The 98,556-nt window shown below is 34.0% G+C and carries 88 protein-coding genes, 2 tRNA genes, 1 other RNA gene, 1 pseudogene and 1 other annotated feature (1 of these 93 cut by a window edge); of the genes and pseudogenes, 73 read left to right on the top strand and 19 right to left on the bottom strand.

Annotated elements, in window-relative coordinates:
- Window positions 1-156: pseudogene (locus tag K357_RS09470) on the top strand (IS200/IS605 family transposase); the annotation flags it as partial.
- A gap of 884 nt (window positions 157-1,040) precedes the next feature.
- Here the strand turns inward: K357_RS09470 and lexA are convergent.
- Entirely contained in the window at window positions 1,041-1,718 is a 678-nt protein-coding gene (lexA, locus tag K357_RS0102350) for a transcriptional repressor LexA (RefSeq protein WP_028257288.1), read from the bottom strand.
- A gap of 288 nt (window positions 1,719-2,006) precedes the next feature.
- Here lexA and K357_RS0102345 point away from each other — a divergent pair, with 288 nt between their 5' ends.
- The 18 genes from K357_RS0102345 to K357_RS0102260 all read left to right on the top strand — a co-directional run bounded on the left by K357_RS0102345 (window position 2,007) and on the right by K357_RS0102260 (window position 20,780).
- A complete protein-coding gene (locus tag K357_RS0102345) occupies window positions 2,007-3,029 on the top strand; it encodes a GspE/PulE family protein (RefSeq protein ID WP_028257287.1) in 1,023 nt (340 codons plus the stop codon).
- A complete protein-coding gene (locus K357_RS0102340) occupies window positions 3,013-4,044 on the top strand; it encodes a type IV pilus twitching motility protein PilT (protein WP_028257286.1) in 1,032 nt (343 codons plus the stop codon). Before K357_RS0102345 ends, K357_RS0102340 begins: the two co-directional genes overlap by 17 nt.
- Window positions 4,031-5,209, top strand: a complete 1,179-nt coding sequence (locus tag K357_RS0102335; protein ID WP_028257285.1) for a type II secretion system F family protein — start codon at window positions 4,031-4,033, stop codon at window positions 5,207-5,209. The genes K357_RS0102340 and K357_RS0102335 overlap by 14 nt, the downstream gene beginning before the upstream one ends.
- A 15-nt stretch (window positions 5,210-5,224) precedes the next feature.
- Complete coding sequence (locus K357_RS0102330; protein ID WP_038113396.1) at window positions 5,225-5,626, top strand: prepilin-type N-terminal cleavage/methylation domain-containing protein; 402 nt, start codon at window positions 5,225-5,227, stop codon at window positions 5,624-5,626.
- A gap of 20 nt (window positions 5,627-5,646) precedes the next feature.
- On the top strand, window positions 5,647-6,264 hold the full coding sequence (locus tag K357_RS09295) for a prepilin peptidase (RefSeq protein WP_162138907.1): 618 nt from the start codon (window positions 5,647-5,649) through the stop codon (window positions 6,262-6,264).
- A 41-nt stretch (window positions 6,265-6,305) separates the two neighbouring features.
- Window positions 6,306-6,788, top strand: a complete 483-nt coding sequence (locus tag K357_RS0102320; protein ID WP_028257283.1) for a hypothetical protein — start codon at window positions 6,306-6,308, stop codon at window positions 6,786-6,788.
- A 216-nt stretch (window positions 6,789-7,004) separates the two neighbouring features.
- Window positions 7,005-7,334, top strand: a complete 330-nt coding sequence (locus K357_RS0102315) for a hypothetical protein (RefSeq protein ID WP_028257282.1) — start codon at window positions 7,005-7,007, stop codon at window positions 7,332-7,334.
- On the top strand, window positions 7,288-7,869 hold the full coding sequence (locus K357_RS0102310; protein ID WP_162138906.1) for a hypothetical protein: 582 nt from the start codon (window positions 7,288-7,290) through the stop codon (window positions 7,867-7,869). Before K357_RS0102315 ends, K357_RS0102310 begins: the two co-directional genes overlap by 47 nt.
- Window positions 7,870-8,016: 147 nt before the next feature.
- A complete protein-coding gene (locus K357_RS0102305; protein WP_028257280.1) occupies window positions 8,017-8,424 on the top strand; it encodes a hypothetical protein in 408 nt (135 codons plus the stop codon).
- 11 nt (window positions 8,425-8,435) lie between these two features.
- Window positions 8,436-9,287: a hypothetical protein gene (locus tag K357_RS0102300; protein WP_028257279.1), complete on the top strand. Its 852-nt coding sequence runs from the start codon at window positions 8,436-8,438 to the stop codon at window positions 9,285-9,287.
- A gap of 182 nt (window positions 9,288-9,469) precedes the next feature.
- Complete coding sequence (locus tag K357_RS0102295) at window positions 9,470-9,838, top strand: hypothetical protein (protein WP_211218933.1); 369 nt, start codon at window positions 9,470-9,472, stop codon at window positions 9,836-9,838.
- Window positions 9,839-9,914: 76 nt separating this feature from the next.
- The gene (locus K357_RS0102290) at window positions 9,915-10,256 is read left to right on the top strand and encodes a hypothetical protein (RefSeq protein ID WP_028257277.1); all 342 of its coding nucleotides are present in this window, start codon (window positions 9,915-9,917) and stop codon (window positions 10,254-10,256) included.
- 265 nt (window positions 10,257-10,521) lie between these two features.
- Window positions 10,522-11,220: a shikimate kinase gene (locus tag K357_RS08570; protein ID WP_081658380.1), complete on the top strand. Its 699-nt coding sequence runs from the start codon at window positions 10,522-10,524 to the stop codon at window positions 11,218-11,220.
- Window positions 11,221-11,513: 293 nt separating this feature from the next.
- Window positions 11,514-11,978 carry a PaaI family thioesterase gene (locus K357_RS0102280; protein ID WP_028257276.1) on the top strand — a complete coding sequence of 155 codons (465 nt, stop codon included), beginning with the start codon at window positions 11,514-11,516 and terminating at the stop codon, window positions 11,976-11,978.
- A 422-nt stretch (window positions 11,979-12,400) separates the two neighbouring features.
- Window positions 12,401-13,423, top strand: coding sequence for a phenylalanine--tRNA ligase subunit alpha (gene pheS, locus K357_RS0102275; protein WP_028257275.1), 1,023 nt, complete (start codon window positions 12,401-12,403; stop codon window positions 13,421-13,423).
- Between the two features lie 12 nt (window positions 13,424-13,435).
- Entirely contained in the window at window positions 13,436-15,880 is a 2,445-nt protein-coding gene (gene pheT, locus K357_RS0102270; RefSeq protein WP_028257274.1) for a phenylalanine--tRNA ligase subunit beta, read from the top strand.
- A gap of 52 nt (window positions 15,881-15,932) precedes the next feature.
- Window positions 15,933-18,383 carry a U32 family peptidase gene (locus tag K357_RS0102265; protein ID WP_028257273.1) on the top strand — a complete coding sequence of 817 codons (2,451 nt, stop codon included), beginning with the start codon at window positions 15,933-15,935 and terminating at the stop codon, window positions 18,381-18,383.
- A gap of 18 nt (window positions 18,384-18,401) precedes the next feature.
- Window positions 18,402-20,780 carry an endonuclease MutS2 gene (locus K357_RS0102260; protein WP_028257272.1) on the top strand — a complete coding sequence of 793 codons (2,379 nt, stop codon included), beginning with the start codon at window positions 18,402-18,404 and terminating at the stop codon, window positions 20,778-20,780.
- Between the two features lie 284 nt (window positions 20,781-21,064).
- Here K357_RS0102260 and K357_RS0102255 read toward each other — a convergent pair whose 3' ends face one another.
- A complete protein-coding gene (locus K357_RS0102255) occupies window positions 21,065-23,143 on the bottom strand; it encodes a transglycosylase domain-containing protein (protein ID WP_028257271.1) in 2,079 nt (692 codons plus the stop codon).
- Window positions 23,144-23,497: 354 nt separating this feature from the next.
- On the opposite strand from K357_RS0102255, the gene tyrS reads away from it, so the two are divergent.
- From tyrS to K357_RS0102235, 4 genes are all read left to right on the top strand, one after another.
- Complete coding sequence (tyrS, locus tag K357_RS0102250) at window positions 23,498-24,709, top strand: tyrosine--tRNA ligase (RefSeq protein ID WP_028257270.1); 1,212 nt, start codon at window positions 23,498-23,500, stop codon at window positions 24,707-24,709.
- Window positions 24,710-25,193: 484 nt separating this feature from the next.
- Window positions 25,194-27,575, top strand: coding sequence for a phosphoenolpyruvate synthase (gene ppsA / locus K357_RS0102245; RefSeq protein ID WP_028257269.1), 2,382 nt, complete (start codon window positions 25,194-25,196; stop codon window positions 27,573-27,575).
- A 96-nt stretch (window positions 27,576-27,671) separates the two neighbouring features.
- Window positions 27,672-28,304, top strand: a complete 633-nt coding sequence (ccpN, locus tag K357_RS0102240; protein ID WP_028257268.1) for a transcriptional regulator CcpN — start codon at window positions 27,672-27,674, stop codon at window positions 28,302-28,304.
- 53 nt (window positions 28,305-28,357) lie between these two features.
- Complete coding sequence (locus tag K357_RS0102235; RefSeq protein WP_028257267.1) at window positions 28,358-29,182, top strand: pyruvate, water dikinase regulatory protein; 825 nt, start codon at window positions 28,358-28,360, stop codon at window positions 29,180-29,182.
- A gap of 373 nt (window positions 29,183-29,555) precedes the next feature.
- On the opposite strand, the gene rpmB is transcribed toward K357_RS0102235, so the two are convergent.
- A complete protein-coding gene (gene rpmB / locus K357_RS0102230) occupies window positions 29,556-29,744 on the bottom strand; it encodes a 50S ribosomal protein L28 (RefSeq protein WP_028257266.1) in 189 nt (62 codons plus the stop codon).
- A gap of 158 nt (window positions 29,745-29,902) precedes the next feature.
- Between rpmB and recG the strand changes: the two genes are divergently transcribed.
- From recG to K357_RS0102145, 18 genes are all read left to right on the top strand, one after another.
- Window positions 29,903-31,945: an ATP-dependent DNA helicase RecG gene (gene recG, locus K357_RS0102225; RefSeq protein ID WP_028257265.1), complete on the top strand. Its 2,043-nt coding sequence runs from the start codon at window positions 29,903-29,905 to the stop codon at window positions 31,943-31,945.
- 411 nt (window positions 31,946-32,356) lie between these two features.
- Window positions 32,357-32,542, top strand: coding sequence for a 4-oxalocrotonate tautomerase (locus K357_RS0102220; protein ID WP_028257264.1), 186 nt, complete (start codon window positions 32,357-32,359; stop codon window positions 32,540-32,542).
- Window positions 32,543-32,644: 102 nt separating this feature from the next.
- A complete protein-coding gene (gene guaB, locus K357_RS0102215; protein WP_028257263.1) occupies window positions 32,645-34,099 on the top strand; it encodes an IMP dehydrogenase in 1,455 nt (484 codons plus the stop codon).
- Between the two features lie 66 nt (window positions 34,100-34,165).
- Window positions 34,166-34,843 (top strand): WecB/TagA/CpsF family glycosyltransferase, encoded by a 678-nt coding sequence (locus K357_RS0102210; RefSeq protein WP_081658379.1) that lies wholly within the window; start codon window positions 34,166-34,168, stop codon window positions 34,841-34,843.
- Between the two features lie 14 nt (window positions 34,844-34,857).
- On the top strand, window positions 34,858-35,514 hold the full coding sequence (locus K357_RS0102205) for a phosphatidylserine decarboxylase family protein (protein WP_028257261.1): 657 nt from the start codon (window positions 34,858-34,860) through the stop codon (window positions 35,512-35,514).
- Window positions 35,507-36,175 (top strand): CDP-diacylglycerol--serine O-phosphatidyltransferase, encoded by a 669-nt coding sequence (gene pssA, locus K357_RS0102200; protein ID WP_028257260.1) that lies wholly within the window; start codon window positions 35,507-35,509, stop codon window positions 36,173-36,175. Before K357_RS0102205 ends, pssA begins: the two co-directional genes overlap by 8 nt.
- 15 nt (window positions 36,176-36,190) lie before the next feature.
- Window positions 36,191-37,450: a glycosyltransferase family 2 protein gene (locus K357_RS0102195; protein WP_028257259.1), complete on the top strand. Its 1,260-nt coding sequence runs from the start codon at window positions 36,191-36,193 to the stop codon at window positions 37,448-37,450.
- 60 nt (window positions 37,451-37,510) lie between these two features.
- Window positions 37,511-38,272 carry a 5'/3'-nucleotidase SurE gene (gene surE / locus K357_RS0102190; protein WP_028257258.1) on the top strand — a complete coding sequence of 254 codons (762 nt, stop codon included), beginning with the start codon at window positions 37,511-37,513 and terminating at the stop codon, window positions 38,270-38,272.
- A gap of 47 nt (window positions 38,273-38,319) precedes the next feature.
- A tRNA-Ile gene (locus K357_RS0102185) sits at window positions 38,320-38,394 on the top strand.
- Between the two features lie 231 nt (window positions 38,395-38,625).
- Complete coding sequence (locus K357_RS0102180) at window positions 38,626-39,330, top strand: tRNA (adenine(22)-N(1))-methyltransferase (protein ID WP_051211991.1); 705 nt, start codon at window positions 38,626-38,628, stop codon at window positions 39,328-39,330.
- The gene (locus K357_RS0102175) at window positions 39,327-40,448 is read left to right on the top strand and encodes a Nif3-like dinuclear metal center hexameric protein (protein WP_028257256.1); all 1,122 of its coding nucleotides are present in this window, start codon (window positions 39,327-39,329) and stop codon (window positions 40,446-40,448) included. The genes K357_RS0102180 and K357_RS0102175 overlap by 4 nt, the downstream gene beginning before the upstream one ends.
- 74 nt (window positions 40,449-40,522) lie before the next feature.
- Window positions 40,523-40,872, top strand: an RNA gene (gene rnpB, locus K357_RS09300) — RNase P RNA component class A.
- 61 nt (window positions 40,873-40,933) lie between these two features.
- Entirely contained in the window at window positions 40,934-41,263 is a 330-nt protein-coding gene (locus K357_RS0102170; RefSeq protein WP_244869365.1) for a thioredoxin family protein, read from the top strand.
- Between the two features lie 430 nt (window positions 41,264-41,693).
- On the top strand, window positions 41,694-42,845 hold the full coding sequence (locus tag K357_RS0102165; protein WP_028257254.1) for a hydrogenase small subunit: 1,152 nt from the start codon (window positions 41,694-41,696) through the stop codon (window positions 42,843-42,845).
- On the top strand, window positions 42,845-44,746 hold the full coding sequence (locus tag K357_RS0102160; RefSeq protein ID WP_028257253.1) for a nickel-dependent hydrogenase large subunit: 1,902 nt from the start codon (window positions 42,845-42,847) through the stop codon (window positions 44,744-44,746). Before K357_RS0102165 ends, K357_RS0102160 begins: the two co-directional genes overlap by 1 nt.
- A 14-nt stretch (window positions 44,747-44,760) precedes the next feature.
- Window positions 44,761-45,486 carry a Ni/Fe-hydrogenase, b-type cytochrome subunit gene (gene cybH / locus K357_RS0102155; RefSeq protein ID WP_028257252.1) on the top strand — a complete coding sequence of 242 codons (726 nt, stop codon included), beginning with the start codon at window positions 44,761-44,763 and terminating at the stop codon, window positions 45,484-45,486.
- Window positions 45,470-45,967: a HyaD/HybD family hydrogenase maturation endopeptidase gene (locus tag K357_RS0102150; RefSeq protein ID WP_081658376.1), complete on the top strand. Its 498-nt coding sequence runs from the start codon at window positions 45,470-45,472 to the stop codon at window positions 45,965-45,967. The genes cybH and K357_RS0102150 overlap by 17 nt, the downstream gene beginning before the upstream one ends.
- Window positions 45,960-46,337, top strand: a complete 378-nt coding sequence (locus K357_RS0102145) for a hydrogenase expression/formation C-terminal domain-containing protein (RefSeq protein WP_028257250.1) — start codon at window positions 45,960-45,962, stop codon at window positions 46,335-46,337. Before K357_RS0102150 ends, K357_RS0102145 begins: the two co-directional genes overlap by 8 nt.
- A 420-nt stretch (window positions 46,338-46,757) precedes the next feature.
- Here K357_RS0102145 and K357_RS08565 read toward each other — a convergent pair whose 3' ends face one another.
- Window positions 46,758-48,164, bottom strand: coding sequence for an ArnT family glycosyltransferase (locus tag K357_RS08565; RefSeq protein WP_051211989.1), 1,407 nt, complete (start codon window positions 48,162-48,164; stop codon window positions 46,758-46,760).
- Between the two features lie 420 nt (window positions 48,165-48,584).
- Here K357_RS08565 and K357_RS0102135 point away from each other — a divergent pair, with 420 nt between their 5' ends.
- The 11 genes from K357_RS0102135 to thrS all read left to right on the top strand — a co-directional run bounded on the left by K357_RS0102135 (window position 48,585) and on the right by thrS (window position 61,044).
- Window positions 48,585-49,538 (top strand): glycosyltransferase family 2 protein, encoded by a 954-nt coding sequence (locus K357_RS0102135; RefSeq protein ID WP_028257249.1) that lies wholly within the window; start codon window positions 48,585-48,587, stop codon window positions 49,536-49,538.
- Window positions 49,539-49,552: 14 nt separating this feature from the next.
- Window positions 49,553-50,290 carry a C40 family peptidase gene (locus K357_RS0102130; RefSeq protein WP_028257248.1) on the top strand — a complete coding sequence of 246 codons (738 nt, stop codon included), beginning with the start codon at window positions 49,553-49,555 and terminating at the stop codon, window positions 50,288-50,290.
- Window positions 50,291-50,698: 408 nt separating this feature from the next.
- Window positions 50,699-53,305, top strand: coding sequence for an alanine--tRNA ligase (gene alaS, locus K357_RS0102125; protein WP_028257247.1), 2,607 nt, complete (start codon window positions 50,699-50,701; stop codon window positions 53,303-53,305).
- A 190-nt stretch (window positions 53,306-53,495) separates the two neighbouring features.
- Window positions 53,496-53,756, top strand: coding sequence for an IreB family regulatory phosphoprotein (locus K357_RS0102120; protein ID WP_028257246.1), 261 nt, complete (start codon window positions 53,496-53,498; stop codon window positions 53,754-53,756).
- 1 nt (window position 53,757) lies between these two features.
- A complete protein-coding gene (gene ruvX / locus K357_RS0102115) occupies window positions 53,758-54,183 on the top strand; it encodes a Holliday junction resolvase RuvX (RefSeq protein ID WP_028257245.1) in 426 nt (141 codons plus the stop codon).
- Between the two features lie 9 nt (window positions 54,184-54,192).
- Entirely contained in the window at window positions 54,193-54,465 is a 273-nt protein-coding gene (locus tag K357_RS0102110) for a DUF1292 domain-containing protein (protein ID WP_028257244.1), read from the top strand.
- 267 nt (window positions 54,466-54,732) lie between these two features.
- On the top strand, window positions 54,733-55,755 hold the full coding sequence (gene mltG / locus K357_RS0102105) for an endolytic transglycosylase MltG (protein WP_028257243.1): 1,023 nt from the start codon (window positions 54,733-54,735) through the stop codon (window positions 55,753-55,755).
- On the top strand, window positions 55,730-56,344 hold the full coding sequence (locus tag K357_RS0102100) for an O-methyltransferase (protein WP_028257242.1): 615 nt from the start codon (window positions 55,730-55,732) through the stop codon (window positions 56,342-56,344). The genes mltG and K357_RS0102100 overlap by 26 nt, the downstream gene beginning before the upstream one ends.
- Entirely contained in the window at window positions 56,331-57,626 is a 1,296-nt protein-coding gene (locus tag K357_RS08560) for a peptidase U32 family protein (RefSeq protein ID WP_051211999.1), read from the top strand. The genes K357_RS0102100 and K357_RS08560 overlap by 14 nt, the downstream gene beginning before the upstream one ends.
- 355 nt (window positions 57,627-57,981) lie before the next feature.
- Window positions 57,982-58,242: a DUF4911 domain-containing protein gene (locus K357_RS0102090; RefSeq protein WP_051211997.1), complete on the top strand. Its 261-nt coding sequence runs from the start codon at window positions 57,982-57,984 to the stop codon at window positions 58,240-58,242.
- Between the two features lie 493 nt (window positions 58,243-58,735).
- Window positions 58,736-58,953, top strand: a binding site (T-box leader).
- 180 nt (window positions 58,954-59,133) lie between these two features.
- Window positions 59,134-61,044, top strand: a complete 1,911-nt coding sequence (gene thrS, locus K357_RS0102085; protein ID WP_028257240.1) for a threonine--tRNA ligase — start codon at window positions 59,134-59,136, stop codon at window positions 61,042-61,044.
- 226 nt (window positions 61,045-61,270) lie between these two features.
- Here the strand turns inward: thrS and K357_RS0102080 are convergent, their stop codons facing one another.
- Together K357_RS0102080 and K357_RS0102075 are read right to left on the bottom strand one after the other, a co-directional pair.
- On the bottom strand, window positions 61,271-61,819 hold the full coding sequence (locus tag K357_RS0102080) for a gamma carbonic anhydrase family protein (protein WP_028257239.1): 549 nt from the start codon (window positions 61,817-61,819) through the stop codon (window positions 61,271-61,273).
- 283 nt (window positions 61,820-62,102) lie between these two features.
- Window positions 62,103-63,047, bottom strand: a complete 945-nt coding sequence (locus K357_RS0102075; RefSeq protein WP_028257238.1) for a nitronate monooxygenase — start codon at window positions 63,045-63,047, stop codon at window positions 62,103-62,105.
- Window positions 63,048-63,399: 352 nt separating this feature from the next.
- On the opposite strand from K357_RS0102075, the gene hemE reads away from it, so the two are divergent.
- From hemE to hemQ, 4 genes are all read left to right on the top strand, one after another.
- Window positions 63,400-64,428, top strand: coding sequence for a uroporphyrinogen decarboxylase (hemE, locus tag K357_RS0102070; protein WP_028257237.1), 1,029 nt, complete (start codon window positions 63,400-63,402; stop codon window positions 64,426-64,428).
- Entirely contained in the window at window positions 64,428-65,372 is a 945-nt protein-coding gene (gene hemH, locus K357_RS0102065; RefSeq protein WP_028257236.1) for a ferrochelatase, read from the top strand. The genes hemE and hemH overlap by 1 nt, the downstream gene beginning before the upstream one ends.
- Before the next feature lie 9 nt (window positions 65,373-65,381).
- A complete protein-coding gene (gene hemG / locus K357_RS0102060; RefSeq protein ID WP_038113392.1) occupies window positions 65,382-66,854 on the top strand; it encodes a protoporphyrinogen oxidase in 1,473 nt (490 codons plus the stop codon).
- 195 nt (window positions 66,855-67,049) lie between these two features.
- Window positions 67,050-67,829, top strand: coding sequence for a hydrogen peroxide-dependent heme synthase (gene hemQ, locus K357_RS08555; RefSeq protein WP_051211987.1), 780 nt, complete (start codon window positions 67,050-67,052; stop codon window positions 67,827-67,829).
- A gap of 177 nt (window positions 67,830-68,006) precedes the next feature.
- Here the strand turns inward: hemQ and K357_RS0102050 are convergent, their stop codons facing one another.
- Window positions 68,007-69,119: a S1C family serine protease gene (locus K357_RS0102050; protein ID WP_028257234.1), complete on the bottom strand. Its 1,113-nt coding sequence runs from the start codon at window positions 69,117-69,119 to the stop codon at window positions 68,007-68,009.
- Between the two features lie 193 nt (window positions 69,120-69,312).
- Here K357_RS0102050 and K357_RS0102045 point away from each other — a divergent pair, with 193 nt between their 5' ends.
- Together K357_RS0102045 and fabM are read left to right on the top strand one after the other, a co-directional pair.
- The gene (locus tag K357_RS0102045) at window positions 69,313-69,885 is read left to right on the top strand and encodes a beta-class carbonic anhydrase (RefSeq protein WP_028257233.1); all 573 of its coding nucleotides are present in this window, start codon (window positions 69,313-69,315) and stop codon (window positions 69,883-69,885) included.
- 573 nt (window positions 69,886-70,458) lie between these two features.
- A complete protein-coding gene (gene fabM, locus K357_RS0102040) occupies window positions 70,459-71,250 on the top strand; it encodes a trans-2-decenoyl-ACP isomerase (protein ID WP_028257232.1) in 792 nt (263 codons plus the stop codon).
- Window positions 71,251-71,738: 488 nt separating this feature from the next.
- Here the strand turns inward: fabM and K357_RS0102035 are convergent, their stop codons facing one another.
- Window positions 71,739-72,365 (bottom strand): site-2 protease family protein, encoded by a 627-nt coding sequence (locus K357_RS0102035; protein WP_028257231.1) that lies wholly within the window; start codon window positions 72,363-72,365, stop codon window positions 71,739-71,741.
- A gap of 462 nt (window positions 72,366-72,827) precedes the next feature.
- Window positions 72,828-73,667: a pyridoxamine kinase gene (locus tag K357_RS0102030; protein WP_028257230.1), complete on the bottom strand. Its 840-nt coding sequence runs from the start codon at window positions 73,665-73,667 to the stop codon at window positions 72,828-72,830.
- A gap of 439 nt (window positions 73,668-74,106) precedes the next feature.
- Here K357_RS0102030 and K357_RS0102025 point away from each other — a divergent pair, with 439 nt between their 5' ends.
- Window positions 74,107-74,310 (top strand): hypothetical protein, encoded by a 204-nt coding sequence (locus K357_RS0102025; protein ID WP_156004863.1) that lies wholly within the window; start codon window positions 74,107-74,109, stop codon window positions 74,308-74,310.
- A gap of 204 nt (window positions 74,311-74,514) precedes the next feature.
- On the opposite strand, the gene guaC is transcribed toward K357_RS0102025, so the two are convergent.
- On the bottom strand, window positions 74,515-75,501 hold the full coding sequence (gene guaC / locus K357_RS0102020; protein ID WP_028257228.1) for a GMP reductase: 987 nt from the start codon (window positions 75,499-75,501) through the stop codon (window positions 74,515-74,517).
- A 327-nt stretch (window positions 75,502-75,828) separates the two neighbouring features.
- Between guaC and K357_RS0102015 the strand changes: the two genes are divergently transcribed.
- The 3 genes from K357_RS0102015 (at window position 75,829) to K357_RS0102005 (ending at window position 79,883) form a co-directional block, all read left to right on the top strand.
- A complete protein-coding gene (locus tag K357_RS0102015; RefSeq protein WP_028257227.1) occupies window positions 75,829-76,548 on the top strand; it encodes an SIMPL domain-containing protein in 720 nt (239 codons plus the stop codon).
- 485 nt (window positions 76,549-77,033) lie between these two features.
- Window positions 77,034-78,629: a class I SAM-dependent methyltransferase gene (locus K357_RS0102010; protein WP_028257226.1), complete on the top strand. Its 1,596-nt coding sequence runs from the start codon at window positions 77,034-77,036 to the stop codon at window positions 78,627-78,629.
- Window positions 78,630-78,854: 225 nt separating this feature from the next.
- Window positions 78,855-79,883 carry a YeiH family protein gene (locus K357_RS0102005; RefSeq protein WP_028257225.1) on the top strand — a complete coding sequence of 343 codons (1,029 nt, stop codon included), beginning with the start codon at window positions 78,855-78,857 and terminating at the stop codon, window positions 79,881-79,883.
- Between the two features lie 232 nt (window positions 79,884-80,115).
- Here the strand turns inward: K357_RS0102005 and K357_RS0102000 are convergent, their stop codons facing one another.
- A complete protein-coding gene (locus K357_RS0102000; protein ID WP_028257224.1) occupies window positions 80,116-80,907 on the bottom strand; it encodes a carbon-nitrogen family hydrolase in 792 nt (263 codons plus the stop codon).
- A gap of 652 nt (window positions 80,908-81,559) precedes the next feature.
- Here K357_RS0102000 and K357_RS0101995 point away from each other — a divergent pair.
- From K357_RS0101995 to K357_RS0101975, 5 genes are all read left to right on the top strand, one after another.
- The gene (locus K357_RS0101995) at window positions 81,560-82,366 is read left to right on the top strand and encodes a polysaccharide deacetylase family protein (RefSeq protein ID WP_028257223.1); all 807 of its coding nucleotides are present in this window, start codon (window positions 81,560-81,562) and stop codon (window positions 82,364-82,366) included.
- Between the two features lie 31 nt (window positions 82,367-82,397).
- On the top strand, window positions 82,398-83,345 hold the full coding sequence (locus K357_RS0101990) for a phosphodiester glycosidase family protein (RefSeq protein WP_028257222.1): 948 nt from the start codon (window positions 82,398-82,400) through the stop codon (window positions 83,343-83,345).
- 8 nt (window positions 83,346-83,353) lie between these two features.
- Window positions 83,354-84,289 (top strand): hypothetical protein, encoded by a 936-nt coding sequence (locus K357_RS0101985; protein ID WP_028257221.1) that lies wholly within the window; start codon window positions 83,354-83,356, stop codon window positions 84,287-84,289.
- Window positions 84,290-84,338: 49 nt separating this feature from the next.
- On the top strand, window positions 84,339-84,656 hold the full coding sequence (locus K357_RS0101980) for a hypothetical protein (RefSeq protein ID WP_028257220.1): 318 nt from the start codon (window positions 84,339-84,341) through the stop codon (window positions 84,654-84,656).
- Between the two features lie 447 nt (window positions 84,657-85,103).
- Window positions 85,104-86,501, top strand: a complete 1,398-nt coding sequence (locus K357_RS0101975; protein ID WP_028257219.1) for a pyruvate carboxylase subunit B — start codon at window positions 85,104-85,106, stop codon at window positions 86,499-86,501.
- Window positions 86,502-86,765: 264 nt separating this feature from the next.
- On the opposite strand, the gene pyrE is transcribed toward K357_RS0101975, so the two are convergent.
- Both pyrE and pyrF read right to left on the bottom strand, forming a co-directional pair.
- Window positions 86,766-87,353 carry an orotate phosphoribosyltransferase gene (gene pyrE, locus K357_RS0101970; protein ID WP_028257218.1) on the bottom strand — a complete coding sequence of 196 codons (588 nt, stop codon included), beginning with the start codon at window positions 87,351-87,353 and terminating at the stop codon, window positions 86,766-86,768.
- Entirely contained in the window at window positions 87,350-88,069 is a 720-nt protein-coding gene (pyrF, locus tag K357_RS0101965; RefSeq protein ID WP_028257217.1) for an orotidine-5'-phosphate decarboxylase, read from the bottom strand. The genes pyrE and pyrF overlap by 4 nt, the downstream gene beginning before the upstream one ends.
- A 311-nt stretch (window positions 88,070-88,380) precedes the next feature.
- Between pyrF and K357_RS0101960 the strand changes: the two genes are divergently transcribed.
- Both K357_RS0101960 and deoC read left to right on the top strand, forming a co-directional pair.
- Complete coding sequence (locus K357_RS0101960; protein ID WP_028257216.1) at window positions 88,381-89,013, top strand: 3'-5' exonuclease; 633 nt, start codon at window positions 88,381-88,383, stop codon at window positions 89,011-89,013.
- Between the two features lie 21 nt (window positions 89,014-89,034).
- Window positions 89,035-89,712, top strand: a complete 678-nt coding sequence (deoC, locus tag K357_RS0101955) for a deoxyribose-phosphate aldolase (RefSeq protein WP_028257215.1) — start codon at window positions 89,035-89,037, stop codon at window positions 89,710-89,712.
- A gap of 197 nt (window positions 89,713-89,909) precedes the next feature.
- Here the strand turns inward: deoC and K357_RS0101950 are convergent, their stop codons facing one another.
- The 4 genes from K357_RS0101950 to K357_RS0101935 form a co-directional block, all read right to left on the bottom strand.
- Window positions 89,910-90,728 (bottom strand): MetQ/NlpA family ABC transporter substrate-binding protein, encoded by an 819-nt coding sequence (locus tag K357_RS0101950; RefSeq protein ID WP_028257214.1) that lies wholly within the window; start codon window positions 90,726-90,728, stop codon window positions 89,910-89,912.
- Window positions 90,729-90,883: 155 nt separating this feature from the next.
- Window positions 90,884-91,789 (bottom strand): prenyltransferase, encoded by a 906-nt coding sequence (locus tag K357_RS0101945; protein WP_028257213.1) that lies wholly within the window; start codon window positions 91,787-91,789, stop codon window positions 90,884-90,886.
- A 75-nt stretch (window positions 91,790-91,864) separates the two neighbouring features.
- Entirely contained in the window at window positions 91,865-92,785 is a 921-nt protein-coding gene (locus K357_RS08550) for a DMT family transporter (protein ID WP_051211985.1), read from the bottom strand.
- A 143-nt stretch (window positions 92,786-92,928) separates the two neighbouring features.
- Complete coding sequence (locus K357_RS0101935; protein ID WP_028257212.1) at window positions 92,929-93,432, bottom strand: methylated-DNA--[protein]-cysteine S-methyltransferase; 504 nt, start codon at window positions 93,430-93,432, stop codon at window positions 92,929-92,931.
- A gap of 486 nt (window positions 93,433-93,918) precedes the next feature.
- Here K357_RS0101935 and K357_RS0101930 point away from each other — a divergent pair, with 486 nt between their 5' ends.
- Window positions 93,919-94,287, top strand: coding sequence for a Rid family detoxifying hydrolase (locus K357_RS0101930; protein WP_028257211.1), 369 nt, complete (start codon window positions 93,919-93,921; stop codon window positions 94,285-94,287).
- Between the two features lie 481 nt (window positions 94,288-94,768).
- On the opposite strand, the gene K357_RS0101925 is transcribed toward K357_RS0101930, so the two are convergent.
- Both K357_RS0101925 and tadA read right to left on the bottom strand, forming a co-directional pair.
- A tRNA-Ser gene (locus tag K357_RS0101925) sits at window positions 94,769-94,859 on the bottom strand.
- Complete coding sequence (gene tadA, locus K357_RS09465; RefSeq protein WP_425314968.1) at window positions 94,813-95,292, bottom strand: tRNA adenosine(34) deaminase TadA; 480 nt, start codon at window positions 95,290-95,292, stop codon at window positions 94,813-94,815. The genes K357_RS0101925 and tadA overlap by 47 nt, the downstream gene beginning before the upstream one ends.
- A 395-nt stretch (window positions 95,293-95,687) precedes the next feature.
- Between tadA and K357_RS0101920 the strand changes: the two genes are divergently transcribed.
- The 3 genes from K357_RS0101920 to K357_RS0101910 form a co-directional block, all read left to right on the top strand.
- Window positions 95,688-96,329, top strand: coding sequence for a trimeric intracellular cation channel family protein (locus tag K357_RS0101920; RefSeq protein ID WP_331279499.1), 642 nt, complete (start codon window positions 95,688-95,690; stop codon window positions 96,327-96,329).
- A gap of 103 nt (window positions 96,330-96,432) precedes the next feature.
- Window positions 96,433-98,121, top strand: a complete 1,689-nt coding sequence (locus K357_RS08545) for a DUF4127 family protein (RefSeq protein ID WP_081658374.1) — start codon at window positions 96,433-96,435, stop codon at window positions 98,119-98,121.
- A 33-nt stretch (window positions 98,122-98,154) separates the two neighbouring features.
- Window positions 98,155-98,556, top strand: partial view of an acyltransferase gene (locus tag K357_RS0101910; protein ID WP_028257209.1) — the 5' portion only. Its footprint extends 705 nt past the window's final position; 402 of the gene's 1,107 nt are visible here — the first part of the coding sequence; its start codon is at window positions 98,155-98,157; its stop codon lies beyond the right edge, outside the window.

The following is a 98,556-nucleotide window of genomic DNA, read 5'->3' as shown; positions in this document are numbered from 1 at the left end:
CATTTCTGGTGTAGAGGATATTATGTGGATACGGTAGGGCGATATGAAGGAGCAATAAAAGAGTATATTCGCAATCAACTACAAGAAGATATAGCACAAGATACATTAAACTTTAAAGAGTATACAGACCCGTTTACGGGTGAGCCAGTAAAATAGGCAAAAGAAAAGCCCCCGAGTAGGGGGCAGCCAGTGGTAATAGAGTGGTTGTCAGATCATTCAATGCCCTCTTTAGAGGGCTACCACTAGAGAAAGACCCTTATAGGGTCAGAGCAAACCACCCGTTCTACGGGTGGTTATGATTTGAGATTATAATTTAATCTTGTAATAATTAATATAACTCTCTAATTTATTGGTGAAGTTTTAGTAAGTAATAAATTTTCTAACTATAGTGACTATGATTTGAATAAGTCAAAAAATTAATCATTTTAATATACAAATAATCTTTTTTTAGGATACACTTTTCACAATGACGTATTTTATATTTTCTACACTCTATGTTGATGGTGTCAGTCTTGATTTTCATGCAATATATAAAATTGGATATATAGTGCGATAAAATATTTATATATATTTTTCTCGTAATTTTAATTTTTGAAAATTCTTTGTAGTTTTTTGAAATTCTATTCAATACTCTTCTTAGTGATTCTGTCATTTTTGTTAGTAGCATTACTAAAATTTATACCAGTGATAAAACCGATACAGCAAAAAGAATAACTGGGAATTGTATATTATCAAAAATTTATATTTTTTAATAAGTACAATTTGCTTATAGTATGACCTATTTATATATCTTAGCAATGCTCGATCATAAGTGAGTTGATTGGCTAACAGAAATTTAGAAATCATATTAAGCTAGGCAATTATTCTATGAATAAAATAATAAACAATCACCTACACGCATGTATTTTCATAAAATATATACGTGTAGGTGATTGTTATTTATGCAGATATTTATTATGTTAGTAGGTACATCTAGGTGTATCTATTAAAATTGTTGCTTGTAATGCGTTGAAAATTATTTACTAATTTTGCGCGAATTATTATATAGAATCCCGAACTAAGCCTATTACGAGTCCTTCAATGACACAGTTTTGAGTAATAATAGGGGAGAAAGCATCGTTTTCTGGTTGTAGACGAATATGGTCACTTTCCTTAAAGAAACGTTTGACTGTTGCTTCATCATCAATTCTAGCAACTACAATATCTCCATTATTAGCAACATTTTGTTGCCGCACAATTAGCAAATCTCCTTCTAAAATACCAGCTTGAATCATCGATTCTCCTTGTACTTTTAATAAGAAACAATCAGAGTTACCTGTTAATCGAATCGGTAAGGTAATCATATCTTCTATGTTTTGTATAGCCGTAATAGGAGCACCAGCTTGTACAGTGCCAACTAATGGTATTTGACGAAGGTGAGATCCCATAAACTCAAATTCCTCAGATGTAGTACATTCGTTGGTTATGTTATTTACGGATGGTTGTGTTTTAGGCATATGCATTACAGAAATTGATCTATTTTTATTTTTATCGCGTTTAATATATCCAAAACGTTCTAAGGCATTTAGATGGGAATGGACTGTAGATGTAGAGCTTAATCCTATATATTCACAAATCTCTCGCACAGTAGGACAACGATATTCGTTTTGTAAGCAATTAGTTATATATTCTAAAATTTTTATTTGTTTTGAATTAATATCGGTAGCAGGGTGTCTCATGGAAATCCTTTCGTAATGGTATGGAGTGTGGAATAAATGCATCATAGAATATGGGGCGCTCATGTACTGTACCCAATATAGCTATATATACTTATTATATAGGTCATATGTTCGTATAGTCAATAAATATACTTAAAATAAATATATAGCATTACCACAGTATGAACGGTTATTTATGTAAATAAAAAAATTTTTATACCTTGGCAGGAGTTTAAAAAATAATCTCGAATTTATTGGTGCAACAGGTAAGACAGGTGTAAAAGAAAAAAGTTGCAGAAAGGAGGGCTTGTGTTTTACGTCGATTTAGAATTAGATAGCATCATAGAAGCAGCATTATTAGAAAAGGCTAGCGATATACACTTTGAATCAGTAGTCAATGGTGTATTAGTACAATTTAGAGTAGATGGGTTGTTAACACTTTATAAAAATATAGCAGCTGAATATGCAGAACAAGTTATTAATCGTATTAAAGTAGAAAGTGGACTTGATATAGGAGAAAAACGTATTCCGCAAGATGGTCGTTGGGATTGGAAGAAATCAGATAGATTTGTTCAAATGCGAATTTCTACCATGCCTACAATTTATGGTGAGTCGGTTGTATGTCGTTTGATGGGAGATGTGTGTAATTACAAATCATTAGAAGAATTAGGTATGGACGCAGAGTTAATCACTTGTATAGATAAAATATTACAACGCCCATATGGTTTATTTCTAATTACAGGGCCCACTGGTTCTGGAAAAACTTCTACATTATATGCTTTATTACGGCGGCTTGAATTGAGTATGTATAAGTTAATTTGTTTAGAAGATCCGGTAGAGGCACATATTGAACATGCTAGACAAATTCAAATTAATGAAAAAGTAGGCGTTACATTTGCTACAGGTTTGCGAGCTGTGTTACGACAAGATCCAGATATTATTATGGTGGGGGAAATTCGTGATACAGAAACTGCGTCATTGGCCATTCAAGCGGCATTAACGGGACATAAAGTGTTTTCTACAATTCATACAAATTCATCAGAAGCAGTAGTGGAACGGTTAATTGATATGGGGGTTGCCCCCTATTTGATTGAGGCTACTTTAATTGGTGCTATGGCTCAGCGATTAGTGAGAAAATACGTACCTACTATAGAAAGTTATCAGGGGCGAGTAGGTGTATATGAATTATTATCCATACCAAGTGATACGACACATTGGATACAGTCAATACCAGAATATTTAATTACATCATTAGCAGAGAGTGCCAAAATTTTAGTTGAGCGAAAAGTGACAACACAAGAGGAGGTAAAAAGGCATGGAATCTTTATCTAGCCAGACCTCCACATTGATAGATGTTTTATCAAAAGCAATGGAAAAAGGTGCAACAGATATTCATATAGGAGAATTAGAATCCATTTATATGCGTATTGACAATGAATTACTTAAACAGGATGACATGCATGGGAGTTATCAAATTTTTTTAGATATTGCTAGTCAGTGTGGTATTAAGTTGATTGAAAAGCAATCCTATGATGCAGCCTTTACCTATAAGAATACTAGAATACGTGTTCATTTATATAGATCCAATGGGCATTGGAGTGCTACCTTGCGCATACTATATAATCGAACCATTGGATTTGAAAGAGATAGGCAAGCAGATTTATTTCGCTCCATATGCACTACAAAAGATGGACTTGTACTAATTACAGGACCGACTAGTTCAGGAAAAACATTTACTTTAGCATCTTGTGTGTCTTATATAAACGAACATATGAATCGTCACATAGTTACGTTGGAAGATCCTATTGAATATATATTTACTAATAAATGTTCATTGATTCATCAACGAGAGCTAGGCAAAGATATACAATCAATGTCGACGGGAGTTAGAGATGCACTACGAGAAGACCCTGATATTATTATGATAGGAGAATTACGTGATTCTTCAACCTTAGCGGCAGCACTGCACGCAGCAGAAACAGGACATTTAGTGTTTGCAACCATGCATACACAACGAGCCACTATGGCGATTAATAGGATGCTATCTATGTTTTCATCAGAGCAACAAGAAGAAATGCGACATCAACTATCACAGGTATTACGAGTTATTATTTGCCAACGATTATTTATTTTTGACGGTAAATTTATTACTGCTCGTGATATTTTGATTAATACACCTGCTGTTGCAAATTTAATACGACAACGTAAAGAGCCACAAATTTGTTCTATTCAAGAAACGACCTATCCAATGCAGACAATGGAAATGGCAGTTAAGGAATTGCAAAAAACATGGGGAGCAAGATCTGAATTTACAGCATTACTAGGATATTGTTATGAAACTATATGAATATACATGTATTGATACTTCAGATGCTTTTATAGAAGGTCATATGTGGGCAGAAAATCAACAAGAGGTAGCTATTAAGTTAAAAGAGCAAGAATATACAATTATATCTATTCATGGTGCTACTGCAAAATCACAAGAGACAAGATGGCGACGTAAGGATGTTATAGAATTTTCCTATCGTTTATCGCTGTTGTTGAAGGCTGGTATTCCGTTGAGAAGAATTATTGTATTGTTATGTGAGCAACATCCAGATAATATAAACTATATTCGATTATCAGAATCTATTCAAAGAGGTAAATCATTGGCTAATGCATTATATGAGCAAGGATTTCCTTCAGTTGGTATAGCGGTATTAAAGGCTGGAGAAGCGTCTGGTTCTTTAGATGATAGTCTTCTGTTGATTCGTAATTATTATGAACAAGAAAAGATTTATAAGGAAAAAATAATAGGTGCTTTAACATATCCATCATTTTTACTATGTTTAATGATTATTTTTATTGGTGTTGCTATTGTATTTATTTTACCTTCCTTTCAGCGTGTATTTCAAACTATGCATATGGATGTTCCTGCTATGACACAAGTTATTTTCACGGCAGGAAATATGATTCGTGAGCATATAGTTAGAATTATACTACTTCATTGTTTAGGATTGATTATATTGGGAATATGGTATTACAAAGGGGGTGGAAAATTATACGTTCATAAATGGCTGTGGAAACAATCAAATCGCTATAATTGGCTAGCTTGCATATATTATATAAATATTTTACAAGTTTGGTCGTTACTCATTCAGAGCGGTATTTCTCTTATTGAAACATTAGAACTATCGACTAAATTATGGAGAAATCAATATGCTAGAATATGTCACCAAGACATGATTAATGCTGTTAAGCATGGAAAACCATTAGGCCTAGCTATGAAGGATTGTTACGTAGGGACGCCCTTTATTCATGAACTCATTCAAATTGGGGAAGAAACTGGTGAAACGGTAGATATGTTATGTCATTGTAGTACTTATTATCAGGCACTATTAGAACAATATACTAAGAAAATGGAACGATTATTAGAACCTATTATGTTAAGTTGTATGGGAATTAGTGTAGGATTTTTAGTAATCACTATTTTATTACCTATGTTTGATGCTATTACATCTATGATGAAATAATATTAGGAGGTATATATGGGAGAATTCGAGAATGAAATCTTAAGATATAATAGACAACTGCGCTATTATCAAGAGGCTATACAGCGACAGATAAAAAATGGATTTACATTAGTTGAATTAATGGTTGTTGTTGCGATTATCGCTATTTTAGCAGCTATTGCTATGCCACAATTTATGACGGCCACAGACAAAGCTAGAACAGCAAAAGAAACAGCAGACATGCAAGTTATCAAAAATGCAACACAGTTGTATTTGCTAGATAAAAATGTAACAACACCTCCTACTGTAGAAACATTATATAAAGAGGGCTATTTAACAGAGCACGTAAAAGATACAAAAGATAAGGAATATACAATTAGTTTAGAAAATAAGAATGGGAATTCATTTAAGAGTATAGTTGTTACTAAACAAGAATAAAAATGATAAGGGCTGATGGTATGATATGGATTTATATTTGGACATATCTATGTATATGGTATGTTATCTATACATTACAAGAATGGAATATTGTAACATGGAATGTATCTGTTATTAAACTACATAGTATTATTTCTTTGAATGCAGGCCTATTATTATGGATTTGTATGCAACACTTTCATCAGACAATAGACATTTTCTTAGTAGTTATTTTCTTAGGCGGGTTACTACTAGGTGCTACCATCGATCAGCAATATTATATATTGCCTGATATATATGCATGCTTATTAGCAATTAGTGGCTTATTATATCATTACATTCATGAAGCAGATATGATGTTATGTTGTGAAATATCATTGTTAGTTATGATAGCTACCTATATGCTTAGAAAAATAAGTCGTAATGGGTTGGGAACAGGTGATGTCAAGTGGTTTGGGGCTTTAGTTTGTTGGCAATCACCTATTGGCAGCCTATGTATGGTTATCAATTCTTTTTTATTAGGAAGCCTCTATCTCATATTTCTATATATTTCTAATAAAAAATGTGATTCATACATACCATTTGGCCCTTTTATCTGTCTTAGTAGTTGTATATCTTTTGTTATACCGCAAGAATGGTATGTGTGGATATGGCGATAGTATAGATACTATACATTATCACTAAAGAAAGAGATAAAAAGATGATACATAAGATACATCGATATAGTAGAGCTTCATATAATGGATTCGTTGGAGCAGAATGGATTATATCAATTACTATTTTATTACTAGTTGTATCTGTAGGGCAGGCAAGCTTACAACGATATACATCAAATCACTATGCACTACAATCATATGCAAGAGAATTAGCACTTTCTTTAAAAGAAGCACAATTAAATAATATGATGGGGCGCATAACTAATGAATCACTAAGAAGTGTATTAATAAAAACACATAGTTATGAACATCGTTCATCTTCAAAGGCAGTTCCTAATACCAGAGTCGAATTACCAAGTCATATAGTTATTATTGGTGGTACAGGAGAGGTATTTTTTAATGGTAATGGATTACCTGACCAATTAACTCGTATTATTTTAGAAGACACGATAACTAAAGAAAAAGTTCAAGTTATTATCGCTGTACAAACTGGACGTATTCGGTGTGATATGACTGGAGTTGGATGACTATAGTATATGCCTTATTGCTGTAAGTTAATTGATTTAATACGGCATACATTCTAGACGAATAGGAACAGTTTATTACTTTATGGTCATATTTTTTTATTTAAAATGTATTTCTCTAGATAATAAACATAATAATGTGAAAGATAATTATTATGATTAGTGGAAGGGGGATTTTATATTAAGTATAACCCAATAGATCATCCCTCAGGATTTATTATGAGTGACAGTATTATAGCAATATCAGTTATATGCATTGTATTGCCAATTATATATTTTTTATCTTATACCGTTATTTATGATATATATGAAGTCAAGTGTAAGGATACTTATTTGCAAGCAGCTATTTCTTATACAGAACGAGGGAAGATGTATTATAAAAATAATAAAAAACCTTTGTTGGATCGCGTTGAATATAGAGATTTTTATATTCAAGGAACTGTATCAACTGATATGGTAAATACAGTACGAGTTGTTAATTATCGAGTTGGTGTATATAAAAATGAACAAGAAGTATATGAATTATCGACTCTCTTGGGAACCATCTAATACAAAAGGATTTATATTGGCATCGACTATTATGGCCGCTATTATTTCTTTTTTACTCATAGGCGTGATCTGCTTTTGTGCTTCTCACAGTATACAATATATCGAACAAGTACAATCCTCTTTAGAGACAATGGCAGACGGCAGATATACACGATTATTTATTGGTAATCGTATACGATTTTCTAATGAACCTTCTGTAGTTGATAGTGACCATTCAATGGTTTCTATTGGTAAAAAAGGATATTGGAGATTTAAAAAAGATGGCTGGATATTAGCTCGAGTTATGAGCAATGGTGTATTACAACCGATAAGTGGAACAGCTGTTGCGAATGAAGTCACTAATACGTATGTTACAAAGAATAATAATGAATTTGTGTTTTCTAAAAATAATGAAGGTATTCAGTTAAGCTGGCAGATTCAAAGAAAAAATCCATATGATGAAGCTGATTTATATATTATGGGGACGTATTCTGTAAAAGAAATTATTTTGCCAGATTATTACTGGTTTAGAAGTGTGTTAAATAGGAATGAATAGTTGTGTTGTATATGAAAATTATGGATAACATTCTATAGTGATATGATATAGCACATAGTAGATAGAACAATGAAAGAGGGACGTTCTATATATTCGATGTAAGATTTTATCCTGTTGTGTACTAATAGCATAAGGATTTGATTATAGGTGAAGCATAAATTAGAAAAAAATGGATTTATTTCTTATATGGTGTTATGTATTGCCATGGGGCTTATTCTAGTTTGGTCATTAACATATAGACAAGTGGTAGTGATGGAACAGACTGTACAAGAAGAATTAGTGTATACTAAAAATTTATACAAGGTAGATGGTGGTGTTACATGGTTTCTATTATACTGCAAAGATAATTGGCGCAAATTAAGGAGTTCTTATGTCTTAGAAAATAGTAGTCAATACAGACTTACGGTTCATCATATAGTAAATAAAAGAGATACTATATCGGCCATTGTTACTTGTGAAGATAAAAAATATCAACTGTCATCTCAAAAACGTATTGAACTAGGTATCGATAGGAATCGTCAATCTATTTTTATAGAGCAAATATATCCCTATTAAGGAGGAAATATATGAAAGGAAAATATGTAGGCATTTATATTGATGATAACATTATAACAGCCGTAATTATGCGCATTATAAAAGGTGTTTGTAGAATGGAAGATGCCATTACTATGTCTCGCTCTAAATCTAGCGGAGAGGACATCTCCTCGCTGATTCATAGATATTCGTTAGAAGAAGAAAAGATTGCTATTGTAGGGAAAACACAAGTGTATATTCATGGAGAATTCAGTAAATTACAAACAAAAGAAGAAGTACGTTCTATGCTTGAGTGGCATATTGATGAATATATACCTTGGGATAGAAACACTTATGAATTCGATTTTTTCTTGCGTACAATAGATGACAAACCATATGTATATATTGTTGCTGTCAATAAAAACGATACTAATGAATTGATTAGCGGTGTCACAAAAGGGGGAGGATACATTCGAATAGTTGATTATTATCCAGCTCCTTTAACGTATCTATATGAAAAAAGAACTGGATTGTTGTTAGGGATTATCAATGGGGAAACTAATACCATTCATTTTTTTGCATGGTGGAAAGGTGCCTGTGTTGCTGAATGTGAAGTGGCTATAGATGAAGAGGTGATCTGGAAACGGTTAGAAGAGATAGAAGATACATTAGCTATGTTTGAAGATACTACTATAGAAGGAGTACAGCTATATGGGAAAGAACAATTAGCTACTGAGAAAGCTATACTATGTGATAGTATTATAGAGCTTTATGGTTCGATAACGCCAGTAGATATCGAAATATCTGATAGAGCGTATGAGTTATATAAAACTGGAAATCTTGCATGGGAATGTGCAGCAGGACTCTGTATGAGAGGACTTTCTTATGTGAATATTACTCAATAATTTATGGAGATATAAGGATGATTAATTTATTGCCCATTGAAATATATTATAGAATACTAAGAAAACGGTACTATCCTTTTGTTCTCGGGAGCATGATTCTATCTATTTTCATTTTAATAATAGTAATAGGTGTAGGAATATATTCTTACTTGCAATATAATAATGCTCAAAAGGCTTATGACTTGTGTATTCATAGTGATACTTATTATGCACAACAAGAAAAAGAAACACGCTATCGAAATAGTTTACAAGCTTTATCTTCTGAGACAAATACAAACAAAGAAACGAGTCGCATTCCCTTATATATAGCAGATTCCATAGCAGAAGGAATTGTATTACAAGAAATTACATTTTCCGATACGGGAATTTTAATTACTGGCATAGCACAGAATAGTCAATATTATGAACGGTTCGTTCATAATATTAAATATAAAATCAAGGGAGTACAAGTGAATGGGAAGCAAAACCATACGAAGTCAACTGAAAGAATTACATTTTCATTACAGTGCGTATATGAGAGCAAATCACCTAAAAACGAAAAAAATTCTTAGTACTATTGTTATATATGTATTGCTAATAATTAGTGGCGTATATAGTATTTTCTATTTTCAGACTTTAAAGAATAAGATGATAGAATCCTATGAAAATATTACACAAGCTATGGCTATAAAAGAACTGGTACTTAATAGCAAAGATGCAAAGTTCATTGTTAATGCATTACGTCAAAAAGAAGATTATGAAGGTATATGTGGACGTGTTAGAGATATTATTGATACTAATCATGTACAAGTTGTGCGGATAGAGGATCATAAGGAATATATGGATGTCGAGATTATCGGTACATTGCGTGAGTATTTAGAACTGGTAGATGTACTTGAAAAAGAATTGATGACTGTCAGAGTGAAACCACAACAATTTACGTATAATCAAGGATATTTACATATTACATTTCATGTGGTCGTCGTATAATATAATCTAGTCAGTACAATTAGGATAATTTTATATGTATAGAGTTAGTCTCACATATGTACATAGTCACTGATAAAGTGTATAGAAGAGGTAGCTAGTGCCACTGTAAGAAAGATGAATTTTAGATAAGCTGGATATAGATACTATAAAAAGGTATGCACTATGAATAGCAATGAATGATGTATACCTTTTTGTAGTATATTTTATTGATAAAGTATAGTACAATAAGAAAATAAGATTATTAGAATATGATAAGGGAATGGATATGAAAGATGTGGTAAAAAGAAATATTGTACTTATCGGTTCTATGGGTAGTGGCAAAAGTCATTTTGGTAGAAATTTATCGGAAAAATTACATTGGCAATTTGTAGATACTGATAGAGTACTAGAAGCACGGTACGGGTTTCCTATTGCCGATATTTATCGAAAGTTGGGGGAAAAAGGTTTTCGTAAAGCAGAATCGGATATTTTAAAGCAAGTGTCTATCTATCATGAGGCCGTCATTTCTGTAGGTGGTAATTTTCCTATTGAAATGAAAACATTACGATTTTTAAAAAAATATTCTTATATTATTGGTATTAGAGCTGCGCAATATCGTATTGTGAGTCGAGTAAATCGCCGTATTGGTAAACGACCTACTATGAATTATGATGATGTATCAGGTTATGTTACGGCAATGCTTCATTGGTGGAAACCGGTATATAAAAAATGTGATTTTGTATTAGATACAACTAATGGGCACACAAAAGAACTTATAAGTGTAATTGAGGGCCAATTTCAAAAAAATAATATTTACTTTAAAAAAAGACATAATAATTCTAAGAAACTAGCAAGTAATATAATACAATCTGTTAATCGAGATAAGAGTCAAACGAGAGAAAAAAGACAAACTTGCCATAGCTATAAAGTAGCTCATTATCAACAAAAGACACGAGAAAAACACTTAAGAGGTAAAGAAAATTAGATAGTATTCATTTATAAGATACCAGAAGTTGTAGTGTAACTAACATGAAAGCACGTATGCTAGGTTAGCATTAGCTTTTCCCTATACTTGCCATCAGTCAAGATAATTAAGTGGGTATTTTTGATAATGTGCCACCAGTAATTTGTATTACAAATGAGTATTTTTATCTTTTGAACTCTAGTATTAATATAAGAATGTAACTTTTTCACTTGTTTTGTATAAGCATTGTAGCTATTATGTGCATCTGATAATGTATTACGGCATACATAAAGAATGGATAAAGGAGATAGTCTATGATTACCAATTTAGTGGATTACTTTGAAGATATTAGAAAGCGTAATACATTTGAGTGGACAAATGATGCATGGATTCATCAAGTATTACCAGGGCATTGTGAAATGTTTTTTCAAACACATATAGAAAGACATGCTAATTTACGAGGCGATTTACACGGTGGTGTATGTATTAGTTTTGCTGATAGTTTTATGGGGACAAGTTGTTTTACTTTAGGTAAAGCAGTTAGCACCTTAGAGATTAGTGGAAATTATTTAAAGTCAGTTAAGAGTGGTTCATTGCTCCGCGGAGTGGCTAATGTAGAACATAATGGAAAAACAACTATGGTTACTACTGGGCGTGTATATAATGAAGAAGGGGAATTAGTATTCATGTCTAAGGGTACATTTTTTGTGCTCGATGTAATTACATTACCTGATTTACCATGGCAAGTTATAGCAGAAGATAATCCAGATGAAGTATAAAGTATAGTATCTGGTTTTGACTTATAACCAGCACTCAATACGTCATTCAAAATAGTATAAATATAATGTCTGATTTTGACTTTTCTTGTGAAATTCAGTATAATTGATGTACTGTGAACTGATTGAATGATACTGTAATCAGTGTTTAATAGCATAATGAATTTGGCTATGATAAAATGAGCCTCTATAGTAAAAAAGATTTCAGAGAGCAAAATAGTGCTGAGAGTTTTGCATCTTTTTATAGAGTGCATTTCCTTTTGGAGCTATCAATTGAAAATATATAGTTATCACTATAGAATGATATATAAGTAGGTTGGTCGTTTTATTCTCGTTACGAATATTGAGTACTAATTAGGGTGGTACCGCGAGTTTAGACTTCGCCCCTTGCATGGGGTGAAGTCTATTTTTATAGGAGGATTCTAATGGAAGAGCAATTAAAAAGTATTAAAGAGTCTGCATTATCTGCGATTCATGGAGCAAGTAATAATCAAGAACTGCAAGATATACGTGTTAAGTTTCTGGGGAAAAAAGGAGAATTAACAGCACTATTAAAAGGACTAGGAAAATTATCTAAAGAAGAACGTCCTGCAGCAGGTGCTAAGGTGAATGAAGCTCGTGTAGTTTTAGAAGAAGCTATTAGTGCGTTGCAAGACAAATTTGATGCAGCGGAATTAAAAGAAAAATTAACGCGGGAACAAATTGATATTACACTACCAGGGCGTGCACCTCAAAAGGGTCATATGCATCCATTGACGATCGTTAATGAAATGATTGAAGAATTCTTTATGAAGATGGGATATACTGTAGAAGAAGGACCAGAAATAGAACAGGATTATTATAATTTTGAGTGTTTAAATTTACCAAAAGATCATCCAGCGAGAGATATGCAAGATTCGTTCTATATTACGGATAACTTTTTATTACGTACACATACATCACCTGTACAAGCACGGACTATGCAAGCTCATACATCGAATGCACCTATTCGTATGATTGCGCCAGGAAAAGTATATAGATGGGATTATGATGCTACTCATTCACCAGTATTTCATCAAGTTGAAGGATTGCTTATTGATAAAGATATTAAATTTTCTGACTTAAAAGGCACATTAGAGCTATTTTTGAAATATATGTTTGGAGAAAAGACTAAAATTCGGTTTCGCACAAGCTTTTTCCCATTCACTGAGCCAAGTGCTGAAGTAGATATATCTTGTGTTATGTGTGGTGGTGAAGGTTGTCGTGTATGCTCTCATACAGGATGGCTAGAAATTTTAGGATGCGGTATGGTGCATCCTAATGTATTGCGATTAAATGGCTATGATCCAGAAAAAGTTCAGGGGTTTGCCTTTGGAATGGGCGTAGAACGTATTGCTATGTTGTTATATGGTATTAATGATTTACGATTGTTTTTCGAGGATGATACACGTTTCTTAAAACAGTTCTAGGAGGTAGACACGATGAATGCAAGTTTAACTTGGATGAAAGAATATGTGCCAGTTAATTTAAAATGCCCTGCACAAGAATTGGCTGATACATTGACACAGGCAGGTATTCCTGTAGAAAATGTTATATCTGTCAATAAAGGAATTGAAAAGGTTTATACAGGACAAATTGTTGAAATTACAAAACATCCTGATGCAGATAAGTTGCAAATCTGTCAAATAAAATGTATAGATGAAAATGGAAATATTGAAATTAAGCAAATTGTTACGGGTGCTAAGAATGTAGAAGTAGGACAAATTGTACCAGTGGCATATCATAAGTCGCATCTTCCTAATGGTGTGGTTATAAAAAAAGGAAAATTACGTGGTATTGAGTCAAATGGTATGTTGTGCTCCACAAATGAATTGGGAATCTCTCCTGATTTAGTGTTACCAGAAGAATCCAATGGTATTTATATTTTGCCGCCAGATACTCCTATTGGGAAAGATATTAAAGATGTGATGATGTTAAATGACATCGTATATGAATTTGAATTAACTGCCAATCGTGCAGACTGTTTTTCTATGGTAGGTTTGAGTAGAGAAATTGCTGTCATGACAGGTGAAAAGGCAATCTTTCCTACGATTTCTGTCGTGGAAAATGGTGATCCTATTGATGGAAAAGTATCAGTTTCTATTGAAAATAAAGAATTATGTACTCGATTTATCAGTCGCTTAGTTACAGATATAAAAGTTGGACCATCTCCATTATGGATGCAAAATCGTTTGCGTAATAGTGGTATTCGCCCTATTAATAATGTAGTAGATGTTACTAACTATGTTATGCTCGAATTAGGACAACCTATGCATGCTTACGATTATGATTTTGTAAAAGGACATCACTTAATTGTTCGTAATGCACAAAAGGGAGAAGTTATTCAAACATTGGATGGAACAGACCGTAAACTTACAGAATCTATGTTAGTTATTTCTGATGAAGAACGTCCTATAGGTGTGGCTGGTGTCATGGGAGGATTTGATTCAGAAGTAACCAGCAATAGTAAGTCTATTATTTTTGAAGCCGCGGTATTTAATGGTCCTTCGATTCGACGTACATCACGTTCCTTAGGTATGCATTCAGAAGCATCTGGACGGTTTGAACGAGGGGTTAATTCTTCTTATACAGAATTAGCTATTGATCGGGCATGCCAATTATTACAAGAAATTTGTTCATCTTGTAAAGTTGCTAGCGGTCGAATTGATGTAAATCTAAGTCCTGTTGAAACTCGCGTAGTAAACTTTACAGCTGAGGCGATTAATAATTATTTAGGTACAGATATTTCTGAATCTACTATGATTGATATTTTACAATCTTTATGCTTTACAGTTACTAAACAGGATAGTACTATTATAGCTACGATTCCATCCTGGCGTGCTGATGTGGCTATTATGCCAGATATCGCCGAAGAAATAGCACGTATTTTTAATTATGACAATATTAAACCGACTACTCCTTGGGCTGCATTGTCGAGTGGGTCTATGAGTCCTAAAAAAGAATTGACTAAGAAAGTAAATCATTATTTATCCTCTGTGGGAATGAGCCAAGTAATGACCTTCAGTTTTATGCATAAAGATAGTTTACATCATTTATTATTGCAAGAAGATGATCCTCGTTATACAGCCATACCTATTTTAAATCCTATTTCTGAAGAATTTCCATATATGCGTACAACACTAGTACCAGCTATGCTTGAATGTGCTACTCGCAATATGGCTCAACAAAATAAAAATCTATGGCTATTTGAAACCGGTAATGTTTATGAGCCTAAAGAATTACCTTTGAAAGAACTACCTCATGAACGACCTATGGCTTGTGGATTGATGATGGGGAAAGTAACGGAGCCACAATGGTGTGTTACACAACGGATGACAGATTTTTATGATATAAAAGGCGTTGTAGATGGATTATTAGCTGATATGGGTATCACTAACTATATCGTAAAACGTAGCTCACAAGCATATTTGCATCCTGGCGTTAGTGCCTCATACTATGTTAATGATGTAGAAATCGCTAGATTTGGTGAATTACACCCACAGGTAGCTAAGAATTTTGATATGGAAAGTAAGGCATATATATTTGAAATTGATTTAGAAGGCATTTTACAGATAGATATACCTACATTACGATATGAACCGTTTAGTAAATTCCCAGGTATTAGTCGTGATTTAGCGATTGTCGCGCCTATTACTAGTAGTAGTGAAGATATTTTGAAAATAATTCGTGAAAATGGTGGGGCTTATTTAGAAAAGGCGTATATTTTCGATGTATACGAAGGCGAGCACATTGAAGAAGGATTTCGTAGCTTAGCATATACACTACAATTTCGCTCTATGGAAGACACATTAAATGATAGTGATGTTGAAAGTACTATTGATACAATTATTGCGAAGTTGGCAGAAATTAACTGCAAATTACGTTAATGATAAAGGGGAGGGTTTGCATTTGTAAACCCTCTTTCTTTGTGGAGGAACTATGGAATTATTAGCCCCAGCGGGTACGATGGAAAATTTTATAGCTGCTCTTGAGGCTGGTGCAGATGCAATTTATTTAGGTGGAAAGCAGTTTAACGCCCGGTCTCATGCAGATAATTTTAATTCAGGAGATTTATCAGAAGCAGTTCGATTAGCACATCTATTGGGTGTACAGGTTCATGTGACAGTCAATATTTTAATTGGCGATAAAGAAATGGAAGGATTGTCTACTTATTTACAAGAACTTGAAAGGATTGGCGTTGATGCGATTATAGTGCAAGACATGGCGGTAGCAAAGTTGGCAAAACAAGTGGCACCGTCACTTCAATTGCATTGCAGCACACAATTGACAGCAACCAACTTGGCAACTGTTAAATTTTATGAAGCTATGGGATTTAGTCGTGTTGTTTTATCTCGTGAGTTAAGTTTAGAAGATATTCGCATTATTTGTGAAGGTGCTAAGGCAGAAATTGAAGTATTTATTCATGGAGCACTGTGCGTGTGTTATTCTGGACAATGTTTGATGAGTAGTTTTATAGGTGGACGTAGTGGTAATCGTGGTTCTTGTGCACAACCATGCCGATTACCCTATGAACTAGTCAATGAATCTGGTCAATGCGTAACGCCAAAACATACACCATACCTACTTAGTCCTAAAGATTTAAATTATAGTGAACATATAGAAGAATTAATTCAAATGGGAGTCGCCTCGTTTAAGATCGAAGGGCGTATGAAACAGGCTGAATATGTTCATAAAGTAGTAGGGGCGTATCGACATATCATAGATGCAACAGGATGTGTGACTAATGAGGATAAATATGCACTACAGTCTGCATTTAATCGTGGCTTTTCAACAGCCTATTTAGATGGATGTGTAGGTAAAGATATGATTACCGCAGTAGCACCGAATCATCGAGGAAAATTAATAGGCCATAGTACGGTACATAAGGGGAGGCTTAACCTTCATTTAGATGAACCTATTGAAAAGGGTACTGTGTTAAAAATTATTAATGAGTCTGGTCATATAGGGCATTACAAATTAACGGATGCGTGGCAAAAAATTGATGAGTTGCGGTATACAATTGTACCTGATGACAAACCTATAGCTGGTAAGATATATACAGTATCCCTACCAAAATCACGAAAAAAAAGAGGACTTAGTGAGTTTTCTAGAAAATATCCTATATATGGGTATTTACAAATCACAGATGATAATCGTACATCCTTAACGTATGTATTAGAAGATGGTGTATCTGTTGAAGTAGTTCACGAATTTTCTCCAGCGATAGCTACACATAGACCGACATCATTAGAACAAGTACAATCGTATTTAGGACGTTTGGGCAATACTGTATTTCAATTAGCCTCTATTTCTATTCCTAAAGGCGATTATATGTGGCCTGCTAGTGTGCTAAATGAGTTAAGAAGACAGGCAGTTGCAAAACTTGAGGAAAGTTTGTTGCTACGGTATGAGGAGAAAAGACTAGGTCATAAGGAAAGAAGAAACGTTTATGATTATGAGAATAATATGTATCCACTATGGAAAACTGTAGAAAAACCAATTTTATGGCATAAAAAAAGGCCTATTATTAGTGTGCGATGTGATGAAATTGAACAGGTTAAAGCTGCTATTGCGGGAGGGGCTAAAAAAATACTATTTGGTGGAGAAAGATTATATCGTAGACCTTATGAAGATAGTATATATCAATATATAGTTGAGTATTGTCATGACCATGATGCCATCATTGTAATGGGCACACCAAGGGTTGTTAAAGAAAATGAAATACCGATGATATGTCATATGTTAGCTAATATTATTGCTAGTCAACCAGATGCGATTAGCTTTCATTCTCCGGGTATATTAATGTTATTACAGAGTTTGAAATATACGGGCTCTATTGAAGCGGATACAGGATTAAATATTTTTAATAGAGAAGCCGCTTCATTTTATGAAGCGATTGGTGTTACAGCCATAACGCCGTCCTTAGAAATGACATTACAACAAATTACAAGTCTAGTAGATTATGTTCAAATACCTATTGAAACGATTGTTCATGGGCGTATAGAAATGATGATTTCTGAATATTGTGTCATTGGTAGTTTTTTAGGGGCAAGTAGTAAGAAAACATGCATGCAACCTTGTTTACATGGGAGGTATTATTTAAAAGATAGAAAAGGTGAATTATTTCCTGTATATACAGATCCATATTGTCGTATGCATATCATGAACGGACATGTATTAGATATGCGTGCGTATATACCAGAATTAATAAAACGAGGCATTTCTATTTTACGAATTGAAGGACGACAAGAAACAGGGGATAATTTATTATCCATTGTGCAATCATATGTGGATATTGTAGAAGGACGAAAACTTCCTCCTAAGAAAGATCTGTTAGATACGAAAAGTACAAGAGGACATTATTTTAGAGGAATTTTTGAAGGTAATTAAAGGCGGTGACAACCTATTGTGTTTAGTGAAGATATATTAGATTTTTCTCACATTAAACAAGCATTACAAGCACATTGTAGTTCTACCTTAGCTAAAGAGTATGCATTACATATAAAGGCAATGCAAAATAAAGATAAAATTCAAGAAGCATTAAATGAAACGGTAGAGGCTATTCAATCATTACAAAGTGAAATCGAGCAACCCTTAGGCGGCACTAGGGACATTCGTGAAGCTTGTAAAAAAAGTAAAAAAGATATTGTATTAAGTAAAGAGATGTTCCGAGATATCTTTGTTAGTATTCTTGCGTATAAACGGGTACATAGATTTTTTAAAGCTAACTATATAAAATATCCGTTGTTAGCACTGTGGATTCAAGATATGCCTAACTTTGATAGATTAGAAGGAAAATTAAGAAGGACTTTTGATGATAAAGGAGAATTACTTGATACAGCCTCTCCTAAATTATCACAAGTGCGTGCTAGTATTAAACATACTAAAGAACGTATAAAGCATGAGCTGCAAAATATATTACAGAATAAAGAGAATCAAAAATACTTTCAAGAGCTATTGGTAACACAGAGAAATAACCGCTATGTTGTTCCTGTTAAATCAGAATATCGTCATATGGTAGAAGGTTTAGTCCATGACCGATCAGCAACGGGATCTACCTTATATATTGAACCAATGCGGCTGGTGGAATTAAATAATGATTTACAAGAAGCTCTACTAAATGAAGAACAAGAAATATTGCGTATTTATACGGAATTATCTGGCTATGTAAAATCTGATAGCCATTCTTTATTGGATACATGTGAAAGAATTGGCCATATCGAATTTGTTTATGGGAAAGCTTCGTTAGCTATATCGATGAAAGCTACGCCTGCTATTTTAAGTGATCAAAATGAAATAAAATTATTGCGAGCAAGACATCCGTTGATTGAACCGCAACAAGTAGTACCCATTGATATTATTTTGGGTAAAACGTATCATATATTATTAATTACTGGCTCGAACACAGGCGGTAAAACGGTAGCCCTAAAAACATTAGGACTCTTAAGCTTAATGAACCAATGTGGATTATGTATTCCTGCAGAGACTGGCTCTATACTTCCTGTTTTTCAAAATATATATGCCGATATTGGAGACGAACAGAGTATCGTGGCGAGTCTGAGTACTTTTTCAGCACATATGCGACATATCAAAAAAATTCTGAGTCACATTACTTGTAGAGATTTAGTATTACTTGATGAAGTTGGATCGGGAACTGACCCAGAAGAGGGGAGTTCTTTAGCACTAGCTATCATTGAGTATCTTCGTATGCGTAATGTACTTACCATGGTGAGTACACATTATAATGAATTGAAACATTATGCTTATGAAACATCAGGTGTAGAGAATGGACATGTAGAATTTGATGAACGTACACTACGCCCTACATATCGGCTGCATATTGGAGTAGCAGGGAGTAGTCATGCTTTGAGTATTGCTGCTCGGCTAGGACTTCCTCAGGAAATTATTGCAAATGCTAAAGAAACTAAAAATAGTTTTGCTACCAGTAATATGGATGCTATATTATCTCAATTAAATGAAGAGTTACGGAAAACAAAAGAAAAAGAGAGAGCTTTAAAAAAAGAACTAGAGGAAACACGGCGACTACGCTCACAGGTGGAACGAGAAAAACAGTCCATACATGAAAAGAAAAAAATAATTTTAACTAAGGCGCAAAAAGAAGCAGAATCTTTGAAACGATCTATTCGTATAGAAAGTGAACGAATTATTAAAGAACTGAAAAGTCAATTTTCTGAAACAGATAAACAAAAACGCCAAGATGTTATCACCGCAGCTCGTAAGAGTGTTTCAAAAGTCCAAGTGCCCCTAGAAAATAGTGATGATGAAAGACAGTTGTTACCTATTGATCAAGTTATAGTAGGTCATATGGTGTATGTAAAATCGTTAAATGCATTGGGAACGATTCTATCTATACAGGGGAAAAGAGCTACAGTAGATGTGAATGGCTTAACAGCAACAGTAAAAGTAATGGATTTATATGCTATGACAGATGAAGAATCTAAGAAACTAGCAAGAAATCAGAATGTAGGCACGATAAAACAGGGAAGAAAGAGAAGTAATGCCGCTATATTACGTCAACAACAAGCTAAAACGGAAATCAATTTATTAGGGTGCACCGTTGATGAAGGCGTAGTAAAAGTGGGGCAATTTATTGATCAAGCTTTATTAGCTGGTATTGGGTCAGTTCGTATCATTCATGGTAAAGGAACTGGTGCTTTGCGAGAAGGCATTCATAATTATTTACGCACATTACCTCAAGTTTCTCACTTTGAAATTGCTGGATATGATGAAGGTGGAGCGGGAGCTACTAATGTGGTCTTAAAATAGTTTTATGCCATAAAATAACAATGATGCATAGTCTGTATAAGTGGTGCAATCATAGAATGATTAGTAAAAGAAGAATAAGAAAAGCTCGTATGACAATTGTCATACGAGCTTTTCTTATATATCTCTAGCGTAGTGATAGCCTATGCAGTGGAGTAACAATCATCACTCACTATAGGGAAGATCATCGAATTTATTCTACAAAATCACTTAACGTATATATGATGACGTTCAAGTCGCATTATACAATCAAGGAAGGTGAATTTTTGTTTAGAAAAATATGATGATTATTCTTTCGAAGGTGTTGATTCTTTAGGCTTTGCTGTATCTGATTGCATAGGCGTATTGGAAGACTTTTCATTAGTATCGTTAGCAGTTTCTGCATCATCTTTTTTATCTTTGTCTGTTTTTGACTTCTTTTTAGCGTCTTTTGCAGGCGGTGTATACAGCCCTTCGTTGACAATAGAACGGGCTCCCGATGGAACTATAAAATCAGAAGCAGGTATATTTTCTAAGGCAACAGTCATGAATTCTTTCCAAATTTGAGCAGGTACAGTACCACCAGTAGTCCCATTCAAGGTTTCTACACCATAGTCGTCACCCATCCACACGGCCGTTACCATATCTGGTGTGTATCCAACAAACCATGCATCTTTAGAGTCATCCGTTGTCCCTGTTTTACCAGCCATAGGACGACCAATATAAGCACCGCCACCAGTACCACCTTTAATAACAGATTCTAGCATATTAGTAATAATGGCTGCATCTTTTTCCTCTACTACGCGTTTTTCATCAACTGTATACTCTTCTAAGACTTGGCCATTTCGATCAATGATTTTAGTAATAGCAATAGGTTTAACTTTTACACCACCATTTGCTAACGTACCATACGCTGTAGCCATATCAATAGGGGATACACCATGTGTTAATCCACCAAGTGCTGATGCTAAGTTATTATCACTTTTTTTATCTAATGTGCTAATTCCCATTTCTTCAGCTAATTTTAACACTTTACTCATGCCTACTTCATCAGCTAGTTTTACAGCGGGCACATTAATAGAGTGTTGTAAGGCGTAGCGCAATGTTACTTTTCCTGAAAAGGTTTTTTCATAGTTTTGAGGTTTCCAACCATTAAAGTCAACAGGTGAATCTTCTATGAATGATCCCGGTGTTTTTCCTTGTTGAATGGCTGCTAAATATACAAATGGTTTAAAGGCAGAACCAGGCTGGCGTTCTGCTTGTGTTGCACGATTAAATGAGTCATTGCCACGACCACCTACCATAGCTACGATATAACCATTATGAGGATTGATAGCAATTAAAGCACCTTGTGGTTGGGATAAGCCATTTTTATCTGTGTAGAAGGTAGGAAGCTCATTCATAGCATCTACCGCTGCATTTTGTGCATCCATATCGATTGTTGTATATACTTTTAAGCCTTCTTTATAAATGGCATCATCACCATATTTTTGTGCTATTTGAGCAATTACGTAATCAATAAAATACGATGCATTTGACTTAGCATGAGCAGGTTCTGTCTTTTCTCGTAATTCTAAATCAGCTTCTTTTGCTTCTTCTGCAGAAGCACTATCAAGATAATCGTATTTTACTAATTGTCCTAATACAGTAGCTTGACGTTTTTTACAAGCTTCTAAATCATTAAATGGAGAATAGGCATTTGGACTTTGTGGCAGTCCTGCAAGGACTGCGCATTGTGCTAATGATAAATCTTGTACGTCTTTCCCAAAATAGACATGAGAGGCAGCTTGTACACCATATGCACCTTGACCAAAATAGATTTGATTCATATACATTTCTAAGATTTCTGATTTTGTATAGTGTTGCTCTAAGCGTAGAGCTAGTAATGCTTCTTGCAATTTGCGTTTTAATGTTCTGTCTTGGGTTAAGAATGCGTTACGTGCCAACTGTTGAGTAATTGTACTACCACCTTCAGCAACACCACTATGGGCAATATTAACCCACACTGCTCGAAGTATGCCAATAGGATCTATGCCATGATGACTATAAAAACGAGCATCTTCGGTAGCAACAAAAGCATTTTGTAGATTTTTTGGTACATTCGCTAATTTAACGGGTAATCGATTTTCTGTAGAATGTATAGTAGTAATTAAATTGCCATGTACATCATAGATTTGTGAAGAAGCGGCTGGTTGTACAGAAGCTACATCAGGCAAGCTTTGCATGGTGGCACTAATAAAACCACAACCAGCACCGGCAATAATTAATATAAATAAGATAGAGAATATCCATATAAATCGCTTAATAGGGGACTTCTTTTTCTTAGAAATTGGTAATTTTTTTGTTACACGTCGTCGAGATTGGGGCGACGAGTTTCTTATAGCCATACGACACCTCTTTGTGTACAAATCAGTAATATATAATAGAAATTAGTTATATTATAGCACATTTTTAAAATTCATTTCTGATGAATGATAAACTGACATACATAGGGTTATTTTATTTAATAGATTCTTTTTCGTATGTAGCATGATGTATTCATTTCAGCCAGTCAATATGCTATTGGATAAGATCAGAATCATAGGTATTAGTCATGATTTTACGTTTCTATCTAGGTATAAGAAATTATATTCTATATAGTGGATAGATAAAAAATCAGAAACGATTTTTTAAATATGATATAATACGATATGTTATAATAATATAAAACATTACTAGGAGTAGCATATAGGAGGATATTGATGATTAGTGCAGAGGAACAATTACGAATTATTAAGCATGGAGTGTCTGAATTAATTCCAGAAGATGGATTTAAGAAAAAATTAGAAACTGCCGTACGAGAAAACAAGCCATTAATTATTAAATTGGGGCTAGATCCAACTGCACCAGATATCCACTTAGGTCATACAGTGGTACTTCGTAAATTAAAAGTCTTTCAAGATTTAGGACATCAAATTGTTATTTTGATTGGTGACTTTACAGCTCGCATTGGTGATCCTACTGGTAAAAGCGTAACTCGTCCACCGTTGAGTGCTGAGGATGTGGAGCGTAATGCGGCTACCTATAAAGAACAAATCTTTCGTATCTTAGATCCCAATAAAACTATTGTACGTTATAATAGTGAGTGGCTTAGCACTCTTAGTTTCGAAGATGTATTGAAATTAGCCGGTAAATATACTGTAGCACGTATGTTGGAACGGGAGGATTTTCATAAACGATATACAGAGGGGCGACCTATTGGCGTTCATGAATTTATGTATCCACTCATGCAAGGCTATGATTCAGTGTCTTTACAGGCGGATGTAGAGTTTGGTGGTACTGATCAAACTTTTAATCTATTAATGGGACGTCATTTACAAGAAGAATATGGACAAGAGCCTCAAACGATTATTACTATGCCTATTTTAGAAGGCCTTGATGGCGTTCAAAAAATGAGTAAATCATTAGGTAACTACATAGGTATTTCTGAAGCACCTAATGACATGTATGGCAAAGCTATGTCAATTCCAGATGAATTGATGGAACGATACATTACATTTGTATCGGCCTATTCGATTGATGAGCAAGATGCATTTATCCAGGATATTAAAACAGGCGCTATCCATCCACGTGATGCAAAAATGAAGTTAGCTCATCATATTGTATCTTTATATCATGGAAGTGAAGCAGCTGATGGGGCACAAGAACAATTTGTTACAGTATTCCAAAAACGGGCATTACCATCGGATATACCAGAGCATAGTATGGCAATAACGACAGAACCTACTTTTATACCACAATTTTTAACAGACGTAGGATTGACTGCAAGTAATGGAGAAGCTCGTCGTTCTATTAAGGCGGGTGCTTTTAAAATTAATGGTGAAAAATGTAATCTTGAAAATGTCCAATTAGAAGACGGTATGATTTTGCAAGTAGGTAAGAGAAAATTTATAAAAATTGTATTTGAAAACTAATCTTAAGTAATAACTTTATAGTATATGGATATGAATAATAGTATATAGATTTTTAATAATATACAGATTTTTGAAAATAATCTCCTCATTTTGGTGTGAGGAGATTATTTTTTATGTACTATAGGTATGATTCATTATTTAATTATATTGAAAGTGGGAGAAGTAAAAAAATATTATAGAGTGCCATGAAGTTGTTTTGCAATTTATTACTGTGATTTGAAACTTTTTAGAGTAGTCAATTTTTTAAGAGGCCTCTATTGTGGTGATAATAGAACGATAGGGTAAGAATCCGTCGTGCTATAATGCAACGAGCAGATTAGTGCATTAGTACCATGTGGTAGAAATAAACATGGCCTGTAGTATATATGGATCGAAATATATAGTGTTGACACGAAAATAAATGTGCTATACTATATAAATATAAAATTAGAATTATGATATTCTATTACGAGTTATATCTAGCATTAATCAGGGAGGTTCTATTATGAATCGTGAGACAGCGTATGTACTTTGGTTTGATGAATTGAAACGTGAAGATGTAGCATTAGTTGGCGGTAAATCATCTTCATTAGGTGAATTGACATCATCTACAGGTGTGCCAGTTCCATATGGGTTTGCTACCACTGCATATGGATATCGTCAGTTTATGAAAGAAACTGGAGTAGAAGCTAAGATTCGTGAAGCTCTTGATGGACTAGATGATGTAGAAAATTCTGCACTTTTACGTGAAGTGTGTGCTCATATTCGCAAGATGATTTGTGAAGCAGAAATGCCAGAAGACTTGGCAAAAGCAATTCGTGATGCCTATCAACAGTTGGCAAAGCAAGTGGGTGAAGATGATCCATTTGTTGCTGTACGATCTAGTGCTACTGCAGAAGATTTGCCAGATGCTAGTTTTGCAGGGCAACAAGATACATATTTAAATGTACATGGGGCAGATGTAGTCATTCAAAAAGTTAAAGAATGTTATGCCTCTACATTTACTGATCGTGCTACGTATTATCGAGTTAAACAAGGATTTGACCATATGACCGTTGCTTTGAGTGCAGCTATACAAATGATGGTATTTTCTAAAGCGGCAGGCGTTATGTTTACCGTTGATTTAGTGACAGGTAATGATAAACAAATTACGATTGAAGGATCTTATGGACTTGGAGAATATGTAGTTGGTGGTACTGTTACACCAGATAACTTTACTGTCGATAAAGATAAAATGGAAATTACCAATCGTATTATTAATGATAAAAATATACGTCTTGTTCGTAAACCAGATGGTGATTGCATTGAGGAAACTGTACCAGAGAAAGAAGCTCGTGTACAGGTTATTTCTGATGAACAGATTTTACAATTAGCAGATTATGCAAAACAAATTGAAAAGCATTATGGTTGCTATATGGATATGGAATGGGGGATTGATGAACGGGATGGAAAGTTATGGATACTACAAGCACGACCAGAAACCGTATGGTCCCGTAAATCTGACAAAAAAACAGAGGAAAAGAAAGTAGAAACGCAAGAAAGTACTACTAATCGTACTATTTTAGTTAAAGGACTACCTGCTAGTCCAGGCCTTGCAGCGGGCAAAGCACATGTTATTATCAATCCAGATGACATTGCGGACTTTAAAGAAGGAGAGGTTTTAGTTACTACGATGACTGCTCCAGATTGGGTACCAGCTATGAAGAAAGCGAAAGCAATTGTTACTGATGCAGGCGGTATGACATGTCATGCATCCATCGTAGGCCGTGAACTGGGGATACCTTGTATCGTAGGTACTAAGAGTCGTAGCCAAGAAGGCACAAAATCTATAAAAAATGGACAAATGATAACTGTTGATTCCACTAATGGGATTGTTTATGAAGGTGTCTTAGAAGATGTTACTAAAAAACAAGAAGTAGCAACCGCTAGCACTGCTGAATATATTCCTGTAACGGGTACTAAAATTTATATGAATTTAGGCGATCCAGATTTAGCTGATACGTATAGCCAATTACCTTGTGACGGTATTGGTTTAATGCGTGAAGAATTTATTTGGACTACATTTATCCATGAACATCCACTACATTTAATTGAGACAGGGCGAAGTGAGTTTGCTGTCAATACATTGGCTGAAGGCATGAGAAAGGTAGCACAAGCATTAGCTCCACGACAAGTTGTTGTTCGTTTAAGTGATTTTAAATCTAGTGAATATAGAGATTTAAAAGGTGGCGATGTATTTGAACCGCATGAATCAAGCGCATTACTAGGATGGAGAGGTGCTTCTCGCTATTATGATCCTAAATATACGCCAGCTTTTAAATTAGAATTACAAGCTATTAAAAAGGTTCGTGAAGAATTTGGATTAAAGAATCTTCAAGTTATGATTCCATTTTGTCGTACGGTTAAAGAAGCAGAAGAGGTTACGACGTTAATGGCGCAAGAGGGACTAGTTCGTAGTGCTGATTTTAAAATTTGGTTAATGGCTGAAATTCCAGCAAATATCATTTTAGCTGACCAATTCAATAAATATGTTGACGGATATTCTATTGGATCTAATGATTTAACTATGCTTGTTCTTGGATGTGATCGGGACAATGAAATCGTTCAGCATGTATATGATGAAAGAAATTTGGCAGTTAAACGCGCTATTCGTCATTTAATTGAAGTGGCACACAAAGATGGAAAAACTGTTTCTATTTGTGGACAGGCACCAAGTGTATATCCAGAATTCTGTGAATTTTTAGTTAAGAGTGGTATTGATTCGATTTCTGTTAATCCTGATGCAGTAAAAAATACTAAAAAAATGGTAGCTCAATTGGAACAGAGATTAATGATGGACTCTTTAACTGGTCGTGGTCGTGTAGAAACTGAAGATTATACATGGTAACTACATATATAGTATAAAATAGTGCGTATTGTAGGTGTTTGCAATACGCATTATTTCTGTATATAGAATATAGATTTTATAGTGAGGAGGTGTCATATGGAGTTATCAAAGCGCCAAGAAAAAATATTAGATATTGTTCGTGATGAAGGGCCTATTACGGGAAATGCTATTGCTAAAAAGTTAGACGTAACTAGATCAGCATTACGTTCTGATTTATCTGTTCTTACTATGATTGGTATGCTAGATGCTAGACCAAAAGTAGGCTATTATTTTGTAGGAAAATCTCAAAATAACTTATTGGTAGATGCATTAAGTAAATATAAGGTGAGAGATGTACTTTCTCAAGCGGTAGTGGTTTCACAAGATATGAGTTTATATGATACTATTGTTACTATTTTTACAGAAGATGTAGGTACATTACTAGTTTGTGAAGATGGGTATTTAATTGGCATTGTATCGAGAAAAGATTTATTACGTGCTTCTATAGGACAGAATAATCAAACAACGGTTCCCGTTTCTATGATTATGACACCAGTTAGTAAAATTATAGTGGTATCGCCAACTGATACAGTAGTGGAAGCAGCACAAAAATTGATAGACTATGAAGTAGATTGCTTACCAGTGGTAGAAAAAGAAATGGAAGGCAATAAAAAGAAGTATAGAGTGATTGGTCGCATATCTAAAACTAATATTACTAAATTGTATTTGGAATGTAGTGTGCCCTATTAATGCTATATAATGTGCATATGATAGATACAAGACGATTCAAGTGGAGGTGCTTTATGGCAGGAAAAATAATTTATGCTATTTCAGATTCAATTGGCGAAACGGCTGAAGCTGTAGCAAGAGCTACGGCAAGTCAATATGATAAAGAACAGTTAGATATTATACGAGTACCGTATATTAGTGGAGAAGAACAAATTGATGCGGTCTTACAAGAGGCACAAGGTAATGAATGTGTAATTTGCCATACGATTGTATCGGTTAGTTTACGAAATTATTTACATGATAAAGCTGAAAAACTAGGGCTAGAAACTGTAGACATTATGGGCCCTGTCTTGAGAGCAGTAGGAACGATTGCAGAAACAAAGCCACGCTTAACGGCGGGGATGGTTCATAAACTGGATCAAGAGTATTTTAAGAAGGTAGAAGCTATTGAATTTGCTGTTAAATATGATGATGGTAAAAACCCAAGTGGCTTTGAAAAGGCGGATATTGTAATTATTGGGGTATCAAGAACTAGTAAGACCCCATTGTCTATGTATTTAGCATATAAAAAATATAAAGCTGCAAATTTGCCATTGGTGCCAGAAGTGCCGTTGCCCGATGAGTTGTTTAGAATTCCACCCAAAAAGATTGTGGGGCTTATTATTGATCCATTTAAATTGAACAATATTCGTAGTGAGCGGTTAAAGGCTATTGGCTTAGAAGGAGAGGCTAATTATGCTTCAGTGGAAAGAATTGAGGAAGAATTAGCTTATGCTAAGGCGGTTATGCGTCGTGTCCATTGTCCTGTTTTGGATGTATCTAATAAATCTATTGAAGAAACAGCTGCTATGGTGATGCAAATTATTGATAGAAATAAAACTAATGAATCTAGAGATTAATGAAAAGGATGACTTGCTATAGTAATGGGGAGAGGTATCATTTTATGAGTGCTAAAAAATAGATTACTAGAAAGACAAACTTTATTTAAGACAGTAAATCTAATGGCGTTTCAGCTTTTTAAATCACATTTTCTCCACCTTTTAAAGTTCACTAAAAAGATAAAATGCCGATGGACCTAGACATTTTTAGTTCCATCGGACTTCAAAACAACACGTTTTGTCCTATAACTCTAAAACCTGGATAGATTTAGGTGTTTTCTAATTATATTGGTTAAAAAATAATATGTTTTGTCTCATCAGTGGCATTTTATGAAATAAAAAAAGCTTCTCCTAAGAGAAGCTTTTTTTAGAGTACATGTACTTGTTACTAATTTTACGCGCGTGTAATTTTATTAGAACGAAGACAACGAGTACATACGTTTACTTTTTTAGTTTCGCCGTCTACAATTGCTCGTACTCTTTGGATGTTTGGTTTCCAAGTTTTGCGTGTACGGATATGAGAGTGACTTACGTTCATACCGCTAGATGTGGATTTGCCACATACTTCACAAAGGTTAGCCATTAGTTACACCTCCAAGCATAATTTACAACATAACAAAATTATTCTATCATAAAGGCTATCATAAAGCAAGAACTTTTATATTTTGTTCAATATCTATATTTTTGTTATACTAACTATATTCATATCGTATAGTATATCATATTTTTTAGGAGAATCCTATGAATGAGTTATTACAGTCCATAAAAGGTGTTGGGCCTAAAAGGGAAAAACAATTACATCAATTAGGTATTCATTCTGTTACACAACTATTGAATTATTTTCCTAGAGCCTATGAAGATAGAAGTAAAATATATTCGATAAATCAACTAGTTAGTGGCGATTTAGCGACTATAGTAGGTAAGGTAATAGCAGTTCAAGAAAAGAAACCACGTCCGCGATTATCTATTTTAGAAATAATTGTGTCTGATGGGACTGGTACTGTTAGATTTGTTTTATTTAATCAAGGCTATAAGAAAAATTTTTATAAAAAAGGCGATCTCCTATGCGGTTACGGCAAGGTAGAAAAGGGATATGGTTGTTGGCAAATTAATTCGCCACATATAGAACAATTACGCAAAGGTGTTACACCTGAACTCGGCATAATCCCCATATATCCACTAGTGGAAGGTGTTAGCCAATTCATTATTAGACATACTATACATGAATGGTTCTCTAGTCACAGCCAGCTTACTGAAATTATCCCTATGAGTATACGCAATAGCAGAAAATTTCTTCCGAGATATGAAGCATTGAAAGAAATACATTTTCCCTCATCAGTAGAAGCATATGAACTAGCTAGAAAACAATTAGCCTATGAAGAATTATTTATTATGCAATCTGGATTAGCCTTATTACGATATAAACAACAAGTGCATGAGGGATTGTCAATGGCTAATGATGGTATTTTAATGGAGCAGTTTAGAAATAATTTACCATTTCGTTTAACGAATGACCAACTACGTGTTATACAGGATATCTCTTCTGATATGCAAAGTGATAAGCCAATGCAACGGTTGGTACAAGGCGATGTGGGATCTGGAAAAACCGTTGTGGCCGTATTAGCTTTATTAAAGGCTGTAGAAAATGGTTATCAAGGATGCTTAATGGCACCTACAGAAATTTTAGCACAACAACATTTTGATAGTATTTCTAGTATGTGTAAAAAGTTACCAGTTAGAATTGCCCTATTAACGGGGGCTCTAAAAGGTAAAGAACGAGAATACTTGTATGAACAAGTTTCAGAAGGAACGATTGATATTCTTATTGGTACCCATGCAGTTATACAGGAAACAGTAAAGTTTAAGTCATTGGGCATAGGTATTGTGGATGAACAGCATCGATTTGGGGTGGAACAACGAGCACTACTGCAAAGAAAAGGGCGATATCCACATGTTTTAATTATGAGTGCTACTCCGATTCCTAGGACGATGACTTTATCGATATATGGTGATTTAGATGTGAGCTTAATTAAAGAAATGCCTCCAGGCCGTAAACCAGTATTGACATATAAAGTTAATTCATCGTATAAAAAGCGATTATTAGCATTTTTTCGTAAAGAAATGTCATTAGGTCATCAAATTTATATAGTTTGTCCTTTAGTGGAGGAGTCGGAAAAACTTGATTTACAGGCAGCTGAAAATCTATATTTAGAACTTATCGAATATTTTGGCGATTCCATAGCTGTAGGCTTAGTACATGGACGTATGCCTGCTAGTGAAAAAGAAACTATTATGAGCCAATTTAAGAGCGGTGCTATTCAATTATTAGTATCCACTACTGTTATTGAGGTGGGTGTTAATGTGCCTAATGCAACAGTTATTTGTATTGAAGGGGCAGAACGATTTGGGTTGGCACAATTGCATCAATTAAGAGGGCGTGTAGGACGTGGTATTACTCAATCCTATTGTATATTAGTGAGCGATTCTACTAGTGAAACGGCACAAGAACGATTACAGTTAATGACACATATCCAAGATGGATTTGAATTAGCTGAGCAAGACTTACTATTGCGTGGGTCTGGTCAATTATTTGGATTAGCACAATCTGGACTACCAGATTTGCGGATTGCTCATATCATTAAGGATATAGATATCTTAATAGAAGCACGACATGATGTAGATGATTATATAAAATCTGTTGGTATAGAATCGTTACGCACTTATGTAGACGATGAATTGAAAGAACGATTTGGTAGTAAATTTTTACGCATTCTCTATAGTTGATAGGAATAGTATTTTTTGTTATATACAGCATAATTTCATATCTATTTACCTATGCTTCGTGATAAGTTGTCAATAATAATTGAATTTACGATGCATTCTTTCATACTCAATGCTCAAATTAATGATGATGTAGATATAATCTATGTGGCCATAGTAGTCATAGAATCTAATCTACTTTGTTTTGTTTGAATAAGAAGTGACAATCTTAAGAGAAGATATGCTGCCATTTAATTTTCTAAATGGTGTACGATTCTAAAATGAAAGAGGGTAACTTTTACTAGAGTGTTCTCATATATAGGTATTATAGTGTTGTCATATAGAGGCATTATAGTGTTGTCATATAGAGGCATTATGACGTATAATTAAGTAATAGAAATTCACTATTTCGGTTTTATGATGGAGGTAATGATTATGCCAATGATTCATGTAGAGCTTGTTGAAGGTCGTACAAAAGAACAGAAAAAAGAATTAGCTAGTGCAATTACAAAAGCTACAGTTGATATTATCGGTGTGCCTATGGAAGCGGTAAAAGTCATGTTTGTTGATTTAAAGGCAGATGAATTTATGGAAGGTGGCGTTCTTCGTTCCGAACGATAAAACGACATACTAGAACAGATTGTATTATATTAGCAATACATATAGTAGGTTTGTGATGGTTAATATACTTTAGTACGCTACTGCTTAGAAAGGATATATACCATGAGAGATGATAAATTCGGTTTACGAGGACTTACTTTTGATGATGTGTTATTAGTACCAGCTGCATCTGATGTATTACCTCATGAGGTAGAATTAGGAACACAATTGACAGAAACTATTCATTTGAATATTCCTATGATTAGTTCTGGCATGGATACGGTTACAGAGTCAAAGATGGCTATTGCCATGGCTAGACAAGGTGGATTAGGCGTTATTCATAAAAATATGACCATTGAAGAACAAGCTGGTGAAGTAGATAAAGTAAAACGATCTGAGCATGGTATTATTGTTGATCCTATTTATTTAAGTCCTCAAAATTTGCTTTCAGAAGCAGAAAATCTGATGAGCAAATATGCTATTTCTGGCATTCCTATTACAGAACATGGCAAATTAGTAGGCATTATTACCAATCGTGATATGAGATTTGAAAGTGATCTATCCAAGACGATTGGCGATTGCATGACTAGAGAACATTTAGTAACAGCACCTGTGGGAACATCATTAGAAACGGCTAAAGATTTATTAAGACAGCATCGAATTGAAAAACTACCTCTTGTTGATAGTCAAGGTATGTTGAAGGACTTAATTACAATTAAAGATATTGAAAAGGCTATTAAATATCCTAACTCAGCAAAAGATAGTGATGGTCGATTATTAGTTGGTGCAGCGGTGGGTGTTAGTAAAGATTTATATGATCGCATGGATGCATTGGTGGCTGCTAATGTGGATGTGATTATTGTAGATACAGCACATGGACATTCAGCAGGTGTGTTACGTACATTGAAGGATATAAAGGCGGCGTATCCACATATGCCTGTTATTGCAGGTAATGTGGCAACAGCATCAGGTACGGAAGCTTTAATTGAAGCAGGAGCAGATGCTGTTAAGGTCGGTATTGGACCTGGTTCTATTTGCACGACACGGATTATTGCGGGAATTGGTGTACCACAAATTACTGCTGTATATGAAGCAGCTAAAATTGGTAGACGTTATGGGGTACCAATTATTGCTGATGGGGGCATTAAATATTCTGGTGATATTGCTAAAGCGATTGCTGCGGGTGCTAATTGCGTTATGATGGGGAATATTCTAGCTGGTACTGAAGAAAGTCCAGGAGAAACTGTTATCTATCAGGGACGTAGTTATAAAGTATATCGTGGCATGGGTAGTTTAGGAGCTATGAAGTTAGGCAGTAAAGATCGTTATTTTCAATCAGAAGCCAAGAAATTGGTACCAGAAGGTATTGAAGGACGTGTTCCTTATAAAGGCACACTAGCAGATACTATATTCCAAATGGTTGGTGGATTGCGTGCTAGCATGGGATATTGTGGATGCCATACAATAGAAGAAATGATTGAAAATACACAATTTATTCAAATTACAGCAGCAGGGCTTAAAGAAAGTCATCCACATGATGTTAATATTACAGTGGAAGCGCCTAATTATAGTTGCTAATATATGAGGTGTGAGAATTTGCGTAATCAATTAAAGGTATTATCTATACCTATTGATGCAGTTACCATGGATGAATCTGTAGAACGGATTTATGGATTCATGAAGCAGCCGGGGCTACATATTGTAGCCACGGCAAATGCTGAAATGGTAATGTTAGCTAGAGAAGATGAAGAATTAAAGAATATATTAAATCAGGCGAGTTTAGTGGTGCCAGATGGTGCAGGTGTATTATGGGCAGCTGAACAAAAAGGAGAACATTTTCCGGAACGTGTAACGGGGATTGATTTGACTCGTCGGTTATTTAAAATGGCAGCCACTAAAAATACACCTATTTATTGCCTAGGCGCTGCTGATGGTGTTGCTCAACAAGCAGTAGATAATTTACAGCGGGAAGTGGGACCACTCAATATAGTGGGCATACATTCCGGCTTTTTTAATGCTGATGAAGAAAAAACTATTATCAAGACGATTCAAGATGGGGGAGCTAAATTGATTTTTGTTGCTTTAGGTGTGCCAAAGCAAGAGAAATGGATTGCTCAACGGTTATCACAGCTTGATGGCGTAGTAGCTATGGGAGTTGGAGGTTCTTTTGATGTATTGGCAGGCAATATACCTAGAGCACCTCAATGGATGCAACGTCACCGATTAGAGTGGTTATATCGATTGTATCTAGAACCAAAACGAATTACTCGCATGGTTGCGTTACCTAAGTTTATGTTTGCTGTAAAAACTAATAAAAACTAGGAGGGAGATACACTATGCCAACAGGGCGTATTGTAAAAGATGGATTTGTATTGATAGGAGCTATGTTCATTTTGGCGATTATCATATGGAATGTAGCTAGTTCATCTATATTAAAATTTTTAGCAATCATTCCATTTGTGCTAGCATGTTTCTTTCTATATTTTTTTAGAAATCCTAAACGTACGATTCCTAAAGGTGAAAATCTTATTTTGTCGCCAGCAGATGGCAAAGTTATGGATATTTCTGAAGTTTATGAGGATTTATTCCTTAACAGAAAAGTAAAAAAAGTGACTATATTTCTTTCTGTATTTGATGTTCATGTTAATCGAGCACCAATTGAAGGAGAAATTACTTTTAGACAATATACATGTGGCGGATTTTTACCTGCCTATAAAAAAGAAGTAGGATTTGAGAATGAACGTCATACTATTTGTATTGACAATGGAAAAATAGAAGTATTAGTTACTCAAATTGCAGGATTATTAGCTAGAAGAATTATTTCATGGACAGACTTAGGATCTCATTTAGAAAAAGGACAGTTATATGGAATGATTAAGTTTGGATCGTGTACAGAAATATGTATGCCTACGGATGTGGAAATACTGGTAAAAAAAGGACAACATATTTCTGGAGGAGATACTGTGATTGGGAGGTTGCCAAGTCATGAATAGATCGATATTTCCGTGCATAGCCACAAGCTCTAATTTGGCCTTTGGTGTCATAGGAATTACTATGTCCGCTAAGGGATATTATGAAGGGGCGGCTATTTGCGTATTATTATCTTTGCTAGCAGATGCTCTAGATGGAAGAATTGCAAGAGCCTTAGGTGTAGCAGGTCCTCTGGGGCGTGAGCTAGATTCATTAGCAGATGTAGTGGGATTTGGTGTTTCTCCAGCATTTTTGTTGTTTTCTAAAGAATTGTTTGGCATGGGCTGGTTATCATATGTGCCGTTATTGGCCTTTGCCGTATGTGGTGCATTCCGATTAGCACGATTTAATATTATGACAGAAGAAGTACACGGATATTTTCAAGGGTTACCTATTCCAGCAGCAGGATGTATGGTAGCAACATATGTTTTATGTGGAGTTAGTGTATCACCGGTTATTGTGCTAATTGCCATGATAGTTGTAGGCTATTTGATGGTGAGCAATGTGCATTATCCAGACTTTAAAGGTAAAAGTGCAGATGTTATGCATAAGATTGCTATAGGAATTGTAGTACTTTTATTTATTATTGGAATGATACTTAATTGGCATGCATGGGCTGTTTTGATATTTGTTTTGTATGCACTATTTGGTATACTTAATACACTTTTCAATAGATTCAAATAGAGTGGAGGAAATTAAATGGATTACTATTTAGATCTATTGTTAATTCCTATCCAAATAATTATTTTCATATATACTATATATCTATTGATTTTAATGTTTGTAGGTTTATGGAAACATAAAGAAGTTAAAATATATGCTCCTAAAAACCGTTTTGCTATTATTATTTGTGCGCATAATGAAGCGTGTGTTATTGCTTCACTTATCGATAACTTGAAACTACAAGAATATCCTAAGGAGTTGTTTGATATTTTTGTAGTGGCAGATAATTGTACTGATAACACAAAGTTAGTAGCAGAACAAGCCGGGGCCATCGTATATGAGAGAACAGATGCGAGGGCTAAAGGTAAGGGGTATGCCATGGGATGGATGTTTGATAGATTATTATCTATGGACACTAACTATGATGCATTTTGTATTTTTGATGCTGATAATTTAGTGCATCCTAAATTTTTACAAGAAATGAATTGGCATCTAGAAAAGGGAGAGCATATTATCCAAGGTTATTTAAATGCTAAAAATCCAGTGGATACATGGATTTCTGGATGCTTTTCAATCGCTTTTTGGATGGTCAATCATATGGTGCATTTAGCAAAATATCGATTAGGTTTATCTACTGCATTAGGCGGTACAGGGATGTGTTTTAGATCTGATATTGTACGAAAGTATGGCTGGGGTTGTACGAGTTTAACAGAAGATATGGAATACTCCATGAAAATGTTAACAAGAGGCATTCGTACATGTTGGGCTCATGATGCAATTATTTATGATGAAAAGGTATTAACTTTTGTGCAATCGTGGAATCAGCGATTGCGATGGGCACAAGGACAATTTGATTGTGCTGGACGATATATTCCTCAGTTATTCATAGCTGGTATACGACAACGAAATATTAAAATCCTGGATGGCATCATGCAAGTCAGTGGACCTTATTTTATGATGTTGTCTACCATTATGTTGTTGCTATCCCTAGTAAATACATATGTAGCACCTATTTATACGAGCCTTTGGCAACAAATTTTGCCAATGTCAGTGCTTTCTTTCATAGGCATTGCACAATATGTAGTTCCATTATTGATTCTATTACAAATAAAAGTGCCCTTTAAGATATATTTATATTACTTAATTTATCCTATTTTTGTATATTCATGGATGATTATTAATATTTTAGGGTTCTTTAGACGTCATAAAACAGAGTGGCATCATACAAAACATATTCGTGCTGTATCCATGTCAGATATTAAATTAACGCGCATGAATGATGTGGGAAACAAATAGAATATAAAGAGTCGCTATCATGTAAATACATAAAAAGGCGACTCTTTTTTAGGAGGTTATATGCATATTTTAATGACAAATGATGATGGTGTAGAGGCAAAAGGCTTGAGAGACTTGGCAGATTATTTGGCAAAGCGTCATCGAGTTACTGTTATAGCACCAGCCATGGAGCAGAGCGCTAAATCACATGCGTTAACAATTGATAATCCCATACATATGAAGAAAATTTTTACAGATAGGGATGCATTAAAGATTTACTCCCTTACAGGGACACCTACAGATTGTGCTAAATTTGCTTTATCGTACTATTTAATGGAAGATATGCCAGATTTATTTATATCAGGTATTAATCATGGATATAATTTAGGCTCTGATGCAATATACTCTGGGACTATAGGAGCAGCTATGGAGGGCCTTTTTTATGGCATTCCATCATTAGCATTATCTGTTGAAAAGTATAATGCAAATCATGTATCGACTTTATTTCCTTTTATAGAAACGTTTATTACTAAATTTTTTTTAGAACATGACTATAAGGGATTATTAAATGTTAATATTCCTTATAATGGACCATATGATTGGTCACGAGTTCGAATTGCATCACAAGGGTATCAAAAATATGTAAATATTATTGATCCTCGTATTGATACGCGAGGACGTAATTATTTTTGGGTTGCTGGTACGGTTGTTAAAGATTTTAGTGAAGAAGATAGTGATGTATATTATAGCAGAAATGATATGATTACAGTTGTACCTTTGACATGGGCACAAGAAGATATACAAGGCAAAAAAATATTGAAGGAAATTATAAAATATCCTTGACGATAAACTGAAAAATTGAGTATAATTATGAAGATGATTAATCGCATGGGCCTATAGCTCAGTGGTAGAGCAACCGGCTCATAACCGGTCGGTCCCTGGTTCGAACCCAGGTGGGCCCACCAGATACATTCTATATAATATACAAGATAGGATAGTTTAGTAGACATTTATATTGGTATTAGTTTTCTCTAATTCAATATAGATGTCTATCTTTGTTTATATCCACTAGAAAGAAAAAGGATATAAGTAGAACTTGAACTTTTATAGAATGGCGATTATTATAAGTGTGAAGTAAGTACTAGTTATGTGATGTATCTATTTGCTATAGAGTATCAGTCATAAAGAGGTGTACTGTGAAATTAACGAAGCGATTACAGGCTATATTAGATATTGTTCCACAAGCAGGTGTTATTGCCGATGTAGGAACTGATCATGGCTATCTGGCAGTAGCCATGATTAAGGAGAAAAAGGCCGGTCGGGTTATTGCTATTGATGTAAATGCAAGACCATTGGAGACGGCAAAACGATATATTGAGTCATGTCAGTTAACATCATATATTGAATGTAGATTAAGTAATGGTCTACAAAATACAAAGGTAGGAGAGCTAACAGGTGCCGTTATTTGTGGCATGGGTGGATTTTTAATGCGTGATATTATAAGAGAAGCACCAGAGTTATTAGACTTTTATGTAGTGCAACCACAAAATGGTCAAGCAGAATTACGGCAATATATGGTAGAAGAGGGCTACTGCATTATCAAAGAAATTATTATGTACGATATGGGAAAACTATATCAAGCATGGCTAGCTATAAAAAAAGATTTATTAGATCCTGCTAGTTTGGATAAAGATATATATGCCAATCTACCTAAAGACTCTATATTGTGGATGGTTGGAGCATTAGTGGCAGAAGAAAGGCCGCTTTTATGGAGACAATACATTGAAAATTTTATTCATCAGTATCAATCAGTATTAGAAAGTATGACCATTGCATTGCGCCGAACCAATAAATTTATAAAAACGCAACAGTGTATTAAGGAGCTGGAGGAATTATTATGAGTTTACTTGTAGAAGACGTCATTCAAGTAATGGAAACATGGGCGCCACTTTCCTTAGCAGAGTCATGGGATAATCCAGGATTGATGGTAGGCGATAGAAGAGAAACAGTTACAGGTATTCTGACAACTTTAGATGTAACAGAAGAGGCAGTTTCATATGCGATTAACCATGATATTAATATGATAATTAGTCATCATCCTCTTATTTTTAAAGGTCTAAAACATATTGATAAGACTACTTCCATCGGTAAATTGTTATATTCGCTTATTCAATCTAATATAGCTGTATATAGTGCGCATACTAATTTAGACATTGCGAAGGATGGACTTAATGATATGCTAGCTGGTAAACTAGGTTTGAAAGGTTCTTTAGGTTTCGTAAAAACAGGGTCTTCACCATTATATAAACTAGTTGTATATGCCCCTACATCTCATAGTGAATGTGTACGACGGGCGTTAGGCATAGCGGGAGCAGGTAGTATGGGGAATTATGCGGGTTGTTCATACAGTAGTGTTGGAGAAGGCCGATTTACACCTATTGAAGACGCGCATCCATTTATTGGAAAATTAGGGCAAATGGAAGTAGTAGAGGAAGAACGGATTGAAACACTAGTACAGGGAAAGATACTTTCTAATGTGATACAGGCTATGGTAAAAGTACACCCCTATGAAGAAGTTGCTTATGATGTATTTCCCTTGAAAGAACCAGAAGAAGTGCATTATTTGGGGCGCCTAGGAGACTTGGAAATAGCAATGAATTATAAAGAGTTTATACAGTATGTGCAGCATGTCTTACCAAAAGCAAGAGTACGTGCAGGAGGGGTAAAAAAAGACGTGATTCAACGCATCGCTATTTGTTCTGGTAGTGGAGCAGAATTTATTACACAAGCAGCTATTAGAGGCGCTGATGCGTATATCACAGGTGATGTAAAGTATCATGATATGCAACTAGCAAAGGAATTGGGAATCCTTGTTGTTGATGCAGGCCATTTTGGTACAGAAGAGTGTGTAGCTATAGGCATTGCTAGCTACATTTCTCCTCATATACACGAAATTGATCCCACTATTTCGATTATGCCCTATGAAGAACAACAAGATTTCTTTTTTGTTAAGAGTTAACCACAGAAACTAATATATATCTTATTTTGTGGACAGTTGCTTTTCTATCGGTATTTGTGCTAGACTAAATAGAGCAAGTATGAAAGACGATTGCGAGCTATTATAGTTCGAGGAAAGTCCGAGCTCCATAGGGCAGGATGCCAGATAACGTCTGGCGAGGGTAACCTTAGGGAAAGTGCCATAGAAAAGAAGACCGCCATAAGTGTATGGTAAGGGTGGAACGGTGCGGTAAGAGCGCACCAGCAACTTGGTAACAAGTTTGGCTTGGTAAACCCCATCTGGAGCAAGGCCTAATAGAAAAGGGTTGAGGTGGCCCGCCGACCTTTCGGGTTGTGCCGCTTGAACGTATGGGTGACCATACGTCTAGAAAGATAATCGTCACTGTGTAAACAGAACAGAACTCGGCTTATTGATTGCTTGCCATAACCGCTCTTAGGGGCGGTTTTCTTATATGATAATCATTAATATAATGATAAGGAGTGTGCATGATGGCTTTCATTGAAATCACTAGTGTAGAAGAATTTAATCAAAAAGTATTGTTGCAAAATGGCTTATCTGTAGTATGTTTTTGGGCTGAATGGTGTGCTCCTTGTAAAGTAATGGGCCCTGTATTAGAACAAGTAGCAATCGATTTGGATAAAGAAGCTACATTTTTTAGTGTTAATGCAGACCTTGTTAAGGAATTATGCTTAACGTATGACGTGGAAGGAATTCCTACGATACTACTATTTAAAGAGGGAAAAGAACTGGATCGTATAGCAGGATATAAGAAAGCTTCTGTATTAGAAGAATTAATTCACGAATTAAAAGGATAACATTGGTACATCATAAGTGAGATAGAATGATGTGTTTATGTATAGAAATTTATTGATCAGTTGTAAGAATAGGTAACTATTACTTATATCTAGGATAGTCTAATCTCATTAGAAGATGTATTACATTGTATGACATACAAAATACATGCCGTATAAAAGTTCAAATTAATTTGGCTTTTATACGGTTATTTTTAATAAATTGATATGTTTGATTTTATAAACTAAGGGTAAATTTTTTTTATAACTGACATATATTTATTCACGATAAAATAGATGTAAAACCTTATATTATCAAATTATTTTTCTAGAAATTTATAGATGCACATGGTATACTATGATTATGGAATATTTTTGTGATATGTATCCATGTTATTGATTATATATTTTATAAATGCAAAGTGTAAGATTACTAATAAGGGGGATAACTCCAGTGAAAGAACGTATGAATAGCTTATGGACACTCTTTCAAGAGCGTAAATTAAGTCGACGCACATTTGTTAAGTCCTGTGTAGCGTTGACGGCTGTATTAGGTTTGCCACCAACCATGTTAGATACTGTTGTTAAGGCAGCAGAAACTAAAGAATTACCGACAGTGGTTTGGTTACATGGCCATGAATGTACAGGTTGTGATGAATCATTTATTCGTTCTACATCTCCATTTGCTTCTGATGTTATTTTAAATATGATTGCCTTAGAATATGATGATACATTGGCTGCCGCTTCTGGTGAACCATTAGAACATCATTTAAAAGAGATTGTTGCTAATAAATCTGGTAAATATATACTAGCAGTTGAAGGCGGTGTGCCTCTTGATGAAAATGGCGTGTACTGTTCTGTAGGAGGACGACCATTTGTAGAAGTTCTTAAAGAATGTGCAGCAGGGGCCTCTGCTATTATCGAATATGGCTCTTGTGCTGCATGGGGCGGGATTCAAGCAGCTAAACCAAATCCAACTAATACTGTATCAGTATCATCTGTTGTTTCTGGTGTACCTATTATTAAAGTGCCAGGTTGCCCTCCAATTCCAGAAGTCATGACAGGCGTTATTATGCATTATGCATTATTTGGTGAGATTCCACCGTTAGATATTCAAGGAAGACCAAAACAATTCTATGGTAATCGTATTCACGATACATGTTATCGTCGCGCCTTTTTTGATTCGGGATTATTTGTGGAAAAATTTGATGATGATGCATCAAAAGCGGGTTGGTGTTTATATAAAGTAGGCTGCCGAGGCCCAGAAACTTATAATTCTTGTGGTAATTTACGGTGGTGGAACGGACTTTCTTATCCTATTCAATCGGGACATGGTTGTATTGGTTGTTCTGAAAAAGATTTTTGGGATAATGATAATTTTTATAAACGATTACCAGATATTCCAATGGCCAATACAATTACTAATGCGGATACGGTAGGTACTATTGCTGGATTTGCAGCAACTGGGGCTGTTGTAGCACATGGCGCATTAACATTAGCTAAAAATAAATATGAAGATTTAAAAGAAGAAAAACGTTTAAAAGAAGCTGGCTTATGGAATGAAACGATGAATAAAAATAACCATCATGATGGAGGAAATGATTAATGAAGCGTGTTGTAGTAGACCCAATTTCTCGTATTGAAGGGCATTTGAGAGTAGAAATTAATGTAGATGAAACCACAGGTAAAGTGACTGACGCATTATCTAGTGGTACAGCTTGGCGTGGTATCGAATTAGTGGCTAAAAATCGAGATCCTCGTGATTTATGGGCGTTTGTGCAGAGAATTTGTGGAGTTTGTACATCTACCCATGCATTGGCTGCACTTCGAGCAGTAGAAGATGCGTTAGGCATTCAAATCCCTAAAAACGCCAATTATATTAGGAATATTATGCACAGTGCCCTAGATGTGCATGACCATATTGTCCATTTTTATCATTTACATGCATTAGATTGGGTGAGCCCTATAGAAGCGTTGGCTGCCGATCCTAGTAAAACAGCACAATTGCAAGAGAATATATTAGCTACGTATAATGTATCAGGATTGGAGCCTAAAGAGTATCAAGATGATACATCAGCATATTCAAAAGACTATCCTAAGGGATCTACACAGTATTTCTCGGCCATTCAAAACAAGATTAAAAAAATTGTTGATAGTGGTCAATTAGGAATTTTTTCTGCTCAGTGGTGGGATCATCCTGATTATAAATTGTTGCCACCAGAAGTTCATTTGATGGCCATATCTCATTATTTAAATATTTTAGATCAACAGCGTAATATCGTGACACCGCATGTTATATTTGGTGGTAAAAATCCGCATCCTCATTATATTGTAGGCGGTATGCCTTGTGCTATTTCTATGAATGATATGAATGCGCCAGTTAACACACAACGATTGGCAGAAGTAGATAAATCTATTTCTTTAACGAGAAATTTAGTAGATAATTTTTATTTACCAGATGTGTTAGCAATCGGTAAAATATATGTACAAGCTGGTATGGTTGATGGAGGCGGTTTATCCAAAAAACGCGTTTTATCCTATGGCGGATATCCAGATGAACCATATACAGGTATTTCTAATGGTGATTACTTTAAAAAAGCTGTTTCTCGCGCTAATGGTGTAGTAGAAAACTTTGGTGCTGGTGTAGACCATGCTACGTTTATACCATTAGAAGGTCAAGATTTAATGAATCCTGAATTTTTAAGTGAAGAAATTGAACATTCATGGTTTAATTATCCTGATGGAACTCAGTCTTTGCATCCTAGTGAAGGGATTACAGAAGCAAACTTTACAGGACCTAAAACAGGGACTAAAGAAAAATGGGAATTTTTGGATGAAACTAAGAAATACTCTTGGATAAAATCACCAACTTTTAAAGGCAAGACCTGTGAAGTGGGGCCATTAGCAAAATATATTGTAGTATATACAAAAGTAAAACAAGGTATTATTACGCAACCAACATGGGCAGAATCTATGATTGTTCGTCAGATTGAAGCGGTGTCTAACATTCTTGGCGTACCAGCACACGTATGGATGTGCTCTACTGTAGGTCGTACAGCTTGTCGTGCCCTAGATGCTCAAGTGGCGGCAACTATGAGTCGATATTTTTATAATAAATTGATTAAAAATATAAAATCAGGGGATGTAGCTGTAGCAGATATGACAAAATGGGATCCGCAAACTTGGCCAGAAGAAGCCAAAGGCGTTGGTGTATTAGATGCACCGCGCGGTGGATTAGGACATTGGGTTCATATTAAAAACGGGCGTACAGAAAACTATCAATGTATTGTTCCGTCAACATGGAATGCATGCCCAAGAACTATCGCTAATGAGCATGGTGCATATGAAGATACTATGATTGATACCCGTGTAAAAGTACCAGAAAAGCCATTAGAAATTTTAAAAGCTGTTCACTCATTTGACCCTTGTTTGGCATGTGCTACACATTTATATAATAAAGAGGGTAAAAAAATTGCGTCTGTTAATACAGATGCTTTGTGTAAATAAGGAGTGACATAACAATGCTAATTCATTCTGATAAAAAGGCCTATGTAGTTTTTAGTTTGTGGCTACGCATTTTTCATTGGCTAATGGTATTGAGCGTGACTGCATTATTCTGGACAGGTCTATATATTGGAGATCCTGGCTTTGCAGGTTTGATTGGTAAGGAACCAACTTTTGCAATCAATAACTGGTTTTCTATGGAAATGATACGACGTATCCATTTTATCGCTGGGTTTATTTTAACTTTTTCTTTTATTTTTAGAATTGCTGGTGCGATTAGAAACCGTGGCGATCGATTGATGCCTAAATTTAATCAAAAACTATATTGGCGCGGTTTACGAGAAACAACGATTCACTACTTAATGTTACCACAGAAGCATTATGATACATATTTGAGGAATTCTTTAGCTCGTACAAGTTATATGATGGTATATGTATTATTTTTCTTCGAGATAGTTACTGGATTTGCTATGTATGCTATGGTAGAACCTCATAGTTGGATTGCTGTTATATTTAACCCTATTAATGCTATGATTGGAGAATATCGAGTACACATTATTCACCATTATATTGCATGGATTTTCTTGTTGTTTACAGTTATTCATGTATATATGGCATTTCGTGAAGATGTTATGGAAGAGTCTGGTGAAGTATCAAGCATGGTAACTGGTATGAAATATTATGCGCATGACCCTATTGATATGCATGATATAGAGGATGAAGATGATGTTGCCAGAAAATAATACAATTACATTGTTAGGAGTCGGGAATATTTTATTAACAGACGAAGGCCTTGGCGTTCATGTTATTAATACATTGAAAGATAACTACTTTTTTACTCCAGCTATTAATATTATTGATGGTGGAACGATGGGAATGGAATTGTTATCCTATATGGATGGCATGAAGCGACTCATTTTAGTAGATGCTATTAATGGAGGAGAAGAACCAGGTACAGTGTATGAGTTTACACATCAAGAAGTAGAAAATTATTTTACAAAAAATATTTCTGCCCATGAAGTGGGAATACAAGATATTTTACGTATTCGTGCACTGCAAGAAGAACCATTAGAAGCAGCTACTGTAATAGGGGTAGAACCATTTTCCTTAGAAATCGGTCTCGAACCGTCTTCTGTAGTAGCAAAGGTATTACCAGAAGTGATTTCGCGAGTTATACATGTTTTAATGGAATGGGGCGTGGAGGTAAAAAAACGAGATGACTAATTCCTTATCAAATCTTCAAGCTGTTTTAAATGAGTTGAAAAACGCCATGAAAGATTTTCGTGAACAAGGCAATACGTATACTTTGTATGTAGAAAAAACGGGATTGAGCGAATCAGAACAAATAGAATTACTAGAAACACTGGGAAAAGGGAATATAACGATTCGTTTTGATGAAACGGATCAGCCTGTCGAATGGTTTGAAAGTGAATTTTCTGGTATTTGGATTGGTATCTACAAAAATGGTAGAGATGATGCTATCGTTCACACCATCGAAGTTGGCCGCTATCCGGCTGTTGCTGGTGCATTTAATGAAGATATTATAGAAGCGGAAGAAGAACTACAAAAATATATTGATGCAGCTGATTTATAATATAGACTAATCTGTATGGCATATTATAATTATCTTATTAAGAATTAGTTTATATATCTGTTTTCGTATGATTAAGAGTGTTTTTGTATAGGATCAACGATATAAGATAACAATTACATATAGTGAAAATAAAACACCTTCATCTACAAATGTAGTTGAAGGTGTTTTTATTGTTCTTAGAGTTTACTATGAATATAGTATATAATTTTGGTCATTCATGATAGCTATGTAGATGAAAATGGGATAGATGGAGTTTGTTTGTAATTTTAGTATGAGTTTAGCCTAGTAGTTAATCTAGTATGTTAACGGCGATACTATTTATATATTAGAAATAGGTATGTATTATAATATATAGCCGTAGATAGAGAGGAAGATGGTGTCGTATTAAGAGAATATATTCTAATCCGATTCATCAGAAAATTAATTATCATTAGCTTTTCGGCAATATAAAAATTGATTGCCAGTAGTGACACATACATGCCAGGATTCTTTATCTTTGATGATATCAATCGATTCGATTGGTTTCGTTGTTATTAAATAGACATCTTTAGTGAGTGGTAATGTTTCTACATCTTTAAAAGGCATAAAGTACAGAACATCCCAACTGATTGTATTTGTTTTATTACTAGGCATATTACTTTGCGTAGATAATCTATAATTAGTAAAATGACTGTAAATATTAACTGAATTATAATAGGTGTTAGTATTAACAACAATGGAAGATGGATTAGCATATTGATTAAGATATTGACTAATAACAAAGCCAGAGGCGTTGGTAGTTAACACGGGAACGATGGTAATGGAGAGTATGATATAGATAGTACCGATGACTGCTGCTACACGAGATATAGTTTTTAGATTCCATTGCAAGGAACGAGCGATTAATAGAGTTAAAGGAAATAGAGCGGGAAATGTATATGTCGTGTATTTGGTAGCTACACATTGAAATACTAGAATAGTTGTTAAGGCCCATACCCATAGAAATGTTGACAACGGATCATGTTTACTAAATAAAGATTTAATTTTTATATAGAGATGTGATATGTTGGGTATTGTGCGTATCCATTGATATACTGATACTATGCCCCAAGGGAATGTAGCGATGATTGTAATTATGATGTAAAAATACCATACATTTTGTTTTGGATGCTCTGATTGTGTTACTCGTAACATGTTGTGTACGCCGAAGAAAGTATCAATAAATGCAATACCATGGGTTATATACATGTACATATACCAACTACCACCTACGACACAAACAATGATAAGACCTAATGGCAATTGCAAGTGTAATAATTCTTTTAGATTTCGCTGTAACAGTAAAAAAATGAGGATAATTAGTCCAGGAAGAAGAAAACCAATGGGACCTTTTGTTAATATGGCAAAAGCTGCACACACATAGGCTAATCGATAATAGTTAGATTTGTGAGTGTTTGACGTATAGCCTATATAAAATAATAATAAGGTGGATATTATAAATAAGAATAGTGTCATATCTGTAATCGCTGTTTTAGAAAGTAGCCAAAACTCAAACGAACTTGCCAAGATAATCGTAGTCGTGAGGGCTATTTTTTTTGAAAGTATGTGATTGACAGATGTATATGCTACAATAAGTGCTAGTAAACTTGTTATGACTGATGGAAGACGACTGGTAAAGTTGCTAAAGCCAAAGAGTTTATAACTAGCAATTAACTCCCAGTAGTAAAAAATAGGTTTGTCATACCAGTAATGATTTAAGATATAGGGAGATAGATATTCGTTAATATCAATCATATTTTTGGCGGTTAGTACATAGTTTGACTCTACTGGATCAGTAATGGTAATCATATGATTACCTGCGAGATAAACAATAAGGGATATCAATAGAAGATATAGAAAATTACGATGGGATGACCATATGTTTTGGATATAATTATTTATTTGCGTATACATATATAATTTCTGATCATAGAAAATAATATGAGCAGAACTCCTTTCTAATACTATATTCTACATTCATAGAGATAAGAGAGATAACATATATTATAGTATATATTAGAAAGAACATAAAGAGTGTCGAATAAATAATTTTATGAAAATTAGACATGATATAGAAGCTAGAGATGCCTATATTTCTTATATTTGAGGAAATAGATAGGTGCTACAATGAGCGTTTAACACCTATCTTATAGCATGACAAAATTGTATAAATTTGCTTAAGTGTGAATTTTTTAGTAAAATATAAAAGAAATAAAAGAGGAGGTAACTATGTTACTATCGATTGTAGTACCTGTTTATAATGAAGAGGATAATATAAAAGTATTTTATGATGCTGTAGTGACAGAAATGAATGCATTAGCATATGATTATGAGGTTATATTTGTTGATGATGGATCGTCAGATAGCTCTTCTTTGTTACTTCGTGATTTGGCAAGAAAAGACTGTCGTGTTAAAGTGCTGCTCTTAGCACGCAACTTTGGACATCAGTTAGCATTAACATGTGGTCTTGATTATGCTACTGGAGAGGCCGTCATTACTATGGATGGCGATATGCAACATCCTCCAGCATTAATACCTCAGTTAGTTCAACTATGGGAGCAAGGTTATGATGTAGTTAGAACGATTCGTGATTCTACTGAAGATGCTAGTTGGGCTAAGGCCATTACATCTAAATATTATTATAAACTTATGAATAAAATGGCAGAAGTGCCCATCGTTGAAGGTGGGTCTGATTTCCGATTAATGAATCGAAAATCATTAGAAACATTGAAACGGTTTCGTGAACATGGTCGATTTTTGCGAGGTATTGTAGGTGATTTAGGCTACAGACAAGCAGAACTTCATTTTGTGGCACCACCGCGTTTTGCAGGAAAATCTAAATTTAGTATACGAAAAATGATTCGTTTTGCCTTAGATGGCATTGCTGCATTTTCTAGAGCTCCACTTAGAATGGCTTTATATGTAGGTATATTATGTGGATTACTAAGCTTATTAATGATTTTACATATTTTATATGTATATTTCAGCGGAGAAGCAGTTAATGGTTGGACTACGTTGGGAATGGCAATTTTTTTTCTCGGTGGAATTCAGCTTATTGGCATAGGTATTATTGGTGAGTATGTGGGACGTGTATTTGAAGAAGTTAAACATAGGCCACTATATTGGGTTCGCAGTACTATTAATTGTGATACAGATAATAAAAAGCGTAATATATACAACTAGAAGTGAGGGCAGATATGAACTCTAAATCTAATATAATTAGGGTGTTAGCCTTAACCATTATGTTTGCATGGTGCGTAACGATACTAGCAAGTGCCTCTTATGGAATGGGTGACCAAGGAAAGGTTGTCACGTCGATTCAAAAGCAATTAATCAAAAAAGGTTATAAAGCTTTTGATAAACAAGGTACATATGGCAAAGAAACTAAATGGGCTGTCCGCTTATTTCAAAAGGATCATGGTTTAGAAGTGGATGGTATTGTAGGGCCTGCTACCTATAAAGCATTAATGGGAAAACCAATAGGAAAGAATGCTGGTTCATCAAAAGCGAAAAAAAAGGTAAAAAAAGTTACTAATCATAGTGTTCCAGCTAATGTAGGTCTTACGAAAGATGTAAAGGCATTATTAGCAGAAGCGGACCGATATAAAGGTGTTCCTTATGTGTTCGGTGGTAATACACCGCGAGGATTTGATTGCTCAGGGTATACTAAATATGTATTTGCAAAGGCGGGAATTACATTACCGCGCTTAGCAGATGAACAATATGAAGTAGGTCAAAATGTATCTCGTTCAAATTTGAGACCTGGTGATTTAGTGTTTTTTGAAACCTACGAACCAGGCGCCTCTCATTCAGGTATTTATGTGGGAAATGGTAAATTTATTAGTGCTACTACTAGTCGTGGCGTAGCCATAGCAGACTTAGATTCTGGATATTGGCATGAACGATATCTTGGAGCAAGACGAGTTATGAAATAATTTGTTATGTATCACTATATGAGTATAAAAATGAGTTACATACGAACAAGAAGTGTTCTTATTAGGGGTTGACGAATCACTTTTAGTTCGTATGTGACTTTTTTCAGTTAGTGAAAAGTTCTATTATAGGTAGTACTTGTGGATATAACATGGCGATGTATATCACATATAATAATTCTAATAATAGAGAAGATAGTAATAGAAATTGATGGAAAATAGTAGGTATATATCAATTATTTATTTATTATTATATAACCATATATCAATGAAAAAAGGTATAGTATATTACTTTCTGATTAGGTATAGAAAAAATTTATTAAGTATAGTAAAATAAAGAGACGCTTTATAATTGATTCTATGTAGATAGATTCAGATAGAAATGAACAACAGGAGGCTGGAAATATGTATATGAAAGGTAATGACCTTCGTAAGGCTTATTTGGATTTTTTTGAAAGTAAAGGACATCTAAAACTAGATAGTTTTTCATTAGTGCCAGAAAATGATCCGTCCTTATTATTGATTGGGGCAGGTATGGCACCATTAAAACCTTTTTTTACAGGTAAATTGACACCTCCTCGCACACGTATTACTACTTGCCAAAAATCAATTCGTACAGGAGATCTTGACAATGTAGGTCGTACAGCACGACATCATACATTTTTTGAAATGCTAGGTAATTTCTCTTTTGGAGATTACTTTAAAACAGAAGCAATTCATTGGGCTTGGGAGTTTTTAACAGAAGTTATTAAATTAGATAAATCAAAGCTATATGTAACAGTATATCCGGATGACCAAGAGGCTATGGATAATTGGTTAGACTGTGGTGTAGAAGAAAGTCATATTTTTAAATTAGAAGATAATTTTTGGGAAATTGGAGAAGGTCCATGTGGACCAGATTCTGAAATTTTCTATGACCTAGGTCCAGAACGTGGCTGTGGTGAGCCGACTTGTCAACCAGGTTGTGATTGTGATCGTTATTTAGAAATTTGGAATTTGGTATTTACTCAATTTAATCGCACTGCAGATGGCAATTATGAACCATTAGCACAAAAAAATATTGATACTGGTGCAGGGCTTGAACGATTAGCATCTGTGTTACAAGAATGTGAAAGCAACTTTGAAACAGATTTAATATTCCCATTAATTGAACGAACTGCAGAAATGGCTCATGTTACGTATCATGAAGATGATAATACTGATGTATCTTTAAAAGTAATTGCCGATCATATTCGTGCTTGCAGTGTTTTAATTTCAGATGGTGTACTACCATCTAATGAAGGCCGTGGATACGTATTGCGCCGCATTTTACGACGTGCTGTTCGCCATGGACGGCTATTAGGTATTAATGGTCAGTTTTTAACATCGTTAGTCGATACTGTCATGGATATTTTAGGTGGACATGTACCTAATTTATTGGAAAAACAAGATTTTATAAAACGTGTTGTTGCTAACGAAGAAGAGCGTTTTAATCAAACATTAGCACAAGGTCTAGATTTATTACATTCCTTAATTGAAAAATTAAAAGAGGAAAAATCTGATGTTGTTCCAGGCGTAGAAGTGTTTAAATTATATGATACCTATGGGTTCCCTTGGGAATTAACAGAGGAAATTGCCAAGGAAGCAGGTTTATACATCGACCATGACGGATTTGAAAGCGCTATGAATGAACAACGGATACGTGCCAGAGAAGCTAGAGCTGATGTGGATGCTAAGGTTATGACTCCAGAAATTAAATTTTTGGCGCATGAAACGTTAACAGAAAATGAAACAGCAACAGATTCTAATATTTTGATGATTGGCAAGGGAACTGAACGCGTGAAAATAGCTACAGATGGTGAAGATGTGACTATTATTGTGAGAGAAACACCATTTCATGCAGAAGGTGGCGGTCAATTAGGCGACACTGGTTATATGATGGGTCCCATGGGAAAAGTTGAAATTCACAATACAAAACGATTGCCAGAAGGAACCGTGTATCACATAGGAACTGTTGTAGAAGGTAGTATATCAGATGGTGAGACAGTGTCGTTTGATGTAGATACAACACGTCGATTATCTATGGCACGTAATCATACGGCAACACACTTATTGCATGCTGCATTAAAACAAGTATTAGGAACTCATGTAAATCAAGCTGGTTCATTAGTAACGCCAGAGTATTTACGATTTGACTTTACTCATTTTTCTCCAGTTACAGCTGATGAATTGACACGAATTGAAGCACTTGTTAATGAACAAATATTAGCGATGAAAGCACTAGATATTCAAGAAATGTCTATGGAGGAAGCAAAAGCAAAAGGTGCCATGGCTTTATTCGGTGACAAATACGGTGATCGTGTTCGAGTAGTTACCGTACCTGACTTTAGCGTTGAACTTTGTGGCGGCTCTCATGTACCAAATACGGCTGTAGTAGGAACATTTCGGATTACCTCTGAATCTGGTACTGGCGCAGGCGTCCGTCGTATTGAAGCAGTTACTGGTAAAGCAGCTATCGATATGGCACAGGCGGATAGACAGATTATTCATCATTTAGCAGATCAATTAAAGACAAAACCCGCTACCATTGTAGAACGGATGACACAAGTTTTGGCAGAGGCAAAAGAAACTGAACATGCCCTAGCAATGGCAAAAAAAGAACTGGCTACATCGAGTCTTGATAGTATTTTAAATCATAAATTTACAGTTAATTCTGTAACAGCGGTAGTGGCATCTGTTTCAGCAAATGATATGAATGAATTGCGACAACAAGCTGATATGGTGCGAGATACCGTTCAGTCAGGTGTTGTTTTATTAGGAGCTGCTATTGGAGACAAGGTAAATTTTGTTTGCATGGCAACTAAAGACGTGTTAGACAAGGGGATTCATGCTGGTAACATTGTCAAAGCCGTAGCACAGACTGCAGGTGGTAATGGCGGCGGACGTCCTGATATGGCACAAGCTGGTGGTAAAAATCCAGAGTCCTTAGACGATGCATTAACAGTAGGTAAAGAAACTATTTGCCATATGGTAAAATGATAGTAGCTCAATTCTTAGAGGTCTGCCTAGAATTATAATCTATTGATTGACATAGGATAGTATGAGTAATTATGAATATTTGTAGATTTACATAATTTATAGAGAATTTATTATATACTTGAGTATTATCGTGTAGACAAAATGTAGTATAATGAATATATGATGAATTTATTATAAAGGAGGGGTTACCGTGAGTATATCTGATGAAACTATGATGTTTAAAAAAGTTGATGATGTGGAGATTACACCAGATCAAATTTTAAGTGATGTATATCGCTCTTTAAAAGAGAAGGGATATAATCCTGTCAATCAAATCGTAGGGTATCTAATTTCAGGTGATCCAACGTATATTACAAGTTATAATAACGCACGTTCTAATATTCGACGATTAGAACGGGATGAGATTATTGAAGAACTTGTAACTGGTTATGTAAAAGCTAAGGGTTTATAATATGCGCATTATGTCACTTGATGTAGGAAGTCGTACAATAGGTGTTGCTTGCAGTGATGCATTGCTAATGACGGCACAGGGAATTGAGACTATACGGCGTACTTCTTTAGCTAATGATTTCCAACGTTTGCAAGAATTAATAGAGGAATATGAAGTTTACCAATTAGTTGTAGGAATGCCAAAAAATATGAATGGTACTAAGGGTGATCGCGCAGAAAAGACAGAAGAATTTGTACATAAGATGCAAGAAGTGATTCATGTGCCAGTTATATTTTGGGATGAACGATTGTCGACAGTTATGGCTGAAAAATCATTGATTTTTGCAGATGTTAGCCGTAAAAAAAGAAAACTTGTAATTGATAAAATGGCAGCTGTTGTTATTTTGCAAGGCTATTTAGCAAGATTAGATACTATGAAGAAGCAATAGGAGGGCCCAATGTCCGCAGAAGAATTAGATATGGAATATCCAGTGGTACAATTTGATACAGAAGATGGTATTGTTGAATTTATCGAATTTAGAACAGTTACATATAATGATATAGAATATGCTGTATTAATCCCTACAGAAGATGTACATAATGATGAGCCAGCTATTATGATTTGTCGAAAAGACCAAGAAGATGGGGAAGATATTTATGTAGAACCTACAGAAGAAGAATTTAATGCAGTAGCAGATTTAGTTATGGCTGAATATGGTGAAGATTTATAATCGAATCTATCGATTTTGATACATGTATGTAGATATAGTAGTATCATATTTTTATCACTGATGATTGTGTGCGTATAGTTTTTTATAAGAGTAATATAGATATCGTTTGTATCGATGGTAGCATTATGAATTGATGCATATACGTATATGACATTCTTACTATAAATTAACGTTAAAAATAGGATTCCTTTCATAAGGAACCCTATTTTTGTTGTTATTATAAGGATATGGTATAATAACATGTATAATTTAGAAAGGAATTACTATATGACTGCTAAAAAGAAGATCTTTGTAACGATTTTTACTATTATTCTTAGTATTGTTATTCTTGGCTTGTTAGGTATATTTTTCCTACCTAATACATGGGATAATACGAAAGACACACAAGTTTTAATCATTCAAAATGATGAAACAGGATCAGATATTACTAACGCCTTATATGAAAAAGGACTAATTCGATCTCCTCTTGCATTTCGGTTAGCGCTCCGTCTCAGTGGTGACACGCATAAGCTGCAAACTGGGTATTACCAAATACCAGCACATATTAATGTATACGATTTAATTCATTTACTACAAAAAGGACGAGTTAAATCTGTGCACATAACAATTCCAGAAGGATATACTATTGGAGAAATTGCTATTGAATTAGAAAAAAAACAAATCGTTAGTGCTAAAGATTTTTTAGAAGCGGCTAAAGATTACATGCCTTATTCATATATGAATAGTACAAAACCAGTGACGTATCGTGTAGAAGGATTTTTGTTTCCTAGTACCTATGATATTCCTGTTAATTCATCAGCTCGTGATATATTAAAAATTATGTCATCTGAAATGAATGATTATTTTACAAACGATGTGAAAGAACAATTGAAAAAAGATCATATGACGATTTTTGAATTTGTTACATTGGCTTCCCTTGTAGAAAAAGAAGCACGATTTGATGAAGATAGAGCTACTATTGCGGCAGTGTTTAAAAAACGTATTCAAGAAGGTGTGCCGTTGCAGTCGGACGCGACGATTGCGTATGTGCTAGGGTATCCCAAAGCACATATTACATTAGCAGATACAAAATTACAGAGCCCGTATAATACATATGTAGTTAAGGGGTATCCACCAGGACCTATTGCAAATCCCGGGAAAAAATCAATGGATGCAGTATTATATGCACCACCTACAGATTATTTATATTTTGTAGCAGATAAAGAAGGACATAATCATTTTAGTAAAACCTATGAAGAACATTTGAAAGTAGTGGATAGTATTTATGGAAATGACGGAGATTCTGAATGAACAACGAGTATATGCAGTAGTTAATGCAGTACCTATTTTACGTGAATCAGAAATACATTTATTTGAAGAAATCATTAGTTTATATCGCCCTACATCTGTGTTAGAAATCGGTACAGCGATTGGATATTCCACACTATTAATTGCTAGTAATATAAAATCATGTGGACATATTACCTCAATTGAACTAGATGTAACTCGGCATAAGATGGCACAGCATTATGTGAATCAATCTCCCTATAATGATAAGATTACTTTATTACAAGGTGATGCGACTGATGTTTTACATACTATAGAAGGATCGTATGATTTAGTTTTTTTAGATGGCCCTAAAGGCCAATATTTACGTCAATTAGAATGTATTATGCCACATTTAAGCGAGAATGCAGTCATTTTAGCGGATAATGTATTATTTAGAGGCTATGTAAGAGGTAATAAAAAACCTCCACGTCGCTTTAAGACAATTACAAAACGATTAGAAGAATATTTATCATTTATAGAAAATAAAGAATTATTTAACACTACCATTTATCCATTAGGAGATGGTATGAGTGTAAGTGTTTGGAAAGGCAATTATTATGAAGAAACCTAAAATTGAAGTATTAGCTCCAGCAGGTAATATGGATAAGTTGAAAATGGCAATCCGCTATGGGGCCGATGCAGTATATTGTGCGGGTAAAACTTTTGGCTTACGTGCTGGGAGTTCTAACTTTACGCGGGAAGAATTACAAGAAGCGGTAGAGTTTGTTCATTCATTTGGAAAGAAAATCTATGTTACTTGTAATATTATTCCACACAATAAAGATTTAGAAGGTTTTGAGGAATATATTCAGTATTTAGATGGTATAGGTGTAGATGCTGTATTAATAGCTGATTTAGGCTTGTTTTATTTGGCGAAACCTCTAATTAAACATATGGAAATACATATTAGTACACAAGCCAATATTACTAACTGGGCAACAGCTGCATTTTGGAAACAACTAGGAGCTGATCGTGTTGTTATGGCTCGTGAAGTTAGTATCGACGATATTAGAACATTAAAAGATACAGTTGATATTGATGTAGAAGCTTTTGTTCACGGTGCTATGTGCATATCCTATTCTGGTCGATGCTTATTAAGTAATTATTTTACAGGAACAAGAGATGCTAATCGTGGACAATGTGCACAAGCTTGTCGTTGGAAATACGCATTGGTAGAAATGACTCGACCAGGTGAATATTATCCGATTGAGGAAGATGAAATGGGGACTTATATTTTTAATTCCAAAGATTTATGCTTACTAGCACATATTCCTGATTTAGTTAAAGCAGGGGTAGATAGTTTAAAAATTGAAGGTCGCATGAAATCTGTTCATTATGCGGCAACAGTTACTAAAGTATATCGTGAAGCAGTTGATGCGTATTTGGAAGAAGGCGATGATTATCGAGTTCGCCCTGAATGGATTCAAGAATTAGAAAAAATTTCCCATCGTCCTTATACAGAAGGGTTTTCTGTTGCTAAGGCGGATGCAACAGCTCAAAATTATGGCAAATCAAGTAACACACAAACTCATGACTTTATTGGATTAGTAACAGGATATAATGAAACAGAAGGGTATGCGTATTTAGAACAGCGTAATAATTTTAAAGTAGGAGATGTAGTTGAGTTCATGCAACCTCACGGCACTATTGTGGCTCACACTATCACCAAGATGACTGATGAAGACGGTGAGCCAATTGATGTGGCAAAACATGCACAAATGAAAGTGCATTTATATATTGATACACCATTAGAAACATATTCCATGATGCGTAGGGAATGTAAAACGAAAGAAGAAGCGATAGTAGCTGTAGACGGTAGTGAATCTATGGGTTGTTCTGGATGTAGTCATTAGTATAATGGTGAGTATATGCATAAAAAAGAACGTTTTACATAACGATTTAAAGAATTCTTGATAGATTTAGTATAGAAAGTATTACTTTCATAGTACAGACTACGTAGAGGGTAATCTTTTATGAAGATTGTTACTATATAAGACGGCTATTCAATAGAAGTATAGTATTTGTCATGACGTATACTATACTTCTATACGTTTAGTTGTGGCTATACAGGAGTACTTTTAAAATAGATAGATGTATAATAGGTAGGGTTTCTACATAGTTATTACATTGCTATAATCGTCTATGAGTTATATGAGAAACCATCTGTGCCATTATTATAGTTATAAGAAAATGGGGTTGTATAGATATATGAAGTTAAGCGTAGAAGAGATTTCTAGTTCTATTGATGATGACGCAGTTTATTGTAGAATTAATATTCGTGATACTAATTATGTGAATCGGATTATAGAAGGGTATGAGCATTTAGGTGTTATGACTACGCTAGATGCAAGTACAGGACTTACAGTGATTCGCACTACAAAAGATACTAGGTCAGTGGTGATTCAAATTTTGAAATCACTGTCATTAGATACATTAGAATTTGTTGATTTCTGTCATAAACGTGAATAAATTTAATTTAGTTATTATGTATAAAACTATATTGATAGTAGGTATTTAGATAGAAACGTATCGTATAGCTCTGTATTATAGTAGTTGATGTATTAGTTTATAACACGTATCCATGTATGATTTTATATGTATAGCTCTAATATAGATAATTAGTGAATCATAGATACTAGTCATTAAACATATATAGATGAGCTCTATGGTGACGATAGTAATTCTAGTTTTGTGCCCATAAATGTATCGTATAGTTGTATTATAGTAGTTGATGTATTAGTTTATAACACGTATCCATGTATGATTTTATATGTATGGTGCTAATATAGATAATTAGTAAATCATAGATGCTAGTTATTAAACATACATAGGTGAGAATACGGTGAGTATAGTAACTCTATAGTTTGTATCACAAATGTTTGACTATTACAGATTACTACAGATAAATGGAAATTTTATGTATTGACATATTTATATGTATATATTATCATAAATTATATTGTTAAAAGTAATGCGAAGGACATGATTGTGTAATTTTGTGTTCTAGAGAGAAGCCGTTTGCTGGAAGGCTTTACACATATTATAGAATTACTCCCTTCAAACTGATATACGGAACCGAAAGCAGTAAGTATATCCGCTAAGAAGCGTTATTTTCTAAGAAGTGAGTCAGGTAATAGACTAACTAGGGTGGAACCGCGGATATAGATCTTCGTCCCTTGTGAGAGGGAAGAGAAGGTCTTTTTTTATTGTAGAAAATTACTATAGTATGTATCGTAGTTCATTACCTTTGTGAGACTGATTCATAGCTATATGACAATGTATCTGTAAGAGCAGTATATAGTAAATTAGATACTATTTTATAATATGTTTTACTATTATAAAATATAAGGAGGAAGTAAGATGAAAGATGTAAAAATTATTTTACCAGATGGTAGCGAAAAAAGTTATGCAGAAGGTACTACGTATGGAGAGGCAGTAAAACAATTATCTAATAGCTTAGCCAAAAAAGTGTTAGCTGCAGATGTTGATGGAGTAACGATTGACCTTCGTGAAAAGATAGAAGATGGTAGTCATGTTAAATTTTTGACATTTGAAGAACAAGGTGGTAAAGATACACTTCGTCATACGGCATCACATGTTTTAGCAGATGCGATTAAACGACTATGGCCAGAGGCTAAATTAGCCATTGGTCCATCGATAGAAAAAGGATTTTACTATGATATAGATATGGATCATGTATTGACACCAGAAGATTTAACGACTATTGAAAAAGAAATGAAAAAAATCGTTAAAGAAAATCATCCTTTAGTAAAACAAATTATGTCTCGTAAGGAAGCATTAGAATTCTTTGCAGATAAAAATGAAGATTATAAAGTGGAATTAATTAGAGATTTACCAGAAGACGAAGAGATTTCAGTATATGCTATGGGCGATTTTATTGATCTTTGCGCGGGTCCACATGTAGCATCTACAGGCAAGGTAAAGGCTTTTAAATTACAAAGTATTGCAGGTGCATACTGGCGTGGAGATGAAAAAAATAAAATGCTACAACGCATTTATGGAACTGCGTTTGAAAAGCAGGATGATTTAGATCAATATTTGGCACTGTTAGAAGAAGCGGCTAAACGCGATCACAGAAAACTAGGTAAAGAATTAGGACTGTTTGTTATCAAAGAAGAGGGTCCAGGATTTCCATTCTTTTTACCAAAAGGCATGGCACTTCGTAATGAATTAGAAGCTTTTTGGCGTGAGCTACATCATGAATTTGAATATGTAGAAATACGTACTCCTATTATATTGAACCGTCAACTTTGGGAAACATCAGGCCATTGGTTCCACTATCGAGAAAACATGTATACCACACAAATTGATGGTGAAGAATATGCGATTAAGCCAATGAATTGTCCTGGGGGCATATTAGTATATAAAAATGAACCTCATTCATATCGCGATTTACCAATTCGTATGGCAGAGTTAGGGTTAGTTCATCGTCATGAATTAAGCGGTGCATTACATGGTTTATTCCGTGTACGTTCATTTACACAAGATGATGCCCATGTATTTATGTTACCATCTCAGATGAAAGAAGAATTGATGAAAGTTATTGAACTATTTGATCGTACATATAGTCAATTCGGATTAAAATATCATGTAGAATTATCAACAAAACCGGAAAATGCTATGGGTGATGATGCTATATGGGATGCAGCTACAGAGGCGTTACGAGAAGCTATTGAAGCGAAGGGCATTTCTTATGTTATTAATGAAGGTGATGGTGCTTTCTATGGACCTAAATTAGATTACCATATTGAAGACTCAATTGGTCGTACATGGCAATGTGGTACGATTCAATTAGATATGAATTTACCAGAACGATTCAATATGGAATATATTGGTGAAGATGGGCAAAAACATCAACCAGTTATGATTCATCGTGCTTGCTTTGGGTCACTAGAACGGTTTATTGGTATTTTAACAGAACACTTTGCTGGAGCATTCCCAACTTGGATGGCGCCTGTACAAGTAAAAATAATGGCTATTAGTGAACATCAAGCAGAGTATGCTAAGAATATTGCAAAAGCTATGACTGCTGAATATATTCGCGTAGAAGCTGATGTGCGGAATGAAAAAATTGGCTATAAAATTCGACAAGCACAAATGGAGAAAGTTCCATATATGTTAGTTGTAGGTGATAAAGAAATGGCTGATGGTACTGTATCGATTCGTAAACGTGGAGAAGGCGAAATCGGAGCTATGGACTGGAAAGCATTTATGGCCGATTTACAGAAAGAAATTAAAGAACGTCGTTAAATTTATAAATATATTTAAATGACATTGCAATGAGAAATATGAATGCTATTAAACACATAGTTCATACATAGCGATATAGGTGTTACTATCTACTAATACTGAAATTATAGGTATCACAATAAATCCCCCAACACAAATTAGTGTTGGGGGATTTATTTATAACAGATTTACTTTTCTAATTGTGAATTGTAGATATGTTATATCTTTTATAGGTTATAAAATCAGTTTATACAATTTCTTGATTTGGATCAAATGTTTCGCCACCACAATCGGGTAATAAACCGTATTCTACAGTCCATAATTCTTTATATTTTAATGCTTGATTATGTATCTTTTTAATCATTGTTGCATCGGTGCGAGCAATACGAGATGGAAGCCCTACAACGAGTGAGTTTGGAGGAATAATAGTTCCTTCTTTGACAACAGTGCCAGCAGCAATAATAGAACCAGAGCCGACATGACAACCACTTAGTACAATGGCACCCATTCCGATTAGTACATCATTTTCAATTACACTAGCATGAACAATGGCACCATGTCCAACAGTCACATAGTCACCTAGAATACATGGCTTGTCACTATCAACGTGTAATACAGAATTATCTTGTACATTAGAATAACGACCAATTACTACTTTATTTACATCACCACGAATGGCAACATTCTGCCATACAGAGGCAAATTCTTTCAACTCTACGTCACCGGCTAATTCTGCTCCCGGCATAACACAACTCTTAGGATCTAATTTTGGATATTTTCCTTGAAATGGTAACATATAATCTCCTTTATAATAATTCATAGTTTTCTAGCTAGCTTTATAATTATATAGTTAGTAATAGCGATTATGCATGTTGTATTCAGTGCTATTTATTCGTTTAATTAAGAAGATATACGAGAAAGATAGGGTGGTACATAGTGTAGACTTTTTATAACTAATTTTATTAGACACTATGCTTAGCATCACTTGTATAGGTTCTATTCATTATAAAGCTAGATAGGTATATATTATGAAATTACTACGTGTATAATATAGTACTGTTTTTATATAGAAAATTCTATTAAATAAATCGTTGAGCAGCGGTAATTGCTTCCACTGCTTCAGCTATAATAGAGTCAACAATCGTTTTAGCAGGCTCTATTTTAGTTAGACGATTTAAACCTTGACCACATTGAACAGCTCCATTGACAATATCACCATCAATAGCGGCTAATTTATTAGTCCCTTTAGACATGTTAGTCAATTCCTCTCTGGTGACTGTTTTACTAAACTCAGCGGCTAGGTATTTTTCTGTAAATTCATTCTTTAAACTGCGTACGCCACCATGACCAGATGTGAGACCAGTTACGATGCTATCGGTATCAGTGGCACGGATAATAGCATTTTTGCAATTTAGATGCATAGTGCATTCTTCGGCTAGAATAAAACGAGATCCCATTTGCACGCCTTCAGCACCCATTGTTAAAGCAGCGGCTAGTCCTCTTCCATCTACGATACCACCAGCAACGATTACAGGAATCGATACTTCAGGAAGTATATTTTCCATTAATGGCATTGTCCCTTGTGTACCGATATGACCGCCAGCTTCTTGGCCCTCAATAATAATAGCATCAGCTCCTGCATCAGCGACACGTTTTGCCAACTTAACATTAGGAATAACAGGAATAACTTTAATGCCTGCTTCTTGTAAGGGCTTAATATAAGGCACTGGATTGCCCGCACCAAGTGTTACAAAGGCAGGCTTTTCCTCTAGAATTACTTGTAAAATTTCATCTTTATTAGGAGCCATTAACATAATATTTACACCAAATGGCTTATCAGTTAGAGCTTTACATTGTTGTATTTCTTCACGAACCCATTCAGTAGAACGTCCGCCACAAGCAATAACACCAGTGGCACCAGCATTTGCCACTGCAGCAGCTAATTTATGTTCAGAAGTCCAAGCCATAGCGCCTTGAATAATAGGATATTTAATATGTAATAATTCTGTTAATTTTGTGTTCATAATACCTCCTACGATATAGTATATGATAATTATCTTTACATCTATACTCTCTTATTATATAGCAGGAAAGCATAATTAGATAGATTTAATTTTGAAAATAATTATTAATTATAATTTATAAATGATGAAGAAGAAGTGATAATAATTTTTTAGAAACGTATCATTATATCTAGGGTATCATCCTATATATGCTTGATGAGTAAGGAGAAGAGCAAGTTGTATGAATAGCTTTTATTAGAGAGAACTTAATAGATAAATTGTAGAAATTTGATACGGAAAGTATATCTTTGTGGTATAATTTAAAATATGTAAAGAAAAGAGTGCGAAGGTGTAATATAAAGGAAAGAATACAATGAATAGAACTTACTTACAAATGATTTCAGGTGAATCGACTGCGCATACGCCAGTTTGGTTTATGCGCCAAGCTGGTCGTAGTCAAGTAAAGTATAGAGAAATTAAGAATGGTCGCACTCTATTTGATATTGTTCGAGAACCAGAATTATGTGCTTACGTTACTAAGTTACCTGTTGATGAATATGATGTAGATGCAGCCATTTTATATAATGATATTATGACGCCATTATTACCGATGGGGGTTGATGTAGAGATTCAATCCGGCATAGGACCAGTGATTGCTAATCCCATTCGAACACGGCATGATATCGACCAGTTGCGTGGATTTGACATGGCAGAAGAGTTGCCATTTATGGGGGAAACAATTCGGCTATTGACACAAGAACAATTAACAGTTCCTTTAATTGGCTTTTGTGGTGCTCCTTTTACATTAGCTAGCTATATGATAGAAGGAGGACCCTCTAAAAATTATATTAAAACACGACAAATGTTATTAGGTGAACCAGAATTATGGGATTATTTAATGACTAAATTAACAGATATGAGTATTGATTATTTATTATATCAAATAAAATCTGGAGCTAATGCGATTCAGATTTTTGATTCATGGATTGGCATTGTAGGCACAGAAGTATATCATTATCGTATATTCCCTCATATGTGTCGATTGATAGATGCCTTGCATCGTCAATACCCTCATGTGCCAATCACTATATTCGGTGTAGGAACGACTCATTTGTTACCAGTATGGAAAGAGTTGCCGATTGATGTAATTGGTATTGATTGGCGTTGTTCATGGCAATTAGCTAAGCATATGGGCATTCAACAGACGATTCAGGGAAATTTAGACCCTTTATATTTGTTTAGTGAGTGGTCCATTTTAAAAGCTGAAATTGATCGAATTTTAATGCATGGCAAGTTACATGGTAGACATATTTTTAATTTAGGACACGGAATTTTACCTGATACAAATCCAGATGTAATTAAGCGTGTGGTTGCTTATGTGCATGAGGCCTCGCAAGTATAATGGAAACTATAGTAAAAGAACGATGGGGCCTATTGTTTATGACATATGGGTCGCCAGAAACTCAGAGCGATATTAAAGATTTTTATACACGCATTCGAGGTGGACGAGAACCGTCAGAGGTAGAAGTAAATGTATTACAGAAACGGTATGCGGCTATTAAGAAATCTCCATTATTGACACACAATGAAGAACAAGTTTGCGCTGTAGCTGATATGATATATAGTCGTTTTAGTATAGAAATGCCATATTATCTAGGATGCTTATATGCTAAACCATATATGTATGAAACTTTTCATGCTATGAAAGACGCAGGCATTACTAAGGTAATAGGATTACCAGGCACGCCCTTTGATACACCAGCAACACGTTTGCCGTATGCCAAGATGATTTCAGATGTATCTGAGCAGTATCATATACCGGTTACGATGGTAAGTAATTGGTATGATGATGGAAAATTAGCATTGTGCTGGGCTCAACGAATTATGGATGTTTTACAGGTCAATGGATTAGAACGTATACATGAGATTGCGTTTATTTTTACCGCTCATAGTATGCCACAGATGGTAGTAGATGCAGGTGATGCATATACACAACAAATATCTGATTTGATTAGTCAAATACTAGTAACCATTGATATACCTAAGTCGGCAGTGTATCAAGCTTGGCAAAGTGCAGGTACTAGAGGTACATGGTTACAACCTACTATAAGTGAAGTATTGCAACGTGTATATTCCGAGGGATATAAAATAGCTGTAATCATCCCTGTAGGATTTATTACAGAACATTTAGAAGTGTTATATGATAATGATATAGAGTGTAAAAATTTTTGTGAATTACATGATATGATATATTTACGCCCGATAATGCCTAATACTAATACATATGCAGTAGAAGCTATGACGAATGCTGTATATAAAGCAATGGGAGATAGGAAGGATAAGTAGGAGATAGTAATGAAACGAGTGGCAATCATAGGGGGCGGTTTAACTGGTTTAAGCACAGCCTATTATTTAGCACAAGCACAACCATTATGGCATATCGATCTATATGAAAAAGAAGATCATTTTGGCGGTAAAATACAAACTAAACGTGTTGATGGGTATGTAGTAGAAACAGGACCAGATTCATATTTAGCTCGAAAAACTGAATTAACTGAATTGATTCAAGAACTAGGATTGGGTCATACGATTGTTAGTAATGCAACGGGGCAAGCGTATATTTATGATAGGGATAGAATGTATCCAATTCCAGGTGGATCCATTGTAGGTATACCTACAGAATTTGTTCCTTTTGCTATATCACCATTAATTTCTTGGAGAGGTAAAGTAAGAGCCGGAATGGATATTTTTAAAGCCCCCTATCCTGTTGCGGGTGATATATCGATAGGACATTTTTTTCAGTATCATTTAGGACAAGAAATGGTAGATAAATTAATTGAGCCATTGCTTTCAGGCATTTATGGGGGTGATATTTATTCACTTAGTTTAGATGCTACATTTCCTAATTTTCATCAGTTAGAAAAAAAATATGGTAATATGATAAAGGGCATGCTTGCGTTGAAGAGAAGACAATCTGAAGTATCTGTATCTGATAAGAAACATGGTACTAAAGGTATGTTTCGGCAAGTAACGGGCGGACTCATCTCTATCATTGATGCCTTGATACATAAAATGCCTAAGAATGTAACATTGCATCAGTCACAGGAGATTATATCTATTGAGCGAACAACTCAAAATACATATCATATGGTGGTTCGTACATATAATTCGACTGTAACCAATACTGAAGATAATCAATTGACAATGAATGTATCAGATGCTAAGGCAGATATTATGGATAAAAACATTGAAGTGGATTCTCTAATTATTACTACGCCACCACAGGCCTACAAGCATTGGTTTAATGATGATCGAGCTTTTGATGAATTGTCTAGTATGGCGCAGTCATCTTGTGCGATTGCAGTGATGGCATTTAATGCTAACGATTTTAATATTCCTTTAGATGGAACGGGATTTGTTATTACACGGAAAACTAAAACACCATTGACAGCTTGTACATATATAACAAAAAAATGGCCTCAAACAGCACCAGATGATAAAGTTGTATTGCGAGTGTTTTTGGGAAAACCAGGTGATGCTACGGTACAAAATTTATCAAAACATGAATTAGGACAATTAGCTCTTACAGAAATTCGTCGCATTATGGGGTTTACTGCAGAACCATTGTGGATTGAAGTGATGCAACTTATTGATAGTATGCCGCAGTATGTGGTAGGACATAGAGAATTGGTACATCGCATACAAACACATGTAGATCGTACATATCCGGATTTATATTTAATTGGAACACCTTTTGATGGCATAGGAATGCCTGATGGGGTAAAGCAGGCAAGAGAATTGGTAGATAAGATATCAACTTCTTTATAGGTTATTTAGTGGTGCTATATACGCTAGCATAGGATATGACTTTTGATAGTATAGTAGATATCATTATATAGTCAATATAATTAACAGTATATTAGATTGATAGTTTTATGGTAGAATTATAAAATAGTCATATGATTTTGTACTATAGTTTAGATTATTTTAATCTTACATAGAATTATTATAGGAGGCGTTATTATGAAAACAGCACAGACACATGTTCAGAATGTAGAAACAGAAACTACTGCATCTAATGCTGTAGAAACCTTTGAGGGATGGTATAGTTTACATACTGTGTATGGCGTAGATTTTCAGAAATGGCAGGCTATAACACCTGCAGCGCAAGCAGATATGTTGGCGGAATTAAAAGCATTTATTGCGGAACAAGAAGTAGGATATAAAGCTCATACAAGTAGTTACGCCATGTATCATGTAACAGGACAAAAAGGCGATATAATGTTTTGGTTTTTACAACCGACCATTAAAGATTTAAACCGCATAGAAACACAATTAAAAAAATTAAAAATTTTTAGTGTCTTTGAAAAAGGTAGCTCCTTTGTATCAGTTATTGAACAAAGTAATTATCGTAATTATGATATCAATGATCCCCTCATTCAAGCTAAATTATATCCAGATATTCCTCGCAAACAGTATATCTGTTTCTATCCAATGAAGAAAAAACGCGATGGACAAGATAATTGGTTTATGACAGATAAAGCAGAGCGTGCTCGTTTAATGCGTTCTCATGGAAGAATTGGTCGGACTTATGAACCAGAATTAAGTGAATTTACTACGAGTGCAGTTGGTCTTGATGACTGGGAATGGGGAATCACATTAATGTGTGATGATAGTTTACAATTTAAAAAAATTGTTTATGAAATGCGCTTTGATGAAGTGAGTGCTAGATTTGGCATTTTTGGTCCATTTACTGTAGGATCCTTGTTAGATGATGCTGCATTAGATGAAATGTTTAAGTAACGATAGATATATAGATTTACTATTAATATACTTAGTAAGACTTGTAGTATCTTATAGAGATAGGCATAGATTATAGGTCAAGATAGAATATATTTCTATTAGTTTATAGGTGTATATTACATTATATAATAAAAGTTCATGACTAATTATTGTAGTCATGAACTTTTATTATTATAGTTATTTAGTTAGTTCGTCGATTGTCACGTTAATGGTAGAGCTTATATGATCACGCTTAAATTGTATAGAAAGTGTATCTCCTGGCATGTGACTATCTAATATACCTTTTAAATCTATTAGATTTAGAATAGCTTTATTATCTACGTTAATAATAATATCTCCAGGTCGAAGACCAGCTTTTGCTGCAGGACCAGTTGTATCTAGTTTAGCAATTAATAAACCATCATCATTAAATGGGATATTATATTGCTTAGCTGTTTCTTTATCAATAGCCCATAATCCTAAATAGGGACGAATCACTTTCCCGTGAGCAATAATTTCATCCACAATTTTTTTTGCTTGATTAATAGGAATGGCGAATCCCATACCTTCTATACCTGTTTTAGCAATTTTGGAGCTATTAATGCCAATGAGTTGGCCATCAGCATTGATTAAAGCACCACCTGAGTTTCCAGGATTGATAGCCGCATCTGTTTGAATTAGAGGGAAACGCTGCCCTTGAGCATCAATCGTGCGTTGCACGGCGCTGATAACACCTGTAGTAACAGAACCTTGAAATTCAAGTCCCAAAGGGTTTCCTATGGCAATAGCTGGCTCTCCTACCTGCAATGCTTCTGAATTACCCAATTCAATAGGGGATACATCTTGAGATGTATCAATTTTAACGACTGCTAAATCAGTTTCTTCATCGGAACCTATGACGGTACCAGTGACTGAGGAGCCATTTGATAAGGTTACTGTCACTTCGTGATTAGTAGCGCCTTCGATTACATGATTATTTGTAATAATATAACCATCGTGATTATAAATGACACCAGAACCGACACCTTCTCCAACTACTACAGAGCGGTTAAAAATATCTCGCTGGGATATTTGGGTAGTAATACCTACTACAGAAGGACTTGCTTTTTTTACGGCTTGTACTACATAGGTATTTCTTCCATTACTTAGTGGTGCTGTAGGAGATGACAAATTGTTTGTATGTGTGTCAGTTGCAATAGAGGTTGAATACTTACATCCTATGATATACCCAAGTAAACCACCAATGATGAGTATGAGTATAATTACACATACAATAATATATTTTTTATGACACAAATAATTGTTATTCAAGGTTAATAACCTCCTTTTCTTTGTAGTATATGGTCACTATATGAACTATCTATGAAAAATTTTAATCCCTTTCTCTAGCATATCATATTATTTTTTATGGTGAAACGTGTGTTACAATATAGTACGGAATGCAATACTATATATTTATATGCATTATACATTATACTTTGTTCTGTATAAATAAGGAGATACTATGAGTCTTGTTGATGAAATTTTAAAGTTTAATAAGCATTTTATTGCTACTAAAGAAATTGATTATGATATACATGATACAAAGTCTAGTAAATTGCCAAGTAAAGAGCTTGCTATTTTAACATGTATGGATACACGGCTTGTTAATTTTTTAGAAGATGCTATGAATATTGGTAGAGGAGAAGCAAAAGTAGTTAAAGTGGCAGGAAATTGCATTAGTGGACCATTTGATTCTGTTGTTCGCAGTTTACTAGTATGTATCTATGAATTAGGTGTGAAAGAAATTTTAGTTATTGGTCATCATGAATGTGGTATGGCTAAGACTACTTCTAAAAATTTAACAGAAAAAATGTTGGCTCGTGGTATTAAACAGGAAGTAATTCATATGATACAGCATGAGCTAGAACATTGGGCAGATGGTTTTCAACATCCTGAGGAAAATGTAGTAGAAACAGTAGAAGCGTTGCAAATGAATCCACTTATTCCTCATGATGTAGTAGTGCATGGGCTTATGTTTCATCCGAGAACTGGTGAAATTATTTCAATTGTTGATGGCTATAAGAGTATAAAGTAGACGTTATTGATCTTTTAAGATACGTGGCAATTGGAAAGTTAGCTAGTGAATTATTTGTGTGTTTTCTTGTGTGAAAGTATACAAATTACTATTAGAATGATGGTTGTAGTTTCTTATTATAATGTAGATAAACAATTACATCTTCTTATATAATTATTACACAGTTTGTAAGTAAAAAAATCTAGCGATCATACGCTCTTTTATTTAGTATTCAGAAAGGAATTCGTATAGGGTCATTAGGGTCTCTAGGCATTGTCTGATAGAGTTGAATTAATAGGAGTTATTATAGTATAAATTGTTAAAACCTTATACATAGAAGTATATATTGCATATTCATAGTTCTTTCATATAGGCTATATTTACCTTTTTTATAAAATTCGATATAATAAATACATAAATCTCGATATTACTATACTTGCTACTATACTTTATGCTTGTATGGCAGACATGAAGTAGTAGCATAGGTATAGTTAGTGTTGAAGAATAGTTTTATTTTATACTCTGAAAGTTAGGATATGATATTTTCAGTATAGAATAGTGTTATTATGTATAATATAAAGAATGGAGTATCAATTGGAATATACAACAATTATATATGAGGTAACTGATAGAGTAGCTACGTTGATATTTAATAGACCTGAGGTAAACAATGGGTTTAATGTTCCTATGTGTAAAGAAATATTAGATGCTATTGAACGGGTTAAAATGGATGACAGTGTTCATGTATTGGTGATTAAAGCGAATGGGAAAGTATTTTCTGTTGGTGGCGACTTAATTGAAATGAAACGTGCTGTGGAAGAAAATGATCAAGAGTCATTAGTAGAAATCGCTGAATTGGTTATGCAGATTTCTTTTGCTATGAAAAAGTTGCCAAAGCCAGTTGTTATGGTGACAAATGGTGCTGTGGCGGGAGCTGCTTTTAATATGGTGCTAGCTGCAGATATCTGTATAGCCTCTACGGAAAGTCGTTTTATTCAAGCCTTTGTTAATGTAGGCTTGGCACCTGATGCAGGTGGAATGTACTTATTAACTAGATCAATTGGCATGAATCGTGCAATTCAATTAGCAATGACTGGAGAAGCGGTTACAGCAGAGCGTGGAAAAGAGTATGGTTTTGTCTATAAGGTGTGTGAACCAGAGATATTGGATAAACAGGTTGACCGTTTAGTTAAACGTTTAGCAAAGGGTCCAGAGCTTTCTTTTAAAGCCATGAAAGAAATGGTCTGGGCTAGCGTATTTAGTGGTTGGGATGAATATGTCAAATTAGAAGTAGCCTTGCAAAGTAATTTAGGAAAAACCGATGATTTTGCAGAAGGTGTACGAGCTTTTGCTGAGCGACGGAGACCTAACTTTACAGGAAAATAAGATTATAACGACTTATAGAGTAGGTATGATTTTATAAGAATCTTTTTTATGATAGTATTAAAAAGAATTTTGACTAATTGAATACTAATTCGATTATTATGAACTGTTTTCTTGCTTATAGAGTGTATACTTCGCTATTTTATCGAATTATGGAGCAATGAATTTGTCTATGTGTTAACGTTTATATATGTGTATTATATTTTAGTATAATTAGTTGAGGTCATATTTTTTATTTGTCCATAGTATCTATACTGAGTATTTTATTTATAGGTATATGCACAATTTCATAGATTTGTAGGTACGGACTCATGTTTATATAGTTACATATCTTATAGAATTTGATATGCTTATATGGAAAGTAACCGTTTTATTTTATGCATATAAAAGTTTATAACATCAACAGATTGATAAATCCCCCCTTTACTGGATGAGCAGTGAAGGGGGGATTTTTATGAGAGATAGTTAATTATTGTCTATCATTTTAATGATTATAGTAAAAATAGGGTAAAAAAACCATTAAATATAGTTAAGAAAAATCGTTGTAGCGGAATTAGAATTATAGCTAATATAGGTGTATAGAGCAATACTATTAATATAATAAAACTAAAAGGGGCAATTTTTTGGTAGATACTAGACATAGTATCAGGTAGTAAATTTGCTACTATGTGAGATCCATCAAGTGGAGGTAGAGGAATCATATTGAAAATAGCAAAATTAATATTATATAGTACTATGTAGGATACGACTAATTGTAATCCATAAGACATGGGTTGCCAATGATTATATAGTATATAGAGACCAGTAAAAATAAAGGCAATTAATAAGTTAGCTAGGGACCCAGCTAAGGATACTATGATGTCATCACGTCGAGGATGCTTAAAATTCATAGGATTAATTGGCACTGGTTTTGCCCAGCCAAACCGAGCAATGATAAGCATAAATAAACCTAAAAAATCCATATGTGCCATTGGATTTAGAGTGAGACGTCCCATATTATAAGGTGTTTTATCACCTAATGTGTCCGCCATACGTGCATGGGCATATTCATGAAATACCATGGCAATAATAATGGCTGGTAATGAAGCAATAATATGAATTGGATTTATATCAAACATAAGAAACTCCTTATTACATGTAATATCTTTTTTATTGTAGCATGATTGTAGTAATGTATTCAATTCTTATATATCTTAACAGGTTTACTTACTATATGAAATCATTTTACATTTTAATTGTAGGTGTTTTTGGTGCCGAATTATATTTTTATAGTGAATAATTATAATAGATATTTAAAGATTAGCTCTCAAACAGTCCCTTATAGTAATTAGTAACATTCTAATTATAGTATTGGAATAGAGTATAGATGTTTCACTACATTTATTTCATAAGTAGAACAATATAAAAGGTAAATAAACCATAGGAATTATTATTTTTACAGGATAGATAGAAAATAGGTTAGATAGATTGAATGATGATGAGTGCGTAAGACGTATAAAGAGTTGATATTTTATTGTAATTTGCCTAGTAATTAGAGAGTTCCTTGATAGCTCTATTGAAGATGTCATATAGAGGTGAGATTATAATAATGATAAATATAATTCTAAAGGCAATCCTTTATATGCATTTTTAGATTTTTGACTTAGTACAATCATTTCTTTTACTAAATCCATGGCTATATTGGCACTATCTGCTACAGATTTATTACGTAATATATGTGCTGTAAAAATTGATGAAAAAATATCACCTGTTCCAGAAAAACGCATAGGAATAGGCGTATATGAAATATTAAAATAGGTATTAGTAGTATTGTCATAGCCAATGACGCAATCAATATCCTCTACTTTGGCACTCGTAATAACAATTGATTTAGCGCCCATTGTTCTAAGTGTATTGATGAGAGTAATACTTTCTTTTTTAGATAAGCTTTTGGTGTGACAAGAATTTTTTGCCAATAATAAAGCTTCTGTCATGTTGGGAATGATATAATCAGCTACAGAGATTAATTTTTGCATATATTGTATCGTCTGGTTAGTCATGCCGTTATATAGATGCCCTTCATCGCCCATAATGGGATCTACAAAAATCTTGGTGCCCTTTTTTGATTCGGCAGCACACAAGTCGAATACGATAGATGCTTGCACTTCTGATGCAATAAAACCAGTACAAATAGCATGAAAAGAAAAGTCTAATTGTTTCCATACAGCTAAGGTATCTTTCATATAGCTAGTTGTGTCTAATATGGAGAATTTTCCATAGTTTAATGTATTAGATATAAGTGCGGTAGGTAAATTATAGACATGAAATCCCATGTGAGATAAAATTGGTAGCATGGCCGCGAGAGCTACTTTCCCATATCCTGGCAGATCATTAATCAATAAAATATGCTGATGATTAGGTTGCGTATGTAATGTAGTCATTAAGAATCCTTTAAATAATATTTGAAATAGATAGATATGTATTTATTCTAGTCATATCGTATTATTATATTAAGTTAGGTATTTATTATAATTGATAAGTAAATTTTTTTCTAGATATAGAGTGGATAATAGTGTTAAAACCTATGTTTGTCAATGTACTAATAGAGTATGTGTAATATATTGGATAGTATGGTACTAAGTAGAATTAAAAAATAATAGTTGATGACAGAGAATTATATGGGAAGATTAGAAAAAGAGAAATAGAATTGATAGAAAAATGGTAAAACATATAAATTCTAAATAAAATAGAATATATTTTATTTTCCTATTCACAAATTCTTTTTATTCATGCATAATAAATATAAGGGAAAGGAGGCACAGGACAATTAATCCTTATAGTGAGGTAGTTATTTATAAAATTGTCTTGATACATATGGACGTGAATGAAATAAAAAGTAAATATATTGTGCCAGCAGTAGCCAATTGTTTATATGCAGTAGGTAAGATTCCAAATTATTTGCCGAATGTTACATCTAAACAAGTTCGTAAAAGCGGAGTTGTAATGAGTGTTGTAGGTGCAGCTATAGCCGTAGGCAGTGTTATTTATGACCAAAACAAGGCTAATAAACATATGGATACATAATATAATAACTGATTTGAGGAAATATGTGATTGCATTGAAAAGCGTCTCTTAGAGTTACATCTAAGAGACGCTTTTTTAGAAGTATTTTTACTGGTTGTATATACGATATTAGTAAGAAATATACATATATAATAGAACCGCAATTTGGATAGACGTGCGAGAATTTATTGAAATCATTATGTGTTTACTAGAAGAGTAGTAGCATTAACGGTCTCCATTAAAGATGGAGTTTTTGACTAATACATAATCAACTTTTTTAATAGCATTTAATGTTTTACCACCAGCATAAGAAATAGATGATTGCAAATCTTGTTCCATTTCTGTCAATGTATCCATAATAGACCCTTTGCTAGGAATATATATTTTTTTCCCTTCTACATTTTTGCGAACGCCTTTTTGATGTTCAGATGCACTTCCAAAATATTCTTTGTGAGGAATGCCATTAATATCTATATTTTTCCCAGGAGATTCAATATGACCTGCAAACAATGAACCAATCATGACCATGGTAGCACCAAAACGAATTGATTTGGCAATATCACCATGATCGCGAATTCCGCCATCAGCAATGATAGGTTTTGTTGCCGCTTTTGCACACCAACGAACAGCGGCTAATTGCCATCCACCAGTACCAAAACCAGTTTTTAATTTAGTAATACATACTTTACCAGGCCCAATTCCTACTTTTGTAGCATCAGCTCCTGCGTTTTCTAATTCACGAACCGCTTCAGGGGTACCTACATTTCCTGCAATAATAAAGCTAGTAGGTAAATTAGCTTTAATATGTTTAATCATATCAATAACTTGATTAGAATGACCATGAGCAATATCAATTGTGATGTATTCAGGGATTAGATTAGCATTTTTTAACTCTTCTACAAATGTAAATTCATCTTTCTTTACACCAATACTGATAGAGGCGAACAAGCCTTGTTCATGCATATTTTTGACGAATTCAGCACGTGTATTAGGCTGAAAACGATGCATAATATAAAAGTAATTATTAGCGGCTAGTTTAGCCGCTAATTTTTCATCAATAATAGTTTGCATATTAGCGGGTACTACAGGTAAGCGAAAGGTATGATTACCAAGAGTAATCGTAGTATCACATTCACTTCGACTTGTTACAATACATTTATTAGGAATTAATTGGACATCTTCATAATCAAAAATATTTGTTGTATTGATCATAGTTACTATATCTCCTTTTGAGGTATTATGAATTTATGTAAAATCTCAAAATAAACCTGTATCATTATACTGTAAATAGAAAAATTTTTCAACTATATATGAACGTTTAGAAAACAATTCCATGCAATGTTCGAAAATATAAAATATAGATACAATTTCTACACATTAATTTTATTCTTTGATGATGTAATTAAATGATTAGTTATGTTATAATTAAAATAAGTTATTAAGAATATGAATGTAAATGAATAAACGCATTAAGCGACATAGAATTAAGTAAATTAGAGAAAGGAGTGCATAGTTGCAATATGCAACTATGCGAATTGTATGATGAAAAAAAGTATATTAGCAGCAGTTGGATTGTTAGCAGTGACAATTGCGTATCAGCCAGTATCACTGGCTAGTGATGTAGGAACAATTACAGTAGAAGGAGTTGCTCATGATACCTATAGAGCGACACAGTCTGTTGTATCAGTTACCAATAAAACTGAACGAAATACAGTGCTAGAAGCAAAGAATGATAATGATAAAGTATCAGAAGATTTTAAAAATATGTTGCATTCGCTAGGTATTTTAGATAAAGATATTCGTACAAGTAAATATGAAATTACTGATAGACAATATCGCATTGGGGATACAGACACATTTAGAACTACCTATGTGGTGACAAATACAGTTGATGTAACAATGGATGATATTGGTAAGACGTCTTATATTATTGATGCAGCAGCTAAGGCGGGGATCAGTGATGTACGACTTAGTAAATTAGACTTAAATACAGTTGCTAAAGATGCTCAACGTCAAAAATTATTAGTGTTGGCCGCTAAAGATGCACGTACTAAAGCAGATGCGATTGCAGCAGCATTAGGAACACGTGTGGTAGGAGTGGATTCATTAGTGGTTGATGATAATTATAACTATAACCCTCGCATGTATCGTGCAGTTAATTTAGCAGCCAAGTCAGATATGATGGACTCTGCATCAGATATAGAAAATGGAGAGAATACAGAGGACTTACATATTAATGTGGTTTTTAAAGTTAAATAATTTTTAGCACTGGTTAGACATTTTTAATGATAGTTTATGAAGGTACTTATGCTCACTATACAGAATATTCTGTATAGTGAGTTTTTGATATAGTGATTAGAACTACTATGAGTAAATAATTTCCATAGGAACAATGAATAAGCCTGTTATAGGTTGTTATTGTTAGGTATAGTAAGTGATACATCTATGGCTATAGTAAAAATTTAACAGTAGCCTATTGTACTTATGAGGTTTTATTTGTTTAGGATTGATTATCCTACGATAGAATGCATTATTTGTTTGACAGTGATTACTAGAGTATGTGTAGAATAATGAGTGATTTTAGAGACTTTTCTATATAGTGTTTACAGGAATATTCCTATTATAACTCTATGTATTGTAGAAGCAATCTATATTGTGCATTAATGAAAGATACTAGGTGAGAAAATTTATACACCGCGCATAGATGTAGTTATCTTTTGATCAGCGAGGCAAGAAATTGAATTATGAGTGCTATTAATAATAAGAATATACAGCAAGAGGTATATGAACAGTTGGGATATATTTCTTATCCGTTCCCCTATACTATGCCAAATTTTTTAGAAACGCGAGCTAGGTTAATGGGCGTAGTGCCAGCAGAATCAAGAACGGCTAGAGTATTAGAATTAGGATCTACTTTTGGTGGAAATATCATTTCTCAAGCTTTATTTCAACCAGAATCTACATTTGTAGGGGTTGAACTATCAACAAGTCAAGTTGATTTAGGACAAGCGATTATTGAATCCTGTGAAATTCCAAATGTTTCTTTGATTGCAATGGACATTGCTAATATCGATAAATCATTTGGTACATTCGACTATATTATTGTCCATGGTATGTATTCATGGGTTAATGATGTAGTTAAAGATCATATATTACGAATTTGTAGTGAAAACTTAGCGGAGAATGGGATTGCCTATATTTCCTATAATACATTCCCAGGGTGGCATGTAATGGAAGAAGTGCGCCAATTAATGCTATTTGCTAATCGACATCTAGAAGGTTGGAACCATAATAAAAAAGTTCAACATGCCAAATATATAGCCAGTGTCATTGGTACAGAAATTTTAAATTACAATGATTTAAAACAAAAAAATCAAAAATTCTTACAGGCTCTTAAAAGAACGATACAAAAAGATGACTATTATGTGGGACATGATCATTTAGAGCCTCATAATGACCCAGTTTATTTTCATCAGTTTATAGAGCATGCTAAAAAATATGATTTGTCCTATTTATGCGATGCAGATTTAACGCTATCGGCAGTATCCACATATGATAAGGCATTGGCTAGTCGATTGAAGAAATTGGCACCAGATAGTCGTATAGAGCAAGAACAATACTTAGATTTTATAGTGGATACATCATTTAGAAAATCTATATTCTGCAAGTCTAAATTGGCAACAAAAACAACGTCTCATTTATGTTCTATAGAAAACTATAGTGATGCAATGGTAGCTGATATATTGTCAAACTTTCACTTTCAAGTGATGTTTGATAAAGAATTTATTAATACTATTTCAGATGCTGTTATGCGTAGTACCTTAAATAAGTTACATGATATGGAAAGAAGTTTTCAGTTTGAACAATCTATTGCTATAGTGAAAGAATCAATTAGATATGTTCTTCATACGAATGAGGCAGATCAAGATAGTTATAGAAATTATCTATCGCAATGGCAATATTTATTAGTGGAACATTGTGTTAAAGGTGGTATACGATGCATGTATTCTGATGTTTCTCCACATTCATATGAAGATAATCGCAGTTATATTCCAAGTAAACTTACTAAATTTATAAAAATTACTGTTCTGAAAGAAGGTAAAGGCAAATTATACCCCGCTAATATATATAATGAAGCAGTGGGAGATATTACTGAGGAAGATATTCACTATATGGAATTTTTCAGCCTTCCAAGGGAAAAACATGAAATTATAGATGAAATTTTGCGATTTTCTTTTGGGACTACTACGTGTCATGATTCGACGTACGCTATGTTAGCCGATAATTATTATGAAGCATTGATTAATCGATTTACTACATTAGGATATTGGTGTATATAAATATAAATTGTTTTTACAACTTGCAGGTATATTTATAAGATATTGGCAACTAGAGAATATATAAAATAATTAACTGTCCTTAGTATCTATAAGGACTATAAAAAATAAATTTTTATAAAATAAGTAGTAGTATTTATACTTATATAAGCGTATAATATAAATCACTAAGAATATAAAGACAAATTGGAGGGTTGTCTTTATAACAGTATGAAAGGGATGGTTATCATGAAATTCTTAGCAACAAAAGGTTGGGGTATTTTATTTAGCTTTATCTTAGCAATACCATGCTGGTTATTAGGTAAAGCATTTCCTGTAATTGGAGGACCTATCTTCGCTATTGTGTTCGGTGTTATTATTGCTATGTTTTATAAAAATCGTTGTAAGACAGGCGAAGGTATTGGTTTTGTATCAAAAAAAGTACTACAATATGCGGTTATTTTTTTGGGCTTTGGATTGAATATTGCAGAAGTTGTAAAAGTAGGCTATGATTCATTACCTGTTATTATTTCTACGATTTCTACTTCTTTGATTGTTACTTTTGTCTTATATCGTGTTATGAATTTAGAGACAAAATCTGCTGTATTAATTGGTGTAGGCTCCTCAATTTGTGGTGGTTCTGCCATTGCTGCAACAGCACCTGTTATTAAAGCAGATACAGAACAGATTGCACAAGCAATTTCAGTAGTATTCTTTTTCAATGTAGTAGCTGCGTTTGTATTCCCTAATTTAGGTGATTTTTTAGGATTTACTAATGCGGGATTTGGTTTGTTTGCTGGTACAGCTGTTAATGATACATCGTCGGTAACAGCCACAGCAGCTATCTGGGATGAAATGCATCCTGGTTCAAATGCGCTTGAATATGCAACTATTGTTAAACTAACACGTACATTAGCTATTATTCCTATTACATTATGTCTTGGTGCTTATGAAGTATATAAAGCAAAACGTAATCAATCGGAAAGTGACGAAGAAGTTAGTGTTAGAAAAATCTTTCCACACTTTATTTTATATTTTGTGATCGCTTCTTTAATTACTACTGTATGCATGGCATCAGGAGTTAGTGCTGAATTTTTTGCACCTTTGAAAGAGTTATCTAAATTTATGATTGTTATGGCTATGATGGCAATTGGTTTGAATACTGATATTCTTAAGTTAATTAAAAGTGGTGGACGTGCGTTACTTTTAGGTGCTTGTTGCTGGATAGCTATTTCTATCGTTAGTATTTATGTACAACATTTAATTGGTATGTGGTAATTCGTATGATAGAAACTAATTCCTCCATGTAGTTAAGTAGGAAAAGCCTACAGAGAATAATTATTCTCTGTAGGCTTTTTGTATATCGTTAGATCTTTGCGATTCTATGAAAATCAACCTGCTAAATTATTTACTAGGCAGATACAGTTTGTCTAGTAAATTATCTAATGGACAGACAGTAGGTTATCTGTAGTATAATAATTTTCACATTATATCAGTATAGTATGGGAAATTATAATTTATACAAGTAAGGTTTTCTATCGTTAAAAATATTGATTTTGGAACGAATATCATTAATTATATCTATATCAATAGTAGTTAGAGCAATAGCTTCATGATCTTCTAAATGAAGCAGTTCTTTGCCCCATGGATCAATTAGTAGTGAGTTACCGGCACATTGGGCTTTTCCGATTTTTCCACAACCATTAACAGCACATACATATAATTGATTTTCAATAGCTCTAGCAGTAGAAAGGGTAATCCAATGATTAAGTCGCATAGTAGGCCATTGGGCGGGAATGAATAGAACATGAATGTCTTGTAAAGCCGCCATCCTGACAAGTTCAGGAAAACGAATGTCGTAACATGTTACCATACTACAAGGGATTCCATCAAAATAGAATTTACTTATTTTTTCGCCGCCTTTAAAATATAGATCTTCTTTTGCTGGTGTAAAGCAGTGAATTTTATTGTAGGTACCAACAACATCGCCAGCGCGATTAAATGCATAGGAGGTATTATATATTTGTCCGTTATAATTAGTAGTTACGGATCCACCTAATATATTAACATTATATTTGTGAGCAAAATTTCCTAGCATATCTTTTGTGTGTTCGCCGTTGGTGTCAGCTAATTGTAACAAATCTTTTGATGGATAAAATCCTGTATTCCACGTTTCTGGAAGTACAATAATATCTGGTTGTAATTGTGCGGCTTGTTGTAATAAGCATAATGCATTTTTATAATTATACTCTGTATCTTTTACATGTACATTCATTTGAACCACAGCAATACTTTTTTTCATAGCTTACATACTCCTTATCGTTAATACATGTTTTTTAGTGTAATGAAAAGTAATGTAACATCATATTATTTTGTTCATTAGAAGTAGTAGATAGGAATGGTCTTGTTTAGATTAAATAAACTATCTGTTGTCACCTATCATCTTTCATGAGTGAAGATGACATATAATATGTTGCTTATGTTAACACTGTATTATATATTATAACATTATAAAAATATAAAATGATTTATTTCCTATCTTAATTTAGTAAATTTATGATCTATATTTTGTATCTATAAATAGACGAGTAGAAATAGAAATTGAAGTCATTAGGAAGATGTATGCGATAGAATATCTTATCGTAATAGGATGATTGATTAGGAGCACTATACAGTAGTACTATACAGTAGTACTGTATGCGTGATTATTTTTATGAAAATATAGTATATAAAATAGTATATAAAGAAGAGTAAAAATATTGGAGTTGTGTCGAGTCATGTAATTTATAATTTTTATAGGCAATAATAAATATCATCATATATATAGTATATATGATAGCATTAGAATTTATTACTGATTATTTTTAAAAAAAATGATAAAATAAAAGATATTCAAAATTACGAGCGTGTTGATAGTATATTCTTATGTACCAAACTAATATAAGGAGAGAGTCATGAAGCGTTTATATGGAATAATCTTAGTACTTATATGTATGGTTATTACAAGCGGCTGCTTCTTTGAAAAAACAGGACAAACAACACCTGTAAAAGAAGTAGAATCGCAGCAATCTAAGGTGCCTACAGAAGTTCCTAAAGGAATTCCTGTTCTTATGTATCATAAAATTGGTAATGATGTAAATAATGATGCGGTAATTCGTGAAGACTTATTCAAAGAACAAATGAAATTTTTGAAAGATAACGGATATCATACTATTTCTATGGAACAACTCTATGATTTTGTTATGCATGGTACACCAGTTCCAGTAAAACCTGTTGTTTTGAATTTTGATGATGGGTATGCGGATACATATAGCATTGTGTATCCTGTATTAAAAGAATTGGGACTACAAGCGACGATATTTGTAAATCCTGGTGATGTGGGTACTCGTTTAACATGGGATCAACTTAGAGAAATGAAATCTGGTGGCATGACTATTTCTAATCATGGATTTCAACATATAAGTATGGGCGACCTATCTAAAAAAGAGCAAATTGCTAATATAGAAAGAGGACAAACTAAATTAGCCTCAGAATTAGGAATTATAGATAATCATTGGTTTTGTTTTCCTTATGGAGATATGAACGAAGATTCCCGTGAAGCGGCCAAAACTGCAGGTATTACTATGGCAGTGACAATGAATTCTGGATGGGTTCATACAGGAGATGATCCATATACATTAAATAGAGTTTGGATTGGTAATGCCGTTGATATTAAACATTTCGAAGAGCGATTAAGTACAGAACATTACTCTAATTTATAATATCTATCATGTAACAGTAGTAGAGGTTAATATGAAATCATTTTTAAAAAAAACATGGGTTAAATTTATTATTAGCGTGTGCATATTCACAATTATTAGTGCACCATTTGTGATTCTTTTAGGACCATTTAATAATGTTAAACGCGCCGTAGTAGGGGCTATTTTACAGTCGCGACATCCATTTTATATTACCTGGCTTTTTGATGAAAGTCAGTTACAAAAAATCTTAGGTACTGTAGGTACTGTTAAAAATCAAGATTTATTTAAGTTTGATGTGAAAGAAGATAATACATTAAATTTACAAAAAATAGACTCTAATCGATTTGTAGGCTATATTTTAGAAATACCTAATCCAAAGAGAATTCAAGTAGCTACTGCAGCTAATATAGAGGAAAAAGGAGATACAACGAGTAACATTGCTAAGATGAATGGGGCTGTAGCAGCTATTAATGGCGGTGGCTTTCATGATCCTAATGGGACTGGAACAGGACGATTACCGTATGGATTCATTTTAAACGATGGGAATTATATTATTGGTAAAGATGTGGGACCTGATGAGCCCGTAGATTTTGTAGGCTTTTCTAAATCGGGTAATTTAATTGCCGGTAATTATAATAAAACAGAATTAGCTGATATGAAGGCGAAAGAAGGTATTACTTTTGGCCCCCCATTGATTGTAAATGGTAAGAAGATGATTACAGATGGTGATGGTGGCTGGGGCGTTGGGCCTAGAACAGCTATTGGTCAGAAGAAAGATGGTACGGTTTTATTTTTAGTTATTGATGGTCGCCAACCAGGATATTCTATTGGCGCTACCTTGCGAGATGTGCAGGATATTTTATACGAAAAAGGCTGTTATATTGCAGCTAATTTAGATGGTGGTTCGAGTACGACTTTGTATTATAATGGGAAAGTAGTAAATAAACCAGCTGATTTACTAGGTGAGCGTATGATTCCCACAGCATTTATTGTAAAATAGGAGGTACTATGAAACCATTTAATAAAGTGTTAAGTTGTTTTGTAGTGGGTATACTTCTACAAGGTGGCTTATATTACTATTTAGATCAAGTTGTTTTCGCACCAACAACAGAATTTAGTGTTAGCAGTACTGATGAAGATTTAGAACAAGGCGATTTTCCTGATATAAAAAGTGGTCATAAATATGTATCTCATGATCATCAATATATGGCAGTTGTCACAGAGGAATCGCTCAAAATTTACAAATCCGGTGAGGATACTCCAATTGACATCGATCTAAAGGGACGTTCTATTAGTTATTTTGAATGGATGCCAGATAGAGCATTAGCTATTATGGGGTTATATGGTGGAGAAAAAGATGAAGTTGTATTAGCTAGACTTGATCCATCGAATCCAGAACATGAGGTGGATACAGAAATTGAAGATGCCCCTAGAAGTAGTAAAATTGTCGATGTAGCCTATTCAACAGCAACTAATGTTGTGTATATGAAATTGAAGATAAGCGACAATGTGTACAGAATTTATCGTACAGATGCCAATTATGATACACGTCGTGTTTATATGCAAGCTTCTAATATAGGGCGTATAGCTGTATTTTACGATAAAGATAATTTCTTCTACGATAATGTTCGCACAGGCGATGTATTTATGTTTGATGGTGTTGAAGGTGGATGGCGAGTTATTAATCCAAATGGACGATACCGTTTGATAGGTGTTGATAAAGCTAAACATATTTATATTGCTAAAGTTGATAAGGATGACAATGCGATTTCCGTTAGCGAAGGAAAATTGGGTGTTGGCTTTACGACTGTCTTTAGTTATAAAACACCAGTTACTTTATCGGAAGTGACCATGTCAGAAGTGAAAAAAATTATGGAAAATGGTAGCGATAACACAGTTAAAGCAACAGATGATACTGATACAACAGAAAAAAAGAAAAAATAAATATATAGAAGCTATATACTCAGATTGAAAATGTTTAGGAGTGAGTAATATGGGTAAATTTAAAATACAAAAAGGTTTATCTGATACAGATATGTTAAAAAATATTGTAGAAGAAGATAATTTTGAAACAATTATGTTGGAAAAAGACGCAATCAGAAATAAACCTAAATTTCACCAATCACTAGTACAGACGCAAGAGTCTTTTTATCAAGAATTTTTAACAGATAAGGTAAAAACACAAATTGGTAAAATGTTATTAGATATTAAAATGGAGTACTTTCGTGAGGGTGAAGGGGATTTTTCTATCCAAGTGAAGCGAAATGGAAAACATATCCTATTGGAAACAGCACCTAAAAAGGTTAAATAAATAAAAAAGCATTAATGATAAAAGATTAATTTTATCATTAATGCTTTTTATATACAAAGTTAAGTGCTATATAATATTTATACCATAATTTTGAATGTATTAGATTGATATATTTCGGTATAGTATAAATCAAGAGAAATGTTATGACTAAAAGAGATAGTTAATAAAATTGAGATATCACTATATTTTGTAGGCATTAAATGGATAGAGTTGATAGTAGAACGATAAAAAACACACTATCATGATTAATTCGCATAGAAAACATGTTGACAAAGAATTTTATAAGTAGTGTAATATATGTATATCGAGAAGAGAAATCTTTCATGAGGTCACATTTATGAAAGGTTAACAAAAGGTTAACTATCGATACAAATCTAAAGTGCATAGATATATTGAAATAGTTTAGAGGATATTTTAATTGCACTTTATCAGTGGAGGAGAAGAATTATGAGTAAGAAAAAAGTAAGAATTATGGAAACCGTTCTTCGTGATGGTCATCAATCCATTTTAGCGACTCGTATGCGTATTGGTCAAATGTTACCAGTATTAGAACAATTGGACGAAGTTGGTTATGATGCTCTTGAATGCTGGGGCGGTGCTACATTTGACAGTTGCTTGCGTTTCTTGAATGAAGATCCATGGGAACGTCTTCGTACTTTAAAAGCACACGTTAAAAATACACCATTACAAATGTTGCTTCGTGGCCAAAATTTATTGGGCTATAAACATTATGCAGGCGATGTAGTAGATGCATTTGTTAAAAAAGCAAAAGAAAATGGTATTGATCGTATTCGTGTATTTGATGCATTAAATGACCCAGAAAATATGAAAGCAGCTATTGAAGCTTGTAATAAATATGGTGTTCATGTACAAGGCACAATGGTATATACTATTTCTCCAGTTCATACGAATGAAATGTTCGTTGATGTAGCGAAAACATTAAAAGAAATGGGCATTGACTCTCTTTGCATTAAAGATATGTCTGGGTTATTAGCTCCTTACGATGCTTACTCGTTAACTCAAGATTTGAAAAAAGTGCTTGGTGATAAAACTCCTATTGACTTACACAGTCATTTCACTTGCGGATTAGCTAGTGCTACTTATCTAAAAGCTGTTGAAGCTGGTGTTGATATTATTGATACTGCATTAAGCCCATTTGGTCATGCAACATCTCAACCAGCTACAGAAAGTATTGTTGAAATGTTTAAAGGTACTGAATACGATACAGGTTTAGATTTAGATAAATTACGTCCATTGGTAGAACATTTCCGTAATGTGCGTAAAGAAATTGAAGATGAATTTGGCATTAAAGCTGCTCATGAAGTATTACCAGAAGTTCGTCGTTATCAAATTCCTGGTGGTATGTTATCCAATACTCAAAATCAATTAAAAGAAATGGGTATGGCTGATAAATTCTTCGATGTTATGGATGAAATGCCTCGTGTTCGTGCTGATTTAGGATATCCTCCATTGGTAACTCCAACTAGTCAAATTGTTGGTACTATGGCTATGATGAACGTAAACTTTGCTGCTAATGGTATGGATCGTTATACTGCAACTCCTAACGAAGTAAAAGACTTAGTACGTGGTAAATATGGACATTTGCCAGCAGCTATTTCTGAAGAAATTCAGAAAAAAATCTTGGGCGATGAAAAAATTGTACCTTATAGCCCTGCAGATATTCCAAATGAAATGGATAAATATCGTGCAGAATTAAGTGAAAAAGGTTTTGTTGATTTCTCTGAAGAAGATGTATTATCCTATGCATTATTCCCAGAAGTAGCGTTAAACTTCTTTGAACAAAATGCTACACAAGTATTCCAAAAATCTTTAGGAAAAAAATAATTATAGTGTAAATCGATAAGTATTTATAATTATTAATAGTAAAAAAGCAAGTCTATTCTAATAGTTACCATTGCGGGACTCATTCGGTAGACTTGCTTTTTCTTTTATATATAATTGTTTTATGTGTGATTTTACTGTAATATAATTTATCATAAAGTATGCATTAGCATAGTAAAAACCACCTAGCTGCTTGTTGGATATTTGTATTAACAGCTAGATGGTTTCATAAGATAGATATTCTATTCTATAAGAAATAGGGATATTTTATTTATTATGGCGACTTCCACGTTCTGTCATTGGAATTTTTTCAGCGCAAAGAGGACATGCATCAGGTGTATACGTAGGTACTGTTAAATTAAGTAGGGCGTGTACTTTTTCTTTAGGCACACCAAACTCTGCTTTTCCTCCACTACGATTTACTAGTAAACCAACACCTACAATTTCACCTTGTGATTGATTGACTACATCGACTACTTCTTTTACAGAGCCACCAGTGGTTACAATGTCTTCTACAATAAGTACACGAGTACCAGGTTCGATTTTAAAACCACGACGTAGTGTCATAACACCTTTTTCACGTTCTGTAAAAATAGCACGTGTGCCAAGCGCTTTTCCTACTTCATGAGCTAGTAAGATACCACCAGTCATCGGACCTATCACGAGCTCTACTTTTTCGTTTTGAAAATATTCTGCTAATTCGCGACAAAGTTTTTCTGTATACTGTGGGTGTTGTAATACATTAAATTTTTCTACATATAGGGGACTGTGTAATCCAGAAGTTAATAAAAAATGACCTTCTAAGATTGCTTTTGTATCAATTAATAATTGTTTTACTTCTTTTTCTGTCATCATTGGTTTATGCCTTCCATTTCTTTTACAATTAAGCGAACAGCTTCTAGTGGTTCTGTGGATTGTGTAATAGGCCTACCTATTACTAATTTAGAGGCACCATTGTCTAATGCATTAGCCGGTGTAGCAATTCGTTTTTGATCATTGGTAATAGCGAAAGAGGGACGGATACCAGGAGTAACAATCAGAAAATCATCGCCACAAGTGTCACGGATTAACTTCGCTTCTAAAGGAGAGGCGACTACTCCATCCATACCTGCTTTTTTAGCTAATTTGGCAATACGAATTACTTGGTTAGAAATTGGTAACTGCCCACCTACATCTTGCCACGATGCATCGTCAAAGCTAGTTAATACCGTAATAGCTAATAGTTTTGGCGTGGGGATACCTAACTTTTCGGCACTTTCTTTGGCAGCTTTTACAGCGGCTTGCATCATAAGAAACCCACCTTGACCATGTATAGTCATAAGATTAACACCTAATCGAGTTAAAGCGGATACACCATGTGCTACAGTATTAGGAATATCATGCAATTTTAAATCTAGAAATATAGATTTTTTTTGCCCTTGCAAGTAGTGTATTGTCTCTTCGCCTGCTGAATAAAATAACTCCATACCAACCTTATAATAGCTAACGGAATTACCTAATGATTCCACTATTTGTTTCATCTCACTCAATGATGATACATCTAGTGCGACAATTAGTCGATTATCAGCCATAATGAAACCTCCTCTTTCAGAAATTATTTAAACTTTCATAAGTTTACATAAAGATAAGATATTTGTCAATATATTTACAGTGGTATTTTATTATTCCTACAATAATTAATTGATATAGTGTATAATTTAATAAGAATATAATTTAATAAGAATATATATCTTTTGGATGTAAATTGTTGATACCATAGTTTATGGTGCATTCATGCATCAAAATAGGAATATTCTTATTTATAGTAGTACCACGTAGTATATGTGAATGATGACCATTATATGTTATATATAATGATATATAAAGAGAGAAAGGAATATATATGTTAGATTTTGTAGCTATAGATTTTGAGACAGCGAATAAGTTTAAAAATAGTGCCTGTTCTTTGGCCGCAGTTACTGTTGAAGATGGGAAAATCACGAAAAAAGGATATAGTTTGATAAAACCTCCATATATGAATTTTGACGAAGAGTGTATCGCCATTCATGGCATACAACCACAAGAGGTATTAGATAAACCAACCTTTGATAAATTATGGTCTTCCATATATAATAATCACTTAAAAGGGAAAATTGTCATAGCGCATAATGCAAAATTTGATATAGGCGTATTGAGAGCTACATTAGACCATTATAATATTGATTGGCCGGAATTAGCCTATGCATGTACTGTTAAAATATCTAGAAAAGTTTGGCCAGATTTGATTAACCATAAGCTTAATACAATGGGAGCATTATTGGGGGTAGAATTTAAACATCACTATGCATTAGATGATGCTGAAACATGTGCTAAAATAGCTATAGAGGCAGCTCGTTTGCGAGGTGTTAATTCTATGGATGCTCTACTTCGATCAATTGGTATAGAAGCAGAACCATTTATTGATGAGCAGTATCAAAATAAGCAATCTGAGTTAGCTAAGGCTCAAAACAAACCAGAGCAAATGTCATTTTTTTAACAGATGGTAAGGAGGGTTATTATGTTAGGGCGTGAGATATTAAGTTATGTAGACCATACTATGTTGAAAGTGGATGCTTCATGGCAGGAAATTCAAACTGTATGCGAGGAAGCCATTGCTTATAATACAGCCTCTGTATGTATCCCTCCCGCGTATGTTAAACGAGTTAGTGAAGCTTATGACAAGTCATTAGTTATTGGTACAGTTGTTGGATTTCCGGCAGGCTATAATACAACTGCTATTAAAATGGCGGAAACGGAACAAGCTTTACATGATGGAGCTAAAGAGATTGATATGATGATTAACTTAGGTGCAGTTAAAAATTATGATTTTTTATCAATTGTTGATGAAATTAGATCCATAAAATCTATATGTGATAAGCATGTTTTAAAAGTAATCATAGAAACTTGTTATTTAACAGAAACAGAAAAAGTAGAAATGGCAAAAGCTGTTAGTGATGGTGGTGCTGATTATATTAAAACATCAACTGGATTTGGTGTGGCAGGAGCTACTTTAGCGGATGTTAGAACATTAAAACAATATATTGCGCCTAAAGTTAAAATAAAAGCTGCTGGAGGCATAACTGATATCGAAGATATGATTGCCTATTTAGAAGCTGGTTGCTCTCGCATAGGAAGTAGTCGCGCTGTATCGTTACTTAAGGATACATTAGATACAGAGTATAGGGTAGTACTATAAAGTGAATTTATTATATTTTCAAGAGATATAGTATATAATTAAAAAGGAGAAAGATTGTAGTAACAGTTGTTACAAATCTTTCTCCTTTTTTATGAAATTTTCTAATATTGTTGTATAGTAATAGATTGACAGGCGTCAGTATAATTACTGTGAACAATCTAGTATGAAAAGAAATGCTTTTTACCGATATTTGTCGATTAGAAAGCAGGAAGAATACTACCTTTATATTTATCTTCTATAAATTTTTTCATTTCCGCAGATTGTAATGCTTTCATTAATTTTTTGATTTCAGGACGGTTTTCTTCATCTTTGCGAATAGCTATAATATTGGCATATGGTGAATCTTTAGATTCAGTTAATAATGCATCTTTTAAAGGATTTAGATTAGCTTCTAACGCATAATTGGTATTAATAACTGCAATAGCTACATCATCAAGAGAACGAGGTAATTGAGGTGCTTCTAGTTCAATGATTTGAAGATGATGAGGGTTTGACTTTACATCAGCTACAGTAGCATGAATGTTATTATTATCATTTAACTCAATTAAACCGGCTTTTGCAAGTAGCAATAGTGCACGTCCACCATTTGTAGGATCATTAGGAATAGCAACCTTAGCACCATCTTGTATTTCAGCAATATCTTTTAGTGAGTGTGAATAAATAGCCATTGGTTCAATATGAACGGTGCCGGCACTAATTAATTCTAGTCCTCTGTCAGCGTTAAATTTATCTAGGTATGGTTGATGTTGAAAGAAGTTTGCATCAATTTCTTTATCATTCAATGCAAGATTAGGCTTTACATAATCTGTAAATTCTACAATTTTTAATTCAATTCCTTCTTTTTCTAATTCGGCTTTTGCTTCATTTAGAATTTCTGCATGTGGTACCGGTGAAGCACCAATAGTAAGCGTTGTTTTTCCAGTGTTGTTTTGCGATGTTGTAGAGCTACCACATCCACTAAATAGTAAAGTACTACCTAGAATAATAGTAGCTGTTAATGCTAAAAATTTGTTCATAATATTACTCCTAACTAATATATTGAGAATAGTGAATTAATTACTTACAAGTATACTAAATCGTATCAACTAGTGTAAATAGTTATTTCTTACTAGATTATATGGTAAATAAATAGCTATCTATAGATTGCATCTATAGATAGCTATTTATTATATTAAATTAGTTCACTAATTATTAGGGATAGAGATAATAAAAGATGATAGAGCATTGTTGCCTTAACAGTAAATGACATGGCTTTATCTAAATTTGCTGTATCACTATAGGTATTTAAAATATGTATGGATTTTAGAGCAGGAATGATTGATAATAAGGTGATTAATGATAAAATCGGTAACATATGTATATATACCCAAGCAATTATCCAAAAGCATACAAAGAAAAATATTATTTCCATTAAATTAATAGTCCGTTGGCGCCCTAATATAATGGGCAATGTTCGTCTTCCATGAGATTGATCATTATTGATATCTCGAATATTATTAGTTAACATAATCATAGCGACTAGAGCGGTTGATGGAATAGCTGGAATCAATAGAGCTAGAGATAGTTCATGTACCCAAGCATAACCAGTAATCATGACGATAGCAAATCCCATGGCTAAACCAGAGGCAATTTCACCAAAAGGCGTGCGTGAGATAGGAAATGGGCCACCAGAATAACAAAAGCTAATAAGAATACAAAAAATACCTGCAGGTATGTACCAAAAGGTAATAGTCATGGCTAAGTATAGACCAATGAGAAAGGCTATGCCACTAAATACTTTTATATAATTCAAAATAGTTCGTGGATTGATAGAACCACTTACAATTGAACCTGCATTACCAATTGTTTGTCCATAATCTAAGCCAGATTTAAAGTCACAATATTCATTCCACATATTCGCCACAATTTGTGCCAATAGGACAACAAGTAAGATTAAAAATGTTTGACCAATAGACAGAAAGAGGGGCTGAATTGGAAGAAACGTATAATAGCTAAATGTAGCACCTAATAATAAAGGCGCAAAAGCAGCTATTAATGTGCGTGGGCGAAATAAAGCGATAAGATGAGTGAACGTCATAGTATTCTCCTTATAGTAGTGTAGTAAAATTGAATGTATTATGTAACTGTTGCATTATAGATGTAATGCATTTTATTAGTATTCGGATTGATTATTTGTTACTGTATGAGTTAATTTTTTATGTACTAATGGTGAAATTGAATAAGGTGAAGGAAGTTGGGCCAGTATAATACCGATACTTAATAGTATTACACCATACAATTCTTGCATCGATAGACTTTCATGTAAGTATAAATATCCTGATATGATGGCAAATACCATTTCTCCACTCATAATAAGTGAGGCTTCTGTAGGCGGTACTTGTTGTTGCCCAAGTAACTGGCCTGTAAATCCAATACCTACAGATAATATACCACCCCATAAGATGGGGATACAAGCATTTAAAATTTGTTCATAAGCAAGAGGAGTTAGCAATTCTCCTAGGAGAAGAGAAAAAAGACCACAACTCATGAATTGTACAAATGCTAAAGGAAATGGTTTAAACTCTTGTGTAAATTTATTAAGCAATAGAATATGTGCGACCCAAAATAATGTACTAATTAACAATACTATATCACCAATAGCTATATACGTATCACCTTGCCAAGTTAATAGAGTAGCGCCAATAAGGGCTACCATAACACCACATAGGCTAGTTAACTTTAATCGTTGTCCGAATAGAAGGCCTGCAATTGGTACTAATACAATATATAAAGAGGTTAAAAAGGCAGCTTTTCCGGCAGTGGTAAAAGCAAGTGCATATTGTTGTAAGGTAGCACCAGCGAATAACATAAAGCCACAAAGACTACCGGCTAGTAGTAGAGAACAACTGGGCTTATGTTGTGGAGGTTTGCTCTTGAATTTATAGATTAGCGGTAGAATTGTAATAGCGCCTAGTAAGAAACGAATACCATTGTAGCCTAACGGGCTAATACTGTCAGCAATCATTCGTTGAGCAATAAATGTAGACCCCCATATAAAGGCCGTTAATAAAAGAATACATCGTGATAGAAACATTATAACTCCTTAGTGTGTATAAAGATTAGAAAGTATCAAGTTAATACTTGTAATGGTACACTTTATATCGATATAACTACTATTATACTACTAATACTATGTGTGTCATTAGTAGCGACATAATAATATATAGAAAATGTAATCTATAGAGTAATGCCTTCTAAGTGTAATAAGGTTAGTTTAGCATCAACTCCACCGTTATACCCTAGAAGACGTCCTTGACAACCGATGACACGATGACAAGGAATAATAATTGGTATGGGGTTATGTCCTACAGCGCGGCCAATAGCTTGTGGTGACATACGTGATTTTTTTAGTAATATGGCTACTTTTTTTGCCACTGTGCCATAAGTAGTTGTCGTTCCATAAGGAATCGTTAATAATTCTTGCCAAACGGTCTTTTGAAAACTATTGCCTATAGGTGCAATAGGTGGTAGAAATGAGGGTGCTCTGCTTTGTAGATATATAGATAGCCAGTTACAAGTTTCTAGTAAAGCTGTGTTTTCATGCACTTTATGTATCGTACAAATGGGATCATTCGTTAGATATGTTTGTGTAGGTAAAGTAAGACTTACAAGATTTGTTTCAGTGGCATATAAATTTATCGTAGTAAATATAGGCGTTTTATATTGATAGTGATAAATCATAATGGGCTCCGGAAAATTCTTGTTTATTTATAGTAGTAATATAGTAATTATAGCAAGTAGTATTGAAGAAAAGCATGTATAGTATTAGATACTCTTTATTTAGATTTTTGATAGATATGGATGATACCAATAATATATGCTAATGTATTTACATAGAAGTGTGTGATTGTTACTTGATATAAAAATTGATAATTCATAGGTAGAGAACATTTTACTTATATGTATCTAGTCTAGAAAGATATATATTTTTCAGTATATTGTATCGATTATAGATATAATGATACAGTGATTTTAGAAATATAATAGATGGTGAGTAAAAGAAAGAAGATATTATAAATACGATTATATAGAAAATGTAGAAGTAATATAGCAACTTTTAAAGTATTATAGTACTATTATAATGATTAATCTACCTAGATAGTGAATTGAATATTAATAGGAATGGTGATTAATAAAGCGTTGTAGTAGTATATGGAGGAATGAGTAATGAAAACAATTCATACAAATCAAGCACCAAAGGCATTAGGACCTTATTCTCAAGCTAAAATTAGTGGTAATTTAATATATATATCTGGTCAGATCGGGATTGATCCTAGTACTAATAGGCCTCAAGAAGGAATAAGAGCACAGGTAGAACAGATATGTAAAAATATTGAGGCTATATTACATGAAGCAGGTTCTGATTATTCTAAAGTGATTAAAACAACATGCTTATTGGCGAATATAGAAGATTTTGGAGAATTTAATGACATATATAGTAACTATTTTATAAGTAAACCAGCACGTAGCTGTTTTGCTGTTAAAGATATTCCAGCAGGTATGCTAGCTGAAGTAGAGGTAATTGCGGAAATTTAAGATTGATTAGGTATATGTTTAGTAGGAATATATCATAGCGTGATATAACATACTAGTATGTTATGTAAAAAGATATAGTGGATTATTGATAGTTCACTATGTCTTTTATTTGTATGGAAATAGATATAGTAATATAGAATGTAAATTTTAGCAGTGTAAACTATAGAATTATGTATACAATAAAGAGTACTATCTATATCTTTACCTGATATAGTTATATTATAGATGCCTATAGTAGGGAATATATAATTATTTATTTGAGTGTATTGATATGAAGCATCATTGATGCCTGTATACATAGGATAGTTTCTTACACGGATTTATTCTACATAACATATATACTCTGATTTCTTTTCATGAATATAAAGTATATGCGATTACTAAAAAGAAAACTGCTTACTATACGTCTGAATATAGTAAACAGTTCACAGAAGATAAGTGGTTAACACTATATATTAAAGATGTTGTTATTGAAAGTTATTGGCAGAGGAGAGAGGATTTGAACCTCCGCGCCGGTTACCCGACCTACCGCATTTCGAGTGCGGACCCTTCAGCCACTTGGGTACTCCTCCGCGATTTGCGTCGTTCTTTAAAAAATCGTTTCATGATTTGGCTACACTCATCAGCTAAAATACCACTGACTATTTCTGGTTCGTGGTTTAAGCCAGGATGAGTGAGTATATTAAATAAAGACTCGACTGCACCACCCTTGTAGTCACTGCTGCCATAGATAACTCGTGACATACGACTATTTACGATAGCACCAGCACACATGGGGCACGGTTCTATGGTAACATATAGGCTACAACCGGTCAACCTCCACCTATTTAATTTTTTACAGGCCTCTTGAATTGCTAATATTTCAGCATGAGCTGTCGCATCATGGTCTAGTTCACGACGATTATGCTGCGCAGAAATCACTTGACCGTTATAGATGATGACGGCACCAATTGGCACTTCATCTAGTGCATAAGCTTGATGAGCCTTTTCTAGGGCTAATTGCATATAAATTTCATCTTCACTCATATGATTCCTTTCTATGTATATGTTTATAGTATAATCATTGTAACATATATTTACTATATTAATATATTTACGATATAGTGTACAATAAGTATCAGGAGATTTCTTTCGGTACATATACGAATCTATAGTTGACATGTATAAAAACAGATGTGAAATAATAATTGGTATATAGAGGATGTATGATAGATTTATAGTAAGAAGGTATTCTTACTATAGGTGTATATGACATATAATTAGTACAATTGTCGGAGCATATTTTTAAAATTAACGTTATATGATGGATAGAGTATACTTTAATCTCATAGTTAATCATACGTAGTTGTTTATAAATGAAAGGAGACTATGATAATGAGTAATGCATTATCATATATGTAATGATGGAATATTTATGGTATGTATTTGAAATTATTGGAACCATTGCGTTTGCTATCTCTGGTGCATTAGTAGGTGTTGCTAGAAGAATGGATATTTTTGGCATGACTGTTCTTGCATTAGCAACAGCTATTGGTGGTGGTATTATTCGGGATATATTGGTGGGACGAATTCCGCCTAATTCATTGACATCAGGATTATACGTGGGCATCACTATTGTGGTGACGCTTCTTATATTTCTAATATATAGAAGAGATTATAGAAAAATGTTAACAGTGCCTTTAATGGGGAAGTGGAGTCGTATTCTGTATTTGATAGCTGATGCGTTAGGACTCGCTTCTTTTACAGTTACTGGCGCATCTGTAGGATATATTTTGTTTCCTCATATGGCTACTCTTATCGTTATTTTAGGAGTTGTTACGGCTGTGGGAGGTGGTATCATTCGTGATGTATTAGCCAAGCGCATTCCATCAGTCCTAAAAGAAGAAGTATATGCGTTGCCTTCTATAATTGGAGGTATCATATATTATGTGATGTCTATTTATGACATGGAAATCATGAAAGCTTATATTTCCTTTATGGTTGTATTTATTATACGAATGTTAGCCGTTTATTTTCATTGGGAATTACCAAAGGTTTCCTAAAAGAAGCGTATATGCTATGAGTTTAAAAAAATGATATAATGAAAAAATATATAGTACTTATGAACCGATAAAATCATTCATGTATTTATGAGGAGCTGTGATTATGAATAAAAAAGTATATCTAGCAATTATGGTAACTATTGTATCGTTGGTATGGGGCCATGCCACAAAAGTTGAGGCAGAAACTATTTTATATGTACCTCAAGACGATAGACCAGTAAGCCTAAAGTATACTGTAGAAACGGCAGAGGGAGCTGGATATGATGTAATAACACCACCAATGTATTTGATTTCTGGGAAAAATTATAAAGGACAAGCAGATAAAATATGGGATTGGGTGGAAGAGAATGCTCATCGTGCAGATGTTATGGTATTGAGTACGGATACGTTGATTTATGGAGGATTAGTAGATTCACGGAAGCATAATTTACCTTTATCTACATTAACAAAACGAGTTAATAGAATTGAATCTTTAAAAAAGGAATATCCGAAAATACCTTTTTATGGTTTTGGAACGGTAATGCGATCGCCACGGGCTAGTGGAGGTGGAGTTGAACCAGCTTATTATGGTGATTATGGACCTGCAATTTTTAGGATTGCTGCACTACAAGATAAAATGGATGATAGCCGATTAAGTGATGATGAAATGGCAGAACTTATGAATTTGCAAACTTATGTGCCTATAGAGTATTTGCAGGATTGGTTTAATCGTCGTGCAGAGAATATGAAAGTCAATAAATCACTTATTGATTTAACGCGCAACCATACATTTACCTATTTTGCACTAGGCCATGATGATACAAGTTCATTATCACAATCAGCATTAGAAGGTAGATATTTAGCGGCATACAGTAAGAATATTTCAAGTAGTGAATATGGTAGCTTCCCAGGAGCAGATCAACTTGGATTATTACTCATAGCACGAGCTAGAGTTGATAAACTACAATTACATCCAACATTCGAAGTTATCTATCCATTGGGTGGTGCTGGAGATACAATACCACACTACGAAGATCAGACTGTAGCCAAAACTATTGCAGAACACGTAACTGCTGTCGGTGGTACGATGATTACTACTGGTAAACCAGATGTATTATTAGCAGTTAATACGCCACTAACTAAAAGCACTGGTGAGTCAGAGGCATTTGAAAATTTCCCTATGATCTCTAAAAGCACGAATTCCTTTTTAGATCACATCGAAACAGCCATTCATAATGGAGTTCAGACGAATATTATTGATATTGCATATTCTAATGGTTCTGATAATACGCTAGTGTTCGGATTGTATCAGCGAGATTTATTATATCGAGTGGAATCGTATAATGGATGGAATACGGCTAGTAATTCGATAGGCTATGCTATTGCTCAAAGCATTTTGGCAACAGCTATGCCTGTTCATAATCATAATAAAATGTTGACACAACAGTATTTAGATAATTGGGCATATCAGGCTAATATCCGTAAGGATGTGTATCGTATGCAAGATACAATCCGGTTAGATAATGTGAGATATACAGGTGAGTTGAATAGTAAATTAGAAAACTATATGAATGAACGGGTTCAAGATTTTGCTGAAAAATATTTATCCCTCGATCCACGTACAGTATCTGCTAGATTCCCTTGGGGACGATTGTTTGAAACAGAAATTTCTGTATATGATGAACCAATAGCACCTTTACAAAGAGATATACGAAAGCAATCTGAAGCCGCAGTGGCGACTCGTGGTGCATCAAGCGTTGATGAAAATGGATTAGGACATGTTACATCCACAACAGAAACAAGTACTAACTAACACTATTTTATACATTGGTAGGAGGTGGGTATATTGCGTAAACCATTTTTACCAGAGATTACCTATATGAGAGGCTTGTGCATGTTAGGCGTTATCGCTATTCATGTAGGTTCTATGGCATTAACAAATCCTCTAGCAAATATACAATTGATTGGTTTGTTAGAAATTTTATCGCGCTTTTCTGTACCAGCATTCTTCTTTTTATCTGCTTTTGGGCTATTTTATCATACATCAATTTATGATTCATTTTCGTATAAAGACTTTTTAAAGCGTAGAATACAAGTCGTTTTATGGCCCTATATAATTTGGTCCGTATTATATATGATTCATACAGCAATTACGTTACAGGATTTTTCAATCTTTCATCCTATTGTATTGATAAAATCACTAATTTTTGGCACCGGGTATTATCATTTATATTTTATGGTTATTTTA

Source organism: Veillonella montpellierensis DSM 17217 (genome assembly GCF_000426745.1).
In the GTDB taxonomy this organism is placed as follows: Bacteria; Bacillota; Negativicutes; order Veillonellales; family Veillonellaceae; genus Veillonella; species Veillonella montpellierensis.
The sequence above is the reverse complement of the archived record's forward strand: the minus strand, read 5'-3'. Positions and strand labels throughout refer to the sequence as shown.

Coding starts and splice junctions, on each gene's coding strand:
- lexA (WP_028257288.1), bottom strand. CDS start 1,718: ATGAGACACCCTGCTACCGATATTAATTCAAAACAAATAAAAATTTTA.
- K357_RS0102340 (WP_028257286.1), top strand. CDS start 3,013: ATGGAATCTTTATCTAGCCAGACCTCCACATTGATAGATGTTTTATCA.
- K357_RS0102335 (WP_028257285.1), top strand. CDS start 4,031: ATGAAACTATATGAATATACATGTATTGATACTTCAGATGCTTTTATA.
- K357_RS0102330 (WP_038113396.1), top strand. CDS start 5,225: ATGGGAGAATTCGAGAATGAAATCTTAAGATATAATAGACAACTGCGC.
- K357_RS09295 (WP_162138907.1), top strand. CDS start 5,647: ATGATATGGATTTATATTTGGACATATCTATGTATATGGTATGTTATC.
- K357_RS0102320 (WP_028257283.1), top strand. CDS start 6,306: ATGATACATAAGATACATCGATATAGTAGAGCTTCATATAATGGATTC.
- K357_RS0102315 (WP_028257282.1), top strand. CDS start 7,005: ATGAGTGACAGTATTATAGCAATATCAGTTATATGCATTGTATTGCCA.
- K357_RS0102310 (WP_162138906.1), top strand. CDS start 7,288: ATGAACAAGAAGTATATGAATTATCGACTCTCTTGGGAACCATCTAAT.
- K357_RS0102300 (WP_028257279.1), top strand. CDS start 8,436: ATGAAAGGAAAATATGTAGGCATTTATATTGATGATAACATTATAACA.
- K357_RS0102290 (WP_028257277.1), top strand. CDS start 9,915: ATGATAGAATCCTATGAAAATATTACACAAGCTATGGCTATAAAAGAA.
- K357_RS08570 (WP_081658380.1), top strand. CDS start 10,522: ATGAAAGATGTGGTAAAAAGAAATATTGTACTTATCGGTTCTATGGGT.
- K357_RS0102280 (WP_028257276.1), top strand. CDS start 11,514: ATGATTACCAATTTAGTGGATTACTTTGAAGATATTAGAAAGCGTAAT.
- pheS (WP_028257275.1), top strand. CDS start 12,401: ATGGAAGAGCAATTAAAAAGTATTAAAGAGTCTGCATTATCTGCGATT.
- pheT (WP_028257274.1), top strand. CDS start 13,436: ATGAATGCAAGTTTAACTTGGATGAAAGAATATGTGCCAGTTAATTTA.
- K357_RS0102265 (WP_028257273.1), top strand. CDS start 15,933: ATGGAATTATTAGCCCCAGCGGGTACGATGGAAAATTTTATAGCTGCT.
- K357_RS0102255 (WP_028257271.1), bottom strand. CDS start 23,143: ATGGCTATAAGAAACTCGTCGCCCCAATCTCGACGACGTGTAACAAAA.
- tyrS (WP_028257270.1), top strand. CDS start 23,498: ATGATTAGTGCAGAGGAACAATTACGAATTATTAAGCATGGAGTGTCT.
- ppsA (WP_028257269.1), top strand. CDS start 25,194: ATGAATCGTGAGACAGCGTATGTACTTTGGTTTGATGAATTGAAACGT.
- ccpN (WP_028257268.1), top strand. CDS start 27,672: ATGGAGTTATCAAAGCGCCAAGAAAAAATATTAGATATTGTTCGTGAT.
- K357_RS0102235 (WP_028257267.1), top strand. CDS start 28,358: ATGGCAGGAAAAATAATTTATGCTATTTCAGATTCAATTGGCGAAACG.
- rpmB (WP_028257266.1), bottom strand. CDS start 29,744: ATGGCTAACCTTTGTGAAGTATGTGGCAAATCCACATCTAGCGGTATG.
- recG (WP_028257265.1), top strand. CDS start 29,903: ATGAATGAGTTATTACAGTCCATAAAAGGTGTTGGGCCTAAAAGGGAA.
- K357_RS0102220 (WP_028257264.1), top strand. CDS start 32,357: ATGCCAATGATTCATGTAGAGCTTGTTGAAGGTCGTACAAAAGAACAG.
- guaB (WP_028257263.1), top strand. CDS start 32,645: ATGAGAGATGATAAATTCGGTTTACGAGGACTTACTTTTGATGATGTG.
- K357_RS0102210 (WP_081658379.1), top strand. CDS start 34,166: ATGGATGAATCTGTAGAACGGATTTATGGATTCATGAAGCAGCCGGGG.
- K357_RS0102205 (WP_028257261.1), top strand. CDS start 34,858: ATGCCAACAGGGCGTATTGTAAAAGATGGATTTGTATTGATAGGAGCT.
- pssA (WP_028257260.1), top strand. CDS start 35,507: ATGAATAGATCGATATTTCCGTGCATAGCCACAAGCTCTAATTTGGCC.
- K357_RS0102195 (WP_028257259.1), top strand. CDS start 36,191: ATGGATTACTATTTAGATCTATTGTTAATTCCTATCCAAATAATTATT.
- surE (WP_028257258.1), top strand. CDS start 37,511: ATGCATATTTTAATGACAAATGATGATGGTGTAGAGGCAAAAGGCTTG.
- K357_RS0102175 (WP_028257256.1), top strand. CDS start 39,327: ATGAGTTTACTTGTAGAAGACGTCATTCAAGTAATGGAAACATGGGCG.
- K357_RS0102170 (WP_244869365.1), top strand. CDS start 40,934: ATGATGGCTTTCATTGAAATCACTAGTGTAGAAGAATTTAATCAAAAA.
- K357_RS0102160 (WP_028257253.1), top strand. CDS start 42,845: ATGAAGCGTGTTGTAGTAGACCCAATTTCTCGTATTGAAGGGCATTTG.
- cybH (WP_028257252.1), top strand. CDS start 44,761: ATGCTAATTCATTCTGATAAAAAGGCCTATGTAGTTTTTAGTTTGTGG.
- K357_RS0102150 (WP_081658376.1), top strand. CDS start 45,470: ATGTTGCCAGAAAATAATACAATTACATTGTTAGGAGTCGGGAATATT.
- K357_RS0102145 (WP_028257250.1), top strand. CDS start 45,960: ATGACTAATTCCTTATCAAATCTTCAAGCTGTTTTAAATGAGTTGAAA.
- K357_RS08565 (WP_051211989.1), bottom strand. CDS start 48,164: ATGATTACCATTACTGATCCAGTAGAGTCAAACTATGTACTAACCGCC.
- K357_RS0102135 (WP_028257249.1), top strand. CDS start 48,585: ATGTTACTATCGATTGTAGTACCTGTTTATAATGAAGAGGATAATATA.
- K357_RS0102130 (WP_028257248.1), top strand. CDS start 49,553: ATGAACTCTAAATCTAATATAATTAGGGTGTTAGCCTTAACCATTATG.
- alaS (WP_028257247.1), top strand. CDS start 50,699: ATGAAAGGTAATGACCTTCGTAAGGCTTATTTGGATTTTTTTGAAAGT.
- ruvX (WP_028257245.1), top strand. CDS start 53,758: ATGCGCATTATGTCACTTGATGTAGGAAGTCGTACAATAGGTGTTGCT.
- K357_RS0102110 (WP_028257244.1), top strand. CDS start 54,193: ATGTCCGCAGAAGAATTAGATATGGAATATCCAGTGGTACAATTTGAT.
- mltG (WP_028257243.1), top strand. CDS start 54,733: ATGACTGCTAAAAAGAAGATCTTTGTAACGATTTTTACTATTATTCTT.
- K357_RS0102100 (WP_028257242.1), top strand. CDS start 55,730: ATGGAAATGACGGAGATTCTGAATGAACAACGAGTATATGCAGTAGTT.
- K357_RS08560 (WP_051211999.1), top strand. CDS start 56,331: ATGAAGAAACCTAAAATTGAAGTATTAGCTCCAGCAGGTAATATGGAT.
- K357_RS0102090 (WP_051211997.1), top strand. CDS start 57,982: ATGAAGTTAAGCGTAGAAGAGATTTCTAGTTCTATTGATGATGACGCA.
- thrS (WP_028257240.1), top strand. CDS start 59,134: ATGAAAGATGTAAAAATTATTTTACCAGATGGTAGCGAAAAAAGTTAT.
- K357_RS0102080 (WP_028257239.1), bottom strand. CDS start 61,819: ATGTTACCATTTCAAGGAAAATATCCAAAATTAGATCCTAAGAGTTGT.
- K357_RS0102075 (WP_028257238.1), bottom strand. CDS start 63,047: ATGAACACAAAATTAACAGAATTATTACATATTAAATATCCTATTATT.
- hemE (WP_028257237.1), top strand. CDS start 63,400: ATGAATAGAACTTACTTACAAATGATTTCAGGTGAATCGACTGCGCAT.
- hemH (WP_028257236.1), top strand. CDS start 64,428: ATGGAAACTATAGTAAAAGAACGATGGGGCCTATTGTTTATGACATAT.
- hemG (WP_038113392.1), top strand. CDS start 65,382: ATGAAACGAGTGGCAATCATAGGGGGCGGTTTAACTGGTTTAAGCACA.
- hemQ (WP_051211987.1), top strand. CDS start 67,050: ATGAAAACAGCACAGACACATGTTCAGAATGTAGAAACAGAAACTACT.
- K357_RS0102045 (WP_028257233.1), top strand. CDS start 69,313: ATGAGTCTTGTTGATGAAATTTTAAAGTTTAATAAGCATTTTATTGCT.
- K357_RS0102035 (WP_028257231.1), bottom strand. CDS start 72,365: ATGTTTGATATAAATCCAATTCATATTATTGCTTCATTACCAGCCATT.
- K357_RS0102030 (WP_028257230.1), bottom strand. CDS start 73,667: ATGACTACATTACATACGCAACCTAATCATCAGCATATTTTATTGATT.
- guaC (WP_028257228.1), bottom strand. CDS start 75,501: ATGATCAATACAACAAATATTTTTGATTATGAAGATGTCCAATTAATT.
- K357_RS0102015 (WP_028257227.1), top strand. CDS start 75,829: ATGATGAAAAAAAGTATATTAGCAGCAGTTGGATTGTTAGCAGTGACA.
- K357_RS0102010 (WP_028257226.1), top strand. CDS start 77,034: ATGAGTGCTATTAATAATAAGAATATACAGCAAGAGGTATATGAACAG.
- K357_RS0102005 (WP_028257225.1), top strand. CDS start 78,855: ATGAAATTCTTAGCAACAAAAGGTTGGGGTATTTTATTTAGCTTTATC.
- K357_RS0102000 (WP_028257224.1), bottom strand. CDS start 80,907: ATGAAAAAAAGTATTGCTGTGGTTCAAATGAATGTACATGTAAAAGAT.
- K357_RS0101995 (WP_028257223.1), top strand. CDS start 81,560: ATGAAGCGTTTATATGGAATAATCTTAGTACTTATATGTATGGTTATT.
- K357_RS0101990 (WP_028257222.1), top strand. CDS start 82,398: ATGAAATCATTTTTAAAAAAAACATGGGTTAAATTTATTATTAGCGTG.
- K357_RS0101985 (WP_028257221.1), top strand. CDS start 83,354: ATGAAACCATTTAATAAAGTGTTAAGTTGTTTTGTAGTGGGTATACTT.
- K357_RS0101980 (WP_028257220.1), top strand. CDS start 84,339: ATGGGTAAATTTAAAATACAAAAAGGTTTATCTGATACAGATATGTTA.
- K357_RS0101975 (WP_028257219.1), top strand. CDS start 85,104: ATGAGTAAGAAAAAAGTAAGAATTATGGAAACCGTTCTTCGTGATGGT.
- pyrE (WP_028257218.1), bottom strand. CDS start 87,353: ATGATGACAGAAAAAGAAGTAAAACAATTATTAATTGATACAAAAGCA.
- pyrF (WP_028257217.1), bottom strand. CDS start 88,069: ATGGCTGATAATCGACTAATTGTCGCACTAGATGTATCATCATTGAGT.
- K357_RS0101960 (WP_028257216.1), top strand. CDS start 88,381: ATGTTAGATTTTGTAGCTATAGATTTTGAGACAGCGAATAAGTTTAAA.
- deoC (WP_028257215.1), top strand. CDS start 89,035: ATGTTAGGGCGTGAGATATTAAGTTATGTAGACCATACTATGTTGAAA.
- K357_RS0101950 (WP_028257214.1), bottom strand. CDS start 90,728: ATGAACAAATTTTTAGCATTAACAGCTACTATTATTCTAGGTAGTACT.
- K357_RS0101945 (WP_028257213.1), bottom strand. CDS start 91,789: ATGACGTTCACTCATCTTATCGCTTTATTTCGCCCACGCACATTAATA.
- K357_RS08550 (WP_051211985.1), bottom strand. CDS start 92,785: ATGTTTCTATCACGATGTATTCTTTTATTAACGGCCTTTATATGGGGG.
- K357_RS0101935 (WP_028257212.1), bottom strand. CDS start 93,432: ATGATTTATCACTATCAATATAAAACGCCTATATTTACTACGATAAAT.
- K357_RS0101930 (WP_028257211.1), top strand. CDS start 93,919: ATGAAAACAATTCATACAAATCAAGCACCAAAGGCATTAGGACCTTAT.
- tadA (WP_425314968.1), bottom strand. CDS start 95,292: ATGCAATTAGCCCTAGAAAAGGCTCATCAAGCTTATGCACTAGATGAA.
- K357_RS0101920 (WP_331279499.1), top strand. CDS start 95,688: ATGATGGAATATTTATGGTATGTATTTGAAATTATTGGAACCATTGCG.
- K357_RS08545 (WP_081658374.1), top strand. CDS start 96,433: ATGAATAAAAAAGTATATCTAGCAATTATGGTAACTATTGTATCGTTG.